Annotated in this window: 74 protein-coding genes, 2 tRNA genes and 1 riboswitch; of the genes, 26 read left to right on the forward strand and 50 right to left on the reverse strand. The window is 67.6% G+C overall.

The features are described from left to right. Positions 1-96: 96 nt before the first annotated feature. Entirely contained in the window at positions 97-678 is a 582-nt protein-coding gene (locus tag D0C15_RS21380; RefSeq protein WP_116048416.1) for a redoxin domain-containing protein, read from the forward strand. 4 nt (positions 679-682) lie between these two features. Continuing rightward, positions 683-1,576, forward strand: a complete 894-nt coding sequence (locus tag D0C15_RS21385) for a cytochrome c biogenesis CcdA family protein (protein ID WP_245976099.1) — start codon at positions 683-685, stop codon at positions 1,574-1,576. Here the strand turns inward: D0C15_RS21385 and D0C15_RS21390 are convergent. Then, positions 1,569-2,162, reverse strand: coding sequence for a TetR/AcrR family transcriptional regulator (locus D0C15_RS21390; protein ID WP_162830192.1), 594 nt, complete (start codon positions 2,160-2,162; stop codon positions 1,569-1,571). The genes D0C15_RS21385 and D0C15_RS21390 overlap by 8 nt on opposite strands. 102 nt (positions 2,163-2,264) lie before the next feature. Beyond that, positions 2,265-3,245: an acyl-CoA desaturase gene (locus tag D0C15_RS21395; RefSeq protein ID WP_116048418.1), complete on the reverse strand. Its 981-nt coding sequence runs from the start codon at positions 3,243-3,245 to the stop codon at positions 2,265-2,267. Between the two features lie 256 nt (positions 3,246-3,501). On the opposite strand from D0C15_RS21395, the gene D0C15_RS21400 reads away from it, so the two are divergent. From D0C15_RS21400 to D0C15_RS21435, 8 genes are all read left to right on the forward strand, one after another. After that, positions 3,502-3,573 (forward strand) — tRNA-Gln (locus D0C15_RS21400). Positions 3,574-3,667: 94 nt separating this feature from the next. After that, positions 3,668-5,401, forward strand: a complete 1,734-nt coding sequence (locus tag D0C15_RS21405) for a GGDEF domain-containing protein (protein ID WP_116048420.1) — start codon at positions 3,668-3,670, stop codon at positions 5,399-5,401. A gap of 86 nt (positions 5,402-5,487) precedes the next feature. Beyond that, positions 5,488-6,978, forward strand: a complete 1,491-nt coding sequence (gene glmU / locus D0C15_RS21410) for a bifunctional UDP-N-acetylglucosamine diphosphorylase/glucosamine-1-phosphate N-acetyltransferase GlmU (protein ID WP_116048422.1) — start codon at positions 5,488-5,490, stop codon at positions 6,976-6,978. Further along, positions 6,975-7,955 (forward strand): ribose-phosphate diphosphokinase, encoded by a 981-nt coding sequence (locus D0C15_RS21415; RefSeq protein WP_116048424.1) that lies wholly within the window; start codon positions 6,975-6,977, stop codon positions 7,953-7,955. The genes glmU and D0C15_RS21415 overlap by 4 nt, the downstream gene beginning before the upstream one ends. 518 nt (positions 7,956-8,473) lie before the next feature. Continuing rightward, entirely contained in the window at positions 8,474-9,121 is a 648-nt protein-coding gene (locus D0C15_RS21420) for a 50S ribosomal protein L25/general stress protein Ctc (RefSeq protein WP_116048426.1), read from the forward strand. Between the two features lie 7 nt (positions 9,122-9,128). Next, positions 9,129-9,722, forward strand: coding sequence for an aminoacyl-tRNA hydrolase (pth, locus tag D0C15_RS21425; protein ID WP_116048427.1), 594 nt, complete (start codon positions 9,129-9,131; stop codon positions 9,720-9,722). Between the two features lie 202 nt (positions 9,723-9,924). After that, positions 9,925-10,299, forward strand: a complete 375-nt coding sequence (locus D0C15_RS21430; RefSeq protein WP_116048428.1) for a DivIVA domain-containing protein — start codon at positions 9,925-9,927, stop codon at positions 10,297-10,299. 39 nt (positions 10,300-10,338) lie between these two features. Next, entirely contained in the window at positions 10,339-10,686 is a 348-nt protein-coding gene (locus D0C15_RS21435; protein ID WP_116048429.1) for a DivIVA domain-containing protein, read from the forward strand. A gap of 83 nt (positions 10,687-10,769) precedes the next feature. Here the strand turns inward: D0C15_RS21435 and D0C15_RS21440 are convergent, their stop codons facing one another. From D0C15_RS21440 to metG, 9 genes are all read right to left on the reverse strand, one after another. Next, complete coding sequence (locus tag D0C15_RS21440; RefSeq protein WP_116048430.1) at positions 10,770-12,467, reverse strand: fatty acyl-AMP ligase; 1,698 nt, start codon at positions 12,465-12,467, stop codon at positions 10,770-10,772. A 37-nt stretch (positions 12,468-12,504) separates the two neighbouring features. Then, positions 12,505-14,271 carry an ABC-F family ATP-binding cassette domain-containing protein gene (locus tag D0C15_RS21445; protein WP_116048431.1) on the reverse strand — a complete coding sequence of 589 codons (1,767 nt, stop codon included), beginning with the start codon at positions 14,269-14,271 and terminating at the stop codon, positions 12,505-12,507. Between the two features lie 4 nt (positions 14,272-14,275). Continuing rightward, complete coding sequence (locus tag D0C15_RS21450; protein ID WP_116048433.1) at positions 14,276-14,683, reverse strand: ASCH domain-containing protein; 408 nt, start codon at positions 14,681-14,683, stop codon at positions 14,276-14,278. Beyond that, positions 14,680-15,645 (reverse strand): 4-(cytidine 5'-diphospho)-2-C-methyl-D-erythritol kinase, encoded by a 966-nt coding sequence (locus tag D0C15_RS21455; protein WP_116048561.1) that lies wholly within the window; start codon positions 15,643-15,645, stop codon positions 14,680-14,682. Before D0C15_RS21455 ends, D0C15_RS21450 begins: the two co-directional genes overlap by 4 nt. 163 nt (positions 15,646-15,808) lie before the next feature. Beyond that, the gene (locus tag D0C15_RS21460) at positions 15,809-16,822 is read right to left on the reverse strand and encodes a methionine ABC transporter ATP-binding protein (protein WP_116048435.1); all 1,014 of its coding nucleotides are present in this window, start codon (positions 16,820-16,822) and stop codon (positions 15,809-15,811) included. 204 nt (positions 16,823-17,026) lie between these two features. Further along, positions 17,027-17,117, reverse strand: a riboswitch (SAM riboswitch). 97 nt (positions 17,118-17,214) lie between these two features. Beyond that, a complete protein-coding gene (gene rsmA / locus D0C15_RS21465) occupies positions 17,215-18,069 on the reverse strand; it encodes a 16S rRNA (adenine(1518)-N(6)/adenine(1519)-N(6))-dimethyltransferase RsmA (RefSeq protein WP_245976100.1) in 855 nt (284 codons plus the stop codon). A 66-nt stretch (positions 18,070-18,135) separates the two neighbouring features. Further along, positions 18,136-19,611, reverse strand: a complete 1,476-nt coding sequence (locus D0C15_RS21470; protein WP_245976103.1) for a resuscitation-promoting factor — start codon at positions 19,609-19,611, stop codon at positions 18,136-18,138. Positions 19,612-19,918: 307 nt separating this feature from the next. Next, on the reverse strand, positions 19,919-20,749 hold the full coding sequence (locus D0C15_RS21475; RefSeq protein ID WP_116048439.1) for a TatD family hydrolase: 831 nt from the start codon (positions 20,747-20,749) through the stop codon (positions 19,919-19,921). After that, the gene (metG, locus tag D0C15_RS21480) at positions 20,736-22,532 is read right to left on the reverse strand and encodes a methionine--tRNA ligase (RefSeq protein ID WP_116048442.1); all 1,797 of its coding nucleotides are present in this window, start codon (positions 22,530-22,532) and stop codon (positions 20,736-20,738) included. Before metG ends, D0C15_RS21475 begins: the two co-directional genes overlap by 14 nt. A 287-nt stretch (positions 22,533-22,819) precedes the next feature. On the opposite strand from metG, the gene D0C15_RS21485 reads away from it, so the two are divergent. Then, a complete protein-coding gene (locus D0C15_RS21485; protein ID WP_116048444.1) occupies positions 22,820-23,401 on the forward strand; it encodes a glycoside hydrolase family 25 protein in 582 nt (193 codons plus the stop codon). On the opposite strand, the gene D0C15_RS21490 is transcribed toward D0C15_RS21485, so the two are convergent. Both D0C15_RS21490 and D0C15_RS21495 read right to left on the reverse strand, forming a co-directional pair. Next, positions 23,398-24,402, reverse strand: coding sequence for a glycoside hydrolase family 183 protein (locus D0C15_RS21490; protein WP_116048446.1), 1,005 nt, complete (start codon positions 24,400-24,402; stop codon positions 23,398-23,400). The two genes, D0C15_RS21485 and D0C15_RS21490, sit on opposite strands and share 4 nt — an antisense overlap. A 53-nt stretch (positions 24,403-24,455) precedes the next feature. Beyond that, the gene (locus tag D0C15_RS21495) at positions 24,456-25,688 is read right to left on the reverse strand and encodes a helix-turn-helix domain-containing protein (RefSeq protein ID WP_116048448.1); all 1,233 of its coding nucleotides are present in this window, start codon (positions 25,686-25,688) and stop codon (positions 24,456-24,458) included. Positions 25,689-25,735: 47 nt separating this feature from the next. On the opposite strand from D0C15_RS21495, the gene D0C15_RS34235 reads away from it, so the two are divergent. Further along, entirely contained in the window at positions 25,736-25,981 is a 246-nt protein-coding gene (locus D0C15_RS34235; protein WP_162830186.1) for a hypothetical protein, read from the forward strand. A gap of 153 nt (positions 25,982-26,134) precedes the next feature. Beyond that, positions 26,135-27,433, forward strand: a complete 1,299-nt coding sequence (locus tag D0C15_RS21500; RefSeq protein ID WP_116048450.1) for an aminodeoxychorismate synthase component I — start codon at positions 26,135-26,137, stop codon at positions 27,431-27,433. Positions 27,434-27,449: 16 nt separating this feature from the next. Here D0C15_RS21500 and D0C15_RS21505 read toward each other — a convergent pair whose 3' ends face one another. After that, positions 27,450-28,406, reverse strand: coding sequence for a quinone oxidoreductase family protein (locus D0C15_RS21505; RefSeq protein ID WP_116048452.1), 957 nt, complete (start codon positions 28,404-28,406; stop codon positions 27,450-27,452). Between the two features lie 87 nt (positions 28,407-28,493). Here D0C15_RS21505 and D0C15_RS21510 point away from each other — a divergent pair, with 87 nt between their 5' ends. Then, positions 28,494-29,048: a QsdR family transcriptional regulator gene (locus D0C15_RS21510; protein WP_116048455.1), complete on the forward strand. Its 555-nt coding sequence runs from the start codon at positions 28,494-28,496 to the stop codon at positions 29,046-29,048. Between the two features lie 97 nt (positions 29,049-29,145). On the opposite strand, the gene rsmI is transcribed toward D0C15_RS21510, so the two are convergent. Further along, positions 29,146-29,991, reverse strand: coding sequence for a 16S rRNA (cytidine(1402)-2'-O)-methyltransferase (gene rsmI, locus D0C15_RS21515; protein WP_116048457.1), 846 nt, complete (start codon positions 29,989-29,991; stop codon positions 29,146-29,148). Positions 29,992-30,095: 104 nt separating this feature from the next. On the opposite strand from rsmI, the gene D0C15_RS21520 reads away from it, so the two are divergent. Both D0C15_RS21520 and D0C15_RS21525 read left to right on the forward strand, forming a co-directional pair. Next, complete coding sequence (locus D0C15_RS21520; RefSeq protein WP_116048459.1) at positions 30,096-31,670, forward strand: dolichyl-phosphate-mannose--protein mannosyltransferase; 1,575 nt, start codon at positions 30,096-30,098, stop codon at positions 31,668-31,670. Positions 31,671-31,800: 130 nt separating this feature from the next. Then, positions 31,801-32,994 carry a beta-1,3-glucanase family protein gene (locus D0C15_RS21525; protein ID WP_116048462.1) on the forward strand — a complete coding sequence of 398 codons (1,194 nt, stop codon included), beginning with the start codon at positions 31,801-31,803 and terminating at the stop codon, positions 32,992-32,994. An 84-nt stretch (positions 32,995-33,078) separates the two neighbouring features. Here the strand turns inward: D0C15_RS21525 and D0C15_RS21530 are convergent, their stop codons facing one another. Beyond that, positions 33,079-34,764, reverse strand: a complete 1,686-nt coding sequence (locus D0C15_RS21530; RefSeq protein WP_116048464.1) for a serine/threonine-protein kinase — start codon at positions 34,762-34,764, stop codon at positions 33,079-33,081. 204 nt (positions 34,765-34,968) lie between these two features. Between D0C15_RS21530 and D0C15_RS21535 the strand changes: the two genes are divergently transcribed. Then, positions 34,969-36,849, forward strand: a complete 1,881-nt coding sequence (locus D0C15_RS21535; RefSeq protein WP_116048466.1) for a propionyl-CoA synthetase — start codon at positions 34,969-34,971, stop codon at positions 36,847-36,849. A 289-nt stretch (positions 36,850-37,138) separates the two neighbouring features. After that, positions 37,139-38,752 (forward strand): beta-N-acetylhexosaminidase, encoded by a 1,614-nt coding sequence (locus D0C15_RS21540; protein ID WP_116048468.1) that lies wholly within the window; start codon positions 37,139-37,141, stop codon positions 38,750-38,752. 50 nt (positions 38,753-38,802) lie between these two features. On the opposite strand, the gene D0C15_RS21545 is transcribed toward D0C15_RS21540, so the two are convergent. After that, complete coding sequence (locus tag D0C15_RS21545; protein ID WP_116048566.1) at positions 38,803-39,186, reverse strand: DUF779 domain-containing protein; 384 nt, start codon at positions 39,184-39,186, stop codon at positions 38,803-38,805. Between the two features lie 158 nt (positions 39,187-39,344). Next, on the reverse strand, positions 39,345-40,868 hold the full coding sequence (gene exaC, locus D0C15_RS21550) for an acetaldehyde dehydrogenase ExaC (RefSeq protein WP_116048471.1): 1,524 nt from the start codon (positions 40,866-40,868) through the stop codon (positions 39,345-39,347). Positions 40,869-40,984: 116 nt separating this feature from the next. Between exaC and D0C15_RS21555 the strand changes: the two genes are divergently transcribed. The 4 genes from D0C15_RS21555 to D0C15_RS21570 all read left to right on the forward strand — a co-directional run bounded on the left by D0C15_RS21555 (position 40,985) and on the right by D0C15_RS21570 (position 46,001). Beyond that, on the forward strand, positions 40,985-42,472 hold the full coding sequence (locus tag D0C15_RS21555; RefSeq protein ID WP_116048569.1) for a helix-turn-helix domain-containing protein: 1,488 nt from the start codon (positions 40,985-40,987) through the stop codon (positions 42,470-42,472). A 4-nt stretch (positions 42,473-42,476) separates the two neighbouring features. Beyond that, complete coding sequence (locus D0C15_RS21560) at positions 42,477-43,670, forward strand: MFS transporter (protein ID WP_116048473.1); 1,194 nt, start codon at positions 42,477-42,479, stop codon at positions 43,668-43,670. A 104-nt stretch (positions 43,671-43,774) separates the two neighbouring features. Then, positions 43,775-44,560 carry an SGNH/GDSL hydrolase family protein gene (locus tag D0C15_RS21565; RefSeq protein ID WP_116048475.1) on the forward strand — a complete coding sequence of 262 codons (786 nt, stop codon included), beginning with the start codon at positions 43,775-43,777 and terminating at the stop codon, positions 44,558-44,560. Between the two features lie 820 nt (positions 44,561-45,380). Continuing rightward, positions 45,381-46,001, forward strand: a complete 621-nt coding sequence (locus D0C15_RS21570) for a helix-turn-helix transcriptional regulator (RefSeq protein WP_162830187.1) — start codon at positions 45,381-45,383, stop codon at positions 45,999-46,001. Positions 46,002-46,084: 83 nt separating this feature from the next. Here D0C15_RS21570 and D0C15_RS21575 read toward each other — a convergent pair whose 3' ends face one another. Together D0C15_RS21575 and D0C15_RS21580 are read right to left on the reverse strand one after the other, a co-directional pair. Further along, the gene (locus D0C15_RS21575; RefSeq protein ID WP_116048480.1) at positions 46,085-46,840 is read right to left on the reverse strand and encodes an ABC transporter permease; all 756 of its coding nucleotides are present in this window, start codon (positions 46,838-46,840) and stop codon (positions 46,085-46,087) included. After that, complete coding sequence (locus D0C15_RS21580; protein ID WP_116048482.1) at positions 46,837-47,817, reverse strand: ABC transporter ATP-binding protein; 981 nt, start codon at positions 47,815-47,817, stop codon at positions 46,837-46,839. Before D0C15_RS21580 ends, D0C15_RS21575 begins: the two co-directional genes overlap by 4 nt. A gap of 145 nt (positions 47,818-47,962) precedes the next feature. On the opposite strand from D0C15_RS21580, the gene D0C15_RS21585 reads away from it, so the two are divergent. Continuing rightward, on the forward strand, positions 47,963-49,150 hold the full coding sequence (locus tag D0C15_RS21585; RefSeq protein ID WP_162830188.1) for a sensor histidine kinase: 1,188 nt from the start codon (positions 47,963-47,965) through the stop codon (positions 49,148-49,150). Continuing rightward, a complete protein-coding gene (locus D0C15_RS21590) occupies positions 49,150-49,752 on the forward strand; it encodes a response regulator transcription factor (RefSeq protein WP_116048487.1) in 603 nt (200 codons plus the stop codon). The genes D0C15_RS21585 and D0C15_RS21590 overlap by 1 nt, the downstream gene beginning before the upstream one ends. 25 nt (positions 49,753-49,777) lie before the next feature. On the opposite strand, the gene D0C15_RS21595 is transcribed toward D0C15_RS21590, so the two are convergent. Genes D0C15_RS21595 through D0C15_RS21615 form a run of 5 tightly spaced genes read right to left on the reverse strand, consistent with a single transcriptional unit; the run spans position 49,778 to position 54,311 of the window. After that, complete coding sequence (locus tag D0C15_RS21595) at positions 49,778-51,061, reverse strand: glycosyltransferase (protein WP_116048490.1); 1,284 nt, start codon at positions 51,059-51,061, stop codon at positions 49,778-49,780. Between the two features lie 25 nt (positions 51,062-51,086). Continuing rightward, positions 51,087-51,836, reverse strand: a complete 750-nt coding sequence (locus D0C15_RS21600) for a class I SAM-dependent methyltransferase (protein ID WP_116048492.1) — start codon at positions 51,834-51,836, stop codon at positions 51,087-51,089. Next, positions 51,821-52,420, reverse strand: a complete 600-nt coding sequence (locus D0C15_RS21605) for a hypothetical protein (RefSeq protein ID WP_116048495.1) — start codon at positions 52,418-52,420, stop codon at positions 51,821-51,823. Before D0C15_RS21605 ends, D0C15_RS21600 begins: the two co-directional genes overlap by 16 nt. A 23-nt stretch (positions 52,421-52,443) precedes the next feature. After that, positions 52,444-53,418, reverse strand: a complete 975-nt coding sequence (locus D0C15_RS21610) for an alpha/beta hydrolase (protein ID WP_116048497.1) — start codon at positions 53,416-53,418, stop codon at positions 52,444-52,446. Further along, a complete protein-coding gene (locus tag D0C15_RS21615; protein ID WP_116048500.1) occupies positions 53,415-54,311 on the reverse strand; it encodes a hypothetical protein in 897 nt (298 codons plus the stop codon). The genes D0C15_RS21610 and D0C15_RS21615 overlap by 4 nt, the downstream gene beginning before the upstream one ends. A gap of 321 nt (positions 54,312-54,632) precedes the next feature. Here D0C15_RS21615 and D0C15_RS21620 point away from each other — a divergent pair, with 321 nt between their 5' ends. Continuing rightward, on the forward strand, positions 54,633-55,379 hold the full coding sequence (locus tag D0C15_RS21620; protein ID WP_116048503.1) for a response regulator transcription factor: 747 nt from the start codon (positions 54,633-54,635) through the stop codon (positions 55,377-55,379). A 25-nt stretch (positions 55,380-55,404) separates the two neighbouring features. Here the strand turns inward: D0C15_RS21620 and D0C15_RS21625 are convergent, their stop codons facing one another. From D0C15_RS21625 to D0C15_RS21690, 14 genes are all read right to left on the reverse strand, one after another. Next, entirely contained in the window at positions 55,405-55,575 is a 171-nt protein-coding gene (locus tag D0C15_RS21625; protein WP_116048505.1) for a glycine zipper family protein, read from the reverse strand. A 141-nt stretch (positions 55,576-55,716) separates the two neighbouring features. Further along, the gene (locus D0C15_RS21630; RefSeq protein WP_116048508.1) at positions 55,717-55,977 is read right to left on the reverse strand and encodes a hypothetical protein; all 261 of its coding nucleotides are present in this window, start codon (positions 55,975-55,977) and stop codon (positions 55,717-55,719) included. Positions 55,978-56,072: 95 nt separating this feature from the next. Beyond that, complete coding sequence (locus D0C15_RS21635) at positions 56,073-57,272, reverse strand: NAD(P)/FAD-dependent oxidoreductase (protein WP_116048510.1); 1,200 nt, start codon at positions 57,270-57,272, stop codon at positions 56,073-56,075. Then, the gene (locus D0C15_RS21640) at positions 57,272-57,850 is read right to left on the reverse strand and encodes a DUF5819 family protein (protein ID WP_116048513.1); all 579 of its coding nucleotides are present in this window, start codon (positions 57,848-57,850) and stop codon (positions 57,272-57,274) included. Before D0C15_RS21640 ends, D0C15_RS21635 begins: the two co-directional genes overlap by 1 nt. Then, positions 57,847-58,758 (reverse strand): alpha/beta hydrolase, encoded by a 912-nt coding sequence (locus D0C15_RS21645; RefSeq protein WP_116048516.1) that lies wholly within the window; start codon positions 58,756-58,758, stop codon positions 57,847-57,849. Before D0C15_RS21645 ends, D0C15_RS21640 begins: the two co-directional genes overlap by 4 nt. A 5-nt stretch (positions 58,759-58,763) precedes the next feature. Further along, on the reverse strand, positions 58,764-60,716 hold the full coding sequence (locus tag D0C15_RS21650; RefSeq protein ID WP_245976105.1) for an ABC transporter ATP-binding protein: 1,953 nt from the start codon (positions 60,714-60,716) through the stop codon (positions 58,764-58,766). Continuing rightward, positions 60,713-61,579 carry a hypothetical protein gene (locus D0C15_RS21655; RefSeq protein WP_116048519.1) on the reverse strand — a complete coding sequence of 289 codons (867 nt, stop codon included), beginning with the start codon at positions 61,577-61,579 and terminating at the stop codon, positions 60,713-60,715. The genes D0C15_RS21650 and D0C15_RS21655 overlap by 4 nt, the downstream gene beginning before the upstream one ends. Before the next feature lie 173 nt (positions 61,580-61,752). Then, positions 61,753-62,013: a hypothetical protein gene (locus D0C15_RS21660; RefSeq protein WP_116048522.1), complete on the reverse strand. Its 261-nt coding sequence runs from the start codon at positions 62,011-62,013 to the stop codon at positions 61,753-61,755. Positions 62,014-62,189: 176 nt separating this feature from the next. Next, positions 62,190-63,299, reverse strand: coding sequence for an acyl-CoA dehydrogenase family protein (locus D0C15_RS21665; RefSeq protein ID WP_162830189.1), 1,110 nt, complete (start codon positions 63,297-63,299; stop codon positions 62,190-62,192). Next, entirely contained in the window at positions 63,292-64,818 is a 1,527-nt protein-coding gene (locus D0C15_RS21670) for an acyl-CoA dehydrogenase family protein (protein WP_116048527.1), read from the reverse strand. The genes D0C15_RS21665 and D0C15_RS21670 overlap by 8 nt, the downstream gene beginning before the upstream one ends. Before the next feature lie 67 nt (positions 64,819-64,885). Then, the gene (locus D0C15_RS21675; protein ID WP_162830190.1) at positions 64,886-66,229 is read right to left on the reverse strand and encodes a M16 family metallopeptidase; all 1,344 of its coding nucleotides are present in this window, start codon (positions 66,227-66,229) and stop codon (positions 64,886-64,888) included. After that, on the reverse strand, positions 66,226-67,515 hold the full coding sequence (locus tag D0C15_RS21680) for a M16 family metallopeptidase (protein WP_245976107.1): 1,290 nt from the start codon (positions 67,513-67,515) through the stop codon (positions 66,226-66,228). Before D0C15_RS21680 ends, D0C15_RS21675 begins: the two co-directional genes overlap by 4 nt. Further along, positions 67,512-67,967 (reverse strand): hypothetical protein, encoded by a 456-nt coding sequence (locus D0C15_RS21685; protein WP_162830191.1) that lies wholly within the window; start codon positions 67,965-67,967, stop codon positions 67,512-67,514. Before D0C15_RS21685 ends, D0C15_RS21680 begins: the two co-directional genes overlap by 4 nt. Before the next feature lie 128 nt (positions 67,968-68,095). Continuing rightward, the gene (locus D0C15_RS21690; protein WP_116048533.1) at positions 68,096-69,535 is read right to left on the reverse strand and encodes an aminotransferase class I/II-fold pyridoxal phosphate-dependent enzyme; all 1,440 of its coding nucleotides are present in this window, start codon (positions 69,533-69,535) and stop codon (positions 68,096-68,098) included. 201 nt (positions 69,536-69,736) lie between these two features. Between D0C15_RS21690 and D0C15_RS21695 the strand changes: the two genes are divergently transcribed. Further along, on the forward strand, positions 69,737-71,617 hold the full coding sequence (locus D0C15_RS21695; RefSeq protein ID WP_211323289.1) for an ABC transporter ATP-binding protein: 1,881 nt from the start codon (positions 69,737-69,739) through the stop codon (positions 71,615-71,617). Positions 71,618-71,794: 177 nt separating this feature from the next. On the opposite strand, the gene D0C15_RS21700 is transcribed toward D0C15_RS21695, so the two are convergent. The 11 genes from D0C15_RS21700 to sepX form a co-directional block, all read right to left on the reverse strand. After that, positions 71,795-72,925 carry a serine hydrolase domain-containing protein gene (locus D0C15_RS21700; protein ID WP_116048537.1) on the reverse strand — a complete coding sequence of 377 codons (1,131 nt, stop codon included), beginning with the start codon at positions 72,923-72,925 and terminating at the stop codon, positions 71,795-71,797. Continuing rightward, on the reverse strand, positions 72,925-74,532 hold the full coding sequence (locus tag D0C15_RS21705) for a dipeptide ABC transporter ATP-binding protein (protein WP_116048540.1): 1,608 nt from the start codon (positions 74,530-74,532) through the stop codon (positions 72,925-72,927). Before D0C15_RS21705 ends, D0C15_RS21700 begins: the two co-directional genes overlap by 1 nt. Further along, positions 74,529-75,413 carry an ABC transporter permease subunit gene (locus tag D0C15_RS21710; protein WP_116048575.1) on the reverse strand — a complete coding sequence of 295 codons (885 nt, stop codon included), beginning with the start codon at positions 75,411-75,413 and terminating at the stop codon, positions 74,529-74,531. Before D0C15_RS21710 ends, D0C15_RS21705 begins: the two co-directional genes overlap by 4 nt. A gap of 8 nt (positions 75,414-75,421) precedes the next feature. Further along, complete coding sequence (locus tag D0C15_RS21715; protein ID WP_116048542.1) at positions 75,422-76,378, reverse strand: ABC transporter permease; 957 nt, start codon at positions 76,376-76,378, stop codon at positions 75,422-75,424. Continuing rightward, the gene (locus tag D0C15_RS21720; RefSeq protein ID WP_116048544.1) at positions 76,375-77,967 is read right to left on the reverse strand and encodes an ABC transporter substrate-binding protein; all 1,593 of its coding nucleotides are present in this window, start codon (positions 77,965-77,967) and stop codon (positions 76,375-76,377) included. The genes D0C15_RS21715 and D0C15_RS21720 overlap by 4 nt, the downstream gene beginning before the upstream one ends. A gap of 72 nt (positions 77,968-78,039) precedes the next feature. After that, positions 78,040-78,483, reverse strand: a complete 444-nt coding sequence (locus D0C15_RS21725) for a thioesterase family protein (protein ID WP_116048578.1) — start codon at positions 78,481-78,483, stop codon at positions 78,040-78,042. Next, positions 78,470-79,417 (reverse strand): 3-hydroxyacyl-CoA dehydrogenase NAD-binding domain-containing protein, encoded by a 948-nt coding sequence (locus D0C15_RS21730; protein ID WP_116048547.1) that lies wholly within the window; start codon positions 79,415-79,417, stop codon positions 78,470-78,472. The genes D0C15_RS21725 and D0C15_RS21730 overlap by 14 nt, the downstream gene beginning before the upstream one ends. Further along, entirely contained in the window at positions 79,410-80,300 is an 891-nt protein-coding gene (locus D0C15_RS21735; protein ID WP_116048549.1) for a beta-keto acid cleavage family enzyme, read from the reverse strand. Before D0C15_RS21735 ends, D0C15_RS21730 begins: the two co-directional genes overlap by 8 nt. Beyond that, entirely contained in the window at positions 80,293-81,165 is an 873-nt protein-coding gene (locus D0C15_RS21740) for a TetR/AcrR family transcriptional regulator (RefSeq protein WP_116048552.1), read from the reverse strand. Before D0C15_RS21740 ends, D0C15_RS21735 begins: the two co-directional genes overlap by 8 nt. A gap of 380 nt (positions 81,166-81,545) precedes the next feature. Then, a tRNA-Ala gene (locus tag D0C15_RS21745) sits at positions 81,546-81,618 on the reverse strand. 57 nt (positions 81,619-81,675) lie between these two features. Continuing rightward, a complete protein-coding gene (gene sepX / locus D0C15_RS21750) occupies positions 81,676-82,425 on the reverse strand; it encodes a divisome protein SepX/GlpR (RefSeq protein ID WP_116048555.1) in 750 nt (249 codons plus the stop codon). Positions 82,426-82,466 lie beyond the last annotated feature (41 nt).

Below are 82,466 nucleotides of genomic sequence, written 5' to 3' on the forward strand. Positions count from 1 at the left end.
GGGCGGGACGTCACAGGTTCGTAAGGCCTTGAGGCAGCCGCGGGAGGTGGGGATGGTCGAGGATGTGAGGGGACAGAGGTCACGTGGAGGTCATCGATGCTCAGGGTTCGTTCGTTCGGCACAGCGCTCGCCGCTGTAGTGGTTCTCACGCTTGCCGCATGCGGTGGCGAACCAGGCACCGCCGGCGATCCTGACGCGAGCGCCCCCGAGGCCAAAGCCGGCTCCAGTCAGCCAGAGCCGGCCAGCCCCGAGGACCAGCCCGCACAGTCGGCCGGCGTGCCCGAGGAGCTGGACTTCACCGCCACCACTCTGGACGGTGCGGCGTTCTCCGGCGCCAGCCTCGCGGGCAAACCGGCCGTGTTGTGGTTCTGGGCGCCGTGGTGCCCGAGTTGTCGCGCGGAGGCACCGGCGGTCGCTAAGGCTGCGGACGCGAACTCCGTGACCTTCGTCGGTGTCGCCGCACAGGACTCACCGGAAGCCATGCGCGACTTCGTGGATCAGTACGGTGTCGGCAACTTCCGGCACCTCGAGGACGAGAACGCCGACATCTGGCGGCGGTTCGGCATCACCTACCAGCCTGCGTACGCCTTCGTCAGCGCCGACGGCACGGTCGAGGTCGTCAAAGAGCGGTTGTCCGAAGAGGAACTGAACTCCCGCGTCGAGCAGCTCGGCAGCTGAGGCGGTGGATCCCGAGACTCTCGGGTTCGCGCTCGCAGCAGGCATGGTCGCGAGCGTGAACCCGTGCGGGTTCGCCATGCTGCCCGCATATCTGGCTCTCGTCGTCACAGGCACCACGGACAGCACGGACACCACGGACGCCGTCGGTCCGTCGCGCGCGACGGCCGTTGGCAGGGCACTCGCCGCCACCGCGGTCATGGCCACCGGGTTCCTGGTGGTATTCGGCACCTTCGGGCTCGTCGTGGCGCCACTGGCCAGTTCCGTGCAGGAGTACCTGCCCGCCGTGACCGTGGTGATCGGTGTGGCGATGCTGGCGCTCGGCGGGTGGCTGCTGGCCGGCAGGGAAATCACCCTGCTGCTGCTGCCGAAACCGTCGAAGGGGGCGCCGACCGCGCGAATGGGGTCGATGCTCGGTTACGGCTTCGCCTACGCGATCGCGTCCCTGTCCTGCACGATCGGGCCGTTCCTCGCGGTGACGAGTACGACCTTCCGAAGTGGATCAGCACTGGAGGGAATCGCGGCTTATCTGGCCTACGGCGCGGGCATGGCCCTGGTGGTCGGTGTACTGGCCGTCGCCGTGGCGCTGGCAGGCAGCGCCGCGACGCGCGGCACGCGCCGGATCCTGCCCTACGTGAACCGTTTCGGTGGCGGGCTGCTGGTATTGGCCGGCCTCTACGTGGGCTACTACGGCGCATACGAGCTGCGCCTGTTCCACGGCGGTGGTTCCGCCGAGGACCCGGTGGTGGACGCCGCGGGAGCCGTCCAGTCCGTGCTCGTGCGGTGGGTGGACGGCATCGGCGCGGTGCCGTTGTTGATCGCGCTGGCCGTGCTCGTACTGCTGGCGGCCGGGATCACCAGGCGGCGCGGCCGCAGGCGCGGGCAGGACCGGGTCAGCTGAGCCGCAGCTTCGGCTTGTGCTCCAGGTGGGAAAGGCCGTTCCAGGCCAGGTTCACCAGATGCGCGGCGACCTCGTCCCGCTTGGGTTTGCGCGCGTCGAGCCACCATTGACCGGTCAGCGCGACCATGCCGACCAGCGCCTGCGCGTACAGCGCCGCGAGTTTGTCGTCGTAACCGCGTGCCGCGAACTGCTGGCCGAGGATGTGCTCAACCTGGCTGGCGATGTCGTTGAGCACTGTCGAGAATGTGCCGCCCGCGCTCGCCACCGGCGAATCCCTGACCAGAATCCGGAAACCGTCGTGCGAGTCCTCGACATAGCTGAGCAGCGCGGTCGCGGCCTGCTCGAGCATCGCCCTCGGGTGCCCACCGTGCAGAGTGGACACCATGCGGTCGAGCAGTAACTGCGTCTCCCGGTCCACGACGACGGCGTAGATGCCTTCCTTGCCGCCGAAGTGCTCGTACACCACGGGCTTCGACACGTTGGCGCGGTGCGCGATCTCCTCCACCGACGTGCCGTCGAATCCCTTTTCCGCGAACAGCGCGCGGGCGACGTTGAGCAGTTGCTGCCTGCGCTCGGTTCCGGTCATGCGCACGCGGGTCATCGGGGCATCCGGCCGCGCCCCGATGATCGCCGCGTCACGCTTCGCCCGCCGTCTCGTCGCCACGGGCTCGAGGGTAAACCCTGCCCGTCAGCTGGAAGTGGTCGACGTGGTCGACCCAGAAAGGCGGGCCAGCCGCTGCGGTGTCGGCCAGCGGACGTTGTGGGCCCAGCCGAACTTCTCGAACAGCCAGATCACCCGTGCCGAGATGTCGATCTGTCCGCGCTGCACTCCGTGACGCGCCGACGTCGGATCGGCGTGGTGCAGGTTGTGCCAGGACTCCCCGAAGGAGAAGATCGCCAGCGGCCAGAAGTTCGCCGACTTGTCCCTTGCGGTGAACGGACGCTCGCCGAGCATGTGGCAGATCGAGTTCACCGACCATGTCACGTGGTGCAGCACGCACACGCGGACAAATCCGGCCCAGAAGATCCCGGTCACCACTCCCCAGAACGACCAGCTGATCAGACCACCGAGAATGCCGGGCAGCACGAGACTCAACACGGTCCACAGCACGAAGAGGCTGTCCACCTTCTTGATGTCGGGGTCGCGGAGCAGGTCCGGCGCGAACCGCTCGGCGTTGGTGCTGTCCCGCTCGAAGAGCCAGCCCATGTGCGCATGCCAGAAGCCCTTGGCGATCGCCAGCGGGCTGGTGCCGAACGCCCACGGCGAGTGCGGGTCGCCGTCGCGGTCGGAGAACGCGTGGTGCCTGCGGTGGTCGGCGACCCAGGTGATCACCGGGCCTTGCACGGCAGTGCTGCCCGCGATGGCCATCGCCACCCGCAGCCAGCGCTTTGCCTTGAACGATCCGTGGGTGAAGTATCGGTGGTACGACACCGTGATGCCGAGGCCGGATATAACGTAAAACGCGAGGAAAAGCCCCACGTCGACCCAGGTCAGCCCCCAGCCCCAGGCGAAGGGAACGGCCACGAGAAGGGCGAGCAGCGGGGCGACGACCCCGAAGTACACCGTGGCTTGGACGACGTTCGAGCGCTGACCGTCGATTACGGGTTTCGGCCCCGATGCGGCCGGCGGCTCGCCGGAAGCGGCGGAGCGGTCGAGGGTTGCCGTCATGCAGTCACTTCTTCCCACGCGGGACCCGACAAAGGGTCGCCTTACCTACGATGCCGTAAGTTACGGTACAGGAGGTTTCCCGCTTCCGACCAGAGTCAACCGGGCACTACCTGACAAGGGTGAGGCGACACACCCACCCGCACGTAAGACCCGTAGGCCGAATGCGAGAGACTGTGCAGGTCAGGGCATTGGCGTGGGCGATCTCCGGATCCCGGGACGAGGCCCGCCGAGGTGTGACTATCCTGACCAGGCACGATCCGCCGTAGTGTAATTGGCAGCACTTCAGATTTTGGTTCTGACAGTTCAGGTTCGAATCCTGGCGGCGGAGCGGGTCCTTCGGCGACGGGTTGACGAGGGGGTGAAGGCGGCTGCACGAAGAGGCTCGCGAGCCACGTGACGCATCCGGCCCGGCGTTGGGCGACATGTCCGATGCCTGGCTACTCGGCCGTGCCCGCGAACTCAACGCCATCGTGCAGCGTAGCGACCGCACCGAGCAGCTCAAGATCATCGGTACTGTTGACGAGCTGCTGGAGGAGACGCAGCGTCGCGGCGAACCGATCCTCGTCGCGCAACTGCTGCGAGCGGCTTCGCTGGCCCGGCTGGTCACCCGTGGAATCGCGCTGGAAGCCGAACCCCTGCTCGACGAACTGCTCGCGCATACGCGCAGGCACGGCCTCGCGCTCCTGCGGGCGGACGCGCACGCCATCCGCGGCAGGCTGCTCGTGCTCTCCGTGCAGGAGGACGCGGCACTGACCGAGATCGCCAGGGCACTTGCGATTCTCGACGATTCACCAACACCGGACGTACAGCTGGGCAGGCGGGCGTGGGACCGGCTGCTCTCCTCCGCCCTGATCGACTGCTGGATCGTGCTGAACCAGCTCGGGGTCTACGAGGCCGCCGAGGAGGTGATCGCCAGGGCCCACCAGGCGGTCAGGGACAGCGCCGGCCCGCACGAAATCACCCTGCAGCTGATCAACCGGGTCAAAATGCTGCTCGGCTGGGGCCTGCGGCTCGAACGCGTCGGGCGGGACGACGAGGCGAGCGAGAAGTTCCGTACCGCCGCCTCCATGGCGATCGCCGTCGAGGCGCCGTTCGCCGAGTCGCTGTTCCCGCGCCAGGCGGGGGTGCCCGCCGTCGACCAGGTCGGCGTGCTCGCCGCCTCGCTGGCGCTCGCCGCACCGAGTTCCGCGCACCTCGACCGGTTGCGCAAGCTGAACTCCGAGCAGGGCTGGCCGCACGAACACGTCATCGTCACCATCGCGCTTGCCCGCTGTCTCGAGGGGGTCGGCGGCAGGGACGAGGCGATGCGCATGCTGATCGAAGCGCAGCACCTGCAGGCCGACGACAACTCCCAGCCGTCGATGCGGCTGAATCTGTTCCGCGAGATCGCCCGGCTCGGCAGCGAGGGTGCCGTTGACGGCGCCGCGGGACCAGATGGGGCCATCAGACCGGACGACAATCGGCCTGCCGCGCTGCTCGCCGACTACTCCGCCGCGCTGGAGGCCGAACTCTGGGCCCTGCGGGAGTCGCAGATCGCCACACTGAACACCCGTCGCGAACACGAACGGCTCTCGGCCGAGCACGGCGCGATCACCCAGCAGGCGTTGCAGGACCCGCTGACCGGGCTGCCCAACCGCAGGGCACTGGACGACCGGCTGCGAACCCTGGCCGGCTCGGTCAACGCGCAGCCACTCGCGGTCGCGCTGGTCGATCTGGACGGCTTCAAGGACGTCAACGACCGCCACTCCCATGCCGAAGGCGACGACGTGCTCAGGGTCGTGGCCAGCACGCTGCGTGACGCACTGCGTGGTGACGACCTGGTGGCGAGGTATGGCGGAGACGAGTTCATCGCGCTGCTACCGGGCGCGCCGGTTTCCGCCGCGAAGCAGGCGCTCGGCCGCGCCGTCACGGCGGTCGCCTCCCTGCCACACCATCTCTCGCACGGCGTGACCCTGTCGGTCGGCCTCGTCTCCCTGCGTCCACAGGAACGCGCCGAACAGGTCCTCTCCCGGGCCGACGCGGCCATGTACCAGGCAAAACGGCGGGGCGGAAACCAGATCGCCGCCGCAACAGCCGGCGTGGGCGACCCGTTGGGCGGCTGGCCCGAGGATGTCACGCCAACCGACCCCACGTGGGACCTCGAGGAACACACGTAGGATCCTGGCCCGGTACGGAAGCCGCCAGTCGGGTGACACATGCGCCGCAGCATGTGACCTGACGAAGTCGTCGAACGAGGAGTGCTGTGACCGGCCCGCTGAGCACACTGATCCTTGCTGCGGGTGAGGGCACCCGCATGCGTTCCGCCACACCCAAGGTGCTGCACCCCATCGCGGGCAGACCCCTGGTCGAGCACGCCGTGCGCGCCGCGGCCGGGCTGGACCCCGACCACCTGGTCGTGGTCGTCGGCCACGGCAGGGACGCCGTGCGCGAGCATCTCGACGCCGTGGGTAAGGCCCTCGACCGGTCGGTGGCGACCGCGGTTCAGGAAAGCCAGAACGGGACCGGGCACGCCGTGTCCTGCGCACTCGCCGAACTGCCCGGCGACCTCACGGGGACCGTGCTGGTCAGCTACGGCGACGTGCCGCTGCTGGACACCGAAACGCTGGCCATGTTGCTGGCCGAGCACCGCCAGGGCGGCAACGCGGTCACGGTGCTCACCGCCGTGCTCACCGAGCCGACCGGTTACGGCCGGATACTGCGCGGCGCGGACGGCGACGTGACCGGAATCGTCGAGCAGAAGGACGCCACCGCCGAGCAGCTGGCGATCACGGAGATCAACTCCGGGGTGTACGCCTTCGACGCCCAGGTACTCGCCGATGGCCTGTCCCGGCTTTCGACCGACAACGCGCAGGGCGAGCTCTACCTGACCGACGTACTGGGCATCGCCCGTGCCGACGGCAGGCCGGTCGGTGCCCTGGTGGTGGATGACCCGTGGCTCACCGAGGGCGTCAACGACCGGGTGCAGCTGTCCACGCTCGGCGCGGAGCTCAACCGGCGGATCGTGCGCAGGTGGCAGCGCGAGGGGGTAACCGTCACCGATCCCGCGACGACCTGGCTGGACGCGGACGTGACGCTGGCCCGAGATGTCGTACTCGCTCCGGGTGTCCAGCTGCACGGCGCGACGAAGGTCGGCGAGGGCGCCCGCGTCGGCCCGGATTCCACGCTTACGGACGTGACCGTCGGAGCCGGCGCGACCGTGATCCGCACCCACGGATCGGACTCCGTCCTGGAGGCCGGAGCGAAGGTCGGACCGTTCGCCTACCTGCGGCCGGGCACCCGGCTGGGGGAGAACGGGAAGATCGGCACGTTCGTGGAGACCAAGAACGCCGACATCGGCCCCGGCTCAAAGGTGCCGCACCTCACGTACGTGGGGGACGCCACGATCGGCGAGCGAAGCAACATCGGATGTTCCAGTGTGTTTGTCAACTACGACGGCGTGAACAAGCACCACACCACGATCGGATCCCATGTGCGGCTCGGCTCGGACAACACGTTCGTCGCTCCGGTGACCGTGGGCGACGGCGCATACAGCGGCGCGGGCGCGGTCATCCGGCGTAACGTGCCGCCAGGGGCGCTCGCCGTGTCGGGAGCGCCGCAACGCAACATCGAAGACTGGGTCGTCCGGCGCAGGCCGGGCACCCCAGCGGCAACGGCGGCCGAGGCTGCCCGAGCTGCTGAGCAGGACGAGAACGTGCAGGATCCAGCAGCACACGACGGGGAGTCGCCAGCATGAGCCCGAAGTCCGGAACGCCGCAGAAGAATCTGATGCTCTTCTCCGGCCGCGCACACCTGGAGCTGGCCGAGGAAGTGGCCAAGCACCTCGATGTGACGATCACCCCGCAGACCCTGCACAACTTCGCCAACGGCGAGATCTTCGTGCGGTTCCAGGAGTCGGTGCGCGGCACCGACGCGTTCGTGCTGCAGAGCCACACCACGCCGATCAACGAGTGGGTGATGGAACAGCTGATCATGGTGGACGCACTCAAGCGCGCCAGCGCGAAGCGCATCACCGTGATCATGCCGTTCTACCCGTATGCGCGGCAGGACAAGAAGCACAAGGGCCGCGAGCCGATCTCGGCACGGCTGATCGCGGACCTGTTCAAGACAGCAGGCGCCGACCGGATCATGACGGTCGACCTGCACACCGCGCAGATCCAGGGCTTCTTCGACGGACCGGTCGACCACCTGCTCGCGCAGAACGTGCTCGCCCAGCACATCAAGGAGACCTACGGCAACGCCGACATCACCGTCGTCTCCCCCGATTCCGGCCGCGTCCGGCTCGCGGAGAAGTGGGCGCAGCAGCTCGGTGACCGGCCGATCGCGTTCATCCACAAGACCAGGGACCCGGACAAGCCGAACGAGGCCGTCGCCAACCGCGTGGTCGGCAAGGTCAAGGACCGGTTGTGCGTACTGGTCGACGACATGATCGACACCGGTGGCACGATCGTGAAGGCCACCGAGGCACTGCTCGCGGAGGGTGCTTCGGACGTGGTGATCGCGTCCACGCACGGCATCCTGTCCGATCCGGCCACCGAGCGGCTGGCGAACTGCAAGGCGCGCGAGGTGATCGTCACCAACACGCTGCCGATCCCGGAGGATAAGCGCTTCCCTGGCATGACGGTTCTGTCCATCGCACCGCTGCTGGCCCGTGCCATCGAAGCGGTGTTCGAGGACGGTTCGGTGACGAGCCTGTTCGACGGCAGCGCGTAGCGCGACAACGAGTCTTGGTGGCGCTTTCCCAGGAAAGTGCCACCAGGACTCGTTCCTGCCGAGAGCGTACGCCCCCGGCCCCGCACGTCCCGGCGTCGCACTTTCCCGGGAAAGCGCGAGTGTTGCGGCTGCCCGGTTTTCACGCTGCGCAAGTTTCCGACGCGGCCGATGTCGGCACCGGCTCGCCGGGTAGCGCGCTTTCCCGGGAAAGTGCGGTACATGCGCGCGCATGTATGGCACTTTCCCGGGAAAGCGCGGGGCCTGGTCGGCGACGCACGCCGTCGTCCCCGGCCGACGGGCCGTGCAGGTCGCACTGGTAGTTTCCGCCCCGGCCGCGACGACAGAAACGGCTGCATTAGACTGTGCAGGTTGTCTCGGCGAGGCGGGCTCCAGCGCACGCGGTGCCCGACGTTATCGACGCGGCGGCTTGAGTAGCCACGCGCCCGTGCACGCCAGGAACTCGCCGCCGAACAGCCAGCAGCACACCGCCTGATCCCCATCGCAAGGAGAGCAAGACCGTGTCCGAGGTACGTCTGACCGTCGAGCCGCGCACCGAGTTCGGCAAGGGCGCCGCGCGCCGCACGCGCCGTGCCGGCAAGATCCCTGCGGTGCTCTACGGCCACGGCGCCGACCCGCGGCACCTGGCCCTGCCCGCCGTCGACTTCGCCCGTGTGATCAGGGACAACGGCAACAACGCCGTGCTGACCCTCGATGTCGCCGGTGCCGCCGCGAAGGCCGAGAAGGGCACCGAGCTCGCCCTCACCAAGACCATCACCGTGCACCCGCTGAAGAACTACATCGAGCATGTCGACCTGCTCGTGGTCAACCGCGGCGAGAAGGTCACCGTCGAGGTGCCCGTCGTGCTGGTCGGCAACGCCGCGTCCGGCACCCTGGTGCACCAGGACCTCGACACCATTCAGGTCGAGGTCGAGGCGCAGGACATCCCTGAGCAGCTCGAGGTCTCGATCGAAGGCGCCGAGGCAGGCACCCAGGTCCTCGCGGCCGGCGTGCTGCTGCCCGCGGGCGCAAGCCTGGCCACCGACCCGGACTACCTGGTCGTCGCCGTCAACGAGGCGCCGAGCGAGGCGTCCATGGAGGCGGACGTCGACACCGAGGGCGCAGGCGTGGTCGAGGACCAGCCCGAGGCCGAGAGCGCATCCGAGTAACCAGTTCATGGAGCAAGATCTGCCGGGGGCCGGCGAGCAGGTACTGCTCGTCGGCCTCGGCAATCCCGGGCCGCGTTATGCGGGCAACCGACACAACGTCGGATTCCTTGTGCTGGACGAACTCGCCGACCGGATCGGCGGGAAGTTCAAGGCACACAAGGCAGGCGCGGAGATACTCGAAGGTCAGCTGGCAGGCCGCAAGATCGTACTCGCGAAGCCTCGCTCGTTCATGAATCTCTCCGGCGGCCCGGTCGCCGGTACCGCACGCTTCTTCAAGGTTGATCGATCCGGCGTGGTCGTGGTGCACGATGAGTTGGATCTCCCCTATGGCGCGCTGAAACTGAAGCTCGGCGGTGGCGACAACGGCCACAACGGACTGCGCTCCATCACGAAGTCCCTCGGGGGCAAGGACTACTTCCGCGTTCGCTTCGGCGTCGACCGTCCGCCCGGCCGGATGGACGCTGCCGACTACGTGCTGAAGGATTTCTCCACGTCGGAACGCCGCGAACTGGCGTTGAACGTCGACCGCTGCGCCGACGCTGTTGAAGCCCTCGTCGGCTCCGGTCTCGCCGCCGCGCAGAACCAGTTTCACGCCGCCTGAACCCCGCCCGCAGGGGAGACCTGCGTCACCCCCACAGCGGTTGTGGCCGTCACTGTGCGTTCTTACTGACTCACCCAAAGGCGTTGGATGACGCACCTGTTCGAGTCGACGGGCGCCGCAGGGGCTGGCGCGACACCCACTCTCAGGGCTAGGACGGAATGCGGGACACGCACCCGAGCTGAGCCCAGGAGAGAGTTAACTGATGTCGTTCACCGCTGACGACGCCGCGCGCGTCGAGTTCGGCAATTCCCCCATCGGCCGTCGTGGCTACGCCAGGAACGAGGTCGACGAGTTCGTCCGGCGCATCGCCCGGACCCTGGCCGGGGAGGACGACCTGACCGCGGCCGAGGTGCATCACGTCGAGTTCGGCAGGCCCATCATCGGTAGGCGCGGTTACGACGAGCGGCAGGTGGACGAGTTCCTGGACGACGTCGAGACCGAGCTGATCAACCGCAGTGGCCTCAGTCCCACAAGCCATCAGGTACCCGCTGCCCGGCAGCACGACCAAGCCACTGCGCCCGGCCACGCGGAGCAGCTGCACGTCCCGCAGGCACTGCACGAGACGGAACACCGGTAGGCCGTCCGAAGCTCGACAACTTCATTTGCGGGAGCAGCAATGGCAGTGACCGCCGAAGACGTGCACAACATCCGGTTCGACCGCGCGCCCCTCGGTAGCCGGGGCTACAACGAAGCGGAGGTCGACGAGTTCCTCGACCGGGTGGCCGCGACTCTCGAAGGCGAGGACGAGGTCACGGCCACCGATGTGCACGAGATCGCGTTCAGCAAGGCCCCGCTGGGCAAACGCGGGTACGACCAGGCCTCGGTCGACGACTTCCTCCGCAGGGTGGAAAGCACGCTGGTCGGACGGGCTCCCGCGAATACGAAGCTGCACGCGCCCTACATCGCGCCCGCACTCGAGCACAGCCATGTGCGCAAACCGCTGTGGCGACGCGCGCGCGGGTGAGAACTGTCCGGAACCGTCTGTGGCGATGCTGCGATCACGGTCCCGGGCTGGACGGGCGCGCGCTTTTCAACGCGGCTAGCGCCTCACTCCGACTCGGCCTTGGCTCCGGAAGCGATGCGGCCGGCATACAGTTCGGCTGTCGCGGCGCGGCGGACCTTGCCGGAGGGCGTCTTGGGCAGGTTCCCCGGCCCGAGCACCACCACGGCGTAGGGCCGCACCTCGACCGCCGACCTGACCCTGGCCGCGACCTCCTTGGCGAGGGCCCGCTCGGTGTCGGTGTCACCTGCCAGTTTCGACTCCAGCACCACGGCGAAGCGCTCGCGCTTGGTGCCCGCGTCGAGGCGTACGGCGACGGCATTACCCGCGCGAACTCCGTCCACCGACATCGCGGCCCGCTCGATGTCGGTCGGGTAGATATTGCGCCCGCCCATGATGATCACGTCCTTGGCGCGGCCGCAGATCACGATCTGCCCGTCCACCAGATAGCCGAGGTCACCGGTCGCGAGCCACCCTTCGGCGTCCTGGGTGTCCAGCGGACCGTCGACGGTCAGGTAGCCGGGTGTGACCGCCTCGCCGCGCAGCCGAATCTCGCCGACCTGCCGCTCACCGAGCCGGTTGCCCTGCTCATCGACGATCTCGGCCTCCAGCCCGGGCAGCGGGCGGCCGAGCAGCGCGAACGAGCGCACCTGGTCGGTACCCCTGCGCGGATCGTTCTCGGGTACCGGAACCGCCCTGTTCTCACTCTCCAGGGCACCGGCGTCCACGACGTCCAGTGTCAGGCCGACATTCAACGGTACGAACGAGACGGCGAGTGTCGTCTCCGCCATGCCGTAGGCCGGGAACACCGACTCCGGCGCCAGTTTGAACCGGGCGCCGGCTTCGGTGAAGGCCGAAACGGCGGCCTCGTCGATGGGCTCCGCACCGTTGAGCGCGATCCGGAGGCTGGAGAGGTCGTAGGCGTCGTCGTCCTCGACCCGGGCGAGCCGCCTGCCGGCGATGGCGTAGGCGAAGTTGGGGGCCGCGGTCGCGGTGGCGCGGTACTTGCTGATGAGTTCCGGCCAGATCAGCGGGCCCGAGAGGAACTCAACCGGAGTCACCTTGACCAGTTCGACCCCGAACGTCATCGGCAACGTCAGGAAGCCGACCATCCCCATGTCGTGGAAGGTCGGCAACCAGGACACCATCACGTCGGTGTCGAACTCGAACTCGGCGGCCTCGACCATCGCGCCGATGTTGGCCATCAGGTTGCGGTGGGTGATCCGCACGGCCTTGGGCTCGGCGGTGGAACCGCTGGTCAGCTGTAGCAGCGCGGTCGAATCCTCATCGACCTCGACCGGCCGCGCGAGCGGTTCCGACCCAAGCAGGTCGTCGACCATGCGAAAGCCGATCCCACGCTCGGTGAGCACGGGCGCGAGCTGGTCGAACGGCTCGCCGAGCAGCACCAGTTCGGAACCGATCATGCGGAGCACCTGCAGGGTGTCCTCGGCCCACTCCGCGAGGTCGGTGCGCTGCGTGGGCTGGTGCAGCATGGTGACGCTGCCGCCCGCCAGCCAGGTGCCCTGCACGGTGGGCGCGATCAGCGCGGGCGCGGCAGCCAGCACGGCGACGGAACTGCCAGGAGCAAGGCCGTGCTCGACCAGTCCACCGGCCACCCTGCGAGCCTGCTCGTGTACCTCGCCCCAGGTGCGGCGAACGGGTTCGTCCGGCTCACCGGTGACCATGCCGCGCTGCTGACCGTCCCCGGTCGCCGAGGCGACCATTGTGTCCACGAACCGACTCATGGCGTCACCTTATCCACCCGCCGATCAGCGGTTCGCGTCACTCCACCGTCTCGGAGATCTCCAGCCACTTCGACTCGACCTCGTCCTTTTCGGCGCGTACCGACTTGAGTTCGGTGTTCAACTCCATCAGCCGTTGCGGATCCGTCGCGGCGGCGGCGAGCGCGTCGTGCAGTTTGGTCTCCTTGCCGTCCAGCACGCCGAGCCTGCGCTCCAGCTTGGCGAGTTCCTTGCTCGCCGCCCTGCGCTCCGCGGCGCTGTTCTTCGCCGCGGCTGCCTTCGCGGTTCCCGCGGGAGTCCCGGCGTGGCCCTGGTGGACGTCCCTGCGGGCCAGGTACTGCTCGATACCGCCGGGAAGGTGGGTGATCTGCTTGTCGCCGAGCAGGCCGACCACCGTGTCGCAGACCCGCTCGATCAGGTAACGGTCGTGCGAGACGACCACGAGGGTGCCCGGCCAGGAGTCGAGCAGGTCCTCGAGTTGCTGCAGGGTGTCGATGTCCAGGTCGTTCGTCGGCTCGTCGAGCAGCAGTACGTTCGGCTCGGCCATCAGCAGCCGCACCAGCTGCAGGCGCCTGCGCTCGCCACCGGAGAGGTCCTCCACCGGCGTCCACTGCCGGGCCGGCGGGAAGCCGAGCTTCTCAGCCAGCTGCGATGCCGACAGCTCCTGCTTACCGAGAACGACCCTGGCCGCGACGTCCTCGACGGCTTCCAGCACACGCATGCGCCCGGGCAGGTCGTCGAGTTCCTGACGCAGGTGGGCGAGCCGGACCGTCAGGCCCTGCTTGCGCCTGCCCGCGTCCGGTTCCCGCTCACCGGCGAGCAGGCGCAGCAGCGTGCTCTTGCCGGACCCGTTCACACCGACGAGCCCGACTCGGTCGCCTGGCCCGATCCGCCAGGTCTCCGAGTCGACCAGCGTGCGCTCCCCCACGTTGAGGGTCACGTCCTCCAGTTCGATGACGGTCTTGCCGAGCCTGCGCCGGGCGAACGAGAGCAACTCGACCGAGTCCCGTGGCGGAGGCACGTCGGAGATCAGGGCTTCGGCGGCCTCGATGCGGTACCGCGGTTTCGAGGTTCGTGCCTTCGCCCCGCGCTGGAGCCACGCCAGCTCCTTGCGGGCGAGGTTGCGCCGCTTCTCCTCCATGGTCGCGGCCAGCCGCGCCCGCTCGGCCCTGGCGAACACCCAGTCCGCGTAGCCACCCTCGTACTGCTCGACCTTGCCGCCGACGACCTCCCAGGTGCGTCCGCAGACCGTGTCGAGGAACCAGCGATCGTGCGTGACGACCACGACCGCGATCCGGCGGGCGAGCAGGTGATCGGCGAGCCAGCGGACACCCTCGATGTCCAGATGGTTGGTGGGCTCGTCGAGTACGACGAGGTCGAGCTCGGCCACCAGCGCGGCGGCCAGCGCCACTCGCCTTCGCTCCCCACCGGACAGTGAACCGGTCGGAGTGTCCAGCCCCAGTGCGGAAATTCCGAGTCCGTCCACGATGGACCGCACGCGGGCGTCAGCCGCCCACTCGTGCTCGGCACCGAACTCGGCGAGCACGACCTCGCCCACGGTGCTGCCCTCGGGCAGCTCGGTGCGCTGGGTGACGACTGCCATCCGCAGCCCGTTCACCCGGCTCACCCGGCCGGAGTCCGCCGGCGCGACACCGGCGAGTACCTCCAGCAGTGTTGTCTTGCCGCCGCCGTTGAGACCGACGACACCGATCCGGTCGCCCTCGGCGACACCGAGCGAGACGCCGTCGAGCAGTGGGCGCACCCCGTAGGACTTGCTCACGGACTCCAGGTTGACCAGGTTGACCATCGTCTCAGCTGAACCTCTCCACGACTGTGAAACGTAATGCGACCACGGGGGTTGAATCGTCCACAGTGAACTCGGGGTCACCGAGGGCGGCACGCATTTCTTCGCTGTGCCAGAACTCCTCGTGCCCGGCGCGCCACTCGGCAACGCTCGGGTAACCCTCACCCTCATCTATCGCGTGCTTTATGTCTATTTCGGAGAGCGGAACCACCCGCATCTCGGTTGTCTCGATCACCGCGACAACGGCCCCGGCCGAGTCGATCACCCGTTCCCGCTCACCGACACGAGGCAACGGTTCACGGTAGTGCTCGTACTCGGCCAACAGCCCGGTCGTCGAAGTTTTCTCGCCGTTCAGGACGGCCTCGACCAAGCGGTCCCGCAATGGACCGGGGAAGGCGAACTCGGCGTCCTTCATGCCGTTCCACTCGGTGGTGGGTTTCTCGGCACCTCGTCGCCGTTGACGACCTTGGCGCCGGGCACCGGCCCGTGCGCCACCCGCACGGTGCGGCACACTCCTGCCCCGGCGAGTTCGGCGGCCACCGAAAGGGCCGACTGGCCATCGGTGCAGAGGAACGCGCAGGTCGGGCCGGAACCGGACACGATGCCGGCGAGCGCGCCCGCGTTCACCCCCGCCCGCAGGGTGCGGCGCAACTCCGGCCGCAGCGACACCGCGGCGGCCTGCAGGTCGTTGCCAAGTAACAGCGCGAGCTGGTTGGGATCGCCGGAGGCCAGGGCCTCGACCACCGGGGCGTGTGATCCCACTCGAGGCGGATCACCGGCCTCCCGGAGACGGTCGAGTTCGCCGAACACCCGTGGCGTCGAGAGACCCTCGTGGTCGAACGCCAGCACCCAGTGAAAGGTGTGCCGGGACAGCACCGGAACGAGCTGCTCACCCCTGCCGGTGCCCAGTGCGGTGCCACCGTAGATCGCGAACGGCACATCACTGCCGATCTTGGCGGCGACCCCCGCGAGTTCGTCGCGGGTGATGTCCAGCCGCCACAGCGACGCCAGCCCGACCAGCGTGGCGGCCGCGTCGGCGCTCCCACCCGCCATTCCGCCCGCGGCCGGGATGCTCTTGCGCAGTACGAGCCGGACCTTGGGCTCCTCCGCGGGCTTGTCGCAGTATGCGGCCAGCGCCTGCGCAGCCCGCCAGGCGAGATTGTCGGCACCCGTCGGGACCGAATCCTCCCCTTCGCCGTACACCTCGACGCCGGGGTCTTCTGCCGCCGCGACCGTCACCTCGTCGGTCAGGGAGAGCGCGTGGAAGACGGTGTTCAGGTCATGGAAGCCGTCCTTACGCAGATTACCCACCGAAAGGTGCAAGTTGATCTTCGAAGGCACCCGGACCGTGACCGGGGGCGGGACGACTGCAAGCACGTGACCAGCGTACGTGCCCACCCATCGTCACCGCCCGAGGCTCGCAGAGTCGCGGAACATCGCACTTTCCCGGGAAAGCGCGATACGTGCACACGCTAAGTACCGCGCTTTCCCGGGAAAGTGCGATCCACGGGTCCACGGGTGGGGTGGAGGCGGTGCCGGGTCAGGCGGCGGCGATGCCCTGGGGGCCTAGGCCCTGCTGGGTGACGTGTGCGCCCCGCTCGGCGATCCAGGTGAGCGCCGCGTCCGCACGCTCGCCGCGCAGGCCCAACCGGAATCGCGCGACAGGTGTGTCGCCAACGCGCGTCAGCCCGCCGCCGATGGTGGCGAGTTCGACACCGAACCGGCCTGCCGCCTCGGGCAGCAGAGCGCCGACAGTGGCGAAGCCGATCAGCACGACGTCCGCGGTGCGGTCGTAGGCAGCGGCCTGCGCCCTGCTGGTCTCGATCGCGGGCAGCAGCGCCTGTGCGGTCCTGCTGGACGGATCGGACAGCAGCGAGAGCACGTGCCCGCTCTCCACGAGCGAACCCTGCTCCAGTAGTGCGATGTCGTCGCACAACTTGCGGGCAACCGCCGCGTCCGGCGTGGTCACCAGCACGGTCGTCCCGAGTTCGGCCCTGGCGCGATCGAGTACGGCGAGCACCGCGCCGGACTCCTCGGGCTCCACACCAGCGGTGGGGTCATCGGCCAGCAGCACCGCGGGGCCGGTCGCCAGCGCCCGCGCCACCGCGATCCGCCTGCGCTGACCCGCCGTCAGCTCGGCGGGGTGCTGAGCCGCGCGCCGGGTAAGGCCGACCAGGTCGAGCAGCGTGCCGACCTTCCTGCGCCGCTGCGGCCCGTCCAGGCCCAGCAGTTCGAGGGGTGCGGCGACATTACCGGCCACGGTGCGCTCACCATGCAGCTCAGGGCGCTGCGGGAGGACACCGAGCTGCCTGCGCGCCTCACGCAGGCGCCTGCCGTCGAGTGATCCGGTGTTGAGGCCGTCGAGCCGGACGACCCCGCGGTCCGGGCGTTCCTGCAGCGCGACGCAGCGCGCCAGGGTCGACTTCCCGGAGCCCGAGGGACCGACGACGCCGAACAGGGAACCTGCGGTGACGTCGATGCTCACGTCCTGCAGCGCGCGCACGGGTTCGCCGGTGCCGGGAAAGGTCTTGCTGAGGTTTTCAACGGTGATCACAACTGCTCCAAGGCCAGGTAAGCCACGGCGGCGCGCGACCACGACAGGTGCGCTGCCACCTTGAATGGACCGTCCGCAATGGACGGTCAGCGAAGACGGGAAACGATCAGACGGAGGCGGTGTGGCGTCGACACGCACTCACGGTGCGGCGGCCTTCATCGACTACTCGGCGTCTGGTCAACATTCGGGACCTGTACACGGATTCCTCCATCGGTCCTGGCGGTAGCACCTGCCCGGGCTCGGGTGGTTGCTGCGGCGTCGGCGAGCCAGGTCTCTCAGCCGCTCGGGATGGATGCCCTCTGAGTAGACCCGAAACTGCCGCCGGAACGCAAGTTTGTTGGCTCAAATCACACTGCTGGACCGATCCGTCCGGCGGGGCGTAGAACGTGAGGTCAGCGGGCCGCGGCTATTCGGGCGAAGTCCTCGACCGTGAGTTGCTCGCCCCTGGCGCGTGGGTCCACGCCCGCGGCGACCAGGATCTGCTCCGCGGCGGGGGCAGAGCCCGCCCAGCCGGCCAGCGCGGCGCGCAGCGTCTTGCGCCGCTGGGCGAACGCCGCGTCCACGGCGGCGAAGACAGCCGCGCGATCGCCATCAGGCACGACGTCACCTCGATCGAACGAGACCAGCGCGGAATCGACGTTGGGTACCGGCCAGAACACCGACCGCGGGACCGGGGCCACCTTGCGTGCCTTCCCGTACCAGGCCAGCTTGACGCTGGGCACCCCGTAGGTGCGGCTGCCGGGCCCGGCAGCCATCCGGTCAGCGACCTCGGTCTGCACCATCACCATGGCGCGGGCCAGCGAGGGCAGTTCGGCCAGCAGGCCGAGCACCACGGGGACCGCCACGTTGTACGGCAGGTTGGCGACCAGTGCGGTCGGTGGCGCCGGCAGGTCCGCGGCCCGCAGCCGCAGTGCGTCCGCCGCAAGTACGGTCAGCCGGTCCGCGGCGGCGGGCGCATGCGCACGGGCGGTCGCCGGCAACCGGTCCGCGAGCACGGGGTCGATCTCGACGGCCACGACGCGGGAGCCCGCGTCCAGCAGCCCGAGGGTCAACGAGCCGAGCCCTGGCCCGACCTCCAGGACCACGTCCCCAGCGCCGACACCGGCCAGTTCCACGATCCGCCGCACGGTATTCGGGTCGTGCACGAAGTTCTGCCCGAGCTTCTTGGTCGGCCGTACGTCCAGCTCGGCCGCCAGCCTGCGGATCTCGGCGGGGCCGAGCAGAGCGATCGCCGACGGTTCAGTCACCTGGTAACTCTAGGCTCTCCGGTCCGAGGCCCGCGATCGGCGCCGGGATACCCGATACGGAACCGATCAGAGTCCGAGCTTGCTGGAGCAGTGCGGCCAGGCGCCGTAGCCGCCACGGTCGTCACGCACCTTGGTGGCGACGGCGATCTGCTGCTCGCGGCTGGCCTCATGCGGGTAAGCGGCGTACTGGTCGCCGCCGTAGGCGTCCCAGGTGCCCTTGTCGAACTGCAGGCCGCCGTAGTAGCCGTTACCGGTGTTGATGGACCAGTTGCCGGTGGACTCACACTGAGCGAGCCGGTCCCAGACCGCGCCGTCGGAGATGGCGGGCTGCTCGGGCTCCTTGGTGCCGACCCGGACGACCTTGGGCTCGGCCTCCTTGACGATCTTGGTGGAGAGCTCCTCGCGGGCAACTTCCTTGTCGTTCTTCTTGGTGACCCGGTAGGTGACGATCTGCTCGCCCGGGACACCTTCTTCCTCGACCTCTTCCTCGCCCACGAGCATGGACGAGTCCTCGATCTCCTTGACCGGGGGCTCGATCTCCTCGGTCTCGTTGATCACGGAGACGCCGGTGCGGCTGATGTGCACCTCGGCGCCGTCGAGCAGTTTGAACTCCAGCCCGCCCTCGGCCTTGTCGTCCGCACCCAGCTTCAGGTTCAGCTCGGCGAGCAGTTCCTCGGTGGTCACCGCGGTGGTGGTGAGCTGCTTCGGGTCGCTGCCGCCGTCGAAGAGCGTGATGTTCTTCAACGTCTTGACGTGCAGGGTCATGCCATCGAGGGGCACCTCGCCGCCCGGGGCGGTGGAGAACCACGTGCCCTGCTTGACCAGGTCCTGCAGGCCGAGCTGACCGAGCGCCTCGCCAACGGTGGTGGCCCGTACCCAGGACTCGCGTGGGCTGCCGTCCACGATGAGGTTGAGCTTGCGACCGCGCTCGAGCTTGATGACTCCGCCGTCACCGACGGCGGTCTGCGGCGAGGGTGAGAGTGCGTCGTGCGCGCCGACGGAGAGACCCGCATCGGAGAGCACCTCGCCGACGGTGTCGCCGAAGCTGCGCACGGTCTGCTGCTGGCCGTCGACGTCGACGGTCACGCTCTTGTTCATCGCGAGCGCGGCGGCACCGCCACCGGTCAGCGTGATGAGTACCGCGAGGGCCGTACCCCGGAGGAAGCGCTTCTTCCAGACCCTGGTCGCGGCCAGGAGGCCGGATTCGACCGGCTCGTCCTCCTCGGCGGCCAGTCCGCGCCCTGCCCTGTCCTCGCTCGCCTCGTCGGGCACGACGATGGCGGGCAGCAGGGTGGTCTCGGCGTTGATCAACCGGATGAGTTCGTCGACGTCGATGTCGGCCTCGGCCATGAGGTCGCCGGCCTGGGGGCCCAGCGCGGTGAAGACATCCTGTGGCGTGACGCGGGGGTCCGGCGAGTAGTCGAAGTAGTCGAAGTCGGCCGATCCGCTCTCGGGGCGCTCGAGGGTCGCTACACCTGCGGCGTGCGATGCGTCGGCGGAAGCGTCGAGGCGTGCGTTTGCCCGCCTGGAACTACCAGTCACTGGGTCGATCCCTTTCACCAAGAGGCCGTTGCCTTCATCCCGGCGCGCAGGTTCACACGCACCGGACCTTCGGGCTCCCGCAGCCAGCGCCATCCCTCATGAGACCGGAACCTTCCCGGCATCACTTCCCCGACGTGCACTGACGTGACTGTGGGCGTGTCACTCGCGGCTCGGTGTCGAGCAACGAGGGGCACGATCACGGGACAGTAACGAAGGCCGGCGGGTTGCGCAAACACCCCCCGGAGTGTCGTGACGTTCGTCACTCCACCGGGTAGGCGCTTGACCTTCCCCGAATGTCGCAACGTGATCAACACGCCGTAACCGAGTTCAGCCGAAAGACCCGGTCAGCCGTTGTGTCGACCGATCTGGCCACCTGCTCGACGAGCTCGCCGCGCAACTCGGCGAGTCCTCGGACGGTGTACGCGGCGCAGTAGGGCTCGTTCGGCCTGCCCCGGAACGGATGCGGCGTCAGGAACGGCGCGTCGGTCTCCACCAGGAACTGCCCCTCGGGCACCAGTTTGGCGGCTTCCTGCAGCTCCCGGGCATTACGGAAGGTGACCGGACCTGCGAACGAGAGCACATAGCCAGCATCGACGCACCTGCGGGCGATATCGGCATCACCGGAGAAGCAGTGGAACACCACATCCTCCGGGGCACCCTCCTCCGCCAGAATGCGCAGCACGTCCTCGTGTGCGTCCCGGTCGTGGATCATCAGCGGCTTACCGAGGCGCTTGGCGAGATCGATGTGCCAGCGGAACGCCTCCTGCTGCGCATCCGCGGGGGAGTAGTCCCAGTAGTAGTCCAAACCGGTCTCCCCGACCGCTACCACCCGAGGTCCCGCCGCCAGTCGCTCCACTTCGGAACGCTCGGCCGCACCGAACTCCTTGGTGCGGGTGGGATGCACGGCCACCGCCGCGAAAACCCGGGAGTCCCAGGTGGACGCCTCGACAGCCCAGCGCGCGGCGGCCAGGTCGTCGGCGACAGTCACCACCCTGCACACCCCGGCTGCTTCCGCCCGGTCGACCATCGCCCTGACATCCTCGGCGGTGGTAGCGCCACAGGCGTCCATATGAGTATGCGAGTCGACCACCGGCACCGGGAGTGGCTCCGGCACCGGTGGCAGTTCAGCCTTGCTCAATGGGTGCCCATTCCGGCCCGGTCTCGCCCAGCTTCGGATCGAGTTTGGCGAACAGCGGCGACGGCTTGGCCAGTGGCCTGCCGACCTCGATCGGCTGCGACTCCCAGCGGGCCTGCTCGGCCGCGTAGTCGCCGGTGAGGATGGGGTTCGTCCTCCCGGGGATGTCGAGGTCCTCGACCTCCTGCAACTCCGGCTGCGCGGCCCAGATCCCGCTGCCGCCGAGCGCTTCGTGCACCTTCTGTGCCGAATGCGGCAGGAACGGGGTGAGCAGGGTGTTCGCGTCCGATACGACCTGCAGCGCCGTGTGCAGCACGCTGTCGCGGCGCTCTGGGTCGTCCTTGAGCTTCCACGGCTCCTGGTCGGAGAGGTACTTGTTCGCCGCGGAGACCACCCGCATCGCCTCGCTCGCGGCCTGTTTGAAGCGGGAGCGCTGCAGGTGCGCCCCCACGGTGTCGAACGCGGCCCGGGAGAGCGCCTTGAGCTCCTCGTCGGCCTGCCTCGGCACCTGTGGCGTCGGGACGGCTCCGTTGTTCTTGTGGGCCATCGAGATCGAGCGGTTCACCAGGTTGCCCCACTCGTTGGCCAGCTCGAAGTTCGTCCTGCGCACGAACTCCTCCCAGGTGAAGTCCGTGTCCTGGGTCTCCGGCCCGCCCACCGTGATGAAGTAGCGCAGCGTGTCCGGACCGAACTCGCGGAGGAAGTCGTTCACATAGATGACCGTGCCGCGCGAGGTGGAGAACTTCGACCCGCTCATCGTGAGGAACTCACTGGAGACGATCTCGTCAGGCAGTGCCAGCTGGCCGTAGGGCCCTGGCTCACCGCCGTTGTCGCCGTGACCGTTGTGCCCGAGCAGCAGCGCGGGCCAGATCTGGGCGTGGAAGGTGATGTTGTCCTTGCCCATGAAGTAGTAGCCGCGGGCATCCGGATTGGTCCACCACTCCTGCCAGGCGTCGGGGTCGCCGGAGCGGCGCGCCCACTCGACACTGGCGGAGAAGTAGCCGATCACCGCGTCGAACCAGACGTAGAACCGCTTCAGCGGCTCCTCGCGCCACCCGTCGAGCGGGATCTTCACGCCCCAGTCGAGGTCACGGGTGATCGGGCGGGGCCGCATGTCGTCCACCAGGTTCCTGGTGAAGTTCAGGACGTTGGACCGCCAGTCGGTCTTGGTCGAGAGCCACTTGCCCAGGGTGTTGGTGAAAGCGGGCAGGTCCAGGAAGAGGTGCTCGGTCTCGACGAACTTCGGCGTCTCGCCGTTGATCCTGGAGACCGGCCGGATCAGGTCGGCGGCGTCGAGCTGGTTACCGCAGTTGTCGCACTGGTCGCCCCGGGCACCGTCGTAACCACAGATCGGGCAGGTGCCCTCGATGTAGCGGTCGGGCAGGGTCCGGCCGGTCGAGGGGCTCACCGCCCCCTTCGTGGTCCTCGGTACGACGTAGCCGTTGCGGTGCAGCGCGAGGAAGATCTGCTGGGTGACATCGGCATGGTTGCCGGTCGTGGTCCTGGTGAACAGGTCGTAGCTGAGCCCGAGACCGTGCAGGTCCTGGCCGATCTGCCGGGTGTACTTGTCCGCCGTCTCCTGCGGTGTCAGGCCTTCCTTGTCGGCCTGCACCAGGATCGGAGTGCCGTGCTCGTCGGTGCCGCTGACCATGAGCACCCGGTTGCCGGCCATTCGCTGGTAACGGGAGAAGACATCGGAGGGGACGCCGAACCCGGACACGTGGCCGATGTGGCGGGGGCCGTTGGCGTAGGGCCAGGCCACCGCGGTCAACACAGGGGTGCTCATGCCTGTTTAGCCTACGGATAGCGTCCCAGCCATTTTTCACGAGGGAGCGGACACGACGGGGCCAGCCGCGATCTACCGGATGCGGCTGAGCCAGATCGGGCCGGCCCTGACCTGGCGTGGCTGATCTTCGCGGGGACCGTTGCTGGAAAAGATCGTCGAGAACACCCCCGGCCTTCCGCCTGCCGGCGTCTGGCCAATCCTGATCGGACGGGACAGTCGGATACCGATTGTCCCTGTTGGCGCGTTTGTCCCGCCGGGACGCGCCAACAGGGATAGTCTCGCAGGCAATGACCATGCAAGACCCCGCGCGCGGGATCAATCTGACCCACCACGAAGCCGTGGACGACTGGAACGTCGTCCGCGCCGGTGGCGTGAACTTCGCGAGTATCACGATCACCGAGAGCGCCAACTGGAGCGATCCAGCGGCCGCCCGGAACCTCTCCGGTGCTCAGGAGGCCGGGCTGCACACTGGCGCCCGGCACTTCGCCCGCCCCGGCGGGGCACAGGATCAGGCCGCGCACTTCGCCCGGATCGCCAAACCGCTCGGCGCATTCGCACCTGGAGCGCTGGCGCCAGCACTGGATGTTCGCGTGGAAGGGGTCGACGACCGGTTCATCCGGAGCTGGATCAAGACAGTGCGCCAGGCGGCAGGTGTCCGGCGTGTACTGGTCTACGCCGACTTCGAACAATGGTCACACGCGTTTCATCCGGACAAGTGGGCGGATTCCGAGGTGGTGCTCTGGCTGGCTCGGCATAACGGAATCCCCGGAAGGCCGGGCTGGTTCCACGCACGACTCGGGCTGCACCAGCACGAGCACGGGCGCGACGCGCTCGTCTACCCCTTCACGCTGACCGACGTACTGCTCTAGCCGTGTCGTTCCGTCAGCCTGCTGCGCATCAGGAAAACGTTGTACGGCCCCCACTGCGAAAGCAGGAAGTAGATGTCTGGTCCGTCCAGCGCCCACGGGTGTAGGTAACCGCCGTAAAGCGCGGGATAGTCCCTGCCGGACACGATGACCTCGCCTGCCGACCACGGTCCGGTCAACTCGTCGGAGGTGCGCAGCACGATGGCGGCCCTGTCCTCGTCCAGATGCATCGCCATCCAGCATCCGAAATGGACGTTGTACACGACGGAGAGCTCCCCCACGGGTCCGTCGAGCACCGGTGCGGCCGACGACTCGCGATCGGCCCAGTCCCGGCCGGTCCAGTACTCGTAGGCCGACGACTGCAGAATGTCCGCCGTGGACACTCTGGCGAGGTACCCGGGGCCGAACCGCCCCTGTGTCGTGCCGAACAGGTAGACATGTTCGCCGGAACGGGCGAAGGCGCCGATCTGGAATCGGCTGTTCTTGCCCCATTTGTTGGGCCACCGGGCGGAACGTGGTTTGTCCCAGGTGATGCCGCCGTCGCCGGAGACGGCCACGCCCGCGTAGTTGGTGCGCCAGGTTCCTGGCCTGCCCCACTCACGCACCGACATGTAGTGCACGAAATGGCGACCGTCGACAGCGATGCCACCGTTCGGGATGATCGTCGCCTCGCGACCGCTGCCCGAGGTGATGACCTGTGCAGCACCACCGTCCGCGCGCGACACGACGTCGTCGAGCAGCAGTCCCTGATCCAGATCCCGGTTGCTGGAGAACGCCAGGACGTTGCACCGCCAGTCCGCGTCCGGTGGCCCCGCGCCGTCACCACCCCAGCCACGGCCGTAGGTGTCGCCGAAGAGCACGAACACTCTGCCGTCCCCGCCGTCCCAGAGGATGCCGAGGTCGGTCGCGTGGATACCGAACCGTTCGTCGGTGCGGCTCGCCGAACCGGCTCCCGTCACCGTGGCGATCTGTGTGGTCGCTTCCGGCACCAATAGAGCAGCCATGCCGCGAGGCTACCCAGCGATCGCCCGGCTCGCCGGGCGGCGAGGTCGCGGCTTCATACCTGGATTCCGGCCCATCGGGCGAATCGGGCGAGCGAATCCGTCGTGCGTCGGTCGGCGTTCGCCAAGGCACGAACCGTCTCCCGCACGGCCGGATGGTGGCGGGTGTTGTGCGGGGCGACCCGGCGAGCGAGGTTCAGTTGCTCCAGCGCTTCCGCACGACCACCGTGCAGGGCCCACGCCCTGGCCATGTCGATGTGATGGTGACCGACCCGCTCCGGCCGACGTGGATCGACAACCCGCACCTGCGCGGCGCGATCCACGGCTTCCGTGCCGTCGTAGTACTCCACGGGCACCGCGCACCAGTGCACGGCGATGTTCATCGCGCTGGCGTCGATGTTGAAGTACGGCGTCTCGGGCGGCCGGAACTGTTTCGCCAGCGCCCTGGCTTCGTCGAGAAAACCGTCAGCCTGCTGCCGATCGCCCACCCGCGCTGCGAGCACGGCAGCGCGCAGGTTCAGTTGCACGGTCAGCGCGCGACCCGCTGGCCGGGTGTCGACGTGCTCGCGGGCGCGGGTGATGACACGGAGCCCGGAGGCGTACTCGCCGTGCTGGAGATGACCGCTGGACCGGTGATAGGCGCTGATCGCGATGCGCAACGGATCGCCCGTTTCCGGCGCGAGCCGGATGTGGCGTTCGGACGCGACGGCGGCGAGGTCCGCCTGGCGGAAGCGACCGGCCACGGTGGCCGTCATCCGGTACGCGTCGTGCAACGCCGCTCGCGCCCGTTGCCCGGAATGTCCGGGCTGCTCGGCCAGCACATACAACTGGTGGAGCAGGTTCGGCAACTCGTGCGCGGCCATCGCGTACCGGAGTCCGTACACATTGTGGACGGCGGCGCCGAGACGGTCGATGACCGTCCTCAACGACAGCGACGTTCCCTCGGGAGCGGGATCGTCGTACGCGTCGAGCGCGGTACGCAGCGCGCCGAGGTTGGCGAGTTCGCCTGCGGGCTGTTCCACGATCTCCCGCTCGTCTGTGCCATAGAGGTGCGACGGACGTATTCCGAGCGCCTGCGCTGCACCGGCGACGAATGCCGCGCTCGGCGGAAGGGAGCCCTGCTCGACCCTTTTCACGAGCGACAACGAGAAGTGTGCACGAGCGGCAAGTTGATGCTGCGTGAGTCCTCGCAGTTTGCGGAGTTGTCGCAGTCGGTCACCGACGCCGACTTGCTCAGCCATCGTTACCCCGCTCGCGGTTGTCCCTTCGCTCTCCCTCCAGCCTCCCATACGGCGGCACCCTGCGACATGTCCAAGACCAACGAACGGAGCAGTGCATGTTCTGGACAGACAGAGTGCGCGGACTGGCTATTCGGCGGGTCGACCCGCCCCTGGTCGACCGTCCGGTCATCGGCGGCTTGCGACATCGCACGAGAACAGTCGTCCCACTTCTCGACAACGCGGTGCCGCGGCTGCTGTGCGGCCTTGAGTATCCGGAGAGAACCAATCGTCGTTCACCGCATATCTACGACTGCCACGCCTGTGAGGACGTGCACCGCGAACGCAGGGACGGGCCACAGTGATCGAGCGCGACAGAGAACTCCTCACCCGCCCGGGCGGCCGAACGCGACGCCGTAGTCGTTCAGGGAGAGGTGCTGGTTCCGCCCCCAGCCCGCTGATCGCGCTTCGACCGTAGGGGCCGAAGGTCGCCAAGGCGGTAAGGCGACAATGTGGACATGCGGTTGGTGCGCAGGTCGCTGCGCTCGGAGATCTCCCCGGAACGGGCGCTGCTCCTGCTCGAGGCGCGCGCTCGTGCCCGCGGCCTGCCCGCGCCCGCAGCCCTGTCCGGCGAGTGGTTCGCCTCCCGGGCGGTACTCGTGCCCAGCCTCGCGACCTCACCGCTCGACAACGCCGAACACGCCTTCGCCGCCGTCGCCCGGCAGGTCACCGTGGAGCCCGCCTCCGTCGGTGATGCCGTCGGCGGCGGCTGGTTCGGTTACCTCTCCTACCAGCTCAGCGACCCGGCACGCCGCATCGCACCCCTGCCCGCCGCCGTCGGCGGCTGGGCCGATCACGTGCTACGTCTCGACGCGCGGTCGCAGTGGTGGTTCGAAGCTCTCGTACCGGCGGACGAGCCGGAGCCCGCCGGCCTCGCGGACGAGCTGGAGGAGTTACTCGCCGGACCGGTCCCCATTCCTAACGGCTGGACCTCCACACGGCTGTCCCGGCCGGACTCGGCCCTGCACGAGGACGCGGTGCGCGCCTGCGTACGGGCCATCGAGGCAGGCGAGCTGTTCCAGGCCAACATCTGCAGCCGGTTCGGGAGCACCTTCGACGGCTGCCCCGCAGAGCTGTTCGCCGAGGGTGTCCGGCGCATGCGCCCCCGGCGTGCGGCCTACCTGTCGGGCGAATGGGGTGCCGTCGCCTCGCTTTCGCCCGAACTGTTCCTCGCCCGCTCCGGTAGAACCGTCCGCTCGACACCGATCAAAGGGACGCTGCCACGGCGTGGTCCCGGCGACGACCTGCTGGCCGCCCGCCTGCGCGAGTCCACCAAGGACGTCGCCGAGAACGTGATGATCACCGATCTGGTCCGCAACGACCTGGGTCGCGTCTGCGAAACCGGCAGCGTGCACGTTCCCGACCTGCTCACCGTCACCCCCGCGCCCGGCGTATGGCACTTGGAGTCCACGGTGGAAGGCACCCTGTCCGGCGGGAAGGACGACGCCGACCTACTGCGCGCCACCTTTCCGCCGGGCTCCGTCACCGGAGCGCCGAAGCTGCGTGCGCTCGACCTCATCGCCGAACTGGAGCCGGTGGCACGCGGGGTCTACACCGGAGCGGTCGGCATGGTGTCACCGGTCGCGGGCCTCGAGTTCAATGTCGCCATTCGTACGTTCGAGCTGCACAATGGCCGCGTCTTCCTCGGGGTCGGTGGTGGTATCACCGCCGAGTCCGACCCGGCATCGGAGTGGCAGGAATGCCTGCACAAAGCGGCTCCACTCGAGGATCTCCTGCGAACGCCGCCTCGTCCCTAGGCTCCGTCGAGACGCATCACTTGCTGGTGTCGAGTACCAGCTTTCCGGTGGTGGCGCGGGACCTCAGTGCCTCGTGCGCTTGGCTCGCCTCGGACAGTCCGAACACGCCGCCGGAGATCGCCCGCACGTCACCTGCGAGAGTCAGCTGAAACAGCTCGGACATCGCCTCGCCGAACACGTCGCCCGGCAGGGAGAAGGCGTGTGGCAACCACATTCCGGACACCGTGGTGGAGTGCTTGAGCAGGCTGGGCAATACGACGGGCTTCGGCTGCTCCCTGCTTGCCATTCCGAAGAACGCGAGCCTGCCGAACGGGGCCAGCGCTGCGAGACTCTCGTCGGTGACCCTGCCTCCGGTCATGTCCAGTACGACATCGACACGCCTGCCGCCGTTGGCTGCGCGGAGAGCCTCGGTCATGTTCTCCACGCGCGAGTCCACGGCCTCGTCGGCGCCCAGGCTCAACGCGAGATCCCGCTTCTCAGGGCTGCTCGCCGTGGCGATGACCCTGCCCGCGCCCCAGGCCTTGGCGAGCTGCACCGCGATCGTGCCGACACCGCCTGCCGCCGCATGCACGACCACCGACTCCCCTTCGCGCAGGTGCGCGTTGCGGCGCAGCAGCATCCAGGCGGTCGTGCCCTGCACAATGAAGGACAACGCGGTCAGTTCGTCGACCCCGTCCGGGATGTCATAGGTCCGCGCCGGGTCCGCGACCGCGCGCTCTGCGTAGCCGCCGCCGTCGATGAGGGACACGACCCGCCTGCCGTCTCCGGTCCTTCCGGCGACCTCACCGCCGGGTACCAGCGGCAGCGTGCTCGGCGCGAGGTAGGTGTTCTCCGCCTGGTGGGTGTCGGCGTAGTTCACCCCCGCGTGAGTGACGTCGACGAGGATCTGTCCCTCGCCGGGCTCCGGGTCCGGTAGTTCGACCTGCCGTAACACCTCGGGCCCGCCGAACTCGGTGACCTGCACAGCACGCATGAAATGACCACACCCTTCTCGCTCGAATGAGACGATCCTACATACGTCTCAGCCGATAGTGAGACGTATGAGTGATATGTTTCATCCGTGGTACCTCCCCGTCCCGATGCCGGCCGCGCCCACGCGATCGCCCGAGACTGGTTCCTCGCGGGCAGGCGCATCGACATGCGCGATCTCGCCGCCGAGGTGGGAGTCAGTCGCGCCACGCTCTTTCGCTGGGTGGGCAACCGGGATCAGTTGCTCGGAGAGATCCTCTGGTCCCTGGCCGAGCCCGTATTCGACCGCCGCTACCAGGCGCGCGCCGAGACGGGCGCCGATCTTGTCGCCGCCACCGTCGGGGAGTTCGCCGCGACGGTGAACGCCGACGAGGCGTTCCGTGGTTTCCTCCGCACCGAGCCAGAACGGGCACTGCGAGTCCTCACCACGAAGGCGGGCGGTGTCCAGCAGCGCACTATCAGGAAGCTGGCAGAGGTGATCGACGAGCAGGTGAGCCTCGGCAAGCTGACACCGCCGTTGCCGGTCCCGGACCTCGCCTACCTGGTGGTCCGGATCGCGGAGTCGTTCATCTACACCGACATCATCACCGGCGGACAGCCCGACGCGGGCAAAGCGCGCGAGGCGGTCGCCGCACTGCTGCGCTGACTCCCGATCGGAAACAGCGCGCGGCTCGTCGGAACTGCAAACTCGGCCACCAGATCTGCAAACTCGGCCTCCGAAACTGCAAACTCGGGCGCTGGAACTAGCGGCGGGTTTGGAGGACTGCGTCGTATAGTTCCTTTTTGGAGATGCCGGCGGCTGTTGCGACCTCGGCTGCCGCGGACTTCATCCGCTCTCCGGCCGCTACGCGGTCGCGGACCTCGGCGACCAGGTCCGCCAGGCTCACCTCGCGTGGCTCGGCGCCTGCCAGCACCACGGTGATCTCCCCGCGTACCCCCTCGGCCGCCCAGTCCGCGAGTTCGGCGAGCCCGCCCCTGCGGACCTCCTCGTAGGTCTTCGTCAGCTCCCGGCACACCGCTGCCCTGCGGTCCCCGCCAAGGGCCTTCGCGGCCTCGGCCAGGGTCGCGGCGAGCCGATGTGGCGATTCGAAGAACACCGTGGTTCGCTCCTCGGCGGCCAGTCCGGCGAACCAGCGCGCCTTCTCCCCGGTCTTGCGCGGGGCGAAGCCCTCGAAACAGAAGCGGTCCGACGCCAGTCCCGACAGCGCGAGCGCGGTGGTGACCGCGGACGGGCCGGGCAGGCAGGTGACCGGCAGGTCCTCCGCGACGCAGGCCGCGACGAGCCGATAGCCGGGGTCGGAGACGCTGGGCATGCCCGCATCGGTCACCAGCAGCACGGTCTCACCGTCGCGCAGCGCACTCAGCAGCTTCGGCAGCCGGGCCACCTCGACGTCCTCGTAGAAGCTCACCACCCTGCCGACCGGGGTGACGCCGAGCGCCGTGGTCAGCGACCGCAGCCTGCGCGTGTCCTCGGCGGCGATGACGTCGGCCTCGGCCAGTGCGCTGACGAGACGGGCGGAGGCGTCGCCCATGTCGCCGAGCGGGGTGGCGGCCAGCACCAGCCCACCGGCCGGTGGCCTGCTGCTCATGCACACTCCTCGCGTTGTCCTCGGTACCGATCCAGCCTATCCCGCGTGCCCCACACCCGGACGCGGACGACGATCTCACACGACGGGGCCTACGATCTCTCATCGTGACCGCGCTGCTGACCCGCACGTCCGGGGACGGGGCACGCCCGGAGCCGGAGGCGTCGACGCGTCCGCCGAGCGACCGCGAGGCGACCCTGCTGGGCAGGCCCATGCCAGGCGATCGGACCCGTGCCCTGATCGTCACGCTCGTCCTCACCGCCATCGGTGCCATCGTGCGGCTGCAGAACCTCGGCTTCCCGACCGACAAGGGCGCGCCGGTCTTCGACGAGAAGCACTACGTCCCGCAGGCCTGGCAGATGCTGCGCAACGGCGGGTACGAGGACAACGCGGGCTACGAACTGGTGGTCCATCCACCGGTCGCCAAGCAGCTCATCGCCATCGGCGAGTGGCTGTTCGGCTACAACGGCTGGGGCTGGCGTTTCAGTGCGGCGATCATCGGCACGTTGATCATCCTGCTCACCATCCGGATCGCCAGAAGGCTGACCCGCTCCACGTTGCTCGGCGGTGTCGCGGGGATTCTCGTCATCTGCGACGGTGTGCTGCACCTGCAGTCCCGCATGGGGATGCTCGACATCTTCATCACGTTCTTCGTACTCGCCGCGTTCGGCTGCCTGCTGATGGACCGCGAGCAGGTGCGGGAACGTCTGGCCGTCGCCGTACGTGAGGGCTGGGTCGACGAGAGCCCTTATGGTCCCCGGCTCGGCTTCCGCTGGTGGCGGTTCGGCGCGGGGATCCTGCTCGGGATCGCGACCGGGGTGAAATGGTCGGGGGCGTACTACATCATCGCCTTCGGGCTGCTGTGCGTGGCGTTCGACATCGCCGCCCGGCGCTCGGCCGGGGTGCGCAAGCCCTGGCTCGGGGCATTGCGGCGCGACCTCGGCCCCGCGATGTGGAATCTCGGCGTGATCGCGGTGCTGGCCTACCTCAGCACCTGGTGGGCCTGGTTCGCCAGCGAGACCGCGACCGATCGCAACTACGTCGAGATGGAGAACGTTGCCGCGGGCCCGTTCGGCTTCGTGCCCAACGCACTGCGCTCGCTGCTGAGCTACACGTTCAACGTGCTCGACTTCCACGAGTCGCTGTCCACCCCGAAGGACGATCCGCATCCGTGGGAGTCGAAGCCGTGGACGTGGCCGATGGGCCTGCGGCCGATGCTCTACTACTTCGAGAACGGTGACAACGCCGCCGGATGTGGCCAGTCGCAGTGCGTGCGGGCGACGATGCTGATCGGTACTCCCGCACTGTGGTGGCTGGCGCTGCCGATGGTCGGCTGGGGCCTGTGGCGCTCCGTGTTCCGGGCGGACTGGCGCTACGCTGCCGTGCTCGTCGCCTACCTCGCCGGCCTGCTGCCCTGGTTCCTCAACCTGGACCGGCAGATGTACTTCTTCTACGCGACCCCGATGGCACCGTTCCTCATTCTCGGCCTGACCCTGGCGCTCGGGCAGATACTCGGGAGAGCAAGGGCGGGAATCGAAAGACGGGGGACCGGTCTGCTCGTCGTGGCTCTCTATACGGGACTGGTCGTCGCGAACTTCGTCTGGCTGTGGCCGATTCTCAACGGCGACTCGATCACCAACGACCACTGGCAGTCGGAACTGTGGCTACCTTCGTGGAAATAACCGGCCACTGACAATTCTCGACCGGCGCACTGACAAAACGGGACAGCTCTGTCACCTGATACGCCTATTGCCCGAATCGGTAAAGCCGACGACGGTGGTATAGACCACTTCACCGACGAAGGGTTTTGCCATGGTTGGTCGCAGAGCGTTCCTTGCCGGCATGGGAGCGGTGGCGCTGACAGCGCCCACCGCCACAGCGTGGGCCGGACCTAGACGCAGATCCGTACAGGCCGGACTGCCACTGACGGTGGTGAACAACTCCGGCGAGTTCGGCAACGGGTCCATCCGGATGTACGTCGTCGGATCTGACCTCGAGTCAAAGACGCAGTCACGGGTGACCGCCGACGGCCGGCTTGTCCCGGTGTCGTTGTCGGACAACGGTTCCGACGGCTTCGCCGACTACGCGATCCCCCTGTCCGGATCTGGCGAGACCACGCTGAACCTGCCGAGCATGTCCGGCCGGATCTACTTCGCGCTGGGCGGTGAACTCAAGTTCAAGGTGGTCGCTGACGGCAACGGAAACCCGGCACTGCAGTATCCAGCGGGCTGGGTCGAGTCCGACCCGAATTTCCGTTTGCTGCACGACTGTGTCGAGTTCACCTATGTCGCACCCGGTGTCGGCGAACTCAATCCCGGCATGTACTGCAACACGACGATGGTCGACCAGTTCTGCGTTCCACTGGCCATCACACTGGACGGATCCCGTTCGCAGACAACCGGAACCCTGGTCGGCGGTGGCAGAAAGCGGATCTTCGCGCAGGTCGCGGCCCAGGACTCGTTCTCCTCCCTCGTGGTTGACGACCTGCGGGTCATCGCACCGGGACACGGGCTAGACGGGGGCAGGTTCGGCAGGAACTACTACCAGTCCTATATAGACAGGGTTTGGGAGCGGTATCGTGGAACCGATCTACGAGTACGGACGAACAAGGGACTGTTCACCGGCAGGGTGAACTCCGCCGACGAGTTGGCGTTCGTCAGCGACGGCGGCGATCGGACGACACCGTTCGCCAGGCCCAGCACCCGTGATGTCCTGTTCTGCGACGGCGCACTCACCTCACCGAACGACGGGATCACCGGCCCCGTCGGCGCGATTCTCGGTGCGGGACTGAACAGGTCGACGGTGCACAGCCACACCGACCAGCCGACGACGGACGCGGGATCCTTCTACCGCGACCCGATCACCAACCACTACGCCAAAATCCTGCACAGCAACACCGTGGACGGGAGGGCGTACGGCTTCGCCTACGACGACGTGGCGGAGTTCGCCTCCTACGTCCAGGACACCAGCCCGTCCAGGTTCACCGTGACCCTGACCCCGTTCTGACAGCGCACTGGGAGTCGCTGACCGGCGATTGTGAACATCGACGCCCGCACGGGGTCCACGACCGTCGCCGGTCAGCTCCCGCGATCAGCGGATGCGAGGCACGAACGTGGTCACCGGGCCGTCGGCCGACGTCCCGGACCGGGACAACCAGCCCTCGATCTCCTGCTGCACCGATCTCAGCGTGGGGCGGTTACGCGGCTCGGGATCCAGCGAGGCGATCAGCAGTCGTGCGTGCACGCTGCGTCGCGGCAACTGGGACGGTGGTTCCGCCCGCGCGGCGGCCATCAGCGCCGCCATCGGCGTCTCCCGCGTCCCCCTCGGCGGAGTGCCGGACAGCGCGTAGCTCACCGTCGCTGCCAGCTGCCACGCGTCGGAGGCCGGGCTGGCCGCGGCACCGGCCGCCGTCTCCGGTGCGACGTAATCCGGGGTGCCGATCATCATCCCGGTCGCGGTCATCGTCGAGTCGCCCTTGCTGCGGGCGATACCGAAGTCGATCAGATGCGCCAGCCCAGCCGGGTCGAGGATCACGTTGGACGGTTTGACGTCGCGGTGCAGCACGCCCTTGTCATGAGCCGCGGAGAGCGCTCCGGCCATCGTCGCCCACAGCCTGCCCGCCGCGATGTCGTCCAGCGCACCGCCGGTGTCCACGACGGTGGCCAAGGGCTGCCCCTGCAGATACTCCATCACCAGTGCGAGCCCGTCCGGCTCCTCGACCAGGTCGTACACCCGCACACAGTTCGGGTGGTTCAGCGCGGCGAGTGCCCGCGCCTCGCGCTGCATGCGTTCCTCTGTGTCCCGGTCGGGTGCGTGCGCGATCTTCAGCGCGACGGTTCGGCCGAGCTGGTTGTCCACGGCTTCCCACACCGTGCCGAACCCGCCGTGGCCGAGCCGGCGAATCCGGCGGTAACGGCTGCTGCCCGACTGGCCTGCGCCAGGTGGCAGCGGCACCGGCCCCGGCGCGGCCGCGAGCGCGGCAGGCGCCACCGAGGTCGGCGAGTACTGCTTCGGCGGCTGTGGCGGTGGTTCGGGCTTGGGCTCCGGCGGCGGTGACGGGCGTTCGGGTGGCCGCTCCGGCTGCTGTTCCGATCGTTTCAGCGCGGCCCAGCTCGGTGGGCCGATCAGCGCGACCGGGATGATGCCGAGCACCGTGACCGGGAGGAAGCCGAGCCAGAGATGCACGGCCGTATTGGCCTCGACCGACACGGAGAGGAAGAAAAGGGCGACGAAGGAACCCCAGAAGAAGCGGCCCGGCCAGGTGGGCCCCCGGCGGAACGCGGAGCGTGCCTGCAGCGCCACGAACAGCAGCGCCAGCAGGGGCAGGCCGACCAGTGCGCCCAGGTAGTAGCCGTAGGCGAGCGCGTCGTTGGAGGGGTAGAACAGCACCTCGTAGACGTTCTGCCCGCCGCCGAGATACTCCGACTGCATTCCGACGAAACAGAAATCGGAGCTCAGCGACCCGCCGTTGGCCCCGAGGCCGGTGGAGGCACCGGAGAAGGCCGCGCGGTAGGTGCCGGAAACGCCGGTCATCAACAGCAGGGGCAACAGCAGCACGGTGAGCACGGCGATTCCGCCGAAGACCGACACCGTCGCGGTGTTGTAGCGGTTTCCGGTGCCCTTGCGGATGATCGCGACGGTCATCGCGCCGAGCACCGGGAAGAGCGCGATCAGCGCACCAGCGGTGCTGGTCGCCCACACCCAGTCACCCGGGCAGAACCCCGGGGCGAAGAGCTCGTAGGCCAAGGCCAGCAACGAGCTCGCGAATGAATCCACCCCTCGCTCCCTCGCTGTCGCCGGTCCGGATCGTTCGATCTACTGCGTGCCGCGTCACACGGTCACACAGTATGGCGCGTGGCCCCGGGAGCGGGTTGCCCGGCCGTCGGGTTCGACACGTTGACGCAACCCTCGCGACACCGGCACCAACGGTTCATGATGAGGCGGGACCGACATGGCTCGACGTCGAGAAGGAGACAGCTGATGGGTGCGTATTCCGAGACCTTCCGGCACAGCCTGGAGGATCCGGAGGGCTTCTGGCTCGAGGCGGCGAAGTCGATCGACTGGACCAGGCCCCCGACGCGAGCACTCGATGACAGCGGGGCACCGCTCTACCGCTGGTTTCCCGACGGCGAGCTGAACACCGCCTACAACGCGCTCGACCGGCATGTCGAAGCCGGTCACGGCGATCGGGCAGCGCTCATCTACGACTCCCCCGTGACCGGCGCGAAACAGCGGTTCAGCTACGCGGAACTGCTGGACGAGGTCGCCAGATTCGCCGGGGCCCTCGCCTCGCTGGGAGTGGGCAAGGGCGACCGGGTGATCATCTACCTGCCGATGGTGCCCGAGGCCGTGATCGCCATGCTCGGCTGCGCCCGGATCGGTGCGGTGCACTCCGTGGTGTTCGGCGGCTTCGCACCGAAGGAGCTGGCGGCCAGGGTGGAGGACGCCGAACCGAAGGTGATCGTGGCCGCCTCCTGTGGGATCGAGCCGACCAGGGTGGTGGAGTACAAGCCGATCATCGACGCCGCGCTGGAGACCACCCGGCACCAGCCGGACCGGGTCGTCGTCTTGCAGCGGGAGGCCGCGCGCGCCGACCTCGGCGAGCGGGACCTCGACTGGGCGGATCTGATGGCCTCGGCCGAGCCGGTGGCCCCGGTCCCGGTGGCCGCAACGGACCCGCTCTACGTGCTCTACACCTCGGGCACGACCGGAAAACCCAAGGGCGTCGTGCGCGACACCGGCGGTCACGCGGTCGCACTCGCCTGGTCCCTGCGCTACGTCTACGACGTCCGTCCCGGTGACGTCTGGTGGACGGCGTCCGACGTCGGCTGGGTCGTCGGGCACTCCTATATCGTCTACGCGCCGCTACTGATCGGCGCGACCACCGTGCTGTACGAGGGCAAACCTGTGGGTACGCCGGACGCGGGTGCGTTCTGGCGGGTCATCGCCGAGCACGGGGTGAAGGCCTTGTTCACCGCACCTACGGCACTGCGGGCGGTCAAGAAGGTCGATCCGGACGCCGCCGAGCTCGACAAGTACGACCTTTCCGGCTTCGGCACACTGTTCCTCGCGGGAGAACGACTGGATCCCGAGACCTACCACTGGGCGCACGACAAACTCGCGGTACCTGTCGTCGACCACTGGTGGCAGACCGAAACAGGCTGGCCGATCTCGGCGAACCCGCGTGGTCTGGAGCCGCTGCCGGTCAAGCCGGGATCGTCGACGGTACCGATGCCGGGCTGGGACGTGCGGATCCTGGACCAGAGTGGCGAGGAGCTTCCCGCGGGCCAGGAAGGCGCGATCGCGATCCGGCTGCCACTGCCACCCGGCGCGCTGCCGACGTTGTGGGGCGACGACGATCGGTTCGTCGAGGCCTACCTTTCGCGTTACCCCGGTTACTACCTCACCGGCGACTCGGGATACCGGGACTCCGACGGTTACCTGTTCGTCATGGGCCGGACCGATGACGTGATCAACGTGGCGGGGCACAGGTTGTCGACCGGGTCGATGGAGGCTGTGCTCGCCGCGCATCCGGCGGTGGCCGAATGTGCGGTGATCGGGGTCCGCGATCAGCTCAAAGGTCAGCTGCCACGGGGTTTCGTCGTCCTCAAGTCCGGTGTGGACATCGACGAGGAGACGCTGCGGAACGAACTGGTCGCCGCGATACGCGCGGACATCGGGCCGGTCGCGGCTTTCCGGCACGTCGCCGTGGTGGACGCGTTGCCGAAGACGCGGTCAGGCAAGATCCTGCGCAAGACGATGCGCGGGATCGCCGACGGCCGGGAGGAGCCGGTGCCGTCCACGATCGAGGACCCCGCGGTTCTCGACGCGCTCCGCGAGGTCCTGCGCGACGAGGGTTGAGCAAGAACCGACACCCGTCGCACTTTCCCGGGAAAGTGCGATACCCCGCGTCCGCACCCATCGCACTTTCCCGGGAAAGTGCGATGGTGCGCAGCGCTGACCTGGGACGGGACGGGGGCGCGGCGCACTTTCCCGGGAAAGTGCGCGGTGGAATGACTTGCCTCCGGGTGGCCGAAGACCCGCCGAAGACCTGCCGTGCATCTGGCGAGTACTCCGATTGGCGGATTTCCCCGTCGCAGGATTGGTCTATACCTTTACGGGTCTCCTCACCCCGTATCGGAGGTGTTCTGTGCGTAAGCGCATACCTGTGACCAGCCTGCTCGCCGCGGTAACGCTGGGTCTTTCCACTCTCGGCCTCGCGGCGGGAGCCGGCACCGCCGCGGCGACCCCGCCGGCGCCTGCACACGACAAACAGGGGCTGTCGGACGTGATCCCGGCGCCCGTCGAAGCCGAAGCCGACCCAGAGGCCGACTTCTGGCTCAGTCCGTTCACCCACATCCGGACCGAGCGCGGTTCGGCCGAAGCCAGGGAGGTCGGCAAGTACCTGGCGAGCACCCTGCGCCCGGCCACGGGATATCCGTTGCCGGTCACCTCGGCGAAGCACTCGTTCCTGCCGAGTATCTCGCTGGAGCTGGGCAGGACCGATCCCCGTGTCGGCGACCAGGGCTACCAGCTCGACGTCACCAAGCGCGGCGTGACCATCAAGGCCAACACCGCCGACGGCCTGTTCTCCGGCGTGCAGACACTGCGCCAGTTGCTGCCCGCGCAGATCGCGGCGGACTCTCCGCAGCCAAGAATCTGGACGGTGCCCGGCGGCAACATCCTCGACTACCCGAGGTTCGGTTACCGGGGGGCGATGCTGGACCTGGCCCGGCATTTCCACGAGCCGGACGAGATCAAGGCCTACATCGACCAGATCGCCGCCTACAAGATCAACTACCTGCATCTGCACCTGACCGACGACCAGGGCTGGCGGATCCAGATCGACAGCTGGCCCGAGCTCACGAAGAAGAGCGGTGGCCCCGGAACGGGCGTGGACGGCGAAGGGCCGGGCTTCCTGACCAAGGCCGAGTACGCCGAGCTGAACGCCTATGCGGCATCCAGGCACATCACGATCATCCCGGAGATCGATATGCCGGGTCACACCAACGCGGCCCAGCACGCGTACGCGGAACTGAACTGTGACGGCGTCGCGGTGCCACCGCGCACCGACATCGAGGTCGGGTACAGCTCACTGTGCATCGACTCGGAGATCACGTACACCTTCGTCGAGGACGTCATCCGGGAACTCGCCGAGATGACCCCCGGCCCGTACCTGCACATCGGCGGGGACGAGGCACACGCCACCACCGACGAGGACTACCGGAAGTTCATGGACCGGGTCATGCCGATGGTCGCCAAGTACGGCAAGACCATCTACGGCTGGGACGAGATCATGCAGGTGGACCCGCCCACCTCTGCCATCGGGCAGTTCTGGGACACCGACGGCCAGGACGCCGACGTCGCGGAGGCGGTCGCCAGGGGCAACAAGATCGTGCTCTCCCCGGCGAACAAGGCCTACCTGGACATGAAGTACGACGAGAGCACCCCGATCGGCCTGAGCTGGGCCGGCTACGTCGAGGTGCGCGACGCGTACGACTGGAACCCGGGCAACCACGTTCAGGACGTGCCGGAGTCCGGTGTGCTCGGTGTCGAGGCTCCACTGTGGTCGGAAACGCTGCGCACGCTCGACCATATCGAGTACATGGCGTTTCCGCGGCTGCCCGCGATCGCGGAACTCGGCTGGTCCACCGAGGCAAGCCACGACTGGGAGTCGTTCCGCCAGCGGCTCGGCGCGCAGGCACCACGCTGGGAGCAGCAGGGCATCAACTTCTACCGCTCTCCGCAGGTCGACTGGCAGTGACCACCGTCCCCAGACCGGGAATTCGTGAATGAATTCCCGGTCTGGGGCAGTCAGCCGGCTGTGGGACCGTCCAACTCGGCCACCTCGGTGTCGGTGAGCAGGCGGGAACGGATCAGGAACCGCACGCCCTCCGGCGCCTCCAGGGAGAACCCGCTCCCCCTGCCCGGCACCACGTCGATGGTCAGGTGGGTGTGCCGCCAGTACTCGAACTGCGGACCGGACATCCACACCGGAACATCGGCGATCCCGGGCACCACCAGGTCGCCGAGCCGCACGTCGGCCGCGCCCGTGCGGAACTCGCCCTGCGGGTAACACATCGGCGCGCTGCCGTCACAGCAACCGCCGGACTGGTGGAACATCACCGGGCCGTGCTGCTCCACGAGCCGCCGCAGCAACCCGGCCGCGGCCTCCGTCAGATCGACCCGCCTTGCCAGCATCGCGTTCACCCTCCCTTCCTCGCACTTTCCCGGGAAAGTGCGAGGCCGCTTGCGGGCACGCCCAGGTCGCAGGTTTTTCGACTCGCACTTTCCCGGGAAAGTGCGATACCGCGCGTGCGCAACTACGACACCTTGCGGCGAAGGTGCGTCGCCGATCAGAAGAAGCCCAATGCCTGGTCGGAGTAGCTGACCAGCATGTTCTTCGTCTGCTGGTAGTGATCCAGCATCATCTTGTGGTTTTCCCTGCCGATCCCGGAGGCCTTGTAACCGCCGAAGGCCGCGTGCGCGGGGTAGGCGTGATAGTTGTTCACCCACACCCGGCCCGCCTGGATGTCGCGACCGGCCCGGTAGGCCACGTTGCCGTCCCTGGACCAGACGCCCGCACCGAGCCCGTACAGGGTGTCGTTCGCGATCTTCAGCGCGTCGTCGTAGTCGTCGAACCTGGTCACCGACACCACGGGACCGAAGATCTCCTCCTGGAAGATCCGCATCTTGTTGTCGCCCTCGAAGATCGTCGGCTGCATGTAGTAGCCGCCGGAGAGCTCCCCACCGAGATCCATCCGCTCGCCACCGGTGAGCACCTTCGCGCCCTCCTGCCTGCCGATGTCGACGTAGGAGAGGATCTTCTCCAGCTGGTCGTTGGAGGCCTGCGCGCCGATCTGCGTCTCGGTGTCGAGCGGGTGTCCCTGCTTGATCCGCTTCGTCCGCTCGACGACGTCGCCGAGGAACCGGTCGTAGATGCCGGACTGCACCAGCGCCCGGGACGGGCAGGTGCAGACCTCGCCCTGGTTCAGCGCGAAGAGGGTGAAACCCTCCTGCGCCTTGTCGTAGAACGCGTCGTCGGCCGCCGCGACGTCGTCGAAGAAGATGTTCGGGCTCTTGCCGCCGAGTTCCACCGTGACCGGGATGATGTTCTCGCTGGCGTACTGCAGGATCAGCCTGCCCGTCGTGGTCTCGCCGGTGAAGGCGACCTTGCGCACCCTCGAACTGGAGGCCAGCGGCTTGCCTGCCTCCACCCCGAAGCCGTTGACGACGTTCAGCACGCCGGGCGGGATGAGATCGCCGATCAGCGAGAGCAGAACGTGGATCGAGGCCGGTGTCTGCTCTGCCGGTTTGAGCACGACGGCGTTGCCTGCCGCGAGCGCCGGTGCCAGCTTCCACGTCGCCATGAGCAGCGGGAAGTTCCACGGGATGATCTGGCCGACCACACCGAGCGGCTCCTGGAAGTGGTAAGCCACGGTGTTCGCGTCGATCTGTGAGATACCGCCCTCCTGCGCGCGCAGGGCCCCGGCGAAGTACCGGAAGTGGTCGATGGCGAGCGGGATGTCCGCCGCGAGCGTCTCCCGGACCGGCTTACCGTTCTCCCAGCTCTCGGCCACCGCGATCCGCTCGAGGTTCTGCTCCATCCGGTCGGCGATCCGGAGCAGAACGTTCGCCCGCTCGTCGGCCGAAGTCCGGCCCCACGCCGGCGCCGCCCCCTCCGCGGCGTCGAGTGCCCGTTCGATGTCCTCGGCCGTGCCGCGGGCGATCTCGGTGAAGACCTGACCGGTGATCGGGGTCGGGTTGTCGAAGTACTGCCCCTTCATCGGCGGCACGTACTCGCCGCCGATGAAGTGGTCGTAACGAGGCGCGTAGTCGACGACGCTGCCTTCGGTGTTGGGTGCCGCGTACTTGGCCATGAGCTGTACTGCCCTCCTGCTGCGTTGCACGAGTCCTGCTGATGGCGGTGAAGGTAAGGAGGGCAACGTTGCACGGACGTTGCAGTCTCGTGAGCGGCGTCACTAGTGTCGTCGGCATGGCGCTGCGGCCAACAGCCGAGATGCTGCGCGACCCGATCTCGTACGCGCGGCTGCTGAGTCGCGTCCACGACGAGGTCCTCTCCGGCGAACCGGCATCGCACGCCCCGCGCCCGGTGATCTCGCAGTCCTGGGATCGCTCCCTCGCCGCACGGGTGGATCCGGACAGCAAGCTGCCACCGCAGGTGTACGGCAGAGGGGAGCTTGACGACGTCCGCGCGGCGCACCCGCTCGCGCCCGTGCTCCCGCTGCTGCGCGAAACGCTGGTGAGCATCGCCGACGACGCGCAGCACATCATGATCGTCACCGACGCGGAGGGGCACATACTCTGGCGGGAGGGTTCGACCGGCGTGTGCGTCCGGGCGGACCGGGTGGGCCTGGCCGAGGGCACCAGCTGGGCGGAGGAGGCGATCGGCACGAACGCGATGGGCACAGCACTGGCGACCGGCGGTCCGGTGCAGATCTACTCCGCCGAGCACCTGGTGCGCACGTACCACACCTGGACCTGCGCGGCGGCACCGTTACACGACCCGGAGACCGGCGCGCTGCTCGGCGCGATCGACGTCAGCGGCCCGCTGCGCACCGTGCATCCGGCGATGCTCGCGTTGGTGACCGCCTCCGCCGGGCTCGCCGAAGGGCAGTTGCGGGCACAGTTGGCGGTGCGTGACGAGCGGTTGCGCCGGACGAACATGCGACACCTGGAAGCCCTGCGCGGTGAGCCGGGCGCGCTGCTTTCCGCGACCGGCAGAGTGCTCGCCGCAGAGTCCTGCGGGCAGCTTCCCTCCACTGTGGAGGTTCGCTCCAGGGGCGGAACCGTCGCACTGCCCGACGGCAGACTCGGCGAGCTCGAACCACTGAGCGAGGGATTCCTGCTCCGATTGCACCGGGCCGCGCTCCCGCGAAGCACCCCGGCGCCACGACTGAACCTGACATTCCTCTCCGGAGGCGAGCCACTGGCCACGGTGGACGGAAGAGAGATCCCGCTGACACTGCGGCACGCCGAGATCCTCACGCTACTGGCACTGCATCCAGGTGGACTCACCGCGGACCGGCTGGCCTTCCAGCTCTACGGTGACGCGGGCAATCCGGTGACCGTGCGCGCCGAGATCCACCGGCTGCGTACCCAACTCGGTTCCGCGGTCGTGCGGACGCGGCCATACCGGCTCGCCGCCGACATCGACGCCGACTTCCTCCGCGTGCGCGACGCACTGCGCAGGGGCGCGGTGCGGCAGGCAGTGGCGTTCTTCGACGGCCCGCTGCTCCCCGACTCCGAGTCCCCCGCGGTCCGGGAGGAGCGGGAGTCACTCGAGGCGCTCATCCGGAGGGTCGTCGTCGAGAGTGCCGACACGGAGGCACTCTGGGGTTTCTGGGACACCTCGTGCGGCGTGGACGACCCGGAGGTTGTGGCGGCCCTGTGCGCCGCACTGCCCGCCGAGGACCCGCGCAGGTCCGTGGCACTCACACACCAGGCGCGCCTGGCACCGTGACGGAGTGACCAGAGGCCGGCTGACCCTTCTCGCGGCGCTGGGGATAGACAACTTCGGCTCCGGCCTGTTCCTACCGCTCACCCTCATCTATCTCACCCACGTGGTGCAGCTGCCACTCGCCGTCGCCGGATCGGCGGTCACCGCGGGGACTCTCGCGGGGCTGCTGGCACCACCGCTGGCCGGCAGGCTGGTCGACCTGATCGGGCCGCGAGCCGTGGTGATCATCTCGCAGCTCGTGCAGGCGATCGGCGCCTGCTGCTACCTGCTGGCCGACGGGGTACCCATGGTCGTCGCGGCGGCCCTGTTGATCGCGGGCGGGCTACAGCTCTTCTACTGTTCCCTGTTCGTCCTGGTCGCCGACGTTTCTTCGGAGGTACTGAAGGACCGTCCGTTCGCGGTGGTGACCATGGTGCGCGCGGGTTCCTTCGGCCTCGGTGCGCTCGTGGCAGGGGCCTTGCTGACAGCGTGGGGTCCGGCCGGTTACCAGGTCGCGCTCGTGACGAACGCGGTAACGCTGGTCATCGCCGCACTGTTGCTCGGCATCGGCGTCAGCACGCCTAGGCCGAGCCCGGCCCCGGAATCCGGCATACGACGCCCTACCGGCCTGCTACGTGACCGGCCCTACCTTGCGCTGATCGTCGTCTCCAGCCTGTTCGGGCTGTCCCTCGACTTCTTCCTGGTCGGTATGCCGGTCTTCGTGCTCGACCAGCTCGGCGGCCCGTCCTGGCTGCCGGGGGCGATACTGGCCCTGCTGACCACCGTGACCAGCTTTGGCAGCACGGCCGCTTTGCGCCTCACCCGGCACCTGACCCGGATCGGGGCGATGTCCCTCGGCTCGGCGCTGTACGCGGTGTGGTGCGTCGTCAGCCTGGCCGCCGTGGCGGTTCCCGCACCGTGGCTACCCGCCTATCTGCTGACCGTGACGCTGGTGATGGCCGCGGCGAACCTGGTGTTCGGGCCGCGGTCCAATGCGCTCGCCGAAGCCGCGGCTCCCCGCGCGGCCAGGGGCCGGTACCTGGCCTCCTACCAGTACGCGTTCGCCTCGGCCCAGATCGTCGCGCCCGCGGTGGTAGCGCTGTTCTCGGTGGCGATCTGGCTGCCATGGGTCGTGGTCGCGGCAGCGGCGGTCGCCGCCTCGGTTGGCCTGCGCGCACTGGCTCCCCGGCTGCCGCCGCACGCCGTCGACCCGCGCACGTAACCGGTGCCCGCCAAGTGCACCGGTCCGGCTGGACACTTCGAGCCCGGTTGCCGAACAATGGCCGAAGTATGAACGACCAGTGAACGCGATGAGAGAGAAATCCGATGAGCTACGAACGTTTCGTCGTGGTGGGCGACAGCTGCGCCGAAGGCCTGGATGACCCCTACCCCGATGGAAGCCGCTACCGAGGCTGGGCGGATCTCGTAGCGGCCCGGCTCGCGGCGGACAATCCCGGTCTGCGCTACGCCAACCTCGCGATTCGCGGTCGCAGGCTCGATCAGATCATCACCGAGCAGTTCCCCGCCGCTACCGCGTTCCAGCCGGACCTCGTCGCCCTTTTCGGCGGCGGCAACGACGTCCTCACCGGCGGTTTCGATCCCGACGTCGTGGCAGGCAAGGTGACCGAAGCCGTGGCCAGGCTGACCGAGGTCGCGCCGACCGTACTGGTGTTCACCCTCAGCGACCTGTCCCAGCGGATGCGCCTGACCCGCGGACTGCGCCCGCGCATCGCCGCGCTCAACGCCGCCGTTCATCGGGCGGCCGATGAACACGGCGCCCTCGTGGTCGATCTCGCCGACGACCCGTCGGTCCGGGACCTGCGTTACTTCGGCCCTGACCGGCTCCACCTGAGCGAGCACGGTCATCGTCGGCTGGCCGGCCACCTACTGCGCAGGTTGGCTGTGCCCTTCGACGACCAGTGGCTGGAACCTCTGCCTGGCGACCCCGCCCGGCCAGGGATGCTGGGACACGCACAGTGGGTGTGGCGTGAGGTGCGCCCGGTCGCGATCAGCCGGCTACGCAACCGGCTCGTCGGCCGCTCCCCCGGCGACGGCTTTCAGCCGAAGCGACCCGAGTTGAGTCCTCTCGCGGCGACCGAACTGTCGCCCTGAGCCGACCTTCGACGCCCGCCCGCAGGGCGTTGACCACAGAGGCCCGCACAGCGGGCCATTGTGGAGGGATGGCGTCGGTGATGACGGCGCGACTGATCGAGCCGGTGGCGAATCGACCGGAATCGGCCTGGTTCACCGAATGGCTTTCCCGTGAGGCGCTGAGCCCCCGTGAACCTTTTCGGAACGGACGGCCCAGTTGGAGGTTCTCCGAACAGGGGCCTGCCGAACAGCCTGATCCGGTGCTCACGGCGAGCATGACTGAATCGAATGAGGCCGTCATCCACCGGACGGCGGACACCCCCGGGCGCCGCCCTCCGTCATCTGATGGACGCCGCTATGTCACCCACAGGGGTGACCCTCGGTAATAGGAACTTGAGGACAACGGCCGACCCTGGACTACCGCACATATGCGAAACACGAACTGGAAATGGAGTAGAAGTGAAAAATTTACACATGCGATTCGGTTGCGCTCACGAAACAACCGGACGGCAAAGTCCGCGCCGAAACGCTACCGTCTTTCGTTGGTTCTCGCAGAACAGGGACTCGAAATTCGGCGCGCATTGAACTCACCCGGTCGCACGAAGCGATCTTGGTCATGATCACCCAGGGGCAGAGAACTGCGGTCCATGTCACTCGACTTGACGAAATTCGGTTAGCGATTAACCTTGAGCATGCTTTGGTCGCAACGGGCGATATGCGTTAGTCGCCAACACGCTGCGTGACCACACAGGACACTGGGGACTCAATGGTAAACATCGGATTAGTCGAAGATTCAGGTAAGTTGGAGGGCGACGAACATCGGTTGTCCTGGATCCATGCTATGGATCTCAAAAGATTCCACATTGAACTCACCCGAACGACCTCGACGTTCGAGGAAGCGATCCATGGCGCGGCGGGACCAACCCGCCCCGACGTCTGGATCCTGCGTTCAGCCGCGGTGACGGCCTGCACCAACTGGCACCGGTTGTTCGGTGACACCGATGATGCCGAGAGAGCGCGGGTGAAGCCGGTCGTCGCTGTGTGTGCGGGTGAACCGTCCGAGATCAGCGGCGTGCTCGCCCGTGGTGTCGCCTCCGTCGTCCGATCCGACGACTCGCCATGGCATCTCGCGGCCGCGATCCACTCCGCGTCGACCCGGCACCTGTTCGTATCGCCACACACGTTGAGCAACTACCGCAGCGACATCATGGACCTGTTCTCCGCTCCCTCGTCCACGCGGCTTGATGCGCTGACCGAACGCGAGCACGACGTGCTGGTCTGTCTCGCCCAAGGGATGTCGAATCCGATGATCGCGGCGCACCTGCACATCACCAGGGCCACCGTCGGCTCGCACGTGCTGCGCATCCTGCGCAAACTCGCGGCGGCCAACCGCACTGAGGCCGCAGCGATCGCCCACTCGATCGGCCTGATCAAGACCGGACGCAGCAAGATAGCCCTCTGAGGGCCGGACTCCCGCGTACGTGGAGGTAGCCCACCCCGGCTCGCGAAGGGCGCGCCGGGGTGGGCTTCGCGCAGAACGAAAGTTCAGATTCGCTTCTCCCAGCGGAAGAAGCGACGAGCCGCGACCGCGCCGATCGCGGTCCAGACGGTTAGTACCGCGAGCGCGGGTACGGCGTCGACGAGTTGCCCGACGAACGAACCGGCGGGGCCATAGGCGATCCGGGCGAGGTCGACCAGTGCCCCACCGGGTGTGACCAGTTGTTCCACCGCTGGCCCTGCCGCTCCGTTCGTTCCGCTCCAGACTCCCGTGGCGAGCAGGAACAGGAAGAACGGCATCGCCGCCATATCGGCCTGTTGTGTGCTGGAGACCAGACCGGTCGTGGCGAAACCGAAGGTGGCGCTCATCGCGACACCGAGCAGGACGGCCAGCAACAGCACGAGTGGGTTCGCCGGCACGGCAGGGCCGAAGATTCCGACGATCACGACGATCAGCAGGCACTGCAGCACTCCCAGCGCGATCACCGGGGAACTCACGCCGACGAGGATGGTGCTGTCGGCCGCCTCGCCACTGCGCAATCGCTTCAGATACAGGTCCTCCCGCCTGCTGGTCAGGGCCAGGGTCGTGGTGATGTAGACGGTCATCCCGAACATCAGCAGCAGTTGCATCGCCACCGGAAACGCCCAGCCGAGTGCGCCGAGATTCGCCCTGCCGAAATAGACCAGCGCGGCGGCCATACCGATCGGGAAAACCGTGGCGGTGGCCGCGACCGCCGAGTTTCGTCCGAGTAGCTTGACCTCGGCCCGGAAAAGCGCCGTGAGTTGGCGACCGGCCAGATTCATCGCACATCACCGTTTCCGCTTGCGGCTGTCGAGGAAGCCGGTTCACCGGGCGACGACAGCACCTCGGCGCGGTGGCTGTCGACCACTCCGTGGAACACGTCGTCCAGCGAGGCGTGCTGAGCGCGGAATCGCAGCAACGGAACCTGGTGCGCGCTCTGCCACTGCACCACCGACCGCAGGTCGCTCTCCAAGTCCGGCGTCTGCACGTGCACATGGCCCCGGAGCAACTGCCCGGTGTCGAGCTGGCCGACGAACTCGGGCAGGTCCAGCGCGCTCGACTCAGCGGGCAGATCGAAGCTGATCTGGGCGCGTTCCCGGCTGAGCACATCGACCAGGCTGCCTGCCACCGCTATCCGGCCTTCGTGCATGATCGCCAGCCGGTGCGCGAGGCTCTCGGCCTCGTCCAGATAGTGCGTGGTCAGCAGCATGGTGACGCCGTCGGCCAGCAGTTCCCGGATGAACTCCCAGGCACACTTGCGCGACTCCGGGTCCAGCCCCGTTGTCGGCTCGTCCAGGAACAGCACCTCTGGCCTGCCGAGCGTGGCCAGCACCAGATCGAGCCGCCTGCGCTCACCACCGGATAGCTGCTTCACCCGCACATCCCTGCGGTGCGCCAGATCCAGCCGTTCCAGTGCGGCGTCGCCAGCGCAGCGCCGCGAGCTCATGGCCTGCCACAGGGAAACGGTCTCGGCGACGGTGAGGTCACCCGCGAATCCGCTCTCCTGCAGCATGATCCCGGTACGGCTACGCAGCTGCTTGCGTTGCCGGAACGGGTCCAGCCCGAGCACGCGGACCACGCCAGCCGACGGCTTGCGGTGGCCCTCGATGGTTTCCATGGTCGTCGTCTTGCCCGCACCGTTCGTCCCGAGTAACGCGAACAACTCGCCTTCGTTGACCTCGAAGTCCACCCCGCGCACGGCTTCGAAGGAGCCGTAGGAGCAGCGGAGGCCGTTCACCTCGATCAATGGATTCTGCACACCACAACGGTAGGAATCAGCGGGTGTTCGCCACCAGGGCCGGGGATCACCGATGCGGGTGCGAAACACACCGCACTCGCATGACAGATGTCATGTTCGTACCGCGGTCCGAGCGCCTGACGAGCCGGGCAGGCATGCTGTACCCATGTCCGATGCGGAGGATGTGCGCGAGCTCGGAGGAATGAGCTGGCTACGGCGCTACATCTGGGCCTCGCTGTCGTTCAGTGGCCTCACCGGACTCGCCCTGGTCGCCATCGACCTATTCCGCACGGACTTTGGTGTGGCGAACACCGTGTTGCTGGCCGTCGCACTCATCGCGGCCACCGTGCAACGGATCAGGTTCCTGGGCTACACCGCCAACGCGATCGCGTTCGAGGAACGAAGGCCCACCGAGCAGATCCTCACCTCGGCGGCCGCTGTCGTGCTGGCCGCCCATGCCGCGCGCTACAGCACCTGGCCAGAGGTGTGGGCCCTGCTGCCCGCCGTCGTCGGCGGCGCGGGCGTCATCAGTGCGCCTCGCGCGGTCCGTGCACGGCTCGCCTACGGCCTGGTACTGGCGACCGCGGCAACCGTCGCGCTGGCGTTGTACTGGCGACGGCTGCCCGGCGTCGAGCTGCTGCCCGCGGTGGGCGTCAGCGTCCTCGTGGTAGCCGTGTTCGTCCTGATCGACCTGCTGACCGTGCGGTTCTGGGATCTGGTGCTCGAACTCGACCACGCCCGCGCGCTGGCCGGCGAACTCGCGGCCGCGCGGGAGCGGCTGCGGTTCTCCGCCGATCTGCACGACATCCAGGGGCACTCCCTGCAGGCGATCATCCTCAAGGGACAGCTGACGGAGCGGTTGGTTGGCAGGGACGACGACGCGGCACGCGCACACGCGGCCGAACTCACCGAACTGGCCCGCTCTGCGCTGGCCGACACGCGCAAGGTCGCGCACAGCTATCGCAGGGTCGGACTGCGTACCGAGGTGGCCAACGCCGTCGAGCTCATGCGTGCCGCCGGAATCGAAGTCGACGTACGCGGCGACGTCGCGGCGATCGCCCCGCCACTGCAGCAGCCGTTCGGCGCCCTGGTCCGCGAGGGAACCACCAACGTGTTGCGGCACAGCAGGGCGACACATTGCGAGCTGAGCATCGAGGTATCCGGGGCGACTTCGATCGTCCGCCTGGGCAACGACGGCATTAGGCATGCGCCGGACGCGGTGAACGACGGCAGTGGCGTGCTCGGGCTGCGCGAGCGTTTCGGCACAATCGGCGGTGAGGTCACCGCGACAAGGACCGGCGAGGACTGGTTCGAGTTGACGGGACGGGCACGGGAGCCGGGGAGCGAGCGCTGATGATCCGAGTGTTGCTGGTCGACGACGAGGACCTGGTCCGTGGGGCGCTGGCCACGCTACTGGACCTCGAGGACGACATCAGTGTCGTCGCGCAGGGCAGCGATGGTGCGGAGGCCATCGAACTGGCGCGGCTGCACGAACCCGATATCGTGCTGCTCGATCTGGAGATGCGAGTGCTGGACGGGCTCGCCGCCGCCGAGGTGATCCTGCGAGAACTGGACATGCCCGTCGTGATCGTCACCCGGCACGCCCGGCACGGGGTGCTCAAGCGGGCGCTGACGCTCGGCGTCCGGGCGTTCGTCCCCAAGGTGACGCCAGCGTCGAAACTGTCGGCGATCCTGCGCGATGTGCATGCGGGCGGTCGTTATGTCGACCCCGAGCTCGCGGCGACGGCCCTCACAGCGAACGCCTGCCCGCTGAGCGAGCGGGAGCTCGAGCTGTTGCGGCACAGCCTGAACGGCGACACGATCACGACCATCGCCGAGACGACGCATCTGGCGCAGGGCACCGTGCGCAACTACCTGTCCTCGGCCATGGGCAAGCTCGGCGCCGAAACCCGCTACGGTGCCGCCCGGCGCGCTTGGGAGGAAGGCTGGATCTGAGCCGGGCCAGGGAGTGGTTGCGCGCTCAACGCGTCCGTCCAGTATGGATCCTCGAATCCCGAGCGGTTCCGGCCCAGTTCTCCAGGGTCTCGCACGCACGCTCCACACCACGGTCGCTGCGTACGTAGCGGCCCAGATCCGCGGCCCGTTCGCGCATTCGCGGGTCCCCGAGTGCCTTGGCGACGGCTCCGCGCAGACGGCGCCTGGTCAGACTCGCACCAGGAATTCCTTCGGGGGCCACACCGAGTTGGGCCATGGTCGCCGCCCAGAACGGATGATCCACGAAGATCGGGAGCACTACCTGCGGTACTCCGGCGCGCAACACCGCCGCTCCGGTCCCAAAACCACCGTGGTGGATCACCGCGGCGGCCCGGGGAAACAACCAGGTGTAGTCGACGTCGTGCAACCGCAGCACTCCGTCGGGCAGGTCGTCCTGCCCAGGTCCGTCGACCACCACGAGCCTGCGTCCGGCGGCACGTACGGCATCGAGCACCAGCTCCAGGCTGTTCTCCGGATACGCGGGCCACAGGGATCCGAAGGAGAGGATCACCGGCGCGGGCCCGTTCTCCAGGGCTTCGACGAGCTCCGGCGGCGCCTGCCACTCGCGGTCCCAGAACCAGTAGCCCGCCATCTGATGAGTCACCGGCCAGTCGGCAGGCTTGGGCAACACGGATGGACTCTGCAGGCAGAAGGTGGGCCGGTTCTGTTCCAGCGCGGAGAACGGTGGGCGCACGCCGAGCGGCGTTCTGCCGAGACGTTCCCGGTACGCGTTGACGATCGGCCTGCACATCCGCCACTCGGCTGCCTGCGAGACGTGGTGGCTGAGCCGGTTGTACCAACCGCCGAGCGGTAGTTTCGGCGCTCCCATCGCCGGAAAGGCGGACGTGGATGTGTTGGGGTACCAGGAAACCAGTGCCCACGGCACGCCGGGCGGTTCGGCGAGATAGGAGTTGCGGTTGAACACGGAACTGACCACGAGGTCCGCGTCCGCGAACGCGGGACGGACGCAGGCGTCGAGCTGCGCCATTGCCTCCGCGGCCGCGGCCGCGGTCTGCCTCGGCATGGTCCGGGCAAGGCGGAAAATCGACGGTCTCCCGCGCAGGGCCTTGATCAACTCCGGTGACTCGAAGTAGTGCTTCGGGCTACCGGGAACCGGAAAGTAATCCAGGCCGGCCTCCCGGGTGAGTTCCCGGAAATCGGCGTGCGTGGCGAGCCGGACTTGATGACCTCGTTCGCGCAGCCCGGCACCGAGGGCGAGAAACGGCTGCACGTCGCCCCGCGAACCGATCGCCACCAGAGTGACGCGCATAACCCTCCTTGTTGCTGATTCGTGGTCAGAGACCGGCCGCGGACTTGCGGTACAGGGTGATGTGCCGGTGCGATCCGGAGACGAACGGCGACCTCTCCCAGTCGCCGTGACGTTCGACCATCTCAAAGCCGGCGATCCTCGCCATCAGGTCCAGTTCACTGGGCCAGGCGTATCGGCTGATCTCGGTGAACGTGGACACCGAGCCGGCCTTGATCGTTGTGTGCACCTGCGCCAGCACCTGATTGACGGGATCGACGCTGATCGTGTCGATCATCACCTGGTCACTCGCCAGGTTGCGGACCTGGAACTCCGGTTTGGCCAGCTGGTGGAAGTACGTGGGGTCGTACACCTCCACGAGCAGGGTGCCGCCGGGCCGCAGATGGGCGCCCGCCCTGCGCAGCGCCTCGATCTGCTGTTCCGGATCGGGCAGCATGAACAGCGTGTTGCAGACGATGTAGCAAAGGTCGAAGTCGCCGTCGATCACGTGCTCGGCGAAATCGGCCCGTACCGCCGTGACGGCGCCCAGGGGATCGTGCTCGCGCAGCTTGTCAAGCATCGGCTGCGACACCTCGACCGCGTGCACGTCGAATCCCTTACCCGCCAGGGGGATCGCGATACGGCCGGTGCCCGCACCGAACTCGACCACCCGCGCGCCCGGATCGAGTAGCGAGACAATGAAGTCGACGGTCTGCGGGGTCTCCATTGAGGGGTACATTCGGTCGTACACTTCGGACAGTGCCTCACCATAGGCTTCCGGCTTCACCTGGTAGCGCACAGGTCCTCCGTCGTCGAGTTCGCTGCCCCGTTACCGGGCAGTGCGTGGAAGTCGGACAGGAACAGCATTCGCGGTTCGATACTCTCGTCGTGCCCGGCCGACTGGGCGATCAGGAACTGCACCTGTACACCTTCCCGGTGGTGCTCCACCTGGTTGGTGACGAAGTTCAGCAGCGCCAGATAGGACACCGTGAGCTGGACGCGCTCGACCTCCTTGACCTTCTCGCTGGCCTTCAACAGTTCCGAGGCGACATCGAACAGCGCCTTCTCCATCCTGCGCGCGGGATGCCAGACCATCTGCAACAGCGTCCGATCCTTCGAGATCTCCTGCTCGCGCCATGGGGTGAGCTCGCCGTTCGCCAGCTTGTCCCGGTACAGCACGTTGAAGTCGTGCCTGGCCGGGGTCGGGGCGAAAAACCGCCAGTTGGGGATCGCCATCGACGTCGGGTCGATCCGCTTGCCCAGCGGATGCGGGCGGTTCGCCTGCTGACACAGGGTCAGTGCGAACCAGCCCCCCAGCACCCCGTACAAACCCCATCTGCGCGCCGTGGCCATCGACGGCCGCTTCGGCGAGAATCCCGGCATCGCGCTCCCCGCACTTCCTGCGTTCACCGCCGGGCCCGCAGTCTCTCGGCGTGCCGCTCAAGGACCCATTCGATGACCTCGGCGACGTGTCCGGCCAGTTCCTCCCGCATGACAAGAGAATCGTGTTCGGCCATGCGCACCACCTCGTGCCTGCCGACTTGTGTGAGCCCGGCCAGTTCCATCTGCATGCGACCGTGGGCCAGATCCATGGACGCCTGTTGACCCGCGGTGACCACGCCGACGGGCAGTGTCGGGGCGAGAGTGGCCTCGCGCGCCTCGGTGGCCCACTGCGTGTGCCAGAGGGCGAACTCGCGACGGGCCGCTGCCCACGGCTCCGGCCTGCGCATCACGCGGCCACTGGATTCCACGATCTCTCCGGGCAGCTCGCTGATGGCCCCGAAACCGTCATCGTCACCGAGTAACCGCAACCGCGTCCGCCAGTACATCGTCGAGATCCCCTGCTTCACCAGCGGCATCCCCTCCCGTTGCAACGCGGAGCGGTCCAACTGGTCCGGATGTGAGGAGTCAACGAGAACGACACCGGCGAGCTCGTCAGCATGTCGTCCGGCGAACGCTCGTGCCAGCAGCCCGCCGACCGAATGCCCCACGAGCACGTACGGTCCAGGAAGATCCAGTTTTCGGAGCAGAGACAGGGTGAGATCGTTGAGTTCGGCCGCTGTGGCAGGCGGTCGGTGCTGACTGCTCCACCCGTTACCTGGGCGGTCGTAAGCCAGGCACGGGGCCGTTGCCTCCAGTGCTCGCAACAGCCAGGCCCACTCGGTACACGGGCAGGACAACGCGCTCTCGAAGACAACCGTCGGGCCGCTGCCATCACGATCGACCAGATGGTGGATCTGCTCGCCGTGCACCTCGGCGAACTCTCCAGGAGCCGCGGGCCAGTCCTCCGGCCTGCGAGAACCGGCGAGGCCACCGATCGCGGTGGCGGCCGCGGCACCTGCCGCCAGGGAAAGACCGAGGTAGCGGAGGTTACGGTTCATGACGCAGCACCTCCGGTCCGTCTCTCGTTCCGGGTGCCGCCCTCGGCCCGGCCCAGCGAGCGGGAGAAGTGCGCCACGGCGGGGTAGGTGGCCACAAACGACCAGAAGAATCGGTTGAGTCCCATGAAGCGGGCATTACCTATGTGAAAGCCCATCCCGCTGAGCAGGATCAGTCTCGCCACCGGCTTCGGCGCGATCAGTACGAGCGGGAACAGCACCTCGGCCAGCATCACGAGCCACGCCAGGGTCTGGGCGGCCACCTTGCTGTCCTTGGTCATCTTGTAGAAGAGCTTGTCGCCGTACGTCCGCGTGCGGAAGATTCCGGTGATCGCGTCACCGCTGCGCCACACCGGCGAGGTCATCTTCACCGCGCCGGAGGTGAAGTAGGAAAGACAGCTCTGCGCCGCGATGAACGCGAGTGCCGCTTCTCGCGCCCGCCGATCATGCGGAAACGCCTTCTCCAGCAGGGAAACAGCGAAATTGATGAAGGCGAAGTGATCCGAGCCGTCCAGGCCGTAGTTGCTGCGCAGGTTGAGCGCCGCAGCGGTACTCGTCATACCGGCGAGCGCGGTCCCGCGAACGCGTCTGCTGGTACTGGGAGCAAGCAGGCCGATTCCACTGAGAGCCCGCGCCTGTACCACCCGGATGATCTGCGGGTACTTGAGGATCTTATCCAGGTGCTGCCCGGCCCCTCGGTTCAGCGACAACATCCTGGTTCGCGAAATCGGCCAACCGAGAAGGCCGTTGTCGTCCAATGACTTCGACGTGGACAGCAGTTCCAGCGCACTGATCGTCGCACCGACAGCGGTGAGTTGTTCGACGCGCCGGAAGGCGTGATCGACCTCGTCCTTCGGCATTTTGTTCCAGCGCCGTGAATCCGAACGCAACCGCATTGTTCCTCCCACCTGTCAGCGGTCATCATCGCCGCGTACCGGTGCGCGGTACCGCAGGATCGAGTCAAGAACCTACCGCCGACATCGCTACTGTTCGTCCGCCAATCAACGGCATTGGCACCGAACGGGTCATTCAGATAGCTGAGGTCGGACTGGCCTGAGCCTGTTGGACCGCGACAGAAGTCGGCGAATACCGGAGCGCGGCTGCGGAATTCGCTTCTCCGTGCTACACCTGGCACTGAGACGCAAATCCTCGGTGGGATCTGGAGATTCCTGTCCGCGGGTAAGTCCATAACTTCCGATGGAAAGCTGAGATGCGCCATGGTCACGCTGGGATTGATCACCGAAAGACCCGCCGGACCAATTTTTCGACAGTTCTTCTCCTCGCTGCAGGCCGTGGACCTCGCCAAGCTCGGCATTGTCGTCAGCAAGGTCTGTGCAACCTTCGAACAGGCCATCGAGCACGGCGGGGACACAGGTACCGACGTATGGGTGTTACCCGACCCCACCACGTTGCGAGCGGAGTCGCTGCATCGACTTTGCGGGGATTCGATCCCCAAGTTGCTGCCCCAGCCGATCGTGGTCGTATGTGCGGACGAGGCCGATATGGTCAGCGCGCTGGAGCATCGCGTTTCGGCGATCGTGCTGGCCGACGACTCACCGTGGCAGGCGGCATCGGCGATTCACGCGGCGGCAGCGAGGGCGCTCTTCGTCTCACCACGACTGTTGAGCCGGTACCGGCACCAACTGGTCGAGCTGATCACATCGCCACCGTCGTCGCGAATCGACGCTCTGACCAGGCGAGAGCACGACGTCCTGATCTGCCTGGCGGAGGGCGGATCCAACTCCGAGATAGCTCACCGGCTCTTCATCAGCCGGGCCACGGTCGGCTCCCACGTGCTGGCCATCCTGCGCAAACTCGACGCGTCGAACCGGACGGAAGCGGCAGCGTTTGCCTATCGGTACGGACTGATGTCCTCCAGGGGAAACACTCAGCCGGGCTCGCCGGACCGCACGCGTCCGGCGAGCCCGGCCGTGCCCATCAACGGAAAATACATGCGCGCCTGATAAAAAGGCGAAGCTGGCTCGCTCGTCAGCCGCGCTTCTGCATGATGAAACCGATCAACGCCCCCAGCGCCATACCGACCACGAGGCCGACAAGTATCTGATCGAAGAGCATGCCGGTGACGAAGCCGACGAGCGCTCCGATACTGGTCAGATACTCGACCGTATGCTTTCGGGCCCCAGTTTCTTTCGAATTCATGTCGTCCCCTTTTCGGCTGGCATCATTGAGTTGCCACTCTTCGATGATGACACGAAACCGCTGCTATCTCAAACCGGCGAAGCTCGCCAGGAGCAAGGCCCTGGCGAGCTTCGCCTTCATGACATTTCGCCTACCCGAAAATCACTCGCGCAGACCAGCTGTGCGGATACTCAGCAGTTCCGCACCGGACTTTCCGGAAAGCCCGCGCATCTTGCTGTTCGCCGCGGTTTCCTGACCAACGAGGTCAGTCACCATGTTTCCGGCAACGTAGAGCACCCCAGCCGCCGTCACGAGCGCAGGCGTGCCGAGTACCGGAGCCGTACCGTTGGCCCGCTCCAGCGGACGCAACGCGCCACCGTTCTCCGGAACCGCCGCCTGGGCAGCTCGCTCGATACCGTTCATTCTGCTACCTCCATTCCGATCAATATTCATTGACCGCATGAAAATGCTACTTATGCTGCGACACATCGCATCCATCATGTGAACGATTCTCGAGTTCACGCACCATGCGCGGAAGGCCGCTCTGGTGCGGGCATGGCGAGCGATGCGACGAGGGGCCCCTCGGGACAGTCCACATCGAACAACGGATGGGAACCGTCGAGAGCACCGCGCACTCGTGCGAGGGTCGCACCTGACTCACGGGATCCGAGCAGGCCGGTCAGGTTTCGCGTGAGAGTGTCCTCGTTCTCGTACCGCCGTCGCGGATCGAGACAGAAGTCCGCGAACTCGCCCACCCTGTCCAGCACATCGCCGTAGACGTCCGAATAGTGCCGCGGTACCCGCGTCGAGCCGTCGAGCAGGGATTCGATCGCACCCGCGGCCGGCTGCGCGGCCAGTAGCGCGAGCGCCGCCGGTGCGAGGAACAGCGGATCCACCACACCCGCGGCGTCCCCGACGCTCAACCAGCCGTACCCGGCCAACACCGATGACCGGTAGCCGGACCACACCTGCCGACCACGGGTGTCCGCCCCTGTGCGTGCGAGCCGGAGCGTTGCCCGCTCGGTGGTGCCGTCACCAAGTGGTATCAGCCAGGTCCAGCCGGTGGTACCTGCCGCTCTTCCGGTCACGAACGTATGTGGCTCCGGACGCCGCGGCAGCATGCTTGCTACCCGGAGATCGCGTTCGATCGTGTACCGCGGCCCGTTGCGCCTTGGCGACGGCGAAACCGCGCCCGCGACGACGCGGCTCGGCCCACTGGCATCGACGACGACCGCGGCTTCGTGAACGCGGTCGACTCCGTCGGCTGCCCGGATTCGCACACCGAGGACGGTGTCGTCCACCAGAACCGGGCCGAGAACCACACATCCCCGTCGTACGGTGGCGCCGAGTTCACTCGCGCGGCGGATGAGCAGCTCCGTCAGCTCCTGGTAGCTGACATGAAACCCGTACCCGTAGGCCCCCGCGTCCGCCAGTGAACTGCGCCAGGGCGCCGCGCCGTTGCCCCAGTCCAGTTCGGACACGTGCGATCGAGTGCTACGAGGAGCTGCGAGGAGCCGTTCGCGTAAGCCTAGTTCGGCGAGTACAGGATGGACACCAGGAGGTAACGCCTCCGCGCTGTCGGGCCCCGGCTCTGCGGCACGATCGAACAGTGTGACTGCCCGCCCCCGCAGGGCGATCAGCGCGGCCGTGGCAGCGCCCGCGATCCCGCAGCCGACCACCGCCACATCAGGCTCGTCCGCTCGCCGCTGACCACGCATCAGGACTGCGTCACCGTGACTCGCGCCTGTGCGGGCCTGCCACCCAGTGCATGGAACTCGGACAGGAAAACCATGGTCGGCTCGTCCTCCTCCTCGTATCCACCGGACACCGCGATCAGAAACTGCGTCCGGACGGCGTCGGGGTGGTGTTCGCGTGACGTCACGTGGGCGAGCAAGGTCAGGTACGGCACGGAAAGCTGGACTGTGGGATCGGCGTTGCCGTCGAGCTGGCCGTGCTGGCCGATGAACCGCAGAAGTTCGGCGGAGGTGTCGAATACGGTCTTCTCCGCGCGCCGGTGCGGATGCCACACCGAATGCAGCAATGTCCGTTCCTCGAGCGAGCTGATCTCGCTCCAGCCGGTGAGACGGCCATCGGCCAACTGGTCGCGTAGCAACAGATGGTGATCATGGATTCCGGGATTCGGCGCGAAGAACCGCCAGTCCGGAACGATGAGGTACAGCTTGTCCCACCGGCTGCGCCTGCTCTGGTCCCGGTACAGCTTCTGGCCCGCGACGGTGAGCCCGAACCAGGTCGCGAACAGACCGTAGAGCGCACCGCGCGCCGCCTTGACCGTCATGGTGCCTCCTTCGTCGCACTGCCATCGGCGATGAGACCGACGGTCGTGCCATCGATGACCTTCCGGACGGTGTCGGCCACCACCTCGGCCCACCGGCGTTGCAGTACGAGTCCGAAGTGGCTCGCTTCCTGTGCGAGCACCGCGAACGCGCCGTTCGACAGCGTGAGCAGGTCGTCCTGAAGCTTGCGGTGCGCGACGTCGTTGCGCAGCGACTCACCGGAGATCACCACACCGATCGGGGTGGTGTCGCCGAAACCGCGTCCCAGCAGGGTGCGGGGATCGGTGTTCTTCCACGAGACCAGTTCCGCCGCGGCGGCCCGCCAGGTGGCGCTCACGTGCAGCCGTGCGCGTGCCTGCTCGGCGGCGTCGAACGGAAGATCCGTGAACTGTTCCCGAGCCTGCTTACGGCCGAGGCCGACCAGCGCGCGAACGGCGGAGAGTTTCAGTGACTGTTCCAGCCAGGCCATCCCGCGCCGCTGTGTCGCCGAACGTCGTAGCTCCTCGGGGTGCAACGCGTCGACGAACACCACTCCGGCTATGCACTCCGGCCACCTTTCCGCGTAACACCTCGCGATCAGGCCGCCGAAGGAGTGTCCGACGAGGACGACCGGTCCGTCGATGTCGAGCGCGGCGAGCAGTTCGCGAAGTTCTCCGGCGAGGCGTGGTACGGAACGTGGTCCCGGCCCCGGCTTGCTCCATCCACACCCCGCACGCTCGTAGGCGACGGTCCTGGTCACATCCGACAGCGCCCGTTGCACCCACTCCCAGGTCTGCAGCGGTGACGCCAGGCCGCTCTCCAGTACGACCGTGGGCGCTCCCGTGCGAGTACCACACACGCGCACGTGCAGCCTGCAGGTTCCGATGTCGACTAGCCGTCCCGCGGGTTCGTTCGGCGCGACAGTGTTCATGATCGTCAGTTACCCCCCTGTACCGCCGGGACGGAGCCGGACGGCGACGGTGAACCGATGTCGCCCCGAGCCCAGGCAGCTGGAGCGTGCGGTTCGGACTGTGCCTGGAACTGGATGGACGTCAGCCGCTGATACGTGGGGCTGGTCCGCAGCAACTGCCGGTGGGTGCCGGTCTCCAATACCCCGCCGTCCTCGAGCACGACGATCTTGTCCGCGTCGACGACCGTCGACATCCGGTGTGCCACGCTGATTACGCAGCACTCCCCCGCGATGTTTCGGATACTTTGCCGCAGTGCCAGTTCCGAGTCCGAGTCGAGATTCGAGGTCGCCTCGTCGAGCAGCAGCACGGACGGCTGGCGGATCAGCATCCTGGCGATGGAAAGTCGCTGACGCTGCCCGCCGGAAAGCCCGACTCCACTGTCACCGATCCTCGTGGCAAGCCCGCGCGGCAACCTGCTCACGAAATCTTCCAGTCCACTCAGGTGAAGAGCGCGATCGATCTCGGCCGGGGTGGCGTGTTCCTCCCCGTACACGAGATTCTCCCCGATCGAGCCGCGCAAGGTGATGCTCTCCTGCTGCACGTAGCCGACCAGTCCGCGTAACGCGTGCACCGGAATGGCCTCGATGTTCTCCCCGCCGAGCAGAATCCGGCCGCCCTGCAACGGATAGAACCGCATCAGCAACTGGAACAGGGTGGTCTTGCCTGCCCCGGACGGGCCGACGACAGCGGTCAGTCCACGGGCCGGTACGGAGAACGACACATCCCGCAACGCGGGCTCGTTCTCGTAGCAGAATCGGACACGCTGGAACTCCACTCCTGGGGCTCCGGCGGGCATCGCCGGCAGCGCCGCGGGCTCGGGCACCCGCTCGGTGCCCGCCACTGCCGCCACCGCAGCCGATGCCGGCGCACCCGCGCGTACCTGCTCCTCCTGCTCGAGCGAGGCAAGTTCATTGATCCGCCCGACAGCTCCCCGGCCCTGCTGGAACTGGCCGATGCCCATGAACAGCGTCACCAGCGGCGACACCAGGTAGAACAGGTACATGATGAACGCCGTGAGATCAGCCGGGTTCATCGAACCGGTTGCCACCCTGCCCATCCCGGTGACGATCACCGCCGCGAGCGAAGCCTGCAGTCCGATGCTCATCGCGGGTGAGAGCAGGGAACTCAGTGCGCTGACCCTGATTCCGGACCGGCGGGCCGCGAGCGCCAGCCCGCCGATCCGGTTGCTCTCGAGTGCTTCGGCCCTGCAGGCCTTCACCGTGGCGAGCGCACCGATCGCGCGATGCAGGTCCGCTCCGAAGTCACCCATGATCCCGCGAACCCGCTGTGCCGCGATTCGCAGTCTGCGGGCCAGCAGTAACGAGACCACGCTCGAGACGACCATGCAGACAGCGGTCACCCCCAGCAGCAACGGGTCTATCAGGAACATGAGTACGACACCGCCGATGAGCATCGCGGAGTCCACCAGAATTGTCGCCACACTCTGCGACAAAGCCACCTTCAACATCGATGTATCGGCGACGATCCGCGAGGAGACGTCCCCGAGCCGGAGTTTGCTGAACCTGTTGAAGTCGGCGAAGAGTACGCGGTCGATCAGTGCGGTCCGGGTCTCGTAGACGATGCGCTCACCGGTCCGGCCCATCGCGTAGGCCTGCACCGCGGTGAACACCGCCTCGGTGCCGAACAACACCAGGACGAGGATGATCGGCAGAATGAGATCGGCATCGGAACCGACGGCCGAGATCAGCTGCCCGATCAGTGCGGGCTGAGCAAGGCCGGCTGCCGCGGCGACCATGCCCAGCGACACCCCACCGGCGATCTTTCCCAGATGTCGTCGCGCGATGGCGCCGACCCAGTCCGGGTTCCCCTGGGCATCGAGCTTCCGTGGCCATGCCGCGGGGGCAACTGCTTCGCGGCTTTCACCGGCCGTGGAGGACCGCGCGATGGGCACGGTCACTGTTCCTCCCCGCGACCCAATGAGCGAGAGCAGTACATAACGGCCGGGTAGGTGCCGAGAAACGCCCAGACGAACCGGTTGAGCCCCATGACGGCCGCATTGCTGACGTGGAATCCGGCACCGACCCCGAGCAGTGCGCGGGCGACCGGTCGCGGCGCCACCAGTACCAGTGGAAAGAGCAGCTCGCCCGTGATGGTGACCTGCCCGAGCACGCGGGCGAGTTTCGGCCGGTCCCGGAGGAAGGAGAAGACTCGCTTGTGGCCAAACATTCTCGTGCGGAAGATGTCCCGCACCGCGGTGCCATCCCGCCAGACCGGTGAGATGAGTTTGGCTGCACCGGCGATTCCGTAGGAGAGGCACGACTGTGCCGCGATGAACCACAGGCATGCCTGCTTCGCCTGCGGGTCCGAACCGAACATCCGGCCGAGCGCGAGGGTGGTCAGCGAAATCGTCAGCACGGTCTCGGAACCATCGGAGCCATAAGGACTCCTCGCGTGCACAGCGAAGTTGGTCCCGGCGAGGTAGGTCACGGCGGCCGTCTTACTCCGCGCACTGGCGTTCGGGTTGATCAGTGTCCCGGCCGCGAGAACGCGCATACCGAACAAGGCCTGAATTCCCGGCTTGTCGAAGATCGCTCCCAGCGCCTTCTCCGGCTTTCCCGTCATCCAGCGGTACCGGGTCCTTGCCGTGTCCCAGCTGAGCAGTTCGCCCCGGTCGAAGTCACGGGATGACGCCAGATACTCCAGTGAGGACACCGCCGCACCCAGCCCGGTCAGTTGCTCCACCCTGGTCAGTGCCCGGTCCTGCTCAGCACGATCCACGGGCGAGGCGAACCGCTTCTCCAGGAATTCAGTAATGGACACGCGACACCATTTCCTGTCTCACAAGGCGTCTGGGAACGCAACTGTGTCTGGCCGAATTGATGTGTCGAAGCTGCCAGTCGCCCGGGCGCGCAAGTACTTCGCCGAGCACTGGGGAGCGTTTCGGGAAACCGTGGCGCCACGGAATTTCTCCGTGACGCCACGGGTTTCACCAATCAGCTGATGCTGGCGACGCGCATCCCAAGCAGCTCGTCCACGGAGCCGTAGCTGGGCACCGGACCGGTGGGCGACACCTCGTCGGCGTGGTGGTCCTCCACCGCGTCGGAAATCAGCCCCAGGGTGAAGACGACACCGGCCCCCGCCGCGTAGCCCGCGTAGGCGGGCGTGGCGAGGACGGGACCCACGGCGGAGGTGACCTGCAGCGGGTTCAGCACACCGTCCACGTTCTGGTTGGCGAACGCCTCGACATTGCTCATTGTTTTCTCCTAATACTGAGGTTGCCTTGCCCGACCAAAGCTAGGCCGGAACGCGGGCGCGCTCATCCACCAGACTAACGATATGGCGAGGTAAATCGACTCATCATCCTGATTCTTCATGCCTCTTCTGTCTTGTTTGGACTTTCGCCGGACACTGGATGGGGGTCCGGCACAGCTCAGAGCACCATGGGTGAGACATAGCTGCCGAACTGCGCTCGCGCCATATCGCGTTCACTCGCCTCGCCGAACAACTGCTGCTGCGCCAGCGCCTCGCTGTCGCGCCAGCGACTCTCCAGTGGATGGCCGGTGTAGAGCGCGGTGCCGCCCGCTTTGGCGAACGCGAACCGTACGGCCGCCAGCGCGCTGTCCTGCGCGTGGAACTGCGCGGCTGCCAGCATCACGCGACTGCCGCGCGAGATCGTGGGCAGCGCGGCAGGCAGCCTTGGCAGTCGCCGTGTCTCTGCCAGCAACAGCTCCCGTGCCGCCCGAAAGGCGGACACGGTGCGGTTGAGCTCTTGTTGCAGCAGCGGTTGCTCCGCCATCCGTTCGACCGAACCCAATCTGGAGCGGTGCCGCGCAGTGGAGGTGAACTCGTACAGTGCGCGACGGGCGAGGCCGAGAGCCACAGCCGCCGCGGCCTGCCGGGCCGCGAGCGCGACCGGAAGTGTCGCCGAGCCGGTCGCCCGGGACGGACCGAACGGGTCGAACACATTGGCCGTGGCGACCTGTACCCCTTCGAGCAGCACCGCGCGGCACTCAGCGGCATCGAAACCGAGTGGCTCGATATCGATCGACGTCCGCACCTCTTCGGCCGGTAGCAACACAACTGCCGGGCCTTCTCGTGATCGGACGAACAGTGCGAACCAGTCGGCTGACACAGCTCCGGGAACCGCGGGCCAGTGGCCCGAGATCCGGTAGCAGGAGGATTCCCGCCGCAGTGTTCCGGCGATACCGGCGGTTCCGGTGACGAACGCATCCGATGGGATCTTTTTCCGGATCTCCGGCGCGGCCCAGTGCAGCACCCCCGAGTACTGCGCCGCGGCGAGCAGCCAGCCTGCGGATCCGTTGGCCTCGGCGAGCGCCTCGCACGCGTGCAGCACGGCTTCCGGATCGGCCGCCGGGCCGGCGGGTGAGGACATACCGAGCAGGCCGGCCGCCCGTAGTCTTGGCACGAGTTCGGTTCCGCTGTCGAGATCGCGGGCAACGGCTCGGGCCGCCGAGACGACATCGCCTGCCACGCCCTCCCGCTCGTCCCTTTCGGCGACGACGGTCATCGATTCACTCACCTCCTTCGGTCACACTTGCCGCGTTCGTACCGACGAATCTGCGGGCGTTGCGCTCGTAGACGTCGTCACTGAACGCGAGGTGCTGGCCGGTCGCGTAGATGTCTCTCAGACAACGCCGAAGCACGTCCTGTTCGGGCTCGGTTACAGCCGGACCGGCCAGTCTCACCGCACGTTCGACGATGTTCTTCGCCGTGTCGACCAGGTGCCGGAGCACCAGAGCGAGCCGCGCCTCGCAGCGAGCAGTAAGGCATTCCTTGTCCCCGAGCTCTTCCCAGTAATCGTCCACAGTGTTCAGAACCTGGCAACGGATCGCGTCGAGCCGCGTCTCGAGCCGAGCCAGGTCGATCTCGATCTCGCGTACCGGTAGGGCGGCATCGCCCGCGGCCGCGAGAGCGGTGAGTTCGTCGAGGGCGCGGCGAGCGACACCGAGTGGATGCCCGGCCAGCAGCACGCCCTGGATGTTGTACGGGCTCAACCGGTGCAGCGGATCGGCGAAGTTCGACCGCCCGGAGAACAGCGGAGCGAGCCTCTCCGCGGGAACGGTCACATCGGTCAGCACCAGGTCGTGACTGCCCGTTCCCGCGAGGCCCGCGACATCCCAGGTGCCGAGCACCGTTGCCTCGGTCCAGGGGACGAACGCAAGCATGGGTGCCAGGTTCCCATCGTCATCCGGAACTGTGACTCCGCCCATCAACCAGTCCGCGTGCAGGCAACCACTGTTGAAACGCCAGCGACCATCAACGCGGTAGGTGCCGGGACCGGCGCGTTCGGCACTGCCGGAGACCGCGGTGGACCCGGCCAGAACGAGCTGTCCGTCCGAAGCGACGAGATCACCCAGGCTCGAAGGCCGGAGCCAGCCGGCATACGCCGACTGATTGCCGATGAGCGTGCACCAACCGGTCGCGCCGTCCGCCCGGCTCAGCTGCTCGATGACCTTCACGATCGTTGCGGGGTGCAGGTCAAGCCCGCCCAACGCTCGGGGAACACCGATCCGGAACAGACCACACTCCCGCAGCGCGGCGACCACGCCCGCATCAAGGGTGAACGCGCTTGCGCAGTCGCGCGCACGCTTGTGCAGCAAAGGCATCAGCGCCGAGGCGGCTCCCAGCGGCTCGGTGTGACCACTGGCCGCGTCCACCGCACGGCTCCATTCCTCGACCGCGCTGCCGAAGCCGGATGCCTGTTGCCAGTGGGCGGCAAGCGGCTCGGGAAGTGGGTGCGTTGCTTCCCAGGTGAGCTCACAGGACTGACTGTCGCCCGCTACCTCCCAAGACAGGCCCGGTGCGGTCCGCTCGGCGATATGCAGCGTGGCCCCGAGTTGGTGAACTCGCACCGAGAACTCGCAGGAAGCGCCCGCTCGGGACATCAGGTAGTGGGTCCACTCCCCGTCTCGCCGGAGGAACTTCACCGTCGTCCTGCCGTCGCCGATCCACGGCCAGGACAACGGGGCACCCAGCACCGTCCACGCCCTGGATTCGGCCACCGCCATTCGTTCTGCCTGCGAGGTCGGATGGTTCATGGCGCTCCGGCGGCCGGTGGGCTGGGTGCTGTTGGATGCTATGTGCCGCCCCGAGTGGAGGCCTCCTTCAATCGACTGATTTCAGCACCCTGCGCATCCGTTCATCACCGGATGTCGCGAGGGCGATTCGGCCATTGTGGACTTTCTCCGCATCGCCGAGTACGACACCGGCGGTCCTGGACGGCGCGAGGAAGTACTCGGCGACCTGGTGCACCTCGGCCGGCCCGGCATCGTTGAGCTGATCGCCGTGCTCGGCGAACCAGTCCAGATCGGCGCCGTGACCGGCCAATTCCGCCAGCAGGTCCGCGGTCGCCGTCGTGGACGTCATCGCGAGTCGTTGCCTGCCGAGTACGTAACGTCGCGCTCGCTCCAGCTCCCAGCCGTCGATCCGCTTTGTGGCCAGGGTCTCGAGTTCACGATAGGTCTCCTCCAGTGCCGCCGCCGTGACGGCGGTGGACACGTCGAACGAGACGACCACCGTGGTCACCAACCGCCGGTGCACCAGCGTGGATCCAGGGGTGTAGCTGAAGCCGTTGCGCTCGCGCAGATTGTCCACGAGGCGCGCAGAGAAGTACCCGCCCAGCACGAGGTTCGCGAGCTGCAGCGCGGCGAAGCGGGGATCCAGCAGGCCGACGCCCGCCATGGCGAGACGGACCGAGGACTGGACTGCTCCCGGCCGGTGCACCAGCCCGAGGGCGCCAGCGACGAACGACGGTGTGGGTGGGACCGCGAGGCCGGCGGACTTGCGGTCCCACCGGGCCATGATCCCGCGCGCCGACCGCAGGGCGGTATCCGGTGGGACGCCGCCGATCATGACCAGTGTCGCTCCGGACGGGCACACCAGCTGCCGATGCAGGTGGACGAGGTCGGCTCGATCGACAGCGAGCACCTGAGCTGCTTTCGGCATCGCCGCGCCGTATGGGTGGCCGGGGTAGAGCCTGCGGTTGAGCTCGTCGTGGACGATGAGGCCCGGCTGGTTACTCGACACCCGCATGGCACGGGCGATCCTGCCGCGGGCGACGTCCACCGGACCTGCCGGAAAGGCTGGGCAGGCTAGGGCGTCGGCGAGGATCTCCAGCAGCCGTTCGGCGTGTTCCGCGAGCGCGCTTCCCCGTACGATCAGGTTGTCGGCATCGACGGATGCCTGCAGATGCCCGCCGATCTCGTGCAGGTCGCGGTGCGGATCGCCCTGTCCTCGCGACGTAGTGCCGGCCAGTACGGTTTCCGCGAGGATCACCGCCTGTGCTCCTGGGGCGCCGATGAACGGCACCCGCAACCGGACCTCGAACAGTGTCGTCCTCCGCTCCGCCGCGATCAGGCGCAAACCGGTCGGCAACGTCTCCTGGCCGTACTCGGGCAGGGTGAGCCGCCCACCGGGTGCGACCTCGGGTATGGGACGACGTGCGATCACGTTGGTGATCCCGCGACGATCTCGACCGTGGCACGCCGGTTCCGCGTAAGCGTCGCGGCCGCCGCGATCACCTGCTCGGGCCGCACCGCCGCGACGAGCCCGGGCAACGCGCGACCGAAATCCGGCCGATCGCGCTGCTGTGCGAACTTCGCCGTCCACACCGCACCGGCCAGCAGGTCGTCGAGGTTACGGGCGATACGTGCGGTCATCCGGGTCTGCACACGGAACAGCTCGTCTCGTTCGAGACAGCCGTCGGCGATGCGGGCGCACTCCTCGTCCACGACATCCAGCACCGGTCCGGCCCGGCTGTCTTCCGGAAGGTACGCGCAGACGCGCAACGCCGTCGGGTTCCGCACGACGAAAGGGTCGTCGACCAGGTTCACCGCTGCGCCGACCCTGACCGCGGACCGGTCTGCGTGCACCAGCCTGCGGGCCAGCCGGGACTGTTCGCCGTCCCCCAGCAAATCGGCGAGAACCACGAACGCCAGGAAGTCCTCGAAGTCGGTCGATGGATCGGGGACCCGCCAGCCGCACGCGAAGGCAGGCAGCGGGGCGAGTGGGTCATGGTGCTCGCGGTGACGGGCGTCCGGCAGGTCGGGTTCGGCGAAGTCCTGCCGCCTCGGTGCCTCGCGGTAGGCGATGTCGGCGAAGTGTCGTTCGACAAGGCGCAGCGTGTGCCCGACGTCAAGATCTCCCGATACGACGAGTACCGCGTTGGCGGGCCCGTAATAGCGCCGGAAGAACTCGTCCGCGTCGGTCACGGTCGCACCACGGAGATCGGCGAACGAACCGTACCCGTCGTGGGCGTTGGCAAAGCTGTCGAACAGCACCGGGCGCAGATGCCCGCGGGGAAATCCGCCGTAGGGCACGTTCAGCACGTTGACCCGGATCTCCTCAGATACGACGTCGACCTGGTTGCGCAGGTTCTCCTCGGTGATCCGCGGTCCGCGCATTCGGTCGGCCTCCAGGAAGAGGGCACGCTCCAGCCCGCCCTTCGGCAGGGTCTGGTGGTACACGGTGCTGTCGGCGCGGGTCGACGCATTGAAGCTGCCGCCCGTTTCCTCGATCAGCCGCGCGTGCGCCAGCTTGTCCACGTTCGCCGACCCCTGGAACATCAAATGCTCGAAAAGATGGGCGAACCCGGCCCAGTGCCGCGGTTCCGATCGGGTGCCGATGTCGTAGGCCACCGCGACACACACCGCTGGTACCGACCGTTCCGGCACCAGGACGACGCGCAATCCGTTGGACAACCGCGTGTCCACGTATTCCCGCGATGGCGAGGTCACCCTTCGATCGGCCAGCTGGTCAGATTCTCCGTCGCCCCGCAATCGTGGTTCTCCGTCTGTCCACGACAGATTCGCAGATAAGCGGTGGTGGTCGGGGTGGTGTACGGACCGCGCACATCGACCGGAGCGCTTTCGCCGCCACACACTGTGACGTGCCGGCGTTCCGGGCCGGGAGCGAGATCGAAGACCCAGCGGACCCAGACCGAGTAGCAACCGCTACCCGTGCCGCGCAACTCGCCCCGCACGATCAGTTCCTGGTCGAAAATGGAACTTCCCTCGACCCAGCGAGTTCCCGAGGCTTCGGCGGTGCCGTGCGTCGCCGACCACCGCACGCCGGCACCATCCGCGTCCTGCGCACTCGCGGTCTGCGCCGGTGCGACTGCCAGCGCCACAGCGCAGGCCAATGTGACCGTGGTGCGGAAAAAACGTTGAATGACACGAAAGCTCGTCACCTGCGGCGCCCTTCGTTACCGGCAATCGATCGCGATGCGGCATTGACGCTAGCCAGCCGACGCGTCCGGCGGCATCAGCCGTTTTGCGGAGATTCCGGCACTCGGGTGGCTCCTCTACGCAAAGCTCGCTATCCGAGTCGCTCGCGAGCGGCCTTGATACGCGACCAAGCCGCACGCACGTGCCCGCTGCCGGTCGCGGGTGCGCCGATGGCCATCCGCAACATGACCCGGTCTCGCACCTTGGTGTGGCTCAGGTACAGGTCCCCCGAGTCGTTGAGCGACTCCATCAGCCGCATCGTGAGTTCATCACCGCGCTCCCCGGTGGCGTCCGTCCACAGCGGCCGGAAGCAGACCAGTCCGAAATGATGTGGCTCGTGCACCTCGAACCCAGGATCGGCACCGGCGAGTTCGGCGAATTCGGCGGCGAGCGCGATCCCCGTTCTGATATGGGCCCGCAACCCCTCCGCGCCGTACCACCGGATGACCGACCACAGCTTGAGCGACCGGAATCGTCGCCCCAACGGGATCTGCCAGTCGCGGTAGTCGATCACCTCGCCCGATTCGGTCGCGGAGTTACGGAGGTATTCGGGAAGGCTCGACAGTGCGGCGATCAGCGGCCGCCGATCCGCCAGCCACAGGAGTGCGCAGTCGAAGTTCGTCAGCAGCCATTTGTGGGCGTTGCAGGCGTAGGAGTCGGCGTACTCTGCGACGCCGTCGTTGATCCAGCGCAGCTCGGGACACACCGCTGCCACTCCTGCGTATGCGGCGTCGACGTGCAGCCAGATGTCGTGTGCGCGGCAGATCTCGCCGATCGCGCGTACCGGATCGATCGCCGTGGTCGAGGTGGTCCCGACGGTCGCGCAAACGAGCACCGGCACCGCTCCCGCCGCCACGTCCTCGGTGATCAGCCGATCAAGGTGCCACGGATCCATCGCGAGTGTCCGCGGGTCCACGTCGACGACCCGCACGTTGTCCGCCCCGACACCGCTGATCCGGCCCGCCCGCTCCACGGAAGAGTGGGTCTGGCCGGAGACGTAGATCGTGCGCCGCACCGGTTCCGCGGTCACCCCCCGGCGCTGCTGGGACCTGCGCAATGCGGCGATCACCGCGACCAGCACGGCGCTCGACGCGGAGTCCTGGATGACCCCGCCGCCGCTGCCGGAGTCGGTACGGAAATGGGCAGGAAGGCCGAGTAGTTCCACCAGCCAGTCCACGACGACGGTCTCGAGTTCGGTGCACGCCGGGCTCGTCGCCCACACCATCCCCTGCACGCCGAGACCGGCCGAGAGCAGATCACCGAGGATGGCCGGTCCGCTGGCGTTGGCCGGGAAGTACGCGAAGAAGTCCGGATGCTGCCAGTGCGTGATGCCGGGGAGCACGACCCGCTCCAGATCGGCGAGCACGGAGTCGAATCCGGTGCCCCGTTCGGGCGGGTGCGCGGGCAGCGCGGCGCGCACCTCGCCAGGCCGCGCCCGGGAGCGCACCGGATAGTTCTCGACATCGGCGAGATAGTCGGCGATCCAGTCGACCACCCGCTTGCCGTGTTCGCGGAACTCCTCGGGAGTCATATGTCCCGCGCGGAGCCCGTCTGCCTCTTCCGATCCCGACATGGGGGTGAGCGTAACCACGTGGTCGCCAGCTCCTTGACCTCGACATTACTTTAGGTCTTAGCCTCGTCGGCACCGGGATTGTCGGTGGGCGCGGTTACCGTGACCGCCAGACGCACCGCCCGGCTCCGCCGGACACCACCACTGGGGGCCCTGATGAGCATGGAAGTCACCGCGTGGCACTCGCTGTACAGCACGATGCACGCGCAGGAGGAACGCAGGTCGTTCTCGATGGCGACGTTCCGCAGGATCGGCCGCTTCGCCGCGCCCCACCGGCGCAGGCTGGGGATGTTCCTGGTGCTCAGCGTCGCCGGGGCCGCACTCGCGGTCGCCACTCCCGTCCTCGCGGGCCGCGTGGTCAACACGATCGTCGACGGTGGCGCGACCAGCACCCTCATCTTCCTCGCCGTACTCATCGCGGGGATCGCGATCCTCGACGCGGCGCTCGGGCTGCTGACCAGATGGCTGTCCTCGCGTATCGGTGAGGGGCTGATCCTCGACCTCAGGACGGCCGTATTCGACCACGTCCAGCGGATGCCGGTAGCGTTCTTCACCCGCACCAGGACCGGCGCGCTGGTAAGCCGGCTGAACAACGACGTGATCGGTGCGCAGCGGGCGTTCAGCAATACGCTGTCCGGGGTCGTCAGCAACCTGGTGACCCTGGCGCTCACCCTCGTGGTGATGCTCGGGATCTCCTGGCAGATCACCCTGCTCGCCCTGCTGTTGCTGCCAGTGTTCGTACTGCCGGCGCGCAGGATGGGAAACCGCCTCGCGCGGCTCGAGCGGGAGGCGGCCGACCACAACTCGGCGATGAGCACGCAGATGACCGAACGGTTCTCCGCACCCGGCGCGACACTGGTCAAGCTCTTCGGCAGGCCCGCGGAGGAGTCGGCGGAGTTCGCGTCACGGGCGCGGCGGGTGCGCGATATCGGCGTGCGCACGGCGATGGTGCAGTACGTCTTCATCACCGCGCTCACGCTGGTGTCCGCCCTGGCGCTGGCGCTGGTCTACGGCCTCGGCGGGTTCTATGCCCTGCGCGGCCAGCTGGACTCGGGCGCGGTCGTGGCGCTGGCGCTGCTGCTCACCCGGCTGTACTCGCCGTTGACCGCGCTCGCCAGCGCGCGGGTCGAGGTGATGAGCGCGCTGGTGAGCTTCGAGCGAGTGTTCGAGGTGCTGGATCTGCCGCCGCTGATCACCGAGAAGCCCGACGCCGAGCGAGTGCCGGAGGGGCCGGTCGCGGTGGAGTTCGATCGGGTCCGGTTCAGCTACCCCTCGGCGGAAAAGGTTTCGCTCGCTTCCCTCGAGGAGGTCGCCACGCTCGACAAGCGCGGTGGGGTCGAGGTCCTGCACGAGGTGTCCTTCCGTGCCGAGCCTGGACAGGTGGTGGCACTGGTCGGCTCGTCCGGAGCGGGTAAGTCGACGATCGCGCAGCTGCTGCCCCGGCTCTACGACGTCGACAGCGGTGCCATCCGTTTGTCCGGAGTGGACGTCCGGGACGCTTCGGCGGATTCGCTGCGGCAAACCATCGGGATGGTGACGCAGGACGGTCATCTCTTCCACGACACGATCAGGGCGAACCTGGTGCTGGCCAAGCCGGACGCCTCGGAGACCGAGGTGTGGGACGCGCTGCGCAGGGCACGTCTGGCCGATCTCATCGAGTCCCTCGCTGACGGTCTGGACACCGTGGTCGGCGAGCGCGGCTACCGGTTGTCCGGGGGCGAGCGGCAGCGGCTGACGATCGCCAGGCTGCTACTGGCCGGTCAGCGCGTGGTGATTCTGGACGAGGCGACGGCGCACCTGGACTCCTCATCGGAAGCCGCGGTGCAGGAGGCACTGACCGAGGCGCTCGCGGGGCGGACCGCGGTGGTGATCGCGCACCGGCTCTCCACGGTCCGCGCGGCCGACCTGATCCTCGTCATCGAGGAAGGTCAGGTGGTGGAACGTGGCACCCACAGCGAGCTGATCGAACTGGACGGTCGGTATCAGGAGCTGTACCGGACCCAGTTCGACCAGCCCGCGGCCGCAGCGGCGGCCGTCGGGTGACCAGACGCTAGCGGAGGTAGTGCGGCAGCATGACTCCGCTGTCGAAGGTGGTGGTGCCGGCGAGGGTGAACCGGTTGACCTGGAAACCGGCACCGAACAGCGGGATCGGCGTTGCCGACGACCATGGAAGAGGTCATCGATAAGGTTCGATCCCCGCGGCGAACGACTCCGCCCGGCTCACGTGGCAGGTAGCGAGTCGACGACGGCGTCAAGCAGCCGCGTCGCCCGGGTGTCCGTGTCCTCGGACCGCATCTCGTTGGTGGTGAAGGAAAACCCCAGCCGGTGCTCCGGCCAGTATCCGTGCCTGCCGCCGCCCGCGCCGGAGTGGCCGAACGCGACCTCGGCGGGGCCGTAGGTGCCGATCGCGTCGGCGAGCTCGTAGCCGAGGCCGAAGTGCACGGGCCGGTCGTTGATCACGTCCTGTTCCCGTGACCAGGTGCGAGTCGCGGCCGCGAGGGCTTCGGCACCGACGAGCTCACCGCCGCCGAGCAGGTCGTAGCAGCGCGCCATGGACCGCGCGTTGCCGACCGCGCCACCCGCGGACAGCTCCGCCTTGCGGTAGCGCACGTCATTGACCAGGTCGGTCGACGTCAGCAGGGTGCCGTACATTCGGTCTACGATCGCGCGGCGCTCGGGGTCGTCCCGCAGGAACGTGCTGATCCGATAACCGGGCTCCCGGACGAGTCTGGCCACCCGCGATTCCGTCCCGTCCGACGTTCCCAGGTGCAGATCGAGCCCGTGTGGCCGCGTGAGGAGCTCGGTGAGCAGCTGGCCGATGCCCTTTCCTGTAGCGCGCCGCACCAACTCGGTGAGCAGATAGCCGAACGTCATCGCGTGATACGCGACGCGGGTACCCGGCGTCCACAGTGGGGTCTGGGCTGCGAGCGCCTCGGCGTTCGCTCTGTTGTCGAGCGTGCCGTACGGCCCATCCGGCGCCGGGTCCACGTAAGGCAAGCCGACCGTGTGCGACAGCAGGTGATGGACTCGCACGTCCTGCTTGTTCCCAGCCGCGAACTCCGGCCAATACTCGGCGACGCGATGCTCCGGCTCGAGAATTCCCCGGTCTGCGAGGGAGGCCAGCACGGTCGCGGTGAGGCCCTTCGTGCCGGAGAACAGCACGACGACCGTGTCGGATGTCCAGGGCACGCCCGCCTCCGGGTCGGCGTACCCGCCCCACAGATCGACCAGCGGCTCGCCGTCCCGCACGACGCTGAACGAGGCGCCACCGATCGACTCCGCGAGCACGCCGGCGAAGGCTTCGCGTACCGGCTCGAATCCAGGGGCGGCCGTACCTTCGGCGAGGGGCATCACAGCTCCGGAGTATTCGCGAGTAGTTCCCGGGTGTAGTCATGCTGCGGGCGGTCCAGCACGTCGTCGACGGTGCCTTCCTCGACGATCGTCCCGCCGCGTAGCACCGCGACACGGTCGGCGACGTGCCGGGCCAGTGCGATGTTGTGTGTGACGAAGAGCATCGCCATGCCGAGTTCGGTCCTTAGCTCGGCGAGGAGGTCGGTGATCGTCCGCTGCACTGAAACGTCCAGCGCCGAGGTCACCTCGTCGCACACCAGTACCTTCGGGGTGGTGACCAGTGCCCGCGCGATAGCGGCCCGCTGTCGCTCGCCACCGCTGAGCTGTTCCGGGAACCGATTCGCGATGGCCGAGCTGAACCGGACCGCGTCGAGTACCTCCGCGATGCGTGCTCGCCGCTGCGTACGGGAGAGGCCGGTCAGTCGTGCCAGCGGGACCTCGAGCGACTGGGCGATCGTCTTGCGCGGGTTCAGTGAGGAGAACGGGCTCTGGAACACGTACTGCACGCCGCGCCGCTGTTCGTTCGTGCGGTGGCGAGTGGACGGGGAAAGCGCCTCGCCGTCGAAGCGCACGGAACCGGAGTAGTGCTCAACCAGCCCGCACACACAGCGGGACAACGTGGTCTTGCCGGAACCGGACTCGCCCAGCAGCATGAGCGACTCGCCCGCCGCCACGGAAACGCTTACCCCGTTGAGCACGTTCTTGTCCGCATAGGACAGCTCGACGTCTCGCACGGTGAGCAAGGCGGGTCCCGGATCCTGTGCCTCGTTGTCGGCAGGCCGGGTCACTGTCAACTTGCTGCGCTTGCCCGCGAGGTCGGGGACCGCCTCGATCAGGGTGCGGGTGTAGTCGTGTCGCGGTTCGCCGAGCACCTGGCCGACCTCGCCGGTCTCCACCACGCAACCACGCAGCATCACCGCGACCCGATCGGCGATCGTCGCGACCACGGCGAGATCGTGGGTGATGTAGAGCGCGGCCGTGGCATGGTCGGCGGTCAGCCTGCGCACGGTGTCGAGGATCAGTGCCTGGGTGGTCACGTCCAACCCGGTGGTCGGCTCGTCCAGCACCACCACACTCGGCAGGCAAGCGAAGGCCATCGCGATGCCCACCCGCTGCTGCTGCCCGCCGGAGAGCTGATGCGGGTAGCGCCGCCGGTACTCCTCTGCGGACGGAAGACCGACCTCGTCGAGCACCTCGCGCACCCGGGCGGCCCGCTTGTCCTCAGTTGCGTAGTCGCCGTGCATCTCGAGGACTTCGGCGATTTGCGTGCCGATCCGCAACCCGGGGTTCAGCGACTGGGCCGGATCCTGCGGGATGTAGGCCACCGTGCTGCCACGAAGCGCACGGCGTTGCCGCTCGGTGAGCGCGAGCATCTCGGCCGGCTCGCCCGCGCGGGGGTGCACGGTTACCGTCCCACCGGTCGAATGCAGGCCTGCGCGGAAATGTCCGAGCGCGGCCAGGCCAGCGGTCGTCTTACCGGAACCCGACTCGCCGACCAGCGCGACCACCTCGCCCGGCGCGATCTCGTAGGACACCCCGTGCAGGATCGGTGCTCCGGAGTGGGTGGCCACTTCGAGTCCGGATACCGTCAACGCCGTCGAAGTCATGCCTTCTCCTGTGTCTCGCCACGGCCCGCCGCAGCGGAGGCGAGCGAGTCCGTGAGCAGGTTCGTGCCGACCGCCAGCACGGCGATCGCCAGCATCGGCAGTACTACGCCCCACGGCTGCACGATCAGGGCGATGCGGTTCTCGTTGATCATCAAGCCCCAGTCGGCCGAAGGCGGCTGGATACCCAGCCCAAGGAACGACAGCGAGGCGATGTAGCCGATCGAGTAGGTCAGCCGCAACCCGACCTCCACCATGAGGGGCCCGGTGATGTTCGGCAGCACCTCGCGTAGCAGCAGCTGCCGCCGGGGCACCGCGTACATCTCGGCGACCCGGATGTAGTCACTGCCGGTGACCGCGACCGTCGCCTGCCGCGTGACCCGGGCGATCCGCGGTGCGTGCGTGATCCCGATGACCAGGACCAGCAGCCACCCCTGTGGTCCGAGCATGGCGATGGCCAACAGGGCGAACACCAGCTGCGGGAATGAGAGCAACACGTCGGACCCGCGCATGATCGCGCTGTCCAGCCAACCGCCGCTGTAGCCGGCCAGCATGCCGAACGTGGTGCCGAGTACCACTCCGAGCGCGGTTGCCAGCAGGGCATAGCCGAGCAGGCTCGTTCCGCCGTCCAGGAATCTGGCCAGCACGTCCCGGCCGATGCTGTCGGTGCCGAAAACCCCCGCGTCGGTGAACGGGCGCCCGGCGAAGTCGGTCGGTTCGTAACCCGTGAGTAGCGGGCCGAGCACGGGCCCGAGCATGGCGATCGCCACGATGAGCGCTGTCAGCGCCGCGCCGATCTTGGCCTTGCGCAGCCGCCACGCCCTGGCGAACAAGCCGAGCTGCCGGGCCGGCAGCGTCTGCTCCCGCTCCGCGTGTTCGAGCATGATCCGGCTCACGCCATGACCTCCGTACGTAGCTTCGGATTGGTCACGATGCCGACGAGGTCGGCGAGGAGGTTCACCACGATGTAGACACCCGCGATGATCAGGGTGATGGCCTGTACCACCTCGACATCGCGGTTGTTCACCGAGTCGATCAACAGGGCCCCGATACCCGGATACCGGAACAGGAACTCGACCACGACCACCCCGCCCGCCAGCCAAGCCAGCTGCAGCGCGATCACCTGTGCGACCGGGCCGATCGCCTGCGGCAGGGCGTGCCGCAGGATCACCGTGCGCTCGCCGACACCCTTCAGCCGCGCCATCTCGACGTAGCCGCTGTCCAGCACGTCGATCATCGTGGCGCGCATCATGCGCACGATGTAGGGCGTCACGACCAGCACCAGCGTGAGTACCGGGAGCACCAGCTGGCTCGGCTCGTCCCACGGTGGCTGTCCCGGCGCGGCCAGCGTGACCGAGGGAAAGACCTTGAACACCGTGGTGGACAGCAGCACGGTCAGCGCCACGCCGATCACGAACTCCGGCAGCGCCGCCACCACGATGCTGAAGCCGGAGATGGCGTGGTCCGCGGCGCGTTCCCGGCGCATCGCGCTCCAGGTGCCCAGCGCTAGACCGAGCGGCGCGCTGATCACTGCCGCGGCGACCAGCAGCACCAGCGAACCAAGCAACCGCTCGCCGAGGAGCGCGTTCACCGACTCCTGGGTGGCGGTGGAGGTGCCGAGGTCGCCGGTGAGCACACCACCTAGCCATTCCAGATACCGTTCGTACACCGGCGCGTCCAGGTTCAGCTGCTGCTGCAGGACTGCGATCCGCTCCGGGGTGGCCTGCTGCCCGAGAATCGCGCGGGCGGGATCACCGGGCAGTAGCAGTGTCGCGATGAACACCAGCAACGTCACCACCCACAGCACCAGCAAGCTGACCAGTAGCCTGCGCACGATCAGCCGGGTCATCTGTCACCTCCTTCGGCGAGCCACACCTGACGGAACTGGTACTTCGACAGCGAGATCCCCGTGCGGTCTGGCTCGAAGCCAGCCACGTACACCTGGTGGGCGTCCACTGTGTCCACGAAACCCCAGATGATGTTTCCGCCGCGCTCGTGCTCGATCCCCTGGGCTTGCTCGAGCAGCTCGTCGCGCTCCTGCTTGTCGACGGTCCCCCTGGCCCGCTTGATCAGACCGATGAACTCCGGATCGTCGAAATGGGTCTCGTTGTAGGGCGAGTCCGGCAGCGAACTGGCCGCCACTTGTGGCAGGTAGTTGCGGGTGTAGTAGAAGGACTGCGCGAAGTCCCACTTCGTGTAGTTGTCACCGAAGAAGGTCGTGGTGTCCAGCCTGCGGATGTCGACGGTGACTCCGGCCTGCTTGGCCTGCTGCTGGAACACCTGAGCCGCCTCGACGACGCCGGCCTGGATGGGCGCGGTGACCAGCTCGACGCGCAAGTTCTCCTTGCCCGCATCGGCAAGCAGCTGCCGCGCCTTCGCGATATCGGCCCTGCGCTGCGGGATCGTGTCCGCGTATGCGGGATCGAAGGGGGAATAGAGGTCATTGCCGAGCCGCGCCTTCCCGCTGACCACCTGATTGATCATCTGCTCGCGGTCCACGACGAGCCGCAGCGCCTGGCGCACCCGCACGTCGTCGAACGGAGGGCGATCCACTCGCATGGTGAACGGCAGCCAGGTACCGGTCTCCGAGGTGAAGACTCGGATGCGTGGATCGCTGCGCAACACCTCGATCAGCGCTACGGGCACCTGGTCGATGGCATCGACCTGGGTGGACAGCAGAGCGTTGATCCGGGCGTCGTCCTCGGCGAAGTTGGTGAGGACCAGCTCGTCGACGTAGGGCTGGCCCGGACGCCAGTAGTACTCGTTGCGCACGAAGGTGCTCTGCAACCCCTCGGTGAAAGTGCTCGCGCGGAACGGTCCGGTGCCCATCGGGTGCTTCAGGTCGAAGTCGGCGGGCACAATACCGAGCGAGTACTGGGCGAGGAAGTCGTCGAACACGCTCACCGGTTCGGTGAGCCGGAACTCGACAGTGCGTTCGCCGGTCGGCACCACTTCGTCCAGGATGTCCTGGAGGCTCGCCGCTCCGTTCTTGGGGTCGTCGGGGTCAGTGATCCGGGCGAACGTGGCCACGACATCCTCCGGTGTGACCGGCCTGCCGTCGTGGAACCGGATGTCCTTGCGCAGCGTGGCCGTCCACACGCGAGCGTCCGGAGAGGACTCGAGTGCCTCGGCGACCAGCAGCTCGAGGTTGTAGTCGTGGTCGCGACCGAGCAACGGCTCATAGAGGTTGATGACGCGGGCGATGTCCGGGTTGGTGGCGGGGATGTGCGGGTCCAGGGTGTCGGCCGCACCGCCGCCGGTGACTCCGACGCGGAGTGTCCCGCCGCGCCGCGGTGGCCCGGACGGCTCGGACACCGCCGAGCGTGGTCCGCAGGCCGACAGCGTTCCCGCGCCGAGTAGTGCGAGTCCGCCCGATGCGGCGACGAGAAAGCTGCGCCTGTTCAGCGCGCGCTGGGTCAAGCTGTTGTCCACATTCATGGGAAATGGTTTCCGGTTAGGTGATCGCTTACGGGAATGGCGTGGAGATCCCCCTCGATGCGAAATGAGGCGCTAACCGTAAATGGCGCGACCGGCGTAGTCCGGTGCGGATACGACGAGGTGTTGGAGGTTGTCCTGTACCTCGCCGGGAAACGGGCTGCCGCGTCCGTCCGTGACGTGCACGGCGAGCAGCTCCTCGGTGGCCACGAGCGTGTCGCCGGTGTACATCTCGTGGCAGATGCGGGCCTTCTTGGTCCCCGTGGAGACGACGTGGGTGTGCACGAGGAGGTCGGCGCCACGCCGCACCTCGCGCAGGTAGCGAACGTGGGCCTCGACCGTGTAGAGCGACGATCCAGTCCGCTGCCGGTACTCGGCGCCGAGCCCGATTTGCTCCATCAGGTTCGTGGTGGCGTCACCGAAGACCAACACGTAGTAGGGCTCGCTGAGGTGGCCGTTGTAGTCGATCCACTCATCGCGGACCGTGTCTCGGTACTCCAGTGGTTCAGGCACGGGCATCACCACGTGCGGCGTCGACGGCGCGCTGGACGGCGATGATCGCCCGATCCCGCTCGGCGACCAGGTCGGCGACGGAACGCTCACCCGCCTCGTCAGCGCAGCCCGCGACCATCGCGTCCCGCAGTGCGGTGGTCAATTCGGGCGCGTCGAGACGGGTCCAGGGCGATTTCAACGACGGTCCGAAGTGGTCCAGCATGTGCGCCATTCCCCCGTCACCGCCCGCGAGATGGAACGTGAGACAAGGGCCGTGTGCGGGCCAGCGCAGGCCGGGGCCTTCGGTGATCGCGACGTCGATCTGCTCGACTGTCGCCTCACCGTTCGCCACCATGTGCAGTGCCTCCCGCCAGAGCGCCTCCTGCAGGCGGTTGGCGATGAACCCGGGGACCTCGCGGTCCATGGTGATCACCGACTTACCCACGGCGCGGTAGAAGGCGGCGGCCTCGTCCACGGCACACCGCTCGGTGAGCTCGCCGCCGACCACCTCAACCAGGGGAATGAGATAGGGCGGATTGAACGGGTGACCCACGACCAGTCGTTGCGGCCTGCGTGCAGCGGCGCCCTGCATCTCCGTCATGCTGTAACCGGAGGTGGAGGACGCGATGACCACATCGTCGGGTGTCGCGGCGTCGATGTCGGCGAGCAGCTGGCGCTTGAGCTCCAACTGTTCCGGGGCGCTCTCCTGCACGAAGTCGGCGTTACCCACAGCGTCGGCGAGTGTCGCGGTGACGGTCAGGTTGTCGATGCTCGCGCCCTCGGCAAGACCGAGCTCCGTCAGAGCGGGCCAAGCACGCTCGACCAGCGTGCGCAGCTTGGCCTCCGCGTCGGTCGCGGGGTCCCACGCACGGACGCGGTAGCCCCTGGCGAGGAAATGTGCGACCCAGCCACCGCCGATCACCCCGGCGCCGACACACGCGATCGTCCGGTACTCAGGCATGTGCACGCTCCTTCAGCCGCAGCTGGGCACGTGCCTGGTCGGGCGTCGCCACCGTGCCGCCGAGGTCCTCGACGATGCGCACCGCGCGCTCCACCAGCTGCCCGTTGCTCGCCTTGACTCCCTTGGACAGGTAGAGGTTGTCCTCGAGGCCCACCCGGACGTGCCCGCCCAGCAGCACCGACTGCGCGACCCATGGCATCTGGTTGCGGCCGATGGAGAACGAAGCCCACTGCGCGTCACTGGGCAACATGTTGACCATGGTCGCCAGCAGCTCCGGGTTGGCCGGGGCGCCGTAGGGAATCCCCATGCACAGCTGGAACAGGGGAGGCGGATCGAGCAAACCTTCCTCGATCAGCTTGGTGGCGAACCACAGCTGCCCGGTGTCGAAGATCTCCAGCTCCGGCTTCACACCGAGCTCCTGGATCCGCTTCGCTCCCACACGGAGCATGTCGGGCGTGGAGACGTAGAGCTGGCTACCTTCACCGAAGTTCAGTGAGCCACAGTCCATCGTGCAGATATCGGGCAACAGCTCCTCGACGTGCGGCAGGCGGTCGAGGCCGTTCACCAGGTCGGTGCCGTCCACCGGCTTGAGCGGGTCGTCCTGGTCGAGGAACAGGTCGCCGCCCATTCCCGCGGTGAGGTTGACAACGACGTCAACGCCGCTGTCCTTGATCCTCCGGACGGCTTCCCGGTACAGCGCGACCTCGCGGGAGCCCTGGCCGGTCTCCGGGTCGCGCACGTGGATGTGCACCACGGCCGCTCCCGCGTTCGCCGCCTCGATCGCCGCCGAAGCGATCTGCTCTGGCGTCACCGGGACGTACGGGCTTTTGCCCACCGTGTCGCCCGCGCCGGTGAGTGCGCAGGTGACGATCGTTTCAGCCATCGGTTTGCTGCTCCTTGGCAATGTTGTGTGCGATGAACTCGTGCAGGTGTTCGCGCATGGCGTCCACCGAACTGCCCGGCTTTCCGGTGAGCACCTGGATGCCGAGGCCGTCGATCAGCGCGGTCAGCGCCGCGGTGGCCCGGTCGGGATCCCAGGGCCGGAACACGTCCTGCTCCTGCCCGGTGCGGATGGTCATCGCGATCGTGCGGTACCAACGGTTGTAGGAGTCCCAATACAGTGCGCGCAGGTCGGGATTGAGCGCGCTCTCGTTCCACACCTGCAGCCACACGGACCACTCCGCACGCAACAGGCCGTCGGTGGGCAGCTGTAGCTCGACGAGCCGCAGCAACCGCTGGTACGCATCGTCGATCGTGTGCAGTTCGGCGACCTGCCGGTCGAAGGCGAGCTTCACGTTGCGCCGCAACGCCTCGTGCAGCACGTCCTCTTTCGTGGGGAAGTAGTAGTGAATCTTCGCGTTACTGGTGTGGCACGCCGTCGCGATGTCAGAGATTCGTACCTTGTGGAATCCGCGCTCGGCGATGAGCTCCCACGCGGTTTCCAGGATCCGCTTGCGTGGTTCGGAATGCTTGCTGTCGATCGGCATGCCCGTTGACCGCGTTGCCGGGACCGGAAGGGCCGTGACAGTGGTGGCGTCGTCGCTGCCGTTGAGCAGCCAGTTCACCATCACGCCGCTGTGTTCGGCGATCCGCACCAGCTCCTGAGGGGAGAAACGGCGCTTGCCCGCAAGGGACTTGGACAGTTTCGTCTCGTCGATGCCGATCGCTGCCGCGAACTCACGCTGCGGCTGTGACAGCGCCGTGAGCACCTGCCGTACCCGCTCGTGCACCTCGCCGTTCCCGTCCATGGCGGGTCACCATAGGGTGAACTTGCGCCAATCGCAAGTATTCAACTGACGAATCAGTCTGCTTGCGATTACGGCGAAGCCGGCATCGAAGAAGTGTGTGATGCGGCAGTAGGCAGGTTCGGCCAGCTCGATGCTGGGCCTGCGGCTTCTACGGCGCCTTCCAGAAGCCAGCCAGGTTCTACCCTGCTCTCCACAGCGACATCAACCGCTGACTGGGAGTTCCTCGCGCGTCTCACTCACGGCGGACGCGGTGCGCTGGACATCGTCGAATGGCACCACGTGTGAACCGGATGCGATGGTGATGCTCGATAGGCGCTGTTGCTGTCGCAGAAAAAATGCCCTTCCTCAATAGCCGAGAAAGGGCATCTGTCGTACGTTTGTGGAGCTGAGGGGAATCGAACCCCTGACCTTCTCGATGCGAACGAGACGCGCTACCAACTGCGCTACAGCCCCTTGGTGAAGCGCGACGAGCATAACAGCCAGCCGCGACCCACCTTTCAGGCGGGGTGGCTACTCGCCCACCGCCCTGCGGAACGGCAGTTGGCCCGGGTCGTTCAGCTCGTGGAAGGCCGGATCCTCGTCGTCCAGGTCGAGTACGACGGCCTGACGCCGGATCCGCGAGCTCGGCACCGGCTTACGCTCGGCGCCCACGATCTCGCGGCGGTACTCGGCGACCTCGATCTCCTCACGCGGCTCGAACTCGTCCAGGTCCCGGCGTTCGCGGGCGATGGCGTGCATCCGGGCCAGCCTGCGCTGCCGGATCTCCTCCTCGATGCGTACCTGCCTGCGCAGGTACGCCAGGTATCCCACGAGAGCGAGGCCTGCGGCGCCATTGGCCCACCACATCGGCGACCACAGGAACACGGCAGCGACAGCCGTGATGATCACGGCAGCGATCAGCGACAGCACCACGCGTTGCCGGTACGCGTACTTGGCCTTGGCGGCGATCTCCGCGGCCTCCGGATCGAAGCCGCCCCGTCCGGGCCGGTACCGGGCACCGGGTCGGGCGCCGGCCGAGGGCACACCGATGCGGCGACCCTGGGCGCGCTCCTCCGGTGTCATCGGCTCCTCGTCCGCGAGGTCCTCGTCGACGCTGTCGAGTTCGTCCAGGTCGTCCAAGTCGTCGTCGAAACCGTCGTCGAACTCGTCCTCGAGGTCAACAGGATCGACCGGGCCGACACCGTCGTCCGCATCGTAGCCGCCGACGCCCGAACCCGCGGTGCGTTCGACGGGCGCGTCTTGGTGAGTCTTGTCAGACATTGCGAATACCTCCCGCCCCCCAGCAGGTGCAGCGAAAACTC

It is taken from the genome of Amycolatopsis palatopharyngis, from assembly GCF_003385185.1.
In the GTDB taxonomy this organism is placed as follows: domain Bacteria; phylum Actinomycetota; class Actinomycetes; order Mycobacteriales; family Pseudonocardiaceae; genus Amycolatopsis; species Amycolatopsis palatopharyngis.

What these genes read in the sequence shown, in the direction of transcription:
- D0C15_RS21445 (WP_116048431.1), bottom strand. Translation starts at nt 14,271, where the DNA reads ATGGTCAACCTGGTCAACCTGGAGTCCGTGAGCAAGTCCTACGGGGTG.
- D0C15_RS21495 (WP_116048448.1), bottom strand. Translation starts at nt 25,688, where the DNA reads ATGGGAGGCTGGAGGGAGAGCGAAGGGACAACCGCGAGCGGGGTAACG.
- D0C15_RS21485 (WP_116048444.1), top strand. Translation starts at nt 22,820, where the DNA reads ATGACCATGCAAGACCCCGCGCGCGGGATCAATCTGACCCACCACGAA.
- D0C15_RS21695 (WP_211323289.1), top strand. Translation starts at nt 69,737, where the DNA reads ATGGAAGTCACCGCGTGGCACTCGCTGTACAGCACGATGCACGCGCAG.
- D0C15_RS34235 (WP_162830186.1), top strand. Translation starts at nt 25,736, where the DNA reads ATGTTCTGGACAGACAGAGTGCGCGGACTGGCTATTCGGCGGGTCGAC.
- D0C15_RS21660 (WP_116048522.1), bottom strand. Translation starts at nt 62,013, where the DNA reads ATGAGCAATGTCGAGGCGTTCGCCAACCAGAACGTGGACGGTGTGCTG.
- D0C15_RS21720 (WP_116048544.1), bottom strand. Translation starts at nt 77,967, where the DNA reads ATGAATGTGGACAACAGCTTGACCCAGCGCGCGCTGAACAGGCGCAGC.
- D0C15_RS21380 (WP_116048416.1), top strand. Translation starts at nt 97, where the DNA reads ATGCTCAGGGTTCGTTCGTTCGGCACAGCGCTCGCCGCTGTAGTGGTT.
- D0C15_RS21490 (WP_116048446.1), bottom strand. Translation starts at nt 24,402, where the DNA reads ATGGCTGCTCTATTGGTGCCGGAAGCGACCACACAGATCGCCACGGTG.
- D0C15_RS21700 (WP_116048537.1), bottom strand. Translation starts at nt 72,925, where the DNA reads ATGCCCCTCGCCGAAGGTACGGCCGCCCCTGGATTCGAGCCGGTACGC.
- D0C15_RS21690 (WP_116048533.1), bottom strand. Translation starts at nt 69,535, where the DNA reads ATGACTCCCGAGGAGTTCCGCGAACACGGCAAGCGGGTGGTCGACTGG.
- D0C15_RS21525 (WP_116048462.1), top strand. Translation starts at nt 31,801, where the DNA reads ATGGTTGGTCGCAGAGCGTTCCTTGCCGGCATGGGAGCGGTGGCGCTG.
- D0C15_RS21710 (WP_116048575.1), bottom strand. Translation starts at nt 75,413, where the DNA reads ATGCTCGAACACGCGGAGCGGGAGCAGACGCTGCCGGCCCGGCAGCTC.
- D0C15_RS21715 (WP_116048542.1), bottom strand. Translation starts at nt 76,378, where the DNA reads ATGACCCGGCTGATCGTGCGCAGGCTACTGGTCAGCTTGCTGGTGCTG.
- D0C15_RS21735 (WP_116048549.1), bottom strand. Translation starts at nt 80,300, where the DNA reads ATGGCTGAAACGATCGTCACCTGCGCACTCACCGGCGCGGGCGACACG.
- D0C15_RS21640 (WP_116048513.1), bottom strand. Translation starts at nt 57,850, where the DNA reads ATGACGGTCAAGGCGGCGCGCGGTGCGCTCTACGGTCTGTTCGCGACC.
- D0C15_RS21390 (WP_162830192.1), bottom strand. Translation starts at nt 2,162, where the DNA reads ATGACCGGAACCGAGCGCAGGCAGCAACTGCTCAACGTCGCCCGCGCG.
- D0C15_RS21645 (WP_116048516.1), bottom strand. Translation starts at nt 58,758, where the DNA reads ATGAACACTGTCGCGCCGAACGAACCCGCGGGACGGCTAGTCGACATC.
- D0C15_RS21500 (WP_116048450.1), top strand. Translation starts at nt 26,135, where the DNA reads ATGCGGTTGGTGCGCAGGTCGCTGCGCTCGGAGATCTCCCCGGAACGG.
- D0C15_RS21440 (WP_116048430.1), bottom strand. Translation starts at nt 12,467, where the DNA reads ATGAGTCGGTTCGTGGACACAATGGTCGCCTCGGCGACCGGGGACGGT.
- metG (WP_116048442.1), bottom strand. Translation starts at nt 22,532, where the DNA reads ATGAGCACCCCTGTGTTGACCGCGGTGGCCTGGCCCTACGCCAACGGC.
- D0C15_RS21605 (WP_116048495.1), bottom strand. Translation starts at nt 52,420, where the DNA reads ATGCCGGGATTCTCGCCGAAGCGGCCGTCGATGGCCACGGCGCGCAGA.
- D0C15_RS21740 (WP_116048552.1), bottom strand. Translation starts at nt 81,165, where the DNA reads ATGGACGGGAACGGCGAGGTGCACGAGCGGGTACGGCAGGTGCTCACG.
- D0C15_RS21565 (WP_116048475.1), top strand. Translation starts at nt 43,775, where the DNA reads ATGAGCTACGAACGTTTCGTCGTGGTGGGCGACAGCTGCGCCGAAGGC.
- D0C15_RS21705 (WP_116048540.1), bottom strand. Translation starts at nt 74,532, where the DNA reads ATGACTTCGACGGCGTTGACGGTATCCGGACTCGAAGTGGCCACCCAC.
- D0C15_RS21590 (WP_116048487.1), top strand. Translation starts at nt 49,150, where the DNA reads ATGATCCGAGTGTTGCTGGTCGACGACGAGGACCTGGTCCGTGGGGCG.
- D0C15_RS21620 (WP_116048503.1), top strand. Translation starts at nt 54,633, where the DNA reads ATGGTCACGCTGGGATTGATCACCGAAAGACCCGCCGGACCAATTTTT.
- D0C15_RS21415 (WP_116048424.1), top strand. Translation starts at nt 6,975, where the DNA reads ATGAGCCCGAAGTCCGGAACGCCGCAGAAGAATCTGATGCTCTTCTCC.
- exaC (WP_116048471.1), bottom strand. Translation starts at nt 40,868, where the DNA reads ATGGCCAAGTACGCGGCACCCAACACCGAAGGCAGCGTCGTCGACTAC.
- D0C15_RS21435 (WP_116048429.1), top strand. Translation starts at nt 10,339, where the DNA reads ATGGCAGTGACCGCCGAAGACGTGCACAACATCCGGTTCGACCGCGCG.
- D0C15_RS21405 (WP_116048420.1), top strand. Translation starts at nt 3,668, where the DNA reads ATGTCCGATGCCTGGCTACTCGGCCGTGCCCGCGAACTCAACGCCATC.
- D0C15_RS21505 (WP_116048452.1), bottom strand. Translation starts at nt 28,406, where the DNA reads ATGCGTGCTGTGCAGGTCACCGAGTTCGGCGGGCCCGAGGTGTTACGG.
- D0C15_RS21730 (WP_116048547.1), bottom strand. Translation starts at nt 79,417, where the DNA reads ATGCCTGAGTACCGGACGATCGCGTGTGTCGGCGCCGGGGTGATCGGC.
- D0C15_RS21630 (WP_116048508.1), bottom strand. Translation starts at nt 55,977, where the DNA reads ATGAACGGTATCGAGCGAGCTGCCCAGGCGGCGGTTCCGGAGAACGGT.
- D0C15_RS21595 (WP_116048490.1), bottom strand. Translation starts at nt 51,061, where the DNA reads ATGCGCGTCACTCTGGTGGCGATCGGTTCGCGGGGCGACGTGCAGCCG.
- D0C15_RS21575 (WP_116048480.1), bottom strand. Translation starts at nt 46,840, where the DNA reads ATGAATCTGGCCGGTCGCCAACTCACGGCGCTTTTCCGGGCCGAGGTC.
- D0C15_RS21625 (WP_116048505.1), bottom strand. Translation starts at nt 55,575, where the DNA reads ATGAATTCGAAAGAAACTGGGGCCCGAAAGCATACGGTCGAGTATCTG.
- D0C15_RS21555 (WP_116048569.1), top strand. Translation starts at nt 40,985, where the DNA reads ATGGCGCTGCGGCCAACAGCCGAGATGCTGCGCGACCCGATCTCGTAC.
- D0C15_RS21535 (WP_116048466.1), top strand. Translation starts at nt 34,969, where the DNA reads ATGGGTGCGTATTCCGAGACCTTCCGGCACAGCCTGGAGGATCCGGAG.
- pth (WP_116048427.1), top strand. Translation starts at nt 9,129, where the DNA reads ATGGAGCAAGATCTGCCGGGGGCCGGCGAGCAGGTACTGCTCGTCGGC.
- D0C15_RS21570 (WP_162830187.1), top strand. Translation starts at nt 45,381, where the DNA reads ATGGATCTCAAAAGATTCCACATTGAACTCACCCGAACGACCTCGACG.
- D0C15_RS21610 (WP_116048497.1), bottom strand. Translation starts at nt 53,418, where the DNA reads ATGAACCGTAACCTCCGCTACCTCGGTCTTTCCCTGGCGGCAGGTGCC.
- D0C15_RS21430 (WP_116048428.1), top strand. Translation starts at nt 9,925, where the DNA reads ATGTCGTTCACCGCTGACGACGCCGCGCGCGTCGAGTTCGGCAATTCC.
- D0C15_RS21670 (WP_116048527.1), bottom strand. Translation starts at nt 64,818, where the DNA reads ATGAACCATCCGACCTCGCAGGCAGAACGAATGGCGGTGGCCGAATCC.
- D0C15_RS21635 (WP_116048510.1), bottom strand. Translation starts at nt 57,272, where the DNA reads ATGCGTGGTCAGCGGCGAGCGGACGAGCCTGATGTGGCGGTGGTCGGC.
- D0C15_RS21585 (WP_162830188.1), top strand. Translation starts at nt 47,963, where the DNA reads ATGTCCGATGCGGAGGATGTGCGCGAGCTCGGAGGAATGAGCTGGCTA.
- sepX (WP_116048555.1), bottom strand. Translation starts at nt 82,425, where the DNA reads ATGTCTGACAAGACTCACCAAGACGCGCCCGTCGAACGCACCGCGGGT.
- D0C15_RS21615 (WP_116048500.1), bottom strand. Translation starts at nt 54,311, where the DNA reads ATGCGGTTGCGTTCGGATTCACGGCGCTGGAACAAAATGCCGAAGGAC.
- rsmI (WP_116048457.1), bottom strand. Translation starts at nt 29,991, where the DNA reads ATGAGCAGCAGGCCACCGGCCGGTGGGCTGGTGCTGGCCGCCACCCCG.
- D0C15_RS21725 (WP_116048578.1), bottom strand. Translation starts at nt 78,483, where the DNA reads ATGCCCGTGCCTGAACCACTGGAGTACCGAGACACGGTCCGCGATGAG.
- D0C15_RS21450 (WP_116048433.1), bottom strand. Translation starts at nt 14,683, where the DNA reads ATGAAGGACGCCGAGTTCGCCTTCCCCGGTCCATTGCGGGACCGCTTG.
- D0C15_RS21395 (WP_116048418.1), bottom strand. Translation starts at nt 3,245, where the DNA reads ATGACGGCAACCCTCGACCGCTCCGCCGCTTCCGGCGAGCCGCCGGCC.